The organism is Formosa sp. L2A11 (assembly GCF_009796865.1).
Taxonomy (GTDB): Bacteria; Bacteroidota; Bacteroidia; order Flavobacteriales; family Flavobacteriaceae; genus Formosa.
In genome coordinates, this window is the sequence record NZ_CP047028.1 from 922,744 (window position 1) to 1,038,086 (window position 115,343).

Sequence of the window (115,343 nt, forward strand, 5' to 3'; positions counted from 1 at the left end):
AGCTACAAAAGAAGGTCATTTAGGAGCTAGTTTAGGCGTTGTAGAACTTACTATTGCCTTACATTATGTATTTAATACACCAGAAGATATTTTAATTTGGGATGTTGGTCACCAGGCTTATGTACATAAAATATTAACCGGACGCAAAGCACAATTCGACACCAATAGACAATTAGGAGGCATAAGCGGATTTCCTAAACGAGAAGAAAGCATATACGATGCTTTTGGAGTAGGCCATTCGTCTACATCCATTTCTGCCGCTTTAGGTATAGCCATCGCATCTAAGCTTAAAGGCGATTTTAACAAACACCACATCGCTATTATTGGAGATGCTTCTATTGCTAGCGGAATGGCTTTTGAGGGGCTTAATCACGCCGGAGTAACAGACACAAACTTGTTAGTTATTTTAAATGATAATGCCATTGGAATAGACCCAAGTGTTGGTGCTTTAAAAATGTATTTAACCAATGTTAAAAAAGGAACTCAGAAACAAGATAATATTTTTGAAGCTCTTAATTTTAATTATTCCGGCCCTATAGACGGTCATGATTTACCAAAAATTATTTCAGAATTAGAGCGTTTAAAAACAGTTCATGGTCCTAAATTTTTACACCTAATTACTACAAAAGGAAAAGGCTTAAAACAAGCAGAATTAGACCAAGTTAAATACCATGCTCCCGGCAAGTTTGACGCTAAAACTGGCGACTTATTAGCTACACCCAATATAAAATTACCTCCAAAATTTCAAGATGTTTTTGGTTACACTATTGTTGAATTAGCCAAAACGAATGAAAAAATCATAGGAATTACACCAGCAATGCCAACTGGAAGCTCTCTTAAATATATGATGGAGCAATTACCAGAACGCGCCTTTGATGTTGGTATAGCAGAACAACACGCCGTTACATTATCGGCTGGACTAGCCACTCAAGGTTTTATACCGTTTTGCAACATTTATTCTACGTTTTTACAACGTGCTTACGACCAGATTATTCATGATGTTTGCCTTCAAAACTTACCTGTTATTTTCTGTTTAGACCGCGCCGGCTTAGTTGGAGAAGATGGCGCAACGCATCAAGGTGTTTTCGATTTAGCGTATTTACAATGTATTCCAAACCTTATAATTTTCGCTCCTAGAAACGAAGCAGAATTACGAAACATTATGTATACTGCCCAACTGGGACTAAAACACCCAATTGCCATTCGTTATCCGCGTGGCCGAGGTCGTGAACTGAATTGGAAACAACCGTTTTATAAATTAGAAATTGGAACAGGAGAACAACTTAAAACAGGAACAAAAATTGCAGTTTTAAGCATTGGAACCATGGCTTACAATATAGAAGACGCCTTAAATACACTAAAGCAAAAACAGCAAGATAATATTGCTGTATATAATATGCGTTTTATAAAACCTTTAGACCACAACTTATTACATACCATTTTAAGCACCTATTCTAAAGTATTTACTATTGAAGATGGTACTATTTTAGGCGGATTTGGAAGTTCGGTTATTGCATTTGCAGCAAAACACCACTACAACACCCCAATAGAAACACTTGGTATTCCAGATGCATTTATTGAACACGGATCTGTAACACAGCTTCAAAAAACACTAGGTCTAGACGCTGAATCTTTAGCTAATTTGTTTTTAAAGCACATATAAACACTCTAATTATTACTCTATAATATCACAAAAAAAAAGGAACGCTAAGCGTTCCTCTTTTAAATATATTTAAAAAAGTATGTTATTATTTAATAATAAACTTTTTAGTTGTTGTTGTTGCACCTTCTGTAAATTTAGCCAAATACACACCAGAAGCTACATTAATATTAATATTTGCTGCTGTACTTCCATCTAAATTAATATCCTTAACATATACAGATTGTCCGCTTAAATTAAAGATTTGAAGATTAACTTCACCTAAATTAGATTTCGATTTTACTTTAAACTCACCAGTAGACACTGTTGGATATAAAGAAATCCCTGTTGCCAACTCATTATCTTCAACACTTAAAGCTGTACCTGTAAACTCTCCAGAGAAGATTCCTCTACCAAAAGTTGCGGCAAAAATAGTATTATCATCTCTAAGATCTAAATCCATAACTTTTACATTACTCATACCATTAAAGGCAGATTTCCAAGTAGGAGAATCGCTAGAAAAATCTGACGTATACCAAACACCTAATTCTGTACCTACTATAACCTCTTCTGTTTTTAAAGGGTTTTGTAAAATAGCTTTAACAGGCATATCTGGTAAATCCCCATCTTTCTGAGCCCAAGTTGTACCACCATCACTAGTGTACCAAATGTTATTTACACCATAATTATGGAAGGTTACAAAAATTTCTTCTGAAGAAGTTCCGAATTCAATATCTGAAATACTTCCTAGAAATTCTGGTGAAGAAATATCTGTCCATGTTTGAAATAAAGGCGCACTAGCATTCGTGATTTTTAATAATTTTCCGCTTTCTAATCCTATATATAAGATACTATGCGTACTAGTCTCGTCGTAAGGAGAAACCTCCAAAGCTAAAGCCGGAGAATCCATTAAATCATTCTTTATTGTATTAACAGAATACACTCCAGAAGCACTTACCGTTCTATATGTTTTTATAGCATTTTCTGTTCCTGTAGAATAATTAGAAAATAAATAATTTAATCTTGAATCTAAAACTTGAGGATTAATAAACTCCCCAATATCATCATCTTCACTATTTATAGTTGTAGACACTCCTGTTTTATAATCATATTTCACAATTGCGTTATTATACACATAATTTGAAATAACATACGTATCTGTTCCGTCTTGATCGAATATAGTATATGCACCATCACCTCCATAAAGATCAAAAGAAGACGAGTTAATTCCAGAAGCTGCATTAGCAAAATACGGGGTTCCGTTATCTTGAGCACCTGCTGCGAAATAATCTCCCGATATAGCTGCAGTTGGAGCAACCCCAACAGTATAAAACTGGGTTACATTATATCCGTTATTTCTAGACGTAGGTTTTGTCCCGCTAGTTGCAGAGTAATACACACCTCCATCGTTTCCAAATAACATTTTAGATGTATCGTTTGTTCCAAATACAATAGCATGCTGATCTGCATGTATTTCTGGAAATCCAAATCCGCCATACCAATGCGTTAGTTGAGTCCACGCACTTCCTCCATCTGTACTTGTAAAAGTATCAATACCTCCTACAAAAATAGTTTCATCGTTAGTAGGATCTACTTTAATAACTAAATCGTAAAATGCTTGACCTCTACAAAAATCGTCTGCATCCATATCTGTATCTGCATCTTCCGGTAAAGTTAATTCTGCTATTGTATCAAATCCATCTGTAGTTTTAAACATAACAACAGGAACGTCTGTTCCTTCTGCTAAAACATATATTTTATCTGCATCTGAAGTAGACGCTGCAATTTGAGTACGACTTCCTGAAAACTCATATTTCTTAACAAAATTAGTTCCGTCTGTAGATGCAAAAATAGCACCACCACCATCACCATTAATTAAGCTCTGTCTTGAAGACATCCAAACCGTATTGTCTGCTCCTAATTCAATATCATTAGGTTCATAAATATTACCCGCAGCGGTTAAAGGCACTCCTAATAAACTCCATGAATCACCCCCGTTAGAAGATTTATATAACCCATAATCATTAGGTCCAAAAAGTGTACTTGGACTTGCATCGCTATAAAATGTTGAACCTGCAGCGATAAACACTTCAGAAACACCTTTATTATCTCTAACTATAATATCATTCACGTGCTGATTTCCATTTAACACATAGAATCCTGAAAAATCACCAGAGTTTGCTGTAATAGTAACATTAACAGTTTCTCCAGCATTTAATTCGGCAACAATTTTAGCACCATTCTCTTGAGAGATCATAACAGAAGGAATCAATATAGAACCTGTTAAATCATCTCCCCCCATAGTAATTGGGTTTCCTGATACATTATTTATTACAATAACAGCTACTGCACCTGCAGCTTGTGCATTAAGCACTTTATCTACAAAATCACAAGTCCCTCTATATATTAAGGCTATTTTACCATTAACAGCTGCAGCGTTAGTTAATGCATCACAAGCTTCATAAACATCATCTCCTGTATCTGCCAACACCACATCATTAGTAACACCTTCAGTATTTGATGGACCGAAACTAGCACTCAATGAAATATAAGAATCTGCAATATCACTAGGTGAATTAACGACAACATCAGAATCTGTTTGTAAAACGGTTTCTCCTTCTGCTCCACCAAAAACATGGTTCCAAGAGTTCCCACCATCTGTAGATTTCCAAACACCGTTTCCATTTACATCTCCTGCAACATAAGATTCTCCTGTTCCTACATACATAGTTTTAGAATCGTTAGGATCTACGGTAATACAGCTAATATTCAAGTTTTCTGGAATATCTACACTGGTCCACACTGACGATGAATTTGAAATATTAGTATTTTTCCATAATCCACCACTAACACCACCTGCAAAAACAGTTTCGTTAGAAGTATCGTTAGGATCGAAAATTATTGCTCTTGTACGGCCTCCAATATCATCTGGACCACGTTCTACCCAATTATTATTAGAGTCGTCTCCTGGCACACGTCCTGTTGCTAAACTATTTGAACGTTCTTGTAATAATTCTTTTTGAATTACAGCTAAATTTTCTGGTGTAGGTCTTCCTAATGCAGGATTCATAGTTAGTTCCCATAACCGTTCCATAAACAGTTTTGGAGGCAACCCTTGTTGAGCACGTTCTTTTTTAGATAAGCCTTTTGTATTTTTAAACGGGCTATTTTCTAAATTCTTTTTGTGCAAGGCCTTTAGCTCTGCAATAGTTAACGGATTAGATCCTTGCTTTTCAGACACTTGAGTTTCGCCACTAAACTTAGTAACAGCAAAAACCACTGCAACAATAGCCACAAGTCCTAAAGCGATTTGTAATTTATTCTTCATATATATTTGGTTGTATTACACAAAAATAATTTTTTCTAGACGACAAACAAGTATTTACAATATTATTAAACTAAACGTCCTGAAAATTTTCGGTAAGTCAGAATAGCTTGACTATCAGAAAACAAGGACACATGATGACACACATTTAACAATCTTAAATACAAATCGTCTGCATTGAAATTGATGGTTTTTGGAAGAATCTTTAAAATCAGTTTATCATAATTAGAAGCTTTTCCATTATAATCATTATTAACTGCTGTTATATAAATATCTAATAATTTAGAAATAACAGCATAACCTGAAATCTCTTTATCTAAAACATCTTGAGATTGATAGATTTTTTCGACACTAATTTTTATAATATCATTTATTTGAGCTTCATATTTACTTTTGTCTAATAAAGACACCGTAAAGGTACCGTTTAATATAGCGGTTTCATTAGCCTCAAAAATTGAAATCGCTTCATTAATTAGTGTATTTATAGCCAAAGCTCTTAAATAACTAATCCGGTCTTGTGTATTGGTTAATTGATGATACTTATTAATATCTATAACATCTTTAACCAGTTTAATTAAATATTCTAGGGCAAATTCCTCTTCAATTAAACCTAAATTAATACCATCTTCAAAGTCGATAATGGTATAACAAATATCGTCGGCCGCTTCTACCAAAAATGCTAACGGATGTCTTTTAAAACTGATATTACCTTCTGCTCCAGCTTCAATTAAACCTAATTCTTTAGCAACATCTAAAAAGGCATCTTTCTCACTCTGGAAGAATCCATACTTTTTATCAGACACATTTTGGGTTGGTTTTTTAGGCAACGATTCTTTTGGGTATTTTATAAAAGCACCCAAAGTTGCATAACACAAACGGAGTCCGCCAACGCGACCTTCTCTACTTTGTGTTAATATTTTAAATCCATTTGCATTCCCTTCAAAATAACATAAATCCTGATACTGCTTAGGTGTAATTTCATCTTTATATTTAATTCCTAATCCCGTTTTAAAATATTCACCAATCGCTTTTTCTCCTGAATGTCCGAAAGGCGGATTTCCAATATCATGAGCCAAGGCGGCCGAAGCTACTATTGCTCCAAAATCGTTTGGCAAATACCCATGTTCAGATTTAAGCTCTGGATATTTAAGAATTAACTTCTCTCCTATTTTTCGCCCTAAAGACCTCGCCACAACACTAACTTCTAAACTATGCGTTAAACGTGTGTGCACAAAATCTGTCTGAGACATTGGAATAACTTGTGTTTTATCTTGTAAACTTCTAAATTCTGAAGAGAATATAACACGATCATAATCTACCTCGAACCCTAAACGTGTTTCATCCTGACTCTTTCTTAAGCGTTTATTAACATCTCCAAAACGTTTTAGAGACAACAGTTGTTCCCAATTCATAACTTTATTTTAAGTCTTCGCAATATAGCACTTTCTAATATATACAGCCTACACAAGGCTTTGAACTCTATACAGTAAATAAGATATGTTAAGAAAATGTTTAGACATTTATAAAAAAGAGAAATTCCCTAACGTTAAATTAACCTTTTTATCATCAATCTTTAACCGTCGATTAACCTTGACTTTACATAACTCAGGTTTCTTTGCCGCATGAAAATAAACGACAAAATGAAACATTTTTTAATAGCATTAGTATTTTTAACAACGGCATTCTCTTATGCACAAGACACTGGCTCGATTGTAGGTAAATTACTAGACAAAGAATACAATAACGAACCACTTGCTTTTGCAAACATATTAGTTAAAGGAAGCACAAAAGGAACAACGTCTGATATGGATGGTGTTTATGCCATTACAGAACTTACTCCTGGGTCTTACACTATAGTTGTTAGCTTTGTAGGTTACCTAACACAAGAAGTTCCTGTAACTGTTACAGCTGGTAACGCAACCCAAGTAGACGTCATTATGAGCGCTAGTGCAGCAGCATTAGACGAAGTTGTGATACAAACTACAACTAGAAAAGAGAGTGAAACAGCCTTATTATTAGATCAGAAAAAGGCCGTTATCATTAAAGAAAGTATTGGAGCAGAACGCCTATCTCAAATAGGAGCTACAGATGCTGCCGCAGCAACTTCTAAAATTTCTGGAGTTACAAAAAGCGAAGGGTCTGGCGAGGTTTACATTCGTGGTCTAGGAGACAGATATTTATCTACTACTATGAATGGTTTACCAATACCATCTGACGATGTTAACAACAAAAACATAAACCTAAACCTATTTTCTACAAACATGATTGAAAATGTAGGGATAAGTAAAACATATACAACATCTGCTTATGCAGATCAGAGTTCAGGGAATGCAGATATTACATCTAAAGGATATTCGAAAAAAGAATTATCTATAGGCATATCTTCAGGATATAACACAAACCTTTTTGGAGTAGATAATTTTAAAAAGAGTATCATTTCTGAAGATGTAACACTTGGTTTTCACAAAAAGGAATATGCTTTAGTAGACTTAATTACAAGACAAGGTTGGGACCCACTAGAACAAAAAAACACAGGAAACTACGGTATTGCAATTTCTGGCGGTACTAAATTTGAAGTATTTGGTAAACAAGTAAAATTATTTGCAGCAGGTTCTCACTCTAAAAAATACAACTATCAAGAAGGAATTTTTAGAAGCTACAGATCTAACATCTTAGATAATGAATTTACAGACACAGAGCTTTCTAACACAAGTATAAACTCTACTGGTTATATAAACTTAGGTTTAAAACTAAACAGCAACAACAACATTAGAATTAGCAGCTTATCTGTTAACAAGAGTGACGACAACGTCTACGAGCAAGGTAGAAACGGAGAGGGTTATGTATTTGATCAAGACCCACAAGAAGATGGTGCTTTTGTAAGAGACCAGAATTTTAAGCAAACTACTATGTTAATTAACCAAATTGAAGGAGACCATAATATTACAGAACGTAATACTTTAAAATGGGCGGCTGGATTTAATTATGTATTAGCTCAAGAACCTAACAGAATTAGAAATGAGGTTAACATTTTAGACGAAAACACAGTACAATATGCTCACGTTGGCGATTACCAACAAAGAAAATCTAGTCAACAAATTGAAGACACAGAATATAACGCTTATATTATAGATGCTATTGAATTAGGTAAATTTGATGAAGATGCAAACACTAGACCATTAAAATTAAATTTTGGAGCAGATTACCGTCAGAAAGACCGTTCTTTTAACTCCCTTTTCATAGGAGTTAGAGCTCGTGATTTCCAAGTACCAACAGTAGATGATTTTTCTGAAACATTTACAACAGAAAACTTTAATAACGGATTAGTACTTCGCGAAAGAGATCCAGACTTATATGATGCAGATTTAAACATAATTGCTGGATTTGCTAATTTAGATTTTGGATTAAATAAAAAATTCTCAGGAAATGTAGGAGTACGTTTAGAAAGAGATGAAATTAATGTAAACTGGGATGTTGCCAATTTTGTTGGTCGTTTAGGATCTATTAAAAAAGAATACACAGAAGTTTATCCTAGTGTAAATTTAAAATATGAGTTAAACGAAAATCAATTTCTTCGTTTAGCATCTAGTTTAACACAAACACTTCCAGAATTTAAAGAATTAGCACCATTCGAATACGTATCGCCAACAGGACGTGTTACACGTGGAGATCCAGATTTAGAAAAATCAGATGTATTTAATTTAGACTTAAAATGGGAATTCTTTCCTAAAAGAAGCGAACTTATTTCTGCAACAGCATTCTATAAGCAAATTAAAAACCCTATTAACTTAGCACAAACAAGAGGATCTTCTGGAATATTTGAGTACTCAAATACAGGAGACGCTGCAGATGTTGTAGGATTAGAATTTGAAGGTAGAGTAGATTTAATTACTAATGATGACGATGAAGCACTATTAAACTTAAATGCCAATGTTACTAAAATGTGGTTTACTCAAGATTTACTTGAAGACTACCAATACAATAACATTAGCGAAACAGATTTACAAGGCGCATCTGACTTAATTATAAACGGATCTTTAAGCTACAATAGCCATAAAGAAAAAGAATTTATAGCAACATTAACAGGAAACTATTCTTCAGACAAAATATACGCTTTAGGTTCTCCAGAAGATTTTACAAACAGCGCTGTACTTTATAACGATGCAATTATAGAACAAGGTTTTGTAACCTTAGACTTAGTTGTTAGTAAACAAATTACAGATAACTTATTAGTAAAATTCACAGGAGGAAACTTATTAAATCCAGAAATTAAACAAACACAAAACATAAGAAACATTAACTCCGGAATACAGACTAACGAAACTGTGCTTTCTTATAAAAAAGGTAGTTTATTAAGCTTAAGCCTAAAATATACTTTCAAATAATATTCTATTAACAAAGAGTCATAATTTACCATAAAACGGTAACCTTACTTTAATACTGAGTTAAAAATACAGAAACACAAAGAACGTTTCTTTGCATCAACAAAAACAATAAACAAAATCAAACAAAAATTAATATGAAAAAGTTAGTCTTAAATTTCTTTAAAGTTGCTGGATTAGTATCAGCTGTAGCTTTTACAAGCTGTAGTACAGACGATCCAGAATCTGTCGGACAAGAACAAGCAGATGTAATTACAAATCTTGATGCTGGTATCTTAAACGGTACTTTACAAGAAAGCTACTCTTTAGAAGCAGGTGTACAATACCAATTAACTGGACAATTTATTATTGATGACAATGCTGTTTTAAATATTCCTGCTGGAACAAAGATCGTTGCAGAAAATGGAGGAACAGATGTTTATATCGCTACTTTAAAAGGAGGAACAATAAACATTAACGGTACAGAAAGTAGCCCTGTAATTATGTCTTCTGTAAATGCACAACCAGGTGACTGGGGAGGATTAACACTTTGTGGAGACGCTACAACTTCTGCAGGTACAGATGCGACTGCAGAAGTAGGTGGTTTTACTTACGGTGGATCAAACGATAGCGATAGTTCTGGAATTATTAAATACTTACAAATTTCAGGTACAGGAGCACAAATTAACTCAGAATCTCAATACAATGGTGTATCTTTTTACGCTGTAGGTTCTGGTACTTACGTAGATAACGTAGCCATAATTAATGGATCTGATGATGGTGTTGAGTTTTTTGGAGGTACAGTTAGCGTGTCTAACTTATATTTAGAAAATCTTGATGATGACGCTATCGACTGGACAGAAGGATGGAATGGATCTGTAAACAGAGCTTACATATCTAATACTATTTCTGGATTCTCTACAGTTTTTGAAGGAGATAAAGATAACGGGAACCCAACATTTACAGACATTACAGCGATCTCTACTGTTGGAGGAACAGCTTTACAATTTAAAAAAGAATCTGGAGGAACAATCACTAACCTTTCTTTAAGTGGTTACGATGTAGATTTAGACATGAAAGACGGAGGAGCTCTTTCTAATGTTGTTTTTGAAGACAATTACACAGCTGTTGCTTATGCTACAGATGAAGAAATGGAAGCTTCAGGAGAATACTTTTACGGATTAAACACTTCAGTTATTGCAACTGTTGATGTAAATGATTTTGCTTGGGTAGATACAAACATATCTTTTGATACAGACGTATTACAAGGAGCTGTAACTGGAGATGTTACTTTAGATGCTTCTATTAGCTATACTTTAAATTCTTCTTACATCGTTCAAGATGGTGGAAAATTAACAATCCCTGCAGGAACAAAAATCACTGCTAGAGATGGTGGAACGGGTGTTTACATCGCTGTATTAAAAGGAGGAACAATAGACATTCAAGGAACAGAAACTAATCCTGTTGTTATGTCTTCTGTTAGTGCTGAACCTGGAGACTGGGGTGGATTAACAATTTGTGGTGATGCTTCAACTACTGCTGGTGCTGATGCTACTGCTGAAATTGGAGGATTTGTTTACGGAGGATCTAACGATGCTGATAACTCTGGATCTATTAAAAACTTAGTTATAAAAGGAACAGGTGCTCAAATTAACTCTGAGTCTCAATACAATGGTGTATCTCTTTACGCTGTAGGTTCTGGAACAGTCTTAGAAAACATTGCTGTAATTAACGGAGCTGATGATGGTATCGAGTTTTTCGGAGGATCTGCTTCTGCAACTAACTTATACTTTGACAATAACGATGATGATTCTATAGACTGGACTGAAGGATGGAACGGAACTGTTACAAATGCATACATTTCTCATACTAAAGAAGGATTCTCTACTGCTTTTGAAGGAGATAAAGACAATAACAATCCTAAGTTTATAAACATTACAGCAATCTCTACTGTAGGTGGTACTGCATTACAATTTAAAAAACAATCTGGAGGAACAATCACTAACTTATACTTAAGTGGTTACGATCTTAACATCGATATGAAAGATGAAGGACCTTTAGCTAATGTAATTATAGATGGTCAAGCAGCTACAACTACAGATGCTTATAACGAAGGAACTCAAGTAGACATCTCTACTTGGTCTTGGATTAACGCTAGTTTATAATACACACATTTTATACAAAATAAAAAAAAAGCACCCAATTATTGGGTGCTTTTTTTTTATTTTGTACTCTTAAGTTTTCTATTTAATGAGATGCTAATTGAGATTTACTACTCCACTCACTAACACTTGCAATAGCATTGTTAGAATAATTCACTTCTCTTAAAGAATTTTCTCCCCAAAAGAACCATTTTCCAACTTTTTTACCATCTTTATAATTAGCAGTTGCTGTGCGTTGCCCTTTAAGGTCAAAACTATTCCATTCGCCTTGCAACTTACCTTCTTGAGTATACGTTCCTGTTTGACTAACTTCACCATTTGCATGGTAATAAGTAACATCAATTAATTGTGTATCGTTATTTAATTTTAATTCTCTTTTATCTTGTGCAAATGACATAACAGTCACTAATAAAGCAAATACAAATATTATTTTCGTTTTCATCTCCGTTTGTTTTTAATTAATCTACTACTCAAAGATAACTAATAATTAACGTTAAAAAAATGTTTTGGTAACATTAATTTAACATTGAAGCTTATTTAATTACAAATCAACCTATTACAATGTTAACATGGAGAAATATCAATTAATAATAACATAATATATGCTTCACATAGACGTAAAACACAATACCGTTATTTGCAATTATTCATATAAGCTATTAGTTTTTGTCGACTATTTATCATGAACAAAAAGAACTGCCTTTACAGGCAGTTCTTATTTATATAGACAAGATAATACCTGTGTAAAAAACTAAGACACATTACAAAACAACACCAGACATAAGACCACACGTGGGGTCTTAAAAAACTTCACTAAAAAAATGTGTCGTGAAAATAAAAAACTACAAATTTAAAATTCAATAATATAAAGACCTGAATTTATAAACATTGGAGTTGTTAGAATTATTATTAATTAAAGAAGACAAAATGGTCTTTAAATAGCAATCCTTAATTAAATAAAATTAAAATAGTATCTTTTACTTTTTATTCAAATAACAGAAATAGAAAATATATTTTAACGGATAATTTAACATGCAAAAATCTAAAATGTCTTAATATTACCGAGTAAATATTCACAACAGTTTAAAAAAAACTCGCAAGTTTTAATAAGTATTAAAAAATAGATGAATTTAGAGGCTGTTTTTATTAGATAAATTCTAAAAATTAATACATATAAATCATATTAAACGCCTACTGTTTTTAATAAAAATCATAACATTTACGTAACACATCAGTGAGAAACACTATAGATATTTGCAAACAATTTGAGATTAAAAAATGGAGAATATATATTTATTAATGATTGTTGCTTTGGCAGTACTTGCTATAGCAGATTTAATTGTAGGAGTAAGTAACGATGCCGTTAACTTTTTAAACTCTGCAATAGGCTCTAAAGCTGTTTCTTTTAAAACAATTATGATTGTAGCTAGCCTTGGTGTGGCAATTGGAGCAATCTTCTCAAGCGGAATGATGGAAGTTGCCAGAAAAGGAATTTTTAACCCTGGAGAATTCATGTTTAGTGAAATCATGATTATTTTTATGGCAGTAATGATAACCGATATCTTATTACTGGATTTCTTCAATAGTATAGGAATGCCAACCTCTACAACAGTATCTATAGTATTCGAACTTTTAGGAGCTTCGGTAGCCATAGCACTTATTAAAATTGGGAATGATGGCGGTAACATATCAGACTTAGTAAAGTATATAAACACATCTAAAGCCACTCAAATTATATTTGGAATACTACTATCTGTAGTTATAGCATTCTCTGTAGGAGCCATTGTACAATGGTTTACACGTTTACTTTTATCTTTTAATTTCGACAAAAAAGCAAAATGGGTAGGTGCCTTATTTGGTGGTTTAGCTATTTCTGCAATTTCATATTTCATTTTTATTAAAGGTATTGGCGGAACAGCTTTTGCCAAAGAAAGTTACTCAATCTTAGGAGGCTTAACAATCAAACATTATATAGAAAACGAAGTCTTAATTATACTATTAATAAGCTTCACTTTTTGGAGCATTATATCTTACATTTATTTAACGGTATTAAAGTTTAACATATATAAACTAATCATATTAATAGGAACCTTTGCTCTAGCACTAGCCTTTGCAGGAAACGACTTAGTTAACTTTATAGGTGTGCCAATCGCGGCATGGCAATCTTACCAAGAATGGTCTATTTCTGGAGTGCCAGCAGATCAATTTAATATGGGAATTTTAGCTGAAGCCGTTAAAACACCAACAATTATGCTATTTGTTGCAGGTATGGTTATGGTAGCAACATTATGGTTCTCTAGTAAAGCAAAAGCTGTAGTTAAAACATCTATAGATTTAGCTTCTAGCCAAGGGGAAACTAAAGAGCGTTTTCAACCTAACTTCTTATCTAGAGGATTTGTAAGAACTGCTGTTGGGCTTTCAGACTTTGTTAAATTAATGATTCCAAGTGGTACCCAAGAAAAAATAGACAGACGCTTCGAAAAACCTACAATTCATTTAGAAAAAAACAAGACATACGAGTTACCTGCTTTCGATATGGTACGTGCCGCTGTAAACCTTATGGTTGCCAGTGTACTTATATCTATAGCAACGTCTATGAAATTACCATTATCTACAACATACGTAACCTTTATGGTTGCCATGGGTACATCTTTAGCAGATAAAGCTTGGGGAGCAGAAAGTGCAGTATACCGTGTTGCTGGGGTTTTAAATGTAATTGGAGGTTGGTTTTTTACCGCAATAATTGCTTTTGTAGCAGCTGCAATAATTGCTTACTTAATTAATTTACATGTACCATCTATGGTAGGTATCTTATTATTAATAGCATTCCTATTATTATCTAGAAACTACTTAACACACAGTAAAAAACAAAAAGAACTCAAAGCAGAAGGACAACTAATACGAGCAGAAAGCAGCTCTATACAAGGTGTAGTTCACGAAAGTGCTCACAACATTGCCAATGCTATAAAACGTGTAAACAGAATTTACACAGGTGCTATAAACGGATTATCTAAACAAGATTTAATTGCGCTAAAACAAAATAAAAAACAAGTAGAAAAACTAACCAACGAGATTGATGAACTCAGGGATAATATATTCTATTTCATTAAAAACCTTGACGAATCTAGTGTTGCTGCAAGTAATTTTTACATTAATATTTTGGGGTATTTACAAGATATGTCTCAATCTTTAGAATACATTTCTAAAGTGAGTTACAAGCACGTAAATAACAACCACAAGAAATTAAAATTCAACCAGATTAAAGAATTAAAACAGATAGATACGTTGTTAGAAAATTTATTTTCTAATACACAGACAACATTTGAAAATCGTTCTTTTGAAGATATTGGTGAAATTTTAAAAACTAAAAAAGATCTATTTACTGAAATTACTGATAAAATTCAGAAACAAGTAGAACGTACAAGAACAGAGGAAGTAAGTCCGAAAAACACAACACTATACTTTAGTTTATTACTAGAGACTAAAGACTTACTAACCGCTACAATGAATTTATTAGAAGAATTCTATCATGCAAATGACGGAACAACACAAATTCATAAAATAATTAAAGAAGAAGAGATAGACGAATAACAAACGCTTATCTTTTTAAAACAATACAAGCAGAGCTGTTTAAACATTAAACAGCTCTGCTTTTTTTATACAGATACCTTCTCCAAAAAAATAAAAGCATACACAATACAAATAGTTAAAACAAAAAAAAGAGGACGCCATAAGTCCTCTTTTTATTCCAATAATTAACTAAACTAACTAATATTGTTTTACTTTGATAAAGATATCGTGCGTGTTACACGATTTATATTCTCGTAATTATACATTATTAATACAATATCAAATATGGAGAAAGAACACTGTGAAAATTTCATTTTTGTATAGTTGGTAGCCAAAAATGTATATTTAGCATTTATTATGCTATTAAAATAAATTAATCGAAATATTTTTTACATAAATTTACCAATAACTTACAATTAATTAAAAATTATGATAAAAGCCATTATTGTTGATGATGAACCAAAAGCCGCACAAAGCCTAACTTGGGAATTAAGCAACTTTAAAGAACACATAGAAGTTATAAAAACCTTTACCATACCTGAAGAAGCTATTTTATACTTAAACGATAATCCTCCAGATTGTTTATTCCTAGATATTCAGATGCCAACCATGGACGGTTTTCAATTTTTAGACAAGTTAAAAAACAGAGATTTTGCCGTTGTTATAACCACAGCATATAACGAATACGGGATTCAGGCTCTGAAACAAGAAGCAATAGATTACTTATTAAAACCGATAGATTCGGACGACTTAAAAGAGACTATTCAAAGAATTAAAAAGTATAATGCCAAATCGAATAACACAGCACAAATAGAACAAGTACTCCTAAAATTTAACGAGCTTAACAACCAACGCATCTCTATAAACACAGACGGAAAACTAATTTTTATAGAAATAGCAGATATTCTTTTTGTAGAATCAGACGGAAATTATAGTACCATTTTTCTAAAAGATAACCAGAAAATAGTTTTAACAAAAAAATTGAAAGAAGTCAACGCTATTTTACCCGAACATGTGTTTTTTAGAATTCATAATTCATATATTGTCAACTTAAACAAAATAAAAGAGTATATTAAGAATGAAGGCTATGTTGTTATGCAATCCAACCACAAAATACCAGTGGCTAGACAACGAAAAGCAGATTTCTTAGAAAAATTATAATATGCAAAGACCATTTTCATATACAAAAGAAAGCCACATCTCGCTATCAACTATTTTTATATGGATAGTCCTATTATTTTGTTTTAAAATTACCACTGCACAAAACGCACCTTTAGACTCACAGTTTATTAAACGTGTAAAAACAGCTCTTAAAAACAAACCTAAAGAATTTCGTAAATTAGAAACCTTTTTCTACAGTGACAAGAAGGACAGTCTAAAAATGAAGTACTTAATAAACCAAGCTAGCATAAACCAGTATTACGATGCCAAATCTTATGCATTAAATGCACTTGGAACTATAGAACGAAACAGATCTTTATACGACGCATCAATCATACAACACAAGAAAGCAATAGACGCGGCTAAAGATGCAAAAAACAAAGTTCTGCAGATTATCTCTCTAAATTTAATAGGAGTAGCTTATCGCAGAATGGACTTGATAAAACCCGCTTTAGATTATCATAAAAAGGCGTACGATTTAGCCTTTAAAACATTTAAAACTGATCCCGACCCAGAACTAGAACGCTGTATGGCTATTTCAAGAAATAGTATGGGTAACATATATTTAGTACTTAAGCAATACAACTTAGCACTAAAACAATTTGAAAAAGCTTTATTAATAGAAAAAAGCACCAATAACAAACTTGGTTTAGCCATAAACTACCAAAACATTGGTATTGTTTTAGAAAATCAAGGCCAGTTAGATAAAGCCTTAACAAATTACAGAACCTCACTCCAATATAACGAGGAAATAAGCTCTATAATGGGTCGCGTAATTTGCAACAATGCAATTACACAGATTTATATTAAACAAAAAAAATACAATACAGCATTAGCTTTAGTTACCACAACCTTAAAAGAAGCCATAGCTTTAGGAGATCAATATTATTTATCTCAAACTTATATTAATTTAGGACGTGCACAAGAAAAGCTAAACCTAAACGAAGATGCGGAAATCAACCTACAAGAAGCACTTAAAATATCTAGAGCATACGATTTAAAAACCTTTACATCTAAAGCCCTTTTATACTTATCTGAATTACGTTTTAAAACCGAAGATTACAAAAATGCACATCTGTTTTACAAAGAGAGTAAAGAGATTGAAAACAGCATAACAAACGATCGTAACTTAAATTATGTAAATGATTTAATGATTGAGTACGAGCATGAATCTAAAAACAATCAAATAAAAAAATTAGCGAATGAGAATGAAATTGTTCGTAATAAACTAGAACGTAATAAAAAATTATTTTGGTATACAGCGATATTAATTTCGTTGTTCACCACCATGATTATCATAATTATAAGACATCGCCAATTAAAACAGGAGAAACAAATAATTACACTAGAACAAGATATGTTGCGAAGTCAAATGAATCCGCATTTTATCTTTAATTCACTAAACTCAATCAAGTTATACATCATAAACAACGACAAAGAAAAAGCTGTTTATTACTTAAATAAATTCTCTAAACTTATTCGAAAAATTCTAATTGCATCTACAGAAAAAGAGATGACTTTAGAAGAAGAATTAGATACCATGCAACTCTACATTAACATTGAGAATATTAGATTTGAAAACGAAATTGAATTCAACACACATGTAGACGAAAATGTAAATATAGGTAACATAAAAGTTCCTTCTTTAATTTTACAACCCTTCTTAGAAAACGCCCTTTGGCATGGTTTATCTTCTAAAAAACATGATAAAAAAATAGATTTATACGTTTCTAAAGAATCTAACAACTACATTACTATTAGCATTATAGATAATGGTATTGGTAGAATTGAAGCTGCAAAAATTAACAGCTTAAAGGTTTTAAAGCGTAAATCTGTAGGTATAGCAATTACAAAAGCACGTCTAGCTAATTTCTCTAAACGTTATGATAATAACTATAAATTTAATATTGAAGATTTATACAATGAAAAAGACAGACCAAAAGGAACCAAAGTAATTTTACAAATTCCAATTCCTAAACACAAAAAGGCGTAACCTACTTATACGTTTCGGCTACCTTTTCTAGTTCCATATACCAATCTTCGCCAAATTTTCTAATTAAAGCTTCTTTTACAAACTTATAAATAGGAACTTGTAACTCCTTCCCTAAAGAACAAGCATCGTCGCAAATCTCCCAACGATCGTAATTTACAGCAGAAAACTCTGTAAAATCTTTAATTCTAATAGGGTATAAATGACAAGACACAGGCTTTTTCCAGGTAACTTCTCCTTGGTTATAAGCCTCTTCTATAGCACAAAGCGCTGTACCTTTTTTATCGAAAATAACATAAGCACAATCTGCTCCATCAATAAGAGGGGTTTCATAATCTCCAAAGTCAGTAGTAATATATGTGCCTTGAGCTTCGATAGCATCAATACCTTTTTGACGTAAAAAGGGTTTTACTTTCGGATAAATATCTTCAAGAATCTGTATCTCTTCCTTCTCTAAAGGCGCTCCGGCATCGCCATCTATACAACATTGACCTTTACACGCTGACAAATTACAGAGAAAGTTTTTCTCTATAATTTCTTCTGAAACTATGGTTTTTCCTATTTGAAACATGCCGCAAAAATAGGTAAACTTTATATTTATTTATTATAGATAGTCTATTTTAATCCACTACTTTTGCCCAAAAAATTAAAAGTTAAAGTAATGCAATTCAATACTAAAGAAATCTTCACCGCTTTTATGATTCTATTTGCCGTGATAGACATTATTGGTAATATTCCAATTATTATCGATTTACGCAAAAAGATGGGTCATATACAAAGTGAGAAAGCGTCTCTTATTGCTGGTGCAATCTTAATTTTATTCTTATTTTTAGGAAATAGTATTTTAAGCTTAATTGGTATAGACGTAAATTCTTTTGCCGTTGCAGGTGCCTTTATATTATTTTTCATTGCTTTAGAAATGATTTTAGGAATCACTTTATACAAACAAGAAGAACAATCTTCTGTAACAGCAACCGTGTTTCCTTTAGCGTTTCCATTAATAGCAGGACCTGGTAGTTTAACTACATTATTATCATTAAGAGCAGAGTTTAGAATAGAAAATATTATTGTAGCTGTTCTTTTAAACGTTGTACTTATTTATACTGTACTTAAAACATCGTCTGCTATTGAACGTATTATAGGACAAACAGGAATAAATATAATTCGTAAAGTATTTGGAGTTATCTTGCTTGCCATTGCTGTAAAACTATTTGCTCACAACATTAAAGCCTTATTTATTTAAAATGAAAATATTCTCAATCATTCTATCTGTAATTGCTATTGCGTTAATCACTTTTAACATTACGCAAATTAATTTTGATGCTCCTTTTGGAGATGAAAGCATTGTAACATTAATTACTATTGTTGTATTATTATGCGCCTTAGTATTACTACTTATACTAAATACATCTAAACGTATTGAAGAGAAGTTTAAGAAACAGAAACAAACTTTATAATAAGAAGTAAGTGAGTTGCATTAATTAACTTGATGCTGCTCACTTATTTTTAAAACTTCATTAATTACATTATCATCACTATTAAAGACTTCGGTATACGCACCTTTCCCGAATAACTGGTCGGCAATTGTTGCTTTAAGATATAACTTTACCTCTTTTTTAATGGTCTGAAAAGAAATATTTGCTGCAGTTCGCACGTTTAAATAATCTTGAAATTTAAGAACCAGATCATCACTTACCTCAAAAGTATCTACAAATTCTTGTCTAGAATAGCCATCGAAAACATGTCTATCTTTTTCTAATTCTTCAAAAATAAAGTAGCTTATAAAACCGCGTTCTTGTAAAAATAATAACGTCTCGTTTTGGGTTTTAACATCTAAAGGCACAAAAATATCTGGAATAATTCCGCCGCCGCCATATACAACTTTACCTTTAGGCGTTGTAAATTTTAAAGAGTCTGAAACTGTAATCTTAAGTGAATCTAGAAGTTCACCACTTTCTAAACGCTGGTAATACTCATCGTAATAATCTTTATTTCCATGACTATAAGAACGCTGTATAGAACGCCCTGTTGGTGTATAATATCTAGCCACAGTTAATCGTACTGCACTACCGTCTCCCAGTTCCATTTCGCGTTGTACTAAACCTTTTCCGTAAGATCGTCTTCCAACAATGGTTCCTTTATCATTATCTTGTAATGCGCCAGCAACAATCTCGCTTGCAGATGCAGAATTTTCATTTATCAAGACATAAACTTCTCCATTTTCAAAGTCACCTTTTTCTGAAGCAAAGTTCTTTTCTATGTTTCCGCTTTTGTTTTTAGTAAATAAAATAAGTTTTTTATCTTCTAAAAATTCATCTACAATTTCCTCGGCAACAGTTAAGAAACCACCAGGATTATCGCGTAAATCTAAAACAAGTTCTGTAGCACCTTTCGATTTTAAATCAAGTAATGCTTTTTTAAATTCTTTATATGTTGTTTCGGCAAAACGATTCACTTTTATATAACCTAAAGTAGGTGTAAGCATATAACTTGCATCTACACTTTTTATAGGAATAACACCTCTAGACACATCAAAATCTAGAATTTGATCGGTTTGTTTTCTGTAAATTTTTAAATGTAATTTAGAACCTACTGGTCCTTTTAAACGATGTACAATATCTGTATCTTTAATATATTTTCCGAATAAAGAATCGCCGTCTGCAAAAATAAGACGATCTCCTCCAAGAATACCAGCCTTATCACTAGGACCATCATCTACCGTTCTAATTACGGTAACTGTATCTTTATAAGTATAAAAATGAATACCAATACCTACAAAATCGCCTTTCATGTTCTCTGAGACACGTTCCATATCTTTTTTAGGAATATATACAGAATGCGGATCTAAATTTTGAAGAATTCCATTTACAGTAACATCTACAATACTATCGGTATTTACATCGTCTACATATTCGTAGTCTATATAATCTATAAGACGATTTAATTTCTCTTTTTTACTATTAGATGCAAACAACCTATCTGAAGAATCAGAAAAATTCAATTTACCTCCTATAAATATTCCAGCCGCAACAGCAGCACCAATAATTAGAGGTAGATATATTTTTTTCATGGTCATTATGCAGATAAATCTTCGATATATTCAATATGTATGCCTGCCTTTTCTAGAAAGTCTAACCCAGAGTTATCTTTATATTTCTGACAATACACGACTCTTACAATTCCTGCTTGGTGAATTAATTTACTACATTCTTTACATGGAGAAAGCGTAATATACAACGTAGCACCTTTGCACGATTGTGTAGAAGCCGCCACTTTAAGAATAGCATTAGCCTCGGCATGTAACACATACCATTTGGTGTATCCCGCTTCATCTTCACAAAAATTATCGAATCCTGTTGGTGTTCCGTTAAAACCGTCTGAAATAATCATTCGATCTTTAACAATAACAGCTCCAACTTGTTTACGTTCGCAAAACGATAATTTCCCCCACTCTCTAGCTATTCGTAAATAAGCTTTGTCGTACTTAAGTTGCTTTTTATTAGGCATTAAACTTTTTAAATTTTTTATAAACTCATTTTAGAATAAAAGATAAACTTAAAATAATAAAGCCTTTATTCTTTTATAGATACCAATCTGCTTTCTTATAAAACTAAGAACAATAGCAAATAAACAACCTATTTAACGAAGATAGCCCGTTACCTTTTTAATAACAATGGCTAATCGTTAAAATTTTGAGAAAATTTCTGATTATTAAGAGATTAGTTTATTTGCCATAATCATTGGAATAACCAATCCTACTACGACAGACGATATTACTAAAACCCAATCGCGTTTAGAAAATCTGAAAACCGTTTGCATAATGTAACTAAAAAACAAGACTACAAATACAATTATAATTTGTGCAGCCTCAATACCCAATGCAAATTCTAATAGAGGTAATAATTTATTACTTGATCCTCCTATTAATAAATGAAATTCCCTAGCAAATCCTAAACCATGGACAATCCCAAAAAATAAAGCCGAAAAGAATAATAAACTCACCCCTTTCTGAATGGTTTTTCCTGCTGTAAAAATATTATAAACAGCCATTATAAGAATGGTTATAGGAATTAATAACTCGACTAAAGCACCATTAATTTGAACCACATCGTAAGCTGCTAAAATTAACGAAACAGTATGTCCCAATGTAAATAAAGACACCAATATTAAAACGCGCTTCCAATCTTTAAAAATATAAGCAACCGTTAAAACTAATAAAAACAAAACATGATCGTAGCCATTTATATCTAACACATGATTAATACCGTATTGCACATAAAAAAGGAAATCATCTAACATAGTTTTAAGGTTTGGAAATTATAATAGTTAAGTGGATATAGAAATTATTCGGCAATAAAATTAATAAAAAGAAATGACCCAATACCACTATATACTATTATTTCGGCAATAACATACACACCTGATTTTGAATACAAAAAACTAAAAAACAACATTTAATATTCTATTATTTTTCAGTTTAATATAAATTCAACTAAAATTAGAACAAAAAAAAAGCATCTAAATTTAAATACTTAGACACATTCTATTTTGTTACACACGTATTGTCCTAGCTTAGGAATACGTAATACTTGTCCTGGATAAATACTATCTGGATCTTTAAGCATTGGTTTATTGGCTTCAAAAATCACAGAATACGTCTTTGCATCGCCATGATATTCTTTTGCTATTTTACTTAAAGTATCGCCACTTACAACAGTATAAAACTGAGTAATTGGCTCGACATATTTAATAGACATTTTATCATTTACTGTAGATATTCCTTTAGAATTACCTACAACTAAAATTACTTTTTCTTTTGTTTCCTAATCTTGAGCTATTCCCGCAACAACGGCCTTATCTAAATCAATTTTAACATTTAAATCATCTACTTCTAAATTTAAACCTAATATTGTTTCTTCTACTCTAACAGCTGCCTCTGCTACCTCTTCTGTTTTTCCTAATCCAAAAATATTAACCCCTGCATCTTTAATAAATGAAAATAATCCCATAATATATATTGTTTTATTTGTTATCGTTTACATATAGTAAAGTTCAAAAAATATTCAATTAAAAACAACTTACACTTCTAAAATAAAAGGCTTTAAAGCTAAAATAAAATCTAGTTTACAACATCTATTTTTTCACATATTATCTTATTATATAGTCCCTATCAAGCACATCTTAAACCTAAAACAAAGACTTAATAGGGATATATAATTACAACCTTAGCAATTACACAACGTTAAAAATTAGATCAAAATTGCTTAACACATTACAAAAAACTCACAAACAGCTACAAAACAACATACTAAGTACATTTAGAAAACAAAGAAGTAGTAAAACTGTTTGATATTATATTTTTTGTTCTAATTTTGTTTATACTCGGCAATGAGGTTTGCCTTAAACCGTTCTTAGAAAACTAATGATTACTACCGTATTAAGACTTGTTATTACTGTAGAAGTTATTAATATTTAGTAATTATGACTTTTGAAAATTTTAAAAAAAAACTAACCTCTTTCGAGCAAATTCCTTCTTTATACTACCTTATTAAATGGCTAATTATATGCACATTTATAGGAATTATTACAGGAAGTATTTCTGCATTCTTCTTAAAAAGCTTAGAATGGGCTACAGCATACAGGGAATCTAATTTATGGATTATTGCTTTATTACCTGTTGGTGGATTTATTATAGGAATTACATATCACTTATATGGAAATAGTGTTGTTAAAGGAAACAACTTACTTTTAGAAGAGTTTCATTCTCCCAAAAAAGTAATTCCGTTTAAAATGGCCCCTTTAGTTTTATTTGGAACTGTAATAACGCATTTATTTGGAGGTTCTGCCGGTCGTGAAGGTACAGCCGTACAAATTGGTGGAGCTGTTGCAGATCAATTCACAAAAATATTTAAACTTTCTAAAATAGATAGAAAAATTGTTATAACAGCAGGTATTAGTGCTGGTTTTGCTTCTGTTTTCGGAACACCTTTAGCAGGAGGTATTTTTGCTTTAGAAGTCCTTATTCTGGGACGTATTCGTTTAGATGCCGTTGTCCCAAGCTTTTTTAGCAGCCGCTTTAGCCAATTACTTTTGTGTAATTTGGGGTATTCATCACACGCATTACAGTATAGAATCTGTTGCCGAAATGAATTTTGTAAATTTACTTTGGGCCATGCTAGCAGGTATTATTTTTGGACTAGTAGCCATGTTGTTCTCAAAATCTACGCACTTTTGGTCTAGCCAATTTAAACGATTTATAAAATATCCGCCGTTACGTCCAGCTATTGGTGGTGTAATTTTGGCTATTATTATTTACAGTATTGGGACTACTAAATACATCGGACTTGGTGTACCAACCATTGTACAGTCTTTTACTTCTAACATGAATTTCTTACGACTTTTTAGCGAAACTTTTATTTACATCCTTTACGCTTGGCGCAGGATTTAAGGGCGGAGAAGTGACTCCATTATTTTATATAGGTGCAACATTAGGAAACGCATTAATCTGGTTTATTCCACTCCCAATGGGCTTGCTAACAGGTATGGGATTTGTTGCCGTTTTTGCAGGAGCCACTAACACACCTATAGCATGTACTATTATGGGTATTGAATTATTTGGGGTTGAAGCAGGAGTTTTTATTGCAATTGCTTGTAGTATATCTTATTTATTTTCTGGACACACAGGTGTATATACTGCTCAAATTATTGGAAGTCCGAAAAACGAAAGTGTTTTCAAGGAGAAAGGATTTACTTTATCTGAAATAGAAGATAAAAGACATCTAAAATGAAAACAACAATCACTATAAGAATTTACTTCGAATACGGCAAAAAACGTAAAGATGTTCCGTTTTGGAAGACACTTCACGAATCGGATTTCGGAACTGTAATTTTAAAGAAAGCGAAAGCTTCTAATTTAAACCAAGTACTGCAATTTAATGTCTCTAGAGGCTATTTTGATAATAAAAAAATAAATTGGGGACTTGGTGATGTTCAACATTTTAAACATCCTCAAATTATTGAAATCACAGATACTCCAGAACAGATAGAATTGTTTTTAGAACAAGAAAAGGAGTTCTTTAAAGACACTTCTATTTATATCATTAAGAATGAAATTATTCTAAAATCTTAAGTAATTCTAAATTATCACAACTTATAATTGGTTTATTAATATTTCATTAACCCAATAAAGTTAGTTTTTTATGTACTTTTGAATCTATAATTATGATACTTTTATGAGTAAAGAATTAAAATATGCTGTGTTTGGCGCAGGTAGTTGGGCCACCGCTATTGTAAAAATGCTTTGTGAAAATCTTGACGAAGTAGGTTGGTATATGCGTAGTGTTTACACTAAAGAACATTTATTAAAACAACAACATAATCCAAACTACTTAAGTTCTGTCGAATTTAAAACGGAAAATCTAATTATAAGCAACGACATTAATGAAATTGCGAATTATGCAGATATATTAATTTTTGCTATTCCTTCAGCATTTATGCAAAGTGAATTAGCAAAAATAACGATAGATATTTCTGAAAAAACAGTTGTTTCTGCTGTAAAAGGAATTATTCCGGAATCTGGTTTATTGGTAGGCGAGCATTTAAACGAAGTTTTTAATATTCCGCTTAATAATATTGCAGTTATTGCAGGTCCTTGTCATGCAGAAGAAGTCGCTTTAGAGCGTTTATCGTACTTAACCATATCTTGTTCAGACTCTAAAAAAGCTAAAGCCATTGCAAAAAACTTATCTAGTAATTATATAAAAACAAAAATTAGCGACGATGTTATTGGTACAGAATATGCCGTTATGCTAAAAAATATTTATGCTATTGCAGCAGGAATAGCACATGGTTTAGGTTACGGAGACAATTTTCAGAGTGTGCTAATGAGTAATGCGATTCGTGAGATGAAACGCTTTATTAAGAAAATGCACAAAATGAAACGTAACATTAATAATTCGGCGTATTTAGGCGATTTATTAGTTACCGGATATTCTGTATTTTCTAGAAATAGAATGTTCGGGAATATGATTGGAAAAGGCTACACCGTAAAATCTGCACAAATGGAGATGAGCATGGTTGCAGAAGGGTATTACGCCAGTAAAAGCGCTCAATTATTAAACGACAAGAACACAAGCAAAACAAAGCTTCCTATAATTAATGCCGTTTATGAAATTTTATATGAAGGTAAAGATCCTAAAAAGACCTTTGAAAAGCTTACAGATAAATTAGATTAAATCTAAAAATCTATTTAACTAAAACACCCTGAACGCCCATTGTTGGAATAAGCTGAAAAGCTTTCTCGTTTATGGTGTTTTCTTTAAATACAAAAGTCTTATCAAACATTTTGTTGTCTTCAAAGAAAGAAACTTCAAACGTGTTTACTAATGCTAAAACATCTTCTTGAAGATATTCAATTTTAGCATAACTTTTAGCCGGAAGATTGTCTAATTTATGACGCATTACAGCTGTTTTCTTATCTTTAGAAAGTCCTTTAGAGACAATTAAAACCATCTCTAAATCAACTTCCTTATCATTTATAACATACGCATTCCATTCGTCTGAATTCAAGTCCTTATTAAACACTTTTACAGCGGCCACATAAACACCTTCGACCTTTGGAATTTCAATATCTTTTTTCATACAATTAAATTGTAGACTTAAATTGTTCTAAGAAACGCACATCGTTTTCACTTAATAAACGAATGTCGTTAATTTGATGTAATAACATCGCAATACGATCTATTCCTACTCCAAAAGCAAATCCAGAATACACTTTAGAATCTATTTTACAGTTTTCTAAAACATTAGGATCTACCATACCACAACCACCAATTTCTAACCAACCGGTTCCTTTAGTAATTTTGTAATCAGATTCTGTTTCTAGCCCCCAATACACATCAATTTCTGCACTTGGCTCTGTAAACGGGAAGTAAGACGGACGTAAACGAATTTTAGATTTTCCGAACATTTCTGTTGTAAAATACTGAAGCGTTTGCTTTAAGTCTGCAAAGCTTACATCTTTATCTATATATAATCCTTCTACTTGATGAAAGAAACAGTGAGAACGTGCCGAAATAGCTTCGTTTCTGTACACACGACCTGGAGAAATAGTACGAATTGGAGGTGCATTATTTTCCATATAACGCACTTGCACAGAACTGGTGTGTGTTCTTAATAACACATCTGGATCTGTTTGTACGAAAAATGTATCCTGCATATCTCTTGCTGGGTGATATTCCGGCAAATTTAAAGCCGTAAAATTATGCCAATCATCTTCAATTTCTGGACCTTCACTTACATTAAATCCTATGGTTGAAAAAATATCGATAATCTGATTTTTCACAATAGAAATCGGGTGACGCGCTCCAATAGAAATAGGTTCTCCTGGTCTAGATAAATCGCCATAAATTCCTTTTGCTTCGTCTTTACTTTCTAACTCTGCTTTTAAAGCATCTACACGACCTTGAGCCGTATTTTTAAGCTGATTAATAACCTGACCAAATTCTTTTTTCTGGTCGTTAGCTACGTTTTTAAATTCAGCAAAATAATCGTTTAACAATCCTTTTTTACCTAAGTATTTAATACGGAAAGCTTCAACTTCGTCTTTAGACTGTGCCTTAAACACTTCTGCTTCAGCAATAAGTTCTTTTATTTTATCAATCATGATGTTCCTTCAAAAATGAATGCAAATTTAATAATTCTTACTTTATATATTCGGTTTCAACGAAATAGTTTACAATAGCTTCTTTCATTAAAATACTTTGTTCTCCAGCTTTTAACGTTGGCAATTGTTCTTTTACGGTATAATGTGGCCACCCATCTTCATCTACAAAATCAAATTCATAGTATCCATAAGGCATCAATAATTTACAGATTGCGATATGCATTAAATCTAATTTCTGATCTTTTTTAAATGTGCGATCTAACTGCCCTAACTCCTGTAAACCAATTAAATAAATAATGGCATCCAGATCTAAGGTATCACCATCGGCAAACTGATTAGATAATTTAGTAACGACGTCTTTCCAGCGTGATTTTAATTCTTCGTCTCTTGACATATAATTTTTATTACGCTTAAACTGCGTATTGCAAAGTTAAAAAATAGCACCTCATTTCCTCTAAACATCGCATAAAATATGACAGATTCATTTTAAATATTATATTTGAGAAAACAACCAATTCATTATGAATTTATTAGACATTATACTTGCCGTAATACTCCTTTTTGGTTTAGTTCGGGGTTTTATAAACGGGTTATTTGTTGAAATTGCCTCTTTACTAGCTTTAATTGTTGGTATTTATGGAGCTATTAATTTTAGCGCCTACACAGCTACGCTTTTTAAAGACAAGGTAGATTGGGACCAGAATTATGTAAGTATCGTTGCCTTTGCAGCAACTTTTATAGTTATTGTTTTGGTTATTGGTCTAGCAGGAAAAGCATTTACTAAGCTTGCAGATTTTGCTTCTCTAGGTATTGTAAATAAATTTTTAGGCGGTATTTTTGGAATGCTTAAACTTGGTTTAATTGCAAGTATTGCTCTAAATATTTTTGGTAATTTAAATGACACGGTCCCTTTTATGGACCAAAAAGATATTGAAGAATCTATGCTTTACGAACCTGTAATTGCTATATCTACAAAACTATATCCTGCAATTAAAGAAAAGGTTGACCAGAAAAAACGAGATCTTTTAACTAAAGACAAGAAAGAAGAAGATTAATAACAGTCCAGTTTAAGCTGCCCTTTATTTTTATATACACTTAAAGGATGCTCTAAATGGTGTTTGCAAATAGCTTCTAAAACAATAAGAACCTCTTTTTGCATTGCTATAGAGCCGCAAATAAGAATCTCGCCTTTATGTTTTAAAACTTGAGCAACTTGTTCGGCATCGCGCTCTAAAAGGTGTTGTACATATAATTTTTTAGTGTCTTGTTGCGAATAGGCAATTTCAAGTTTATGTAGTCTATTTGTTTGTAAACCTTCATCTATAATTGGCTTGTAAATTTGGAAAGACGACTCTTGTCTTCCTCCCCAATACAATTGCATATTTTTATTAGAAGTGTTTTGATTTATCATTCCCAAGAACGGTGCAATTCCTGTTCCGTTTGCAATCATTAATACATGTTTGGTACGTTTAGCTAATCGGAATTCTGTATTCTTAATTAATCGCGCTTTGATTGCATCGTTTGGCTTTAAATTGTTTAAAAAATTAGAACACAATCCTAATTCCTGACGTTTTACACTTAAAAATACGGAATCGTTTACCTTTCCTACAGAATATAAACGCTCGGCACTATTTTCTTCGGGCTTGATCGCTAGTAAATCGCCAGATTTAAACCTTAATATTCCTAATTTAGGTTGTAATGCAATGGTAAAAGTATCGTCTGGATTCTCGCTTGCACTTGTTTTATTGGCAACTGTAAATGTTCGTTTTCGTTTCTTATTTTCCAGAACATCTTCTCCGGATAACTGGATTTGTAATCCTACTTTTTTAGACCATAAATTAATCCATTGTGTATAAGCTTCAAAAGATTTATTATGAATGGTGAACGGCTTTAAAAGCTGAACAGCATTCGGATCTGATTGAAATAACTCATCGACATTAAAAGCATATTTACAGAAATCTGGATATGCTAACGAGCCAAAACCAACCACACAATAACTATATGCATGATCGGATTGAATAGTTTTAAAAGTACTTTCGAATTTATTTGCGTTTTCAGGAGCTTCCCCTTGACCATAAGTTGCTGTAATAACAACGAAGTGTTCGCATTGTTTATAGGTTGAAAATGCATTTAATTCTGCAATAAAACTAGACTGACCTAACTTTAATAATTGCTTATGCAACATGTTTGCGTATTGCACTGTACTTCCGTTTTCAGAACCTATTAAAATGACAAACCTAGCATCGTCCTTTTTAAATTTATTTTTGAGTTTAGCCTTACGACGCTTTAAAGTCATGGCGAAACCAGAATACACAAAAAATAGAATATTTACACAAGCAATAGCCAGAACTAAAGCCCACAATATACTCCCTTGCCCAGTGTGTAAATTAATACTTAATCGAGAAACAATTGTTATAAACGGATATTTAGCTTCGCTTAAAACGGCTCCAGTATACTGATTCACTAAAACTTCGCGATCTTGTAATTGAAGTGTGTAATAATCTTCTACATCTTCAGAAAAAGGAAATTCTACACTTCGAACTTCAGATAGTTTGGTATCTCTAAATATAGATTGATCTTGTATATTTAACTTTGGCGTCTCAGAAATAGCATCATAATCAACATTCTGAGTAAGGGTTTCTTTTGGTAGTAAATCGAAACGATATAAAGACAAATACACACCTGTAAGCGTAAGAACAATAATTGGAATTAAAGACAAACGCCCCAAGACCACATGATAATACTGAGCAAAATTTTCGTTTACTATTTTACCAAAAAAGCGTTTAAAACTTCGCTGTCTCTTTACAATAAGTACCGTTCCGGAACCAGCAATTAAAAACAGTAAGAATGAAGTGATTCCAACAAAAATACGTCCTGTAGATTTTAAGAATAAAGACCTATGAAGACTAGTTGTCCATTGAAATAATGGCGACTTCTCTATAATATCTCCAATTTTATCTCCTGTTCTTGGGTCGATATAAAAGGTTTCAGCATCGCCGTCTTCAGTAATTACAGAGGCAGAAACAAAATCGTTAACATCGACATCGACGTTTAGAATTTCAATATAATTAGCTTTTAAATGCTGAATAGTTTCAGCAAGCGATACCTCATTAAAATCATGAACACGAAAGGGTTGCACCTGATTAGAAATGGGCTCGAACGCTAAAATTATCCCCGTTAATGAGGCTAACACTATAAAAGCAAAAGAAGATACAGCCAATGCTAGGTGGCTATATCTCCATATTGAAATTGTCATACTTTAATTTTATTTAGTTAGGAATCATACGGATGTAACGTATAAACCCTTTACCTTCTACTTTACTTTTTACGCTTGCAGATGTTAATTTAAACTCGACATCTTTTTCGTAATATTCTTGATCTTCTACAGCAGATTCAAAACGGATGCTATATCCTGAGTCTATTTTAGAATCGTCAATTTCAATTACATTTATACTACGTTGTCCGCCCGCAACTGTTGCTCCTGTTATGGCATCAATATTATTACGTTTTTTTCCGTAGAAATTAAACCAAGACGATAAATCGTTATACCATTCATCATCATCTCCCTGTACATACAAGGTCTTTTCGTATGCGCCTTCTGGATTTATTAATGAAATAACTACATAAGCACCTTCGCCAGTATAGTTAGTCATTTGCAACATACATTTATATTTAGACGCTGCTTCTACAGGTTTAAAAGAATAGAAACTAAAGGCTACTAATGCTAAAACACAAACTATTTTTAGTACTGAAAATTTATGCATATCTTATTTTAAAAAGTTAATATTTACGTCGTTTGCTTTTAAAAGCTCGTTCTCACTAGCTAAATCGTAAGCAGTTTCTTCAAACTCTGTTGTAATCGTTTTATCTGCTCCGTTTTCTAACAAATACTTTAAAACAGCATCGTTTTTAGCAGACATTGCCGATTTTAATAAAGGCGTAATCCCTTCTTTATTTTTCGCATTGATATCTACTTTATATTGTTTTGCAAGTTTAAGTAATTCGAATCCTTTATGATCTAAAGCTAGGTGATATAATGTATTTCCGTCTAACTGCGCCTTAGAAACATCTAATCCCTTTGAAGATAAAAGCTCAAGTTTAGAATTAAAATCGGCTTTGTTTCTAGGAGAAAAAGAGTTTATTAGATATACCGTTAAATTATTTCCGTTAGCATCTACAACATGTACATCTGCTCCTTTTTCTATTAAGAAAGAAACCACATCTGTTGTGTTCTTTTTAACCGCTAAAGCTAAAGCAGACTCTCCTTTTTTGTTTGTTACATTAATATTCTTCACTTCTTTTTGAAGTAAAGTAACAATGGCTAAATCATTTCTACCAGCTGCATTTAAAAAGGGCGTATTTCCATTTTCGTCGGCTTGATTTACATTTACACCTTTTGCTAAGAAGTAATTAATAACAGCTACATCTTTACTTTTTCCCGCTAAACCGTGTAAAGGGGTTAATCCGTTTTTAGTTGTTACATTTGCTTTAATGCCTTTCCCTTCTAAATATTTAAAAACATCTAAGCCATTAGAAGCGCCACGACCACCTGCACTGGCAAAGATCATAGCATTTCCACCTTCGTTATTTAGGTTTTTATAATCTACACCTTTAGCAATTAATTGATCTAACATATCTGTATTTCCAGACTTAGCTACATAATTAAAAATACCATTCCCATCTGCATCTTTACTATTAAGATCTATGCCTTTAGATGTAAAATAATTAATTGTTGTAAAATCTTGAGCACGCTGAGAGACTAACAACAGTGCATTCGCACCATGATGATCTAAATCTGTTAATTTTGCGCCGTTTGCTAAACATAAATCGTACACTTTAGTGTTATTCTGACCCGTTGCTGCTGCGAAATTTAAAACTGAATGACCGTGATTATCTAAAACATCTATTTTTGCACCTTGTGTTAAAAGGTATTCCATTAATTCTACATTTCCTTTATTTGCTGCCCAAAAGATATATGTACGTCCGTCGTGAGTTAATTTGTTTACGTCGTTCCCCTCTTGTTTTAATAAATGTAATATTGTTGCATTAGGCACTTCTGCTAAAATAGCCATGGTAACAGCATCGAAACTTCTTTCGTTAAGTTGCGCTGGGTCATTTCCTTCTTTAATTTGCATATCAACCGTTTCTATAGAAGGTTTACTTCCCCAGAATTCACGATTAAAAAACACATTAGAGTCTTGTTGTGCTTGAGCAAACGCTCCTAGAGCTAAAAATGCTCCTAAAATTCCATTTCTAAATACTGATTTTTTCATGTCTATTTTTTTACAAAAGATTCTATCACTTCGTTAATTTCTGATTCATTCTGATACTCAGTATCAGAAAACAAATACTTATATAATTGTTTATTATCTACTTTTTCTTCTAAGTTTAAATCTTTATCTCTAGCAAAAATGGCATCCCATTTTGCACGAACTAAAGCCCATTTAGCACTTGTCTTTTTCCAATAATCTTGAGCAGCTATACACTTACTGTCGTCTACCTTTGTATATGTATTGAATCCTTTTTCTTGTGCTATAACCACATCTTCTTTACCAGCTTCCCGAATTATTTTATCGTTATCTTGATCGTGAATCCATCCTGTTTTAGTAATTTCCTGACGGTTACGTCTTAAAGTAATATTGTAATCGCTACGTTTTGTGTATTCTCTTCGTGGCAATGGAGCTGTTGTAGTATTTTCCCAATAGCTTTTACCGTCTACATGAACCCAAGATGAAGAACCTTCGTAACGCGGACTATCATCTACTTGAAATACTTTTTGAGACCATTGTCCTTTTACTTCTGTTTTGGGAAGGCTTTTGTAACTCCATTCATTATCGCCATTATAGATATATAAATCTGTATTTTCGTATTCCCAATCTTGTCTCCAATGTTTAACAATATGTGGACTAGCAGGATTTCCTACAATTAACAAATGCTGTAAGACTATTTTATTATCAGCATCTTCGACCAACTCCACCCATTCTAATCCTTTATCATGCTTTGTTTCTGAAGGCATGTAAGTAGAATCGTTTACATAATTAAATGTTTCAGCGAAATTAAAAGTCACTTCGTGGCAACCACACATGTCTTTAATCGCTTTCTGGTCTTCCTTTTTATGCTCTTGTGCAAAGATTTTACTTGTACTAAACCCTAAAATACAAAGGGCAACTAGTATAATTCTTTTCATAGGTATTGGCTTGTTTTTTTACAAAATCACTAACCTTATTTAGACTCAATTAAAACAAGATTATATATTAGTGACAAATTTAAAAAAGAATGAGTCTAAATAAAAATTATATTTTACTTTTTTTTACTCTGTAAATCAATGAAACATAAGAATAACTCACAAAAAAACCATTGAATAGAAATTCAATGGTTTTAAAATATTTAAACTGAAATTTAGTTCTGAAATATTAATCTAAATGATAGATCTCCATAATATTATCAAGAATGTGCTCAAAATCGATCTTTAAATCGATTAGTTTACCTGTATGCATATCAAAAATCCATCCATGGACTTTAAGTCCTCTATTACGAATCGCTTTTTGTACTGCAGATGTTTTAATTAAGTTAACACATTGTTCCTGAACATTAAGTTCGATTAATCTGTCGTATCTTTTTTCTTCATCTTTAATGGCATTTAATTCATCTGCATGAATACGATATACATCTCTAATGTTTCTTAACCATGGATTTAATAAACCTAAATCTGCAGATTGCATTGCTGCATGTACACCACCACAACCGTAATGACCACAAACAACAACATGACTCACCTTTAAATGATCTACAGCATAATCTACAACAGACATCACATTTAAGTCGGTATTTGGCACCATATTGGCAATGTTTCTGTGTACAAAAGCTTGCCCTAATTCTAATCCCATTAATCCTTCTGCATCTACACGACTATCTGAACAACCTATGTATAAAAATTCTGGAGTTTGCCCATGGCGTAAATCTTCAAAGTAGTTTTCATTACTTGCTAATTTATCTTTAACCCACTTCTCGTTATTCTTAAAAACGTTTTTTAATATCATAATCTTGACTTTAACTGTTTTTTATATTGTTTTTTATTTCAACTTAAACACACCTATAAATAGCTATACACATATTTAGTTGATTATAAATCGGAGACCTTTTTTTTTAAGTACCAGATTTTATTTTGACCGACTTAACAGCCTTTTTAATCTATATTTATTTTGAAAATTCTAAAACATTGTCCTATACATGCTCAATACTATTAAAAGTAAACACATTAGAAGACTTTCTCTCTTAAAAACATATTAAAAGTAACTCCTTTTAGGTTTGAAAGATTGAAAAACTCAGTTTAATTTAGGACAAATTTGAATTGTTAGGCAACACCTTCTGGTGGCGGAGAAACATTCTCTAGATCTGATTGAGAATAGGTGTTTAAATAAAAATTATAGGAATTATCGGTCTCTAAAAGACTAAAAACATAACTTAAATCGCCATGTTCGTTTAACTCGAAACTAATTAACTTAACCGTTTCCTTACTATTTTCTTCTTCTGCTAAATTATAAAACATAGATACATCTGTGTTTTTTTCAAGCATAGTTATAAGTGCTGGTGCTGAAATAAACAACACAAAAATCATAGAAAAGAATAAGGATGTTAACGTTTTAGGCATTAATTATTGAGTAAAATATAAGTTTACGGTAAAAGTAGTTATAAAACTTTAATATCTGAGCTAGAAATCCAACCTGTTTTTCCATCAGACAATTTAATTTTTTTCCAATTATTTACAGTATCTAATACTTGTACTTTAGTTCCTTCGTGTAAAACAAAAGCTTCTTGACTACTTAAATTAGGTTCGCTTTTAACTTCACTTTCATGCACAAATACAATTGCAGGATTATCTTTTAATTTTAAATTGTAATTATGAAATGCAAAAAACAATGTTAGAAAGCCCAGACCTAAAACAATTACACTTGTTGTAAAAGCAATACGTTTTCTTGTTGTATATTCTGAAAAATAATAACTTATAAATAATACTACAAAAATTAAAAACAGTATTACGGTTGTTATTGCCCAACCATCGAAAGTTAAAACACTTGTAATATTTTTTAAAACTTTAGATAAGCCTACTTCAGGAACCACATCTATAGCATCTATAGTCATGTTTCTAGCATAAGAAATATTGTTTTTAATATCCTTATCGTTTGGAGCTAACTGTAAGGCTTTTTCAAAATAATACACACTAGGACCAACATGGTTTAGCTTATAATGTGCATTCCCTAAATTAAAAAACAGCTCGCTAGAATGCATACCATCATCTAAAATAGATTGATATTTATCTATAGCTTCAGCATATTTCCCGTTATTATAAAGCGTATTTGCTTGCTCGAAAATTGCATTATTATCTTGAGCAAATGTTAAACTGCCTAACAACATTATTAGTATATATAAAACTGCTTTCATTTTAACGTATTTGTTTATCAATTAATGAAATAGTGCTTGCGGCCTTATCAAAATCTTGTTGCATAGTAACTTGTGTTAATGGCGTATAACGTGCCAATTCACAACTTTCTAATAAAGATGCAAATTCTGAAACTACTGCTGGCTCTACTTCCTTATTCTTGAGTAACTCTTGTATTCTATCTTTACTTAACTCGCCAGTTTCAATATTTAACTTCGCTTTTAAATAATTATGTAATGCTTTCTCTAAAGCTACATAAAAGGCTTCTTTTTTACCTAATGCTTTTTTAGCTTCACTTAAATATTTCTTAGCTAACTTATCTGCTTTTCGTATTTTATTTCCTGTAACATCTGCGTCTCTAACTGCTTTTTGTTTTCTAAATACCATTGCTAACGGAATCATTAAAAACGGTACTAATAAAGATCCCCAAAACAATTTGGTCTTAAAGAAATATGATGATGTATTAGACTCTAGATTGGTTTTTGTTTTAATAAAAGCAAAGTGATCTTTATTTAAAACAACAGGTTGCTTTTCTCCTCCAGAAGCAGATGGTTGCGTACTTGCAACAGTACTATTTGGCCCCTGAGTAACATCTACAATAATTTCGTCTGAAGACAGACGCTTATAAGATTCTGTTTTTAGATCAAAATAAGAAAAAGAAATACTTGGTATTGGATATTTTCCTTTAAACTGAGGCACTACCGTATAACTATCTGAAATACGACCTTGCATTCCGTTTAAATTTGTTCTTACATTTTCGTTATGTTCTGGCTCGTAAACTTCAAGAGAACTTGGTAAAACCACTTTAGGTAATTCGAATAATTTTAAATTTCCATTACCAGAAACCTCAACATTTAAATCTAAAGATTCTGATGCTTCTAATTTGGTTTTAGAGGTACTTACTTTAAATTTAAAATCTCCTACAGCTCCAGTAAAATCGTCTGGTTTACCTTTTTCTGGAAGTTGTTTAACATTAATAGTACGCTCTCCTGCAGAAACTGTTTTATGAACTTGTGTCATTAATCTGCCTCCAAAAATATCACGTCTATTTGTTGCCACATCTACAGTAAGATCTAAGCTTAAAGGTTCAATTTTAAGTTTTCCTGTTTTTTGAGGATATAATACTGTTTTACGTAATACCAAGTAGCGATAAGGTTCTCCTTCGTAAGTTCCATTCTGTACTTTTAATCCTTTAATATCTATATTCTGACTCCAGAAATCGCTGTATTTCGGACTGTTTATTTCACGCCATTGGCTTACACCGGTAGTTGTAGATACGTATAATTTGTACACCACTGTAATGGCTTCATTTAAATACGGACTTGCCTTAGAAACCTCAGCAACTAAATGAATGTTCTCTGATGCAACAAAATCTGCATTATTACCATCTTTGGGTTTACTAACCGCAGAGGTTACTGTAATTTTTATTGGTGTGGTTTTATAAACTTCACCCTCTATCTCTATTGTCGCTTGATTTAACGTGAAACTCCCCTTACTTTTTGGTGATAAGAAATAAGAATATGTTTTTTTATATTGAGATACACCGTTTACCCACGATTTACTAACCGATTGATTTGGCCCACCTACAACAGTGAAACTTGAAAAATTTGGCGGATTAAAATTATCGCCATCTTTATTCATTACAAAATCTACTCGTAATCGTTCATTAATACCCAGCTTAGTTTTACTCACCTTAGCTTCAAACTTAACCTGTGCAAAGGTTACGCTAGAGACCAGTAAAACTAAAACTATAACTATGTGTTTAATACTTTTCATTTTAAATTCATTCTAAAAACAAACTACCAATCTTTATCGGTTTTAATACGTTCACCTTTTTGTTTCTCAGCATTCATCTTTTCTTGAACTTTCTGTTCTTGATTGTTCATCGCCTCTAACAAGTTTTTAATTTGTTGTGGAGACATTTGGCCTTGTTGTGGCTTAGACTCTTGTGGCTGTTCTTTTTTATCCTGATCGCCTTTGCCTTGATCTTTCTTATCGTCTTTAGGCTTACCATCTTCATTTTCTTTCTGGTCGCCTTTATCTTTATCTTGGTCCCCTTCGTCTTTTTTATCCTGATCTTTTTTATCGCCTTCGTCTTTCTTATCTTGATCTTTTTGGTCCTGATCTTTATTATCCTTGTTCTGGTCCTTATTCTGATCTTTGTTATCTTGATCTTTATTCTGATCCTTGTTTTGATCTTTATTGTCTTTATTATCTTGGTTTTGCTGTTCTTGCTCTTTAGCACATTCTTTAGCTAATCCAAAATTGTAACGTGTTTCTTCGTCTGACGGATCGTTTCTTAGTGCATTCTTATAAACCTCTACCGCTTCTTTACACTTCTTATTCTGCATTAAAATATTTCCAATATTATGAAAAGCTTTATGTTTCTCTGCACGATCGGTTGCCTTAGTTGCAGCTTCTTGTAAACGATATAAAGACTCTTCGTAATTCCCTTTTTTGAAATACGACGTTCCTAAATTATAAATTCCAGAAACGTTAGATTGTTCTTCAGAAATTGCTTTTCTGTACGCCATCTCTGCAGCAACATAGTCATCTCCCTGAATTTTCTCGTTACCTTCAAAAACAAAATTATTAGATTGTCTTTGGGTTTCAAGAGCAGCTTCATCATCTTCTTGTGCAAAAGCAGAAAACGAGAATAAAGTGATAAAAATTAATACGATACTTTTCATAACAAACATTCCAAAGTCTCCGAATATTAATGATTTTTTAGCGTTATCTATCATAAGTTTTCGTTAAATAAGTTCAACTTCGTTAACCATCCTGTCTTACGATCTAGTAAGAAAATATCTATAAATAACAATAAAATTGCAAGCCCAATAAACCACTGAAATTGGTCTTTAAAATCAGCAAATTGTTTCGCTTCAAATTCTGTTTTATCCATACCGTTAAGAATGTCTCGAATTTGAGTTACAACTTCACTTGTTTGTTTACCATTTATATATACTCCATTGGCTTCGTTCGCAATATTCTGAAGTGTTTCTTCATTTAATCGTGTAATTACTGTCTCGCCATTGCTATCTTTTTTATAATTTATAACAACACCATTTCTCTTTTCAGGAATGGGACCTCCTTTTACATCTCCTACACCAATAGTAAAAATTCTTATACCTTCTTCAGCCGCTTCTTCTGCAACTTGAGCGGAAACTTCGCTATGATCTTCCCCATCTGAAATAATGATAAGCACACGGTTGGTTTGCTCTGAATCGTCATAATAGGTTTTAGCCAAATTAATAGCTTCGTTTATAGCAGTTCCTTGAGACGACATCATGTCTGTATTCATATTCTGAAGAAACATTTTTGCCGAAGCATAATCGGTAGTAATTGGCAATTGCGGAAAAGCTTTCCCTGCATAAGCAATAATACCAACACGATCGCTAGCCAGATTATTAATAATTTGTGTGACTAATTGTTTTGCTTTTTCTAGTCTGTTAGGCGCTATATCTTCGGCCAACATACTTTTAGAAACATCTACAGCGAAAACAATATCTACACCTTCACGCTTAACGGTTTCTAACTTGGTTCCTACTTTAGGGTTAACCAATGCAATTGCCAAAGAAGCAAAAGCCAAGCAAAGAACTACCACTTTTAAAACCGACTTAAATACCGAACGATTGGGACTTAAACGCTTTAAAAGTGCTTTATCTGCGAATTTTTTTTGAGTATGGCGTTTCCAAATTTGGAGCACGGAATAGATGATGATAATCACCGGAATGACACACAATGCCCAAAACCATATTTTTTCTTCTAATTGAAACATCTATTATATAAAACTTTTGAATATTGTAGATCGAAGTAAAATTTCAAGTAATAATAACATTCCTGCCAATAATACTAACGGACGGAATTTTTCTTCGTAATTATAGTACTTAAATTCTTCTATATCTGTTTTTTCCAGTTTATTAATTTCTCCGTAAATTTCTTCTAGCTTCTTGTTATCTGTAGCTCTAAAATATTCACCTCCTGTAACTTTAGCGATATCTTTTAATAAAGCTTCGTCTATCTCTACCTGAACACGTCCGTATTGAAAACTTCCGTTTGGTAAAATTCCGATTGGCGATAAGGCCATACCATTAGATCCTAATCCGATAGTATAGGTTTTAATACCAAATTCTACAGCCATTTCACTGGCAATTTTAGGATCTATAAACCCCGAGTTATTAACACCATCTGTAAGCAAAATAATCACTTTACTTTTTGCTTTACTATCTTTTAACCGGTTTACTGCAGTTGCTAATCCCATTCCAATTGCTGTTCCGCCTTCAATAATATTATTATATTTAATATCGTTTAAAGAGCGAATAACAATGCCCTTATCACTAGTAATTGGTGTTCTGGTATAACTCTCTCCAGCGTATTCTACTAAACCAATTCTATCGTTAGGGCGCTCTTTAATAAACTCGGCAGCAACTTCTTTTAAAGCCTCTAAACGGTTTGGTTTTAAATCTTTCGCCAACATACTTGCCGACACATCTATTGCCATAACAATATCTATACCTTTAGTTGTATTTGTTCTAGAAGACACATCTACAGTTCTGGGTCTTGCTAATGCCATTATTAATAATGCCAAAGCCAATAAACGTAAAGCAAAAAGAATATGTTTTAATTTTGGCAACCACGAATTGGTTACTTTAAACCCTTTAATACTAGACATTTTAAGTTCTGCATTTTGTTTATTCTGCTTAAAGATGTACCATACAATTGCTAGTGGTAGCAATAATAGCAACCAGAATACTTCTTTGTTTAAAAATTCTATACCCTCAAACATTATTCTGCTTTATTTAGTTCTACGGAATTTACAATGCGATCTGCCATTTCTTCTGCATACACATCATCGTTTTTCCATGTAATTATAATTTCTTGTAACACATTCTGTCCAGTAAAGTGAAGCATTATATAATGTCCCGACACATAATTGTCTGAATCGCCTACAGGAATATGTCCGTTACCAAAGGTTTTTAAACCTTTCGCTCCATTAGGAGTAGTAAATTCTTCTTGTTTTACTGTAATATCTGTTACTTTATTAAGTTCGAATTGTTTTATAGCACGTTCTGATGCTTCATTTAAATCAATTCCTTTGTCTTCTTGCTCGGGTTGCTGACCACCTTGTTGTTGTGCTTGCTGATTTTGTTGAGGAGCAAACTTCTGAGTTGTTACATTAACACTAAAATCGTCTAACATGGTACCGAATCCGAACTTAGTGACTTGTATTTTCTCTTTTAACTCGTCTGGAACAGGACTCTCTAAACGCATTAACACTTCTGGTGTTGTAATCTTAACAGGTGGCACACCATAAGAACTTGTAACCCATTGCCCTTCTAGCAATTGCTTAGTATCATGCCCTAAAAGTGTATCTTTTGTATAATTAAACCCATATTTAAAAGCAAAACCTGCAAAGATTAAAACAATTAAACCAACTCCTGCAGCTACAGAAATAATAATTTTTTTACGTTTCTTTTTGCGTGCTTGTTCTTCTTTATATTGCAGATTTAATAACTTTTCTTCTTCATCTGGCTCAGGAAGTACTTCCTTAACGTGATCGATTTCTGTAGCAATGGTTTGCTTATCCATTTCGGCCAAGGCAACATCTGGAGCAGACTTTGCAAATTTCACTAAATCGGCACGTTTTAAAATACTTTCAATATTTTTAATAGTCTGTTTACTAAAATCTATTTGATTACCTTCTTTTAATAACTCTAATCGACTCACTAATTCATCTGTAGTACTTTCTAAAGCTTTATCGTAAACTTTTTCATCTAAATACTTACGAAGTACAAGTGTTAACTCTGAATAGTATTCTTTAATTTCGTCTTGTACTAAAAACTCACTATCGTCTAATTTCTGAAGTGCTAATTTTGCACGCTCGTATGGTGGTAATAATGCAATTTCTTCCTCTTCGGTAAGTGGTTTTTTACGCCATAAAAACCAATATAATAATCCGCCTACAATAAGTAATCCTAAAAGAATATAGAGTGGTAATCGCCACCAGTTATTATTCATTTTTTCTACTTGTATGTAAGGCTTAATATCGTAAAGTCCTTGCTTTGTAGAGTCGACAACAATATCTCTAATTTCTACTTTTAAAGAATCTGTCTGAAACGTTTTATCTCCAACAACAATTTTTTGAATTGGAATGGTATAATGCCCAGAATCGAATTGCGTTAAACCATATTTTTTAATTAAATTGAATTTATCATCTAATTTGGTAGTGTCTACAGGATACGATTGTATCATTTCCATAGGCGTGAATGTTTGCCCTTCAGGAAACACAACTAACTTTGTAGAGTCTACTTCAACTTCAATTTTATACGTGATTTGCGCACCTACTTTAACAGATGTAGAATCTATTCCTGAGGTTATATCTTGCGCATACGAATAGCCCGAGAATAAGCTGAATACGACTAGTAAACACAAGCTATTCTTAACACGATTCAATATTTGGAATTTAAAAATTTTCATAAGTTATTTAAGATTATCATCTGCGTTTAAAATAGCCAAGTAATTTTTTTACATAACTTTCGTCTACACGACAATCTATCGTTCCAGCTCCAGATTTAGCGAAGCTGTCTTTATAATAGTTTACTTTTTCTTGATAATATTTACTGTAATTTGTTCTTACAGTTTTAGACGATGTATTAACCAACATAAGTTCGCCTGTTTCTTCGTCTTGAATATGTACCATTCCTAAATTAGGGATACTTTCTTCATGTTTATCATACACCCGAATTCCAGTAACATCGTGACGTTTAGACGCAATTTTTAGAGTCTGCTTATAATCGTCTGATATGAAATCTGAAAGCACAAAAACAATAGCGCGTTTTTTCTGAATACTTGACAAGAACTTAAACGCTTCTGCAATATTAGTTTCCTTACTTTTTGGTTCAAACTCTATAAGTTCTCTAATAATTCTTAAAACATGAGAACGACTTTTTTTAGGCGGAATATAAAGCTCAACCGTATCAGAAAACAAAATCAATCCAATTTTATCGTTGTTTTGCGTTGCCGAAAAAGCCAATGTCGCAGCGATTTCTGTAACCACTTCGTTTTTAAATTGTTGTTCTGTTCCAAACATTTCAGACCCAGAAACATCAACCATAAGCATCATGGTTAACTCACGCTCTTCTTCAAACACTTTTATATAAGGTTCGTTATAACGAGCGGTAACATTCCAATCTATATTTCTAACATCGTCTCCAAATTGATACTGACGCACTTCACTAAATGTCATACCACGACCTTTGAAGGTAGAATGATATTCTCCTCCAAAAATATGATTAGACAAACGACGTGTCTTAATCTCAACTTTTCGAACTTTTTTTAGTAACTCTTTAGTGTCCATACTTCAATTTACGATTCTGGATTTATGATTCATGTTTAAAGAAACAACCAATCGTTATTCTTCATTCTTAAATTAAAAATCCTATGGCACTTCAATTTCATTAACAATCTTGGTAATGATATCTTCTGAAGTAATATTTTCTGCTTCAGCTTCGTAAGTAATTCCTATTCTGTGACGTAACACATCGTAAACAACGGCACGTACATCTTCTGGAATTACATAACCACGACGCTTAATAAACGCATAACATTTAGCTGCTGTAGCTAGGTTAATACTACCACGAGGAGACGCCCCAAAAGAAATTAAAGGTTTTAAGTCTGATAATCTATATTTTTCTGGGTAACGTGTTGCGAAAATAATATCAAGAATGTATTTCTCAATTTTCTCGTCCATATATACTTCACGAACGGCTTCTTGCGCTCTTAAAATCTGCTCTACAGAAACCACTGGATTTACTTTCTCGTAAGTTCCTCTTAAATTAGCACGAACAATAAGTTGCTCTTCATCTAATTTAGGATAATCAATAACTGTTTTCAACATAAAACGGTCTACTTGCGCTTCTGGTAACGGATACGTTCCTTCTTGCTCTACCGGGTTTTGTGTTGCCATTACTAAAAACGGTTTATCTAAAATAAACGTTTCATCTCCAATAGTAACTTGCTTTTCCTGCATCGCTTCTAATAAAGCAGATTGTACTTTTGCAGGCGCTCTGTTAATCTCATCTGCAAGTACAAAGTTTGCAAATATCGGTCCCTTTTTAATAGAGAAATCGTTATCCTTAATGTTATAAATTAAAGTACCTACAACATCTGCAGGTAATAAGTCTGGTGTAAATTGCACACGACTAAAACTACCATCTATTGCTTTAGATAGTGTATTAATGGCTAATGTTTTTGCTAATCCAGGAACTCCTTCTAAAAGTATGTGTCCTTGACCTAACAACCCAATAAGTAAGCGTTCTACCATATGTTTTTGCCCAACGATTACTTTATTCATTTCTAGTGTAAGTAAATCGACAAAAGCACTTTCTCTTTCTATCTTTTCGTTGATTGATTTGATATCAACTGTACTGGTATCCTCCATATTCTATTTTTTAAAAACTCGAATTAAGTAAGCATTTTTAATGCCATGCAAATTGTTAAAATTTTCCGTGTTTAGCTGTTAATAATTGGTTAAAAATTAAACATTATGTATTAATTAAGATTTTCTGTGCAAAAAACAGAATTCTAAAACAAGAATGTATCAGAATTAGATAATAATTAACGTGTACACTAGTAAATTTTAATGTGTATTAAGTATTTTTATACGAAAGTATTCAAAAAAATAAAATCACATAATGAAGACTAAGATAGCATTAATTACAGGTGCCACAAGTGGTATTGGAAAATCTACAGCTCAAGAATTTGCTAAACACCACATAAAGTTAGTTTTATGCGGACGTAGACAAGACCGTCTAGACACCATAAAAGAAACATTAGAAAAAGAGACCGAAGTGTACACCTTAAATTTTGATGTAAGAGACAAGGAAGCAACACAAGCTGCAATAGATTCTCTTCCTGAAGATTTTTCTAACATAGATATTTTAATTAATAACGCAGGAAACGCACATGGGCTAGACACCATACAAGATGGAAACACAGACGATTGGGATGCCATGTTAGATATTAACGTAAAAGGTGTTTTATATGTTAGCCATGCGATTATGCCAAAAATGATAGCTCGTAAATCTGGACATATTATAAACATTGGCTCTTCTGCAGGGAAAGAAGTTTACCCTAAAGGAAATGTATATTGCGCAACCAAACATGCCGTTTTAGCCATTACAGAAGGGATGCGAATAGACATGAATCCTTACGGAATAAAAGTAGGAGCTGTTAATCCTGGTTTAGTTGAAACTGAATTCTCTAAAGTTAGATTTAAAGGAGACCCTAAAGCAGCTGACGTTTACAAAGGATACCAAGCCTTACAACCTCAAGATATTGCCGAAATTATTTACTTTGTTATTAGCAGACCTTATCATGTTAACATTGCAGATTTACTCGTGTTTCCAACTGCTCAGGCCAGCTCTACTATTCTAAACAAAGATTAACATGATTAATAAGCGACTTCTTATTAAAAACCTATTAGCGCATAATGACGAGAATAGCTTTTACGATAAAAAGCGCAAAATTAATATTAGCGAAAAAGAAGGTAAAGCCAAGTTTTTAAAACATGTTTGCGCCCTTTCTAATAGCAACCCTAAAAACAATTCTTACATTGTTATTGGAGTAGAAGATGATGATAACGAAATTATTGGAGTCGATTTTTTTGACGATAGTAAAATTCAGAATTTAATAAACGCCTATCTTACCAATCCACCAATTGTACAATACGAAAACATTCCGTTTCCGCATTTACCAAATCATAAAGTTGTTGGACTGGTAACGATACGTGCGAATAACAAAATCACTTCTCTACGGAAAAACATTTGGAAATATTACGGTGGCGCAGTCTTTTTTAGGGATGGCAGCATAAGTATGCCTAAAGCATTTGATATAAAAATTGAAGATGTAAATTCTAAGCTTGTTGAAGCCATAGAAAACCACGCACAAAATAATATTGAATACACCTTAAATGGCGTTATCGACTTCCTAAATTCAAGAAAAGATTACAATCCCGAGTACCGCGTTTTTAAAGAATATTTTGTGGTCTGTTGGGCTGGACAGAAAAAAGTAGTTAAAGACAATACGTATTATTCCAGAGTAGATATTGAATTAATAAACGAACAAGTTCGATTGTTTTTTTCGGCTCTAGATGAAGTTTCAATTTCTATTACCGAAGACTCTTTTAATATTATTGAATATCTGCACTTAGGCCTACAAGATGCCTATAACTATTATCCTTTAGAAGAAACTATAATTAGCTTTAAAGACAATGCAAGCTACCATATAAACACAAAATTATTATTTGAACCGCCTCAATATGACAGAAAAGTTCTACATCATATTTATAATTCAAATAATGCAATAATAGACAAGCTAAAAAATGGAAGAGCTCTCAATACAACCGAGAAACATGATATAAAAAACCTTCCTGCCACATATTTAATATGTTATCTAAACAATTTTCCCGAAGCTCTTAACAAACTCTACAAAGCAAAATTCTATCTTAAATCTTATAATTTAGAAGTTTACCTGCTTTACAAAAAAACGTTACGCATTTTAAGGAAAGTAAAATACAGTTAAATTTTAACTACACACTAATAGTGACCAACTACATGCGTTTTCATACCAATCACATAATTCATGATAATAAAACCTAAAATAGATTCTATATTCGTGCAGCTATTAATCAACTATCAATATAAACACCTTGTTTCTCCCAATTTTATTTGGCATTGAAATAAGGTTTTTTTTATTTCTAAAAAACCGACTATTTACATAGACGGTTTTATTTTTTTTAGTTGATTTGATTATTCTACTCTTCGCTTTTAGACAAATACAATAAACCTATTTAACGCAGGCTAAAACCTTTTGCAGACCACCACGGATGAATAACCACATCTAATTGTCCCGCTTTTACCATTGGATCTGCCTTTGCCAGACTATCTGCCATTTTCTGATTTGGCACATTGTAAATGGTTACACCTCGCATATCTCCTTCGTCTCCAAAAGATCCAGAAATATCTGCATAACCCAACTCATACATTTTATTTAAATATGCAAAATGTTCGTCTTGTAAGTCTTTTGCTTCTTCTTCGTTCTGAGTTCTTACTGTACCTCCTTTTAAAATAGCGATAAAGTATTGCTGTATTAAAAGGGTGTCTTTAGTTTCTTCGTCTACATAATCGTAAGTTTCAAAACCTTGCGCTGTTAATTCTACTTTAATTTCATTGTAACTTTTTGGAGTTTCTACAACTGAAGATTCTATTTTTACCGAATCTACAGCCATCTCTGTATTACTAATAGAATCTTGTCCTGACTGATTTAACGGTGTAGACTTTTCATTCTTTTTACAACTAAAAAGTACGAGAACGGCAATTATAAGTATTGAATATTTCATGTATTCCAAGTATTAAAAGGGTGTTTACTAAGTTGCGAATTATAATATTTCACATCTCCTGTGACTTCTTTTCCTAACCAAAGCGGTTTTGAAATTACTTCTGTAGGATAGCTTAATTCAACTTCTGCAACAATTAATCCTGCATTGGCTCCAAAAAACTCATCAACTTCAAAAGTATGTTGATTCATTTTAATTTCATAACGAATTTTATCAATAACACCAGCTTCACATAATTTTAAAAGGGCAAGTGCATCTGCCTTATCAATAGATTTCTCCCACTCAAATCGTTCTAAACCATTTTTAGTAGATTTTCCTTTTACGGTTAAAAACCCGCCTTCTCCTTTTAGTCGTACACGAACGGTGCGCTCTTTATCTGTATTTAAAAAACCTTGAACAATTTTGGTTTGTTTAAAAGCTTCTGTTTTAAAAGCATTAGATTTTACTAAAAATTTACGCTCTATTTCTATCATATGTTTTTGCAATCTCTTTTATATTTTCTGAAGGTATACATTGTAACTCGTAGCTATGTGCTGCCAACCAAAGCATGGCAGACGCTATTGTTTTAGACTGTATAGGCTTATATTTTTTAAATTTCCCTATAAATAATAGAGACAATACATGCATTAAAACCTTCCCTATAGATTCTCCAAGTCTAAACTCTTCACGAGAACCCGTTATTAAAGATGGTTGCAACAAATATGTATTTTTAATATTTAAGGACAACACAACGGCTTCCATTTCGCCTTTAGTTCTGTTATAAAAAACCTTGCTTTTAGAATCTGCACCCAAAGCAGAAATACAAATAAAATGTTTAATATTATTCTTATTACATAAATTTGCTGCAGCAACAGGAATACCATAATCTATCTTATGATACATGGCTTTATCTGGCGTTTTAGATTTCGTGGTGCCAATACAGCAAAACACAACATCTCCACGAAATAGTGTTTTATAACTATCTAATTCAAAAAGATCTATTAAATATTCTGTTATTTTGGAATGTTTTACTCCACAAGACGACCTACTAAACAAAACAATCCTACTATAACTACTATCTTTTAAAAGCTTTTGCAACACAATTTCACCTGTTAAACCCGTTGCTCCTAATACAATAGCTGTTTTACCCATAAGTTTATATTTGCTTTAATAAAGTTATTATAAATTTGTGTAATAGTATACAAAACGTACAGCAATTAACCATAGTATAGAGACACTAATTTATGGAGTCAGATTTTCCTTTAAGAAAAATTATTCATGTAGATATGGATGCGTTCTTCGCGTCTGTAGAGCAAATGGATGCTCCTGAACTTAAAGGAAAAGCAATTGCTGTTGGCGGAAGCGAAAAACGCGGTGTTGTAAGTGCCGCAAGCTACGAAGCTAGAAAATTTGGTGTAAAAAGCGCCATGAGCGGTATTCAAGCCAAACGTAATTGTCCCGAATTAATTTTTGTAAAACCTAATTTTGAACGCTACCGGGAAATCTCTAAACAAATTAGAAAAATATTTTTAGATTATACCGATCTCGTAGAGCCACTTTCGCTAGACGAAGCCTACCTAGACGTTACCGTAAACAAAAAAGGAAACCCTAGTGCATCTCTTATTGCTGAAGAAATTAGAGCACGTATTTTTAAAGAAGTTGGATTAACAGCATCTGCAGGAATTTCAATTAATAAATTTATTGCTAAAGTCGCTAGTGACTACAATAAACCTAACGGACAGAAAACAGTAAACCCAGAAGATGTTTTAGTGTTTCTAGAAGATTTAGATGTTCGTAAATTTTATGGCGTTGGCAAAGTCACTGCCGAAAAAATGTATCAATTAGCAATTTATACAGGAAAAGATTTAAAATCTAAATCTATAGAATATTTAGAGTCTCATTTTGGTAAATCTGGACACTATTACTATCACGTAGTTCGAGGTATTCACAATAGCGAAGTGAGACCCAACCGCATTAGAAAATCGCTTGCTGCAGAACGTACCTTTAGCGAAAATTTGTCTAGTGAAATATTCATGTTAGAAAAACTAGAACACATTGCAGAAGAAGTCTCTAAACGGTTAACAAAAAACAAAGTCGCAGGAAAAACAATTACACTTAAAATTAAATACAGCGATTTCACTTTACAAACTCGAAGCAAAACTTTAAATTACTTTATTAGCGATGCCCATTTAATTATGGATACGGTAAAATCTTTATTAATTCAAGAAGAACTAACCAACTCTGTTCGGTTACTAGGAATCTCTATTTCAAATTTGAATACCGAAAAACCAAATAAAAAAGTAGAACAAGAAAGCGTTAGTGTACAGTTAAAATTTCAGTTTTAGCTTTTATCTTCATATTAAAACAATTACAACACAAATACTTAAATAAAATAAACAATTACTCCTAAATAGTAGTTATTGTTATAAAGTTCGCAATTTAGAATCATCCTTATTAAGGAAAAATAGGCAAATAATGTAAGTTGTAAAATTATCCTCAAATCTCTTATTTTTATTTGTACTTAATCTAAATAAGATTAGTTTTGTTAAAAATTTTAAGATAATGTTCTTAACAAAAAGCCACTTAACTCTATTTCTTTTTTTAATAAGTACTGTTGTTGTTGCGCAACATCATTCATTAAAAGGTCATGTTGTTTTCGACACTACAGAACCTGTACTTGGCGCTCATATTATCTTAACAGGCAACGATATAAAAAAAGAAACCACAACAGATTTTAATGGTTATTACCGTTTTAAAAATGTGCCTTCGGGAACTTATAACGTCCAAATTATCTCTTTGAATGCTAATCCTAGAACCATAAAAATTACCCATAATTCTAAAAACGAAACACACAAAACCATACTAAAATTTGCAGAATACCAGGATTTAGATGAAGTCTTAGTGAAATCGCAGACTACAAAACAAAAAATAGAAGATAAAGGATTCTCGGTAAATGTTATAGAAACAGAAGAGGCTGGAATAAGAAACATTCAAACCAACGAATTACTAAAAACAAGTGTTGGGGTAAACATTAGACAAAATGGTGGTTTAGGCTCTGACGTACAATACAGCTTAAATGGTTTATCCGGAAGTGCTGTCCGTATTTTTATAGATGGTATTCCAATTTCTATTTACGGATCTTCTTTTAGTTTAAATAGTATTCCCCCTTCAATGATTAAGCGTATTGAGGTTTACAAAGGTGTTGTTCCTGGCTATTTAGCCGACGATGCATTAGGAGGCGCTATAAATATTGTACTAAATAAAGGCGCTAAAAACAACTTAAACGCATCTATATCTTACGGATCTTTTAATACTCTACAAACTAGTCTTAATGGATTATATCGTTTTGATAAATCTGGTTTTACAGTAAAGGCTTCTGGATTTTATAACTACTCGGATAACGATTATAAAGTTTCAGGAAGAAGTGTTGTTACTACTGGTTTAGGAGGTGTGCAAACACCAATTACAGCTAGACGATTTAACGACGCTTATAGATCTATTGGCGGAATGGCTCAGGTGGGATTTACAGATGTAAAATGGGCAGATCAATTTTTTATAGGATTAACAGGATCTGATGATTATAAAGAAGTACAACATGGTGCTTTTATGACCATTACCCCTTATAAAGATCGTTTTTTAGAATCTGATGCCCTACTCGGAAACCTTACTTACCAAAAGAAAGATCTTTTTACTGAAGGTTTAGATGTAAACATACACGGAATATATGGTACAAGAAACCGTGTTGTGAATGATACGGTTGCTGCTGCTTATAGTTGGAACGGCGATAGAGCTATAGATTATAAAGGAGACGAATACGAATATACTTGGGGATCGCAACAAGAAGGCGGACCAACATTAGCAACAATTAAAAGATATGTAGCTTCTGTAAGGTCTGGTATTTCTTATGCCATTAACAACCAACATAAAGTTTTATTTAACCATGTGTATACTGGTGTAGACAGAGAAGATAGCGATGTTATGAAATCGGTATTAGAAAACACCTTTATGGGAACTAGAGATTTAGATAAAAACATTTATTCCTTGACCTACGAGTTTAACGCTTTTGAAAACAAATTAAAGGCCAATGTCTTTGGAAAACACTACCAACAAAAAACTGTAAATATAGATCCAGACATCGCAGAAGATGCAGATGGTAACGACCAAATAGTAGATGAAATTACAGAAAGTAACAATAAAGATAATGGGTATGGATTTGCAATTTCATACGATATTCTTTCAAATGTATCGCTATTAACTTCTGCAGAAAAAGCTGTTCGTTTACCGGACGAAACTGAAGTTTTTGGTAACGACGGAGATAATGTTGTCGCCAACCCGAGCATAAGACCAGAAACAAGTAAAAATTACAACTTAGGATTTAGATTTGGAACCTTTAAAATTAAAAACCACGACTTCTCTGCTTCAACAAACATCTTTATTAGAGACATTACAGATCGCATTGGTTTACCTATTGAAACCTCTTTAAATATAGACGACGAGACTATAGTTTATGTGAATCAAGGGAATGCAAAATCTAAAGGTTTCGATGCTCAATTTAATTATACTTACAATAAAAACTTAGGCTTCAACTTTAATATATCTCATTTCGATTTAACGACAACAACAGCTCTTGGTACTGAAATAGATATACCAAACACGCCATTTTTTACTATGAATGGGAGTTTAAGATATTCATTTAAAGATCTTATTCAGAAAGAATCTCAACTGAATCTATTCTATACCATGTACTTTACAGATGAGTTCTCTTACTTAACTGCTCAAGGCTCAAATACAGTCGGCGATGAATTCTTTTTAGTACCAAAACAATTATCTCAAGATTTTGGAGCGAGTTATTCTTTCCCGAACAAAAATCTGGTTATGAGTTTCGATATCAAAAACATATTTGATGAAGCTGTTTATGATAATTTATCGGTACAAAAACCAGGAAGAGCTTTTTACCTAAAATTAAATTACACAATCAATACATTTTAATAACAACAACAAACAATTATAATATGAAACGCAATTTTTCAAATTACAAATTACTTAGTGCCATAACATTAACCATTGGCCTTTTTACATCATGTAGTAGCGACGATACAAACGACAACCCCGATCCGGACCCAACTACAGAATCTAGATGGATAACTGTTGCCGCAGCAAGAATGGGAGACGATCCAGGAGATGGTAACGGAGGAACATTAATTTATTCTATTAGCAGTGAAGACGCTAAAGATCCAACAGTATCTATAGAACCTTTTGATAATGGATTTATAGCACCTTCTAACAGAACTGCTAGATTACAATCTTCTGAAGATGGTAATACCATTTTTAATATTAGTTACGCAGGAGATACCGGAGGAAACTATACTAAATACACTGTAGAAGGTGGACAAACGTTCACACAAACAGGTTCAGAAATAAGCATTGCTCCTTATGTAGGGACAGCACCTAGATGGATTAAATTATTTGATGGAGACCAAACAGGAGCTGCTGTTTACGTGTCTAATGAAAATGAATTTGACGAAGACGGTAATTACACACGTACAGAAGCTACAATAGGTGTAGTAACTATAGATTTAGAGAATTCTTTAATTAATAGATTCGAAGAGGTAAGTGTACCTTTGAGCGCAGAGGAAGAAGCAAACGGTTATTACTTCTCTAGAATTGACATGCCTACTTTAAACGAAGCTGGAGATAAATTATACATTGGTGGTCGTTTAAGCAAAGTAGATCCTGCTACCGCAGAAAGCGATAGTGATTACGAAATATTAGGTTCTAAAACTATTGTATTAGATTACCCTTCCCTATTAAATCCTACAGTAATTACGTCTACAGTAGGACACGGAAACACTAACGGATACCGTAGTATTAATGCTTTTGAATATAATGGAAGCGTGTACCAAGCTAACCAAAGTGATCCTGAAGGTTCTCATATTTTAAAGATTGATGCTGATAATGAATATGACGATTCTTACGAATTTAATTTAGATGATGCTTTAGGTGTTGAAGGCGCTTATATTCTTGCTTGGAGACCAACTGCAAATGGTAAAGCTGTAATTGCTTACCGTCATGATGGTTCTGCAGAAGGTGTTGCAGGTGCTCAAGGCTTCTTCGCTCTTGCAGATTTAAACACAAAAACAGCTACAAAAATTGATGCTATTCCTTACGATCCTGATTTCTACTTATTCCAATACCAAGGTTTTGTAGTAGATGGTACAGAAATATACTTAACACAAGCTCCTGTTGGAGAAAACGGAAACATTTATGTTGTCGAAACAGAAACTGGAGAAGTTACTAAAGGTGCAGAATTAGTTAATGTTGAAGGTAGCCACTTTATTGGAGTGTTCTAAATAAAAATAAATTTTTTTTTTTTAAATATTCATTTTAACTATTAGTCTAAAAAAAGCCTCATTAACACATGTTAATGAGGCTTTTAAATATTTTAATACTAAATTTAAATTAGTATTTATTATTTCCTATTGCGGTAACACGTAATGTGTTAACCATTCCCTTATCATGAATAGGCATAGCTGCTAAACTAATTACCATATCACCCTCTTCTAAATAGCCTTTATCACAAGCTAATTTGTTTACATCTTCAATAGTTTCATCTGTACTAACAAACTTATCATAGTAAAGTGCTTTAACACCCCACAACAAGTTTAATTGTGTTAAGATACGCTTGTTAGATGTAAATACTAAAATATGAGCTGAAGGTCTCCATGCTGAAATTTGGAATGCTGTATACCCACTATTTGTTAATGTAGAAATAGCCTGAGCATTAATTTCGTTTGCCATGTTAGCTGCATGAAAACAAATTGCTTTAGTAATGTAACGTTTTGTACGAATATGTGGAGGTGATTGTGGCACTTTAATAAGTGGTGAATCTTCTACACTTTTAATAATATTCGACATTTTCTTAATTACCTCAACAGGATATTGTCCAACAGAAGTTTCTCCAGAAAGCATAACAGCATCGGCACCATCCATTACAGAGTTAGCGACATCGTTAACTTCTGCACGCGTTGGTGTTAAACTATCAATCATAGTTTCCATCATTTGCGTTGCAATAATTACTGGAATTCTTGCTTTTTTAGCACATAATACTAATTGCTTTTGAATTAATGGAACTTCTTCTGCAGGAATTTCAACACCTAAATCACCACGAGCTACCATTAAACCATCACAATACGAAACAATTTTATCGATATTTTCTACCGCTTCTGGTTTTTCAATTTTGGCAATAATAGGAATTTTATCGGCACTATGTTCTTTTATAAGATCTTGCAATTGCATTAAATCTTCAGCGTGACGTACAAATGACAATGCCATCCAGTCTACCTTCATTTTAATTGCAAAAATAGCATCTTCAATATCTTTCTCTGTAAGCGCTGGCTGAGAAATATTTGTGTTAGGTAGGTTTACTCCTTTTTTAGATTTTAAAGGACCTCCTTGTATAACTTTTGCAGTTACTTCATCTACATTGTTACTTGAAACAACTTCAAAAAGTAATTTACCATCGTCTAGAAGAATACGTTCACCTGGTTTAGCATCTTGAGGGAATTGTTTGTAAGTCATGTAAACACGCTCTTTGGTTCCTTCAAACCTTTCGCCAGTAGCAAAAATAATTTCGTCTCCAGGGTTTACATAAACCTCTTCTTTCATGACACCTACACGAAGTTTTGGACCTTGTAGATCTCCTAAAATTGCAGCATTGTAACCGAATTCTTCGTTTAAGTCACGAATCATTTTAATACGCTCTTCTACATCAGTATAATCAGCATGAGAAAAATTAATTCTAAACACATCGACACCTTCGTCTAACATGCCTTTTAAAACTTCTTTAGTACTCGTCGCCGGCCCTAATGTGGCCACTATTTTGGTCTTCTTTCTTTTCAACATTAATTAAAAATTAAATTGTCTTTAGATTTTATTTGATCCACGTTTACCGTATAAGTTGTAATAACTTGGGGTATCTCTTGGATTGTATTCACTATTAATTGTTCACTTATTTGCAAGTCTTCTTTCGTAATCTTCATTAAATAATCTACATTTTTTAATTCAGGAATTAGGTTGTAAGACTTTATAATTTTTTCTTGATTTGTAAACAAAGAACCTGAACTATGCAGGCTATCTTCTTCACGTTTACAAATGTTAGACACCAAGTTATATGTAATTAAATTGGTTTTGTCTTTCCATTCGAAAATGGAATAAGTTGCTGAAAAATATTTATAATCAACATCTTGATCGTTTCTAATTAGGCTTAGATTCAAACTTTTATTTAAATAATATGTTAATCTATAATCTTCTAATCGACTGTGAATGGCAATTAAAATATAGTCAACATCATCTAGAAAGTCCTCAAGATTAAGTTTATGAATAGCCATAATCATTTACTTTAACTGTAAAGATAACATTTATAAGCATTAGAAAATGACCTTTTCTCTTATCTTATTGTTATATTTTTACGAAAACGTTTTAGTTACGAAGAATTTTTGTAAAAAAAACAGAAAAAAGTTTCTTTAGAAACTAATTGTTTTTTGTTATTTCTTTCTGAAACACAAAGAATGCACGTTTAGAAGCTTTCTCTTCAGCCTTCTTTTTAGAGGTTGCTCTTGCTTTTGCAACCACTTTTTTATTTATGGCTAGCTTAACAGCAAAATGTCTAACATCGTCATTTCCTGTATCGTCGTATACATTATAATCGAATGTTTTCTTTTCTTTCTGGCACCATTCTATAAGCAAGCTTTTATAGCTAATTACCTTACCTTCTAGTTGTTCTATATCTACAAAGGGAGAAATAATACGATTATGTATAAACTTCTCACAATATTTATAACCACGATCTAAATAGATAGCTCCTACTAAGGCTTCGAATAAATTCCCGTGTATATTGTCTCCAAATTGACCATTCGGAATTTTACTATCTATTAATTCTATTAATTTTAAATCGCGTCCAAGTTCGTTTAAGTGTTCTCGACTTACAATTTTAGAACGCATTTTTGTAAGATAGCCTTCGTCTCCGGCGGGTGCTTCAATATATAAATATGCAGCAATTACCGACCCTAACATGGCATCTCCTAAAAACTCTAATCGTTCGTAATTAATAGCATTCCCCTTATCGTTTTTAATATTCATAGAACGATGGGTGAAAGCTGTTTTGTAGAAACCTTCATTTTTAGGTTTAAAACCTAAAATTTTTGTTACAGAAACAAAAAAATTCCCGTTATTTTTAAAACGGGAATTTAATATGTAACGAATGCTTTTCATTCGTATTTAATCTTCTAATTTTCTAAATAATACACAAGCGTTGTGACCGCCAAATCCAAAGGTATTACTCATAGCCACTTTAACATCTCTCTTTTGAGGTTTATTAAGTGTTAAGTTTAATTCTGAATCAATTCTCTCGTCTACAACCTTGTGGTTAATTGTTGGAGGCACAATACCATACTCCATTGCTAAAATAGCAGCAATAGATTCTATAGCACCTGCAGCACCTAACAAGTGACCTGTCATAGATTTTGTTGAATTAATGTTGATGTTTTTAGCATGTTTACCAAAAACTTCAGTAATCGCTTTTAATTCTGCAACATCCCCTAAAGGTGTAGATGTACCATGTGTATTGATATGATCTACATCTTCTGGTTTTAAGCCTGAATTTTCAAGACAATTTTTCATTACAGCGATAACTCCTATACCATCTGGATGTGGTGCCGTCATATGGTGTGCATCTGATGACATTCCTCCACCCATAACTTCTGCATAAATTTTAGCTCCTCTTGCTTTGGCATGTTCATATTCTTCAAGAACAATTGCCCCTGCGCCTTCTCCTAACACAAACCCGTCTCGAGTTGCATCAAAAGGTCTAGATGCTGTTTCTGGACTTTCATTTCTTGTCGATAATGCATGCATTGCATTAAAACCTCCCATTCCTGCAATTGTTACGGCAGCTTCACTTCCTCCTGTTACAATAACGTCACACTGTCCTAAACGAATATAGTTTAGTGCGTCTATCATAGCATTCGCAGAAGATGCGCAAGCCGAAACTGTGGTATAGTTAGGTCCCATAAATCCATGTTTAATAGAAATGTTACCTGGCGCTATATCTGCAATCATTTTAGGAATAAAAAAAGGATTGAATCGTGGTGTACCATCTCCCGCTGCAAAGTTTAAAACTTCATTTTGGAATGTTTCTAGACCACCAATTCCTGCTCCCCAAATTACACCTACTCGTAATTTATTAACAACATCTAAATCCAACTTAGCATCTAAAATAGCTTCATCTGAAGCTACCATAGCGTACTGAGCAAATCGATCCATCTTACGAGCCTCTTTTCTATCAAGAAAATCGGTAGGATTAAAGTTTTTTAATTCGCAAGCAAATTTAGTCTTGAACTTCTCAGTATCAAAATATGTTATAGGCGCAGCTCCACTTTTTCCACTAATTAGAGCGTCCCAAAATTCATCTTTGGTATTTCCAATAGGTGTAAGAGCCCCTAATCCTGTAACTACTACTCGCTTTAGTTCCATAAAAATCTTTTCCTTATTTTGCAGCTTCTATGTATGATATAGCTTGACCAACTGTTGCAATGTTTTCTGCTTGATCATCTGGAATTTGAATATCGAATTCTTTTTCGAATTCCATAATTAATTCTACAGTATCTAATGAATCTGCTCCTAAGTCGTTCGTGAAGCTAGCTTCAATTACAACCTCGTTTTCATCAACACCTAATTTGTCTACGATAATCGCTTTTACTCTTGATGCAATGTCTGACATAATCTTTAATTTTAAGTTTAAATAAGGTGCAAAAATAAAAAACTTTATTTTAAAACACGCTTTTAGTTTAAAAATAGTGAATGTAATTTAATTAAATTAAGTTGAAGTGTTATAATTTTGCATAAAAATTATTAAAAACACATCCCTTTTTTTAAAGAGGACTAAATCATTTTAAGCCTTATTTTACAGTGTTTAACACGGTTTTAAGCTCAAAAATATTATAAAAATATAACACATGAAACGTATTGTAATTTTCGCTTCTGGATCTGGATCGAATGCTGAAAACTTAATAAAATATTTTAAAACAAAAACTAACGCTTCGGTAACGTTGGTTCTTACAAATAACCCACATGCAAAGGTACTTGATCGATGCAAAAACTTAAAAGTTAGTGCTTTATCATTTAATAAAGTTGCTTTTACAGAGACCGAAGACGTTTTAAACCTATTAAAAAGCGCAAAACCAGATCTTATAATTCTGGCCGGTTTTTTATGGAAATTCCCCGAAAGTATACTAAATAAGTATCCCAACATGGTTATTAATGTGCATCCTGCTTTATTACCTAAATTTGGAGGAAAAGGCATGTATGGTATGCGTGTTCATGAAGCTATAGTTGCAAATAAAGAGCCTGAAACAGGAATTACAATTCATTATGTAAATGAAAATTATGATGAAGGTGCAACAATCTTTCAAGCCACTTGCCCTGTTTTAAGCACAGACACAGCAGATGATGTTGCCGCTAAAATTCACGAATTAGAAATGGAACACTTCCCTGTTATTGTTGAAAAAGTTTTAAACCAAAAGGAAGCTTAAAATAGATGTCTAAAAAGAAAAAATACTACACCGTTTGGAAAGGTCATAAAGTAGGCGTTTACGAAACCTGGAATGCATGTAAAGCGCAAACCAAAGATTATCCTAGCGCCGTTTATAAATCGTTCCCTACGCTTGAGGCTGCAACACATGCCCTAAACAGCAATCCTAAAGATTTTATTGGTAATAAAAAGTTTACAAGCGGTTTAAATTCTGAAGAATTAAAAAAAATAGGAAAACCCAATTACAATTCTATTTCTGTTGATGCTGCTTCTAGTGGAAATCCGGGAATAATGGAGTACAGAGGTGTAGATACAAAAACAAAAAGACAACTTTTTATACAAGGTCCTTTTAAACAAGGCACAAATAATATAGGCGAATTTTTAGCGATTGTTCACGGCTTAGCCCTTTTAAAAAAGAACAACAGCAACTTACTAATGTACACAGATTCTCGCACAGCCATAAGTTGGGTTAAAAAGAAAAAATGCAACACGAAACTAGAACGAACAGACAAAAATAAGGATGTGTTTGATTTAATAGATCGTGCTGAATTTTGGCTTAAAAACAACGATTATGTTACAACTATAGTAAAATGGGAAACTAAAGCTTGGGGAGAAATTCCTGCTGATTTTGGAAGAAAATAACAGGAATTATCACCTTTTTATCCTTTAGCATTCCATACATTATTGCTTCTATCTATATCTGGTACTTGATGTTCTGAATCTATAGTTACATGAATAATTTTAGAGGTTGTATTTACGTGAAATTGTGCTGTTTTACCAAACTTCCAAATTTCTACAGGGACTTTAAATTCGTGTGTTTTTCCGTTTGCTTCTTCTACACTAACCAAAACAGGCATAACCATTTGCTGGTTGTTAGCGACTGAAATAGTAGCACCATTAGCCACCTTTTCTTTAACATAATCTACGCCTGTAACAGCTTGATCTAACTGCCAATTATTATGAAACCATCCTAACCAAAACCAAGATAAGTCTTCGCCAGAACCATTATCCATACTTCTGAAAAAATCTTCAGGTTTTGGGTGTTTATATGCCCAATTATGAATGTATTGCTTAAAAGCATAATCAAATTTATCAGGACCAAGAATAACCTCTCTTAGAAGCACCAATCCAAATGCAGATTTAAAGTAAGCTAAGGGATGTACAAACTCACGTCCCATATCGTCGGCTGGCGACATTAACGTTGGACCATCTTTACAATCTTCCATCACCTTAATTATTTCATCGGCAGGATTTCCTCCTCCAGAAGCATATTCGCCATCTCTTTTTGGCGCAAATTCTCCTTTATTAAAATTATCATGTGCATAAATATCAATAAAGGTATTAAAGCCTTCATCCATAAAAGGAAATCTTCTTTCATCAGACCCTACAATCATAGGAAACCACGTGTGTCCAATTTCATGAGCTGCAAGTAAAAACATGCTATATGGTTCGGACTTCCAACTATTAAATGCTAATCCTGGATATTCCATTCCTCCAACAGGTCCGGCAACACTAGTCGCTACAGCATACGGATATTCAAACCATTTATTAGAAAATTCTTCAACAGAAAACTTTGTAAACTCTGTAGATCTAGCCCAAGCTTTATTATTTTTTGTAGACGCAACAGGATAAACAGATTGTGCTAAAGCCGTTTTACCACTTGGCAAATTAATTTTAGCAGCATCCCAGATATATCCTTTAGACATTGCCCAAGCAACATCTCTTGTATTATTCATTTTAAAATGCCATGTTGTGGTTCCTTTTTTAGTATTAGTTACAGGTTTATTTAATTCTTTAGCACTTCTTATAAAAACTGTTTTATCAGACTCGCTAGCTTCTTTTAATCGTTTAAGTGTTTTAGCACTTAAAATATCGTCACCATTCATTAATTTACCAGCACCAACAACAACTTGATCCGATGGCACAGTAACTTCATAATCTATGGTTCCGTAATCTAAATACATTTCTCCACTTCCAACAAAAGGCAAGGTGTTCCAACCGTAATAATCATCGTAAACACATAGTCTTGGGTACCAATAAGAGAACTCAAAAATTTCCCCATCGTCTGCATCCATATAACCCGATCGTCCTCCACTACTTCTTGTTTGTAACACATAAGAATATGTTATAGAAAGCGAAATATCTTCGTTAGAGTTTAGCACATCATCTAATCGTATTTGCATACGAGTCCCATGAATATAATAAGCTATATCCTGCCACGTTTTATTTTTTAAAACACGGATACTACTAATTTTATATCCTGAATCTGATTTTTCATTAGCACCTTTTAACTGGCCAGCCTTAGAGTCTGTATTACCAATATTTTGATCTAATTGCAACCATAAAGATTCTAATTGATCTGGACTATTGTTTGTATAATCTATGACAACCTCGCCTTTAAGCAAATACGAATTTACATCGAAGGAAGCCTTAACGGTATAATCTGCTTCGTTTTGCCAATAACCAGAACTTGGTTTTCCTGAGGCGCTTCTAACAGAATTTCCGTTATGTTGATAAAAATCAGTAGTAAAAATTTGTGAAGAATTGTACTGTGCACTTGCCGTATATAATGTTAAAAACATTAAAAAAGCTAGATAATTAGAGGATTTCATAATAGAAAATATTGTATTTTATATCTAAGGTAAACATTCATAACAAAAAACAATTTACACTTGTTCATTTTTACCAAACATGCAAAAGCAGAGATTATTATTTAATTATTCAAATTAAAACACATCGTTAATTACAAAATAAGCAACAAACCCGCATAAGTAAAGGGCATATAAAAACAATAGTATTCTAAATAAACTTTGTTTATGCTTTAGCCGTTAAAAGACCTATATTTGCAAAAAAACATTAGCCCTCTTTTATGAGTAAATTAGTTATTGTAGGTACCGTAGCGTTTGATGCTATTGAAACACCTTTCGGAAAAACCGATAAAATTCTTGGTGGCGCTGCCACTTATATAGGACTTTCTGCTTCTCAATTTAATGTAGATAGCGCTGTAGTTTCTGTAGTAGGAAATGATTTTCCTCAAGAATATATAGATTTATTATCTAATAAAAACATAGACGTTTCTGGTTTAGAAATTGTAAAAGACGGAAAAACATTCTTCTGGAGTGGCCGTTACCATTACGACATGAATACTAGAGATACTTTAGCAACAGAGCTAAACGTATTAGCAGATTTTAATCCTATAGTTCCTGATGCATATAAAAATGCTGAAGTTGTTATGTTAGGTAATTTACACCCTTTGGTACAACTTGGTGTTTTAGACCAAATGACAACAAAGCCAAAATTAGCCATTTTAGATACTATGAATTTCTGGATGGATAATGCTTTAGAAGATTTACATAAAGTAATTGCTAGAGTAGATGTGCTTACTATTAACGATGAAGAAGCAAGACAATTAACAGGAGAATATTCTTTAGTTAATGCCGCTCAAAAAATCTTTGAATTAGGACCTCAATTTGTAGTTATTAAAAAAGGAGAACACGGTGCTTTATTATTTCATAAAGACAACATTTTCTCTGCACCAGCATTACCATTAAAAAGTGTATTCGATCCAACAGGAGCTGGAGATACTTTTGCAGGAGGATTTGCAGGATTTTTAGCCAATTCTGGAGAATACACATTTGAGAACATGAAAACAGCCATTATATATGGTTCGGCTTTAGCCTCCTTCTGTGTTGAAGAATTTGGTACGGAACGTTTACAAAAAGTCACGACAGACGAATTAAACATGCGACTGAAACAATTCAAGGACTTAACAACATTCAATATAGATTTATCATAAAAAACACGCGCTTGTAAAAAAGCGCGTTTTTTAATTAATTTTATTATATATACAATGAGCGATGCTTTAAAACATGAATGCGGTATAGCACTCATAAGACTTTTAAAACCATTAGAATACTATAAAGAAAAATATGGTACTGCATTTTATGGTGTAAATAAAATGTATTTAATGATGGAAAAACAACACAATCGTGGTCAAGATGGTGCTGGTTTTGCAAGTATTAAATTAGACACTCAGCCAGGCGAACGTTACATAAGCAGAGTACGATCTAATGCTCAACAACCTATTCAAGATATATTTGCTCAAATTAACGGAAGAATAAATCAAGAATTAGTAGAACACCCAGAATATACTGATGATGTAGAGCTTCAAAAAAAACACATCCCTTATTTAGGAGAAGTGCTTTTAGGCCATGTACGTTATGGTACATTTGGAAAGAATAGTGTAGAAAGTGTACACCCGTTTTTAAGACAAAACAACTGGATGCACAGAAACCTTATTCTTGCTGGAAACTTTAACATGACTAATGTTAACGAATTATTTGATAATTTAATTCGTCTTGGACAACACCCTAAAGAAAAAGCCGACACCATTACTATAATGGAAAAAATTGGTCATTTCTTAGACGATTCTGTTGCAAAAAAATACAAACAATTAAAAGCAGAAGGCTATTCTAAAACAGAATGCTCGCCTTTAATTGCCGAACGCTTAAACGTTGGTAAAATTTTAAAAAGAGCTGGTAAAAATTTCGATGGTGGTTTTGCTATGGCCGGAATGTTAGGACACGGAGATTCTTTTGTTTTACGTGATCCTGCAGGAATTAGACCAGCATATTACTACCAAGACGATGAAGTGGTTGTTGTTGCTTCAGAACGCCCCGTAATTCAAACTGTTTTTAATGTAGATTTCGATCAAGTAAAAGAACTAGATCCGGGTCATGCTATTATTACTAAAAAATCTGGGGAAGTAAAAATCGAAAAGATTTTAGAACCTACAGAACGCAAAGCATGTTCTTTCGAACGTATTTATTTCTCTAGAGGAAGTGATGCAGAAATATACCAAGAACGTAAAACATTAGGTAAATTATTAATGCCTAAAGTTCTTGAAACTATTAATTACGACACCAAAAACTCTGTTTTTTCTTATATTCCTAACACAGCAGAATCATCGTTTTACGGGATGATAGAATCTGTTGAAGATTATTTAAATAAAAGAAAAACAAAAGCCATAATTGAAGGTAAAGATTTATCTGAAGAGCAAGTTACCGAAATACTAAAAGAACGTCCTAGAATTGAAAAAATCGCAATTAAAGATGCTAAGCTTCGTACATTTATAACAGAAGACAGCAGTCGAGACGATTTAGTAGAACACGTTTACGATGTTACTTACGGCGTTATTAAAAACACCGATAATATTGTAATTATAGACGATAGTATTGTTCGCGGTACCACACTTAAGAAAAGCATTATTAGAATGCTAGATCGCTTACACCCTAAGCGTATTGTTGTAGTATCTTCTGCTCCACAAATTCGTTACCCAGATTGTTACGGTATAGATATGGCAAACCTAGAAAGCTTAGTTGCTTTTAGAGCCATGTTAAGCTTACTTAAAGATCAAAATAAATATCATTTAATAGAAGAGACTTATAAAAAATGTATCGCTCAAGTAGATATGAAAGACACACTGGTTCAGAACTTTGTTAAGGATTTATATGATGAATTTACAGATGATGAATTATCTATAAAAATAGCAGAACTTATTTCTGACGACACAATTAATGCTGAAGTTTACACCATTTTCCAAAGTGTTGAAAACTTAAATAAAGCGTGTCCTAAAAATTTAGGTGACTGGTATTTTACAGGAAATTATCCAACTCCTGGAGGTAATCGTGTGGTTAACAGAGCATACATTAATTTCTACGAAGGCAACAACCAACGTGCTTATTAATAAGCTTTTACAGCCGTAAAGATGATTTAAACGTCATAAAAACACGTTTTACCTGATAATAATGCACTTAATCTAAAAGATTATTTGATAATACATAAATACTCTAATTTGGCACGACCATAACATAAGTAGGTTAAGTTCATGGTAGATTTGGGGCAAAAAAGGTGAACTAACGTTCACCTTTTTTATGTTTAAAACATTACCATTTTACCTAGACACGCACAAATACCTAAAACAGTATAGCTTGTAGCACAACTTTTCTAAATTATATATTCTTTTTTAATCATCTATCTATTCAAAAAAAACATATTAGCTCCTACTTAATAAGATCTAAATCTTCAACATTAAGAAACACACTTATATATAAGTATAAAAATATTTTTAAAATATAACTATATATACTATTAGGTTTCACAAATCAAAACAACATAGTTTCTTAACCAAATTAATCATAGTGTTAGCCTAAAAAGAGTAAAACTACACGAGATTACCCTAAACATATACAATATTACCTTTAATAATTGGTAACATTAATTTAACGGTTAAAATAGTATACAATATTGCCAATATCGTTGTTTTCTAACAACTGTAACGCACATATATTTGCAGTGTTAATCGTTAAGAAAAACACTTATGAAAAAATTTATCACACTTAGTATTTGTCTGTTAGTAATGACTTCTAGCATTGCAGCTACTTATGCAAACATCTCTTTATCTAAAAAAGATGATGCAACGAAAAAGGAAATTACATTGACATTGAATGATGTAAAGGCAGGACAAAAATTATCTATTGAAGACGAAAACGGAGTTATTTTATATAATCAAACAATTCAAAAATCTGGAGTTTATAATAATAGATTTGATTTATCTGCATTACCTAATGGAGATTACCATTTTGAACACGAAAAAGATCATTACACAAAATTAATTCCTTTTACAGTTTCTTTAGGAGAAGTTAATTTTGATAAGGCTAATGAAAAAATAATTTACAAGCCTATAGTAAAAGTTAAAAATGATTACATATACGTATCTAAATTAGATTTAGAAAAAGATGATGTAAAAATTGACATCTATTACTCTGCTAAAAACAAAAGTGAATTTCAATTAGTGCACTCAGATAAAATCTCAGACACTGTAAAAATTGAGCGCGCATACCGCTTATCAGAATTACACAAAGGAAATTACAAAGTGATAATCAATAGTAACGGTAAAAGCTACATTGAAAACTTTAAAATATAGTTTTAAATAAATAGTATTTCATTATACTATTAAATTTAGTTAGTTTGTTTGTAAGAGTGGGACTGGTTATCTCACTCTTTTTTTATGCCCAAAAATTAACCCCCCATCAATACTAAAATTGTATTCTCTATAACACCTCCTTTATTAATCAAAGCCATTGTAATTCTTATACAAATAGCAAGATTAAGATTAGAACCTCCTTCTTAATAATTAGAAAAAACGACTACTTTCTAATTAACTAAATTCCAAAAAAATCAAGTAAATATTTGCTCAAATAACAAATTTTAAATTAAACATTCATTCTTTTAACAAAATCAATTTAAAAACAGCAAAAAAAAGTAATTACGAAATACACATCCTTTAGATAACCTATATATTTAGACTAGGAAACATTATAAAAAATCAGACAAACAGCTTGTGCTTTAAAAGCATATAGCCGGATTTTTTATTCCATAAGATTAACATCATGTTTTCTATAATTATCAAGTTCAAACAGCTAATAATTAACACTAAAAAAAAGAATACTAAATGAAACAAAGGTTACTATTTTTAATACTTTTTATGGCTAGTAGCGGCCTCTTAAAAGCACAAGACTACTTTCCAGAAAGTAAAGGCGTAAAATCTAATAATCATAATTACACAGCTTTTACAAATGCCAAAATTTATATAACGCCAACTACAGTTATAGAATCTGGAACCTTATTAATAAAAGATGGCAAAGTTGTTTCTGCAGCAGCACAAGTCACACTTCCCAAAAACACGGTTATTATTAATGCAGAAAACAAAACAATTTACCCTTCTTTTATAGATGTATATTCAGATTTTGGAGTTACAAAACCAAAAAGAACAGGAGGTCGTGGCCGGTCTGCACAATATGACGCTACTAGAGATGGTTTTTACTGGAACGACCATATTATGCCAGAAACAGATGCCATAGAAGTATTTGAATTTGACAATAAGAAAGCAAAAGAACTACTTAATGTAGGTTTTGGAGTAGTAAACACACATTTACAAGATGGTATTGCACGCGGAACAGGTGTTTTAGTCGCTTTAAATGAAAATGATACTAATGCAAATCGTATTTTAAACGATCGCTCTGCTCAGTATTTTTCATTAGAAAGAAGCGTTATAAAAGCGCAATCTTACCCAACTTCTTTAATGGGAACAACAGCTTTATTAAGACAATTTTATCACGATGCAGATTGGTATGCAAAAGGTAATATAGATGTAACAGATCGTTCTTTAGAAGCTTTAAACAACAATAAAGCACTTGTTCAAATATTTGATGCAAGCTCTAAAAGTAACGTATTAAGAGCCGATAAAATTGGAGACGCATTTGGCATTCAATACACCATTCTTGGAGGAGGAGATGAATATGAAATGGTATCGGCAATAAAAGCGACACATGCTAAATTAATTTTACCTCTAAATTTCCCTGATGCTTACGATGTTTCAGACCCTTTTAGTGAGACATTTGTATCGCTAGCTGATATGCGCCATTGGAGTCAGGCGCCTTCTAATCCTAAAATATTAGCAGATAATGGAGTAACATTTTCATTTACTTTAAATCATTTAAAAGAAACTAAAGATTTTAAAGAAAAACTTACAGAAGCTGTTAATCGCGGACTTTCTAAAACAAAGGCATTAGAAGCATTAACTACAATTCCAGCCCAAATACTAGGACAGTCTAGCCGAATTGGAGCTTTACAAAAAGGTATGGAAGCTAATTTTATTATTACTTCTGGCGATTATTTTGATAAAGAAACCATTTTATACGAAAACTGGGTACAAGGAAAAAAGAACCTTATTAAAGCAGCCAATACTAACGACATAAGAGGCGAATATACAATTACAGCTAATTCAAAAGTATTTACACTTTCAATAAAAGGCACTGCAGACACTCCAAAAGCAACGATTAAACAAGACTCTACAACTTTAGATTCTAAATTTAAGTTTGAAAACAATTGGTTAAACCTATCGTTTACAGACAAGGCTTCTGCATCGTATAGAGTTTCTTCTTTAGTTACATCTAGCACACCTGTTTTTACTGGAAAAGTAATAACAGAAAATGGAGAACACAGCTTTAACGCAACACAAACAGCTCCGTTTAAAAACAACAAACACAAAGATAAAACAAGCAAACCTACAGAGTTATTCCCTATAACCTACCCAAACATTGGATATGGAAATTTAGAACTCCCTAAACAAGAAACCATTTTATTTAAAAATGCAACGGTTTGGACCAGCGAAGACGAAGGTATTTTAAAAAATACAGACGTTTTAGTAAAAGATGGTAAAATAGCCAAAATAGGAAAAGACCTTTCTGCAGGAAAAGCGAGAGTTATAGATGCCACAGGAAAACATTTAACAGCAGGCATTATAGACGAACATAGCCATATTGCAGCGCTATCGATAAACGAATCTGGACACAATTCTTCTGCAGAAGTAACCATGGAAGATGTTGTAGACCCAGACGACATTAGCATTTATTATGCACTTGGTGGTGGCGTAACTTCACTACAATTATTACACGGTTCTGCAAATCCTATTGGAGGACGCTCTGCAATACTTAAATTAAAATGGGGAGAAACTGCTAAGAATATGATTTACGATAACTCTCCAAAATTTATAAAATTTGCTTTAGGAGAAAACGTAAAACAAAGTAACTGGGGAAGCACAAACAGATTTCCACAAACACGAATGGGTGTAGAACAGGTTTTTATAAACTATTTTCAACGCGCTAAAGAATATGGCGAAAAGAAAAAAAGCGGAACACCTTACCGTTATGACGAAGAAATGGAAACCTTATTAGAAATTCTTAACGGAGAACGTTTTATTAGCTGTCATTCTTACGTGCAAAGTGAGATTAACATGTTAATGAAGGTTGCTGAAAAATTCGACTTCAGAATAAACACTTTCACACATATTTTAGAAGGTTATAAAGTAGCAGATAAAATGGTCGAACACGGTGTTGGAGCGGCAACGTTTAGCGACTGGTGGGCTTATAAATTTGAAGTAAACGATGCCATACCATATAACGCTGCTATAATGCAACAGCAAGGTATAACTGTTGCTATAAATAGTGATGACGATGAAATGATTAGAAGATTAAATCAAGAAGCTGGAAAAACTATAAAATACGGCGGAATGACGGAGTTGGAAGCTTGGAAAATGGTAACTATAAACCCAGCAAAATTATTACATCTAGACAACAGAGTGGGAAGTATTAAAAAAGGTAAAGACGCAGATCTTGTACTTTGGAACAACAACCCTTTGTCTATTTATTCTAAAGCAGAAAAAACAGTAATAGAAGGTGTTGTGTATTTTGATATTGAAAAAGACAAACTACAACGTGAAAGCATAAAAACGGAACGTGCCAAATTGGTTAACTTAATGCTTCAAGAGAAATCTAAAGGTAAAAAGACACAAAAACCAAAAGGTAAAAGAAAAGAAGAAATGACTTGCGAATCACTATAAAAATAAAAAACTATAATGAAAACATATAAAAACATATTAGTGCTCGTCGTTTTGTTTAGTGTATCCTTTTCTTGGGCACAACAAACACCAGCAACTGTACAAAAAGAAGCTATAGTAATAGAAGGTGCAACTGCCCATCTAGGAAATGGAAACATCATAGAAAATTCGCTTATCATGTTCGAAGGTGGCGTTTTAACATTTGTTGGTGATGCTAAAATGAAAATTGCTAGAAAAGGAAAAACAATTGATGGCACAGGAAAGCATATTTACCCAGGCTTTATTGCCCCAACAAAAGCATTAGGATTAATAGAAATTAACGCTGTTAGAGCGAGTAAAGATGAAGATGAAATAGGAGAATTCATTCCGCATGTACGCAGTTTAATTGCTTATAATGCCGAATCTAAAGTTGTAGAAAGTATGCGCCCAAACGGTGTATTACTGGCACAAATAGCACCACAAGGAGGCGAAATTTCAGGAACGTCATCTATTGTGCAACTAGATGCTTGGAATTGGGAAGATGCAGCCGTAAAAGTAGACGATGGAATTCACCTACATTGGCCAAGCAGTTATAGGTTTAATCGCAGAGGAGAAGACAGAGGATATAAACCAAACGATACCTACCAAAAAACAATTGCAGAAATTACAAATTTTTTACAAGATTCTAAAGCGTACGGAGAAACCGTTTCTGCAGAAGAAAACGAACCCTTTAAAGCCATGCAAGGATTATATAACGGTTCTCAAAACCTTTATATTTATGCAGATGGAGAAAAAGAAATTATAGATGCCATTACTTTAGCTAAACATGAAGAGATAAAAAACATTGTATTAGTTGGCGGATATGAAGCTTACAAAATAACCGATTTCTTAAAACAAAATAACATTCCAGTTTTAGTACAAGCTACACATAACAGACCAAATTTTGAAGACGAAGACTACGACCTACCTTATAAGCTACCAAAATTATTAACAGACGCAGGTTTATTGGTTGGAATACAAAATGCAAAAAGCGAAAATTTCCAGACTAGAAACTTACCTTTTTACGCTGGGCAAGTTGCAGGACAAGGTTTAGATAAAGAGCGTGCTTTATGTTTAATTACAGGAAATACTGCAAAAATACTAGGTATAGATAATAGTTACGGAACTTTAGAAGTAGGAAAAAGTGCTACATTATTTATTTCTGAAGGAGATGCTTTAGACATGAGAACCAACCAACTTACAAATGCTTTTATAGACGGTCGCGAAATCTCTTTAGAAACACACCAAACCACATTATGGAAACGTTACATGAAAAAGTACGAAACTAAATAAATTACCTAATCAATTTTATTATTTATAAGAGTGAGATTTAAATCTCACTCTTTTTTTATGCCTAAAAATATTTAGAACCTCAACCTTACAAATAAGACCTTAAATAGAAAATAAAGACAAAATTATCCGACATGGCTTAAATTACCTCAAACATATTTTATATTACCCCTATAAATATAGGGCTTAAGATTCTTGATTAAAATAGAACACAAAGTTGCCAATATCGATGTTTTCTAGCACGAGCTATCGCTATACCTTTGTCATACGTTAATCGTTAAAAGAAATTAATTATGAAAAAAATAATGAAACTTGGTATTAGCTTGTTGTCAAAAACAAACTCAAACAAATACTACATGAACTCAATTAATTCACTACAATAATATTCAAGTTAGAATAGAAGATAAGGCAAACAATATTAATGTTTTGTTGTAAAGGCTTCAATCTATCTTAATATAAAGAATCGAAAAAAAAATAAATCATGAAAAAAATAATTAGACTTAGTATTGGCTTATTATCCAAAATTAACTCAAACATATTCTATATTAACTCTGTAAATACATTACAATAGTATTTAAGTTAAAATAGAATATAAAGTAGCCAATATCGATGTTTTGTAACACGCTACAACATCATACATTTGGATAAGTTAAATAATCAAAAATATTTGAATAATGAAAAAAATAATGACACTTAGTATTTGCTTGTTGGTAGTAGCTACCAGCTTTGCATCAAGTTTTGCGAGCAACTTGTCATCTGATTTTGATGGAAGAAGAGACATGGAGATTACGTTAACATTAGACAATGTAAAAGAAGGACAACATTTATATATTAAAGATGCATACGGATTTACGCTTTACAAAAAGACTTTTAATAAGTCTGGAACTGTAGATAACACATTCGATTTTTCATCTTTACCTAACGGATCATATTTTTTCGAACACGAAAAAGCATATCAAGTTAAAGTAATTCCTTTTAATGTAGCTGCAGGAAAAGTTACTTTTAATACGCCTAGCGAAAAAGTAATATACAAACCTGTTGTAAAAGTTAAAAACAACACGATTTACTTATCTAAATTAGACTTAAACAAAACAGATGTAAACGTGAGTCTTTTATACGAAAGCGATAACAATACATTTAAAGTAATACACTCAGAAGATTTTACAGACACAGCAAACATACAACGTGCGTATAGCTTATCTAATAAAGAATCTGGAAATTACAAAATGGTAATTAAAGCAGACGGAAGAGAATACGTTGAGTATTTTTCTATCTAAAAGCAATACAATTTAAAATATTCTAAGAGTGAACTTATTTATAAGTTCACTCTTTTTTTTTGCGTAAACATTTAAAGGAGGAAAGACTTCAACTAAAATAAATTAATCTAGTAAGCTCTATTTTTTCATAAAAATGATTCTTCTGGGTATAATGTAAAAATCACAAACGATAAAGAAACTAACACATTTGCATAAAGAAAATATCATCTAAATTTAAATTGCATAAAACACACTCAAATTATTAGATAAAATAACAAGACAATCTTTTACATAAAGATTCTAGTATGTAAACCGTGAATTTAGCACACATTGCAACACCTATAAAAAGCTGTAAATTGGCGTTATATAAAGAATTAACTCAAATATATGCTATATTAATCTTAACGCTTCACTATTAATGTTTTTTGGTTAATATAGAATATAAAGTAGCCAATATCGATGTTTTGTAGTACACACTATCAGTCTATATTTACCATATGTTAATCGATAAAAAAAATTAATTATGAAAAAAATAATGACACTTAGTATTTGCTTGTTGGTAGTAGCTACCAGCTTTGCATCAAGTTTTGCGAGCAACTTGTCATCTGATTTTGATGGAAGAAGAGATATGGAGATTACGTTAACATTAGACAATGTAAAAGAAGGACAACACTTATATATTAAAGATGCATACGGATTTACGCTTTACAAAAAGACTTTTAATAAGTCTGGAACTGTAGACAACACATTCGATTTTTCATCTTTACCTAACGGATCATATTTTTTCGAACACGAAAAAGCATATCAAGTTAAAGTAATTCCTTTTAATGTAGCTGCAGGAAAAGTTACTTTTAATACGCCTAGCGAAAAAGTAATATACAAACCTGTTGTAAAAGTTAAAAACAACACGATTTACTTATCTAAATTAGACTTAAACAAAACAGATGTAAACGTAAGTCTTTTATATGAAGGAGATAACAATACATTTAAAGTAATACACTCAGAAGATTTTAAAGACACAGCAAACATACAACGTGCGTATAGCTTATCTAAGAAAGAATCTGGAAATTACAAAATGGTAATTAAAGCAGACGGAAGAGAATACGTAGAGTATTTTTCTATCTAAAAGCAATACAATTTAAAATACTCTAAGAGTGGACTTATAAATAAGTTCACTCTTTTTTTTGCGTTTATATTTCACACAAACACTTAACACATCTTCAGAATTTCATTAAAAATAAAGTACAGAACAAGACATCTATAAATTGATTCTCTTCATTTCTAATTTAACCTCATCATCAATCTAAAAACATCTAGCATACATTAAAATCTAAATAACAAATTAAGGAGACTTAACTACAGATTTGCACCTAACAAAACAAAATCACATTAAAGAAACAGCCATTCTTCATCCTAATTACAGCTAAACCAATCATGATTTTACACAAAATTGCTCTGTTTTATAGCATCTAAACACCATTAACTTGTAGGAGAAATAACCGCACTAACATTAATCTAATATTAAAATAACAATAAAACAAACTACACAGTAAACACAACACAATCAAACACCTGAAAAACAACATCATAGATAATATTACCTTAAACCTGTGCTAAATTAACTTCATATTACAGTAACTTTAATTTAATGGTTAAAATAGAATATAAAGCAGCCAATATTGATGTTTTCGCACACCTGATAACGCCCTATATTTGAACAAGTTAAATGATCAAAAAAAATAAATATTTAATTATGAAAAAAGTAATCACACACAGTATTTGCATGTTAGTTATGATTACTGGCATCGCAACAGGTTTCGCTAATAACCTTTCTTCTTTAAAAGTAGAAAAAGAAAGCATGGAAATTACGTTAACATTAGACAACGTAAAAGCAGGACAAAAATTATCTATTAAAGACATAAACGGATTAATACTTTACAAAAAAACGATAGAAAAAGAAGGTATTTTCAGTAACAAGTTCGACTTAACAGCATTACCTGATGGGAAATACTATTTTGAACATGAAAAAGATTTTCAAATCAAAATTATCCCTTTCAAAGTGACTTCTAACACAGTAACATTCGACAAAGCAAACGAGAAAACAATCTTTAAACCTGTTTTGAAGACTAAAGACAACTATTTATATTTTTCTAAATTAGATTTAGAGAAAGAAGATGTAAAAATAAACATTTACCACGAGAGCAATAAAAACAATTCGGGATACAATTTAGTGTATAACGAAGATTTTACAGACTCTACAAAAATAGAACGTATTTATAGTTTATCTAAAATACATGAAGGAAGATACAAAGTAGTAGTTACTGCAAACGGCAGAGATTACGTAGAATACTTCAGCATCTAATACCAATAACCTCCCTCCCGATTACAAAACTAAAAAGAGTGGACTTTTAACAGTCCACTCTTTTTTTATGTTTATTTTCCTGTAAATTCTGCTTTTCGTTTTTCTAGAAAAGCTGTAGTTCCTTCTTTAAAATCTTCGGTTCCAAAACATTTACCAAAACCTTTAATTTCTTTTTTATACCCATTAACTCCAGATTTAAAACCTGAGTTAATCGCTTTAATTGCTTCTCCAATTGCTTTAGGCGAGTTATTCTTTATTTTATTCGCAATATCTTCACAAAAAGATAATAACTCTTCTTGGGCAACAACATGATTTACCAAACCATAACTTAAGGCTTGCTCTGCATTAATCATTCCTGCTGTCATGATCATCTCCATAGCTCTACCTTTACCAACTAATTGAGGTAAACGTTGTGTACCACCATAACCAGGAATAACACCTAAAGACACTTCTGGTAATCCCATTTTAGCATTGTCGCTAGCCACTCTAAAATGGCAAGCCATCGCTAATTCTAATCCGCCACCCAAAGCAAATCCATTTACAGCAGCAATAACTGGTGTAGATAAATTTTGTATAAAATCGAATAGCATTTCATGACCTTTAGCTGACAGTTTAGAACCCTTTTCTTTATCAAAATTTGCAAATTCACTTATATCTGCACCTGCAACAAAAGCTTTTTCGCCACTTCCAGTTACAATAATAACTCGTGTTTCATCGTCTTTATCTGCCGCTTTAAAAGCACGATGCAATTCTTTAATAGTCGCTTTGTTTAAGGCGTTTAATTTTGTTGGTCTGTTAATGGTTATTGTTGTAATACCATCTTGAAATTCTGATAAAATGTTAAAAATCATAATTTAGGTTTTAGGAAAGGTAACCACAAACGTTGTTCCCTTATTTAGTTGCGTATTAAAAGTAATATGCCCGTTATGGCTTTCTAATATATTCTTAACCATTGCTAAACCAAGTCCCATACCTCCAGATTTGGTTGTAAATTTAGGCTCGAAAACACTGGATATATTCTCTTCTTGAATTCCAATTCCATTATCTGAAACCGTAATTTTTATAATACCATCATGCAAAGAGACATGTGCTACAATTTTAGGAATACGATCGTCGGGAATAGATTGAATGGCATTCTTAACTAAATTAGTAACAATTCTAATCAGTTGTGTTTTATCAAAAGTTGTAATAATTTCTTCACGCTCTGCAAGAAACACGATATAATCTTTATTAAAAATATCTAAAGATAAACGCACTGTATTTACAACATTAAGTGTTTCGTTTTGCTGAGCAGGCATATTTGCAAAGTTAGAAAATGCCGATGCAATAGAACTCATAGTATCTATTTGCTGAATTAAGGTTTCTGAATATTCTTCTACCTTATGATGAATATCGGGATCGTCTGGTCTAAATTTACGCTGAAAATTCTGAACACTTAATCGCATTGGAGTCAACGGATTTTTAATCTCATGAGCCACCTGCTTAGCCATCTCTCTCCACGCTTGTTCCCGTTCACTTTTCGCCAATTGCTTTGCACTATCTTCTAACTGATCGATCATACTGTTGTATGCTTCAACCAATGTTGAAATTTCTTCACTTGCATCTTCTACGTCTATACGCGTATTCCGTTTTTCTAAAGTGGTACTATTTATTTTATCACTTATTGTTTTTATAGATTTAGTAATGTAATTCGCCAAGAAAAAGGCAATTGCCGTAGCTAAAACAAGCATAAACAAATAGGCATAACTAATACGCTCTAAGAACTCACTTAATTCTTTAGCCAGAAAATTATCATCTTCTAAATAAGGTAAATTCAGAATGGCTAATGGCTTAAATTTCTGATCTGTAATATATGAATAAGACGACTGGTAGATTTTATTATTCTCGCTACGCTTTTCTACATAAGTATGCTTTGCCGTATTAGAAAGTGTATTTAAAATATTTGCATTAATACAATCTGCAATAGAATCTTGAGAAAAACCAGCCCGAGAAGACGTTAATATAGATCCATCTAAATCGTAAATATTAACTTGTAAATTATGAATACTTGCTATTTCGTAAATCTTATCTTTAAAAATATACGGCAGCTTTTCTGTTTTAACTTCGAAAGAGGTTTGCTTAATTATATAATTAATATGAGATTTAATGTTTTTCTCTTTACGCTCTAATCGCTGTTGGTGGTAGTCTATCGCCTCTTCTCCGTATTGATAAATAGCAACACCTACTATTAAAATAGAAGCTAACATAACTACAAAAAGCATAGCTACAAATATGCGAAGCCGTAAAGATATTTTTTTAAGTTTCATAAAATTTTACCGTGTCCTATAGGCAACAATAATCAAGCCATTATTTATGCATTCGGATTTTTAGCACGTATGCGTTTATAGACTTTAAAACCTAGCATAATAAGTACACCGAGTACAAAAATTCCAATCACTCCAAAAATCCAATTAAAGCTACTCTTTAAAATTACCAAAAATACAACAGCAAAAAGAATAAAAGTTGCGCCTTCGTTCCAAAGCCTCATATAACTAGATGTTTTTCTTACATCGTCGCGTTGTAACTGTTTAAAATATTGATGTGTTTTTAAATGATAGATAATTAGCAATACAACAAACCCTAATTTTACGTGCATCCAAGGTTCTTGCAACCAAGCAGGCATAAGAATAAGTAACCAAATGGCAAATATTGTAGCTAAAATAGCTGACGGCCAAGTAATAATATTCCATAATCGCTTTGTCATTAACTTTAACTGCGTCCCTAAAATCTCTTTATCTGGAGATGGCTTATGAAATGACTCTATTTGATATACAAACAATCTAGGAATATAAAAAAGACCTGCAAACCAAGTGATAACAAAAATAAGATGAAGCGATTTTATATAATTATAATATTCCATAATAGATGGTTTAAGTTGTAATAGTACTCTTTTTAATTAAATCTGTTTTAATCTCTCTCCTTAAAAAATAACCTGTAACAATAGTAGACAATACATCGGAAATAGGAAACGACATCCATACACCCAACTCGCCATAGAATTTAGGTAAAATTAAAATTAGTGGAATAAAGAAAAAACCTTGACGTGTTAATGTTAAAAACAAAGCTGGCTTTGCTTTACCAATTGCCTGAAAATAGGCTGCACCTATTAATTGTAAAGCAATAATTGGTGTTGCAGCGAATACCCAACGCATGGCGTATGGTGTTTCTTTTAATACTTCGGGATCTTGTGTAAACATTCTTGTAATACTCTCTGGAAAAGACATAAGCAATACAAATATAATTGTAGCTAAAATAGCAGCATACTTAATAGCTGTATTTATAGATAAACGAACACGACCGTATTGTTCTGCTCCATAATTATATCCTGCAATAGGCAAAAAACCTTGTGTAACACCTAAAACAGGAAATAAGGCAAACATAAGCATACGCCCAACAATGGCATAAGCAGTAACCGAAACTTCTCCGCCAATATCAAACAAAATGTTATTCATAAATAAATACATAACACTAACTACGGCCTGTCTTGCAAGTGTTACAAAACCAAGTGAAGCTATTTCTGAAATCACATGTCCTTTTAATCGTAAATACGACCAATTTATTTTTAAAACTGTTTTATTATTTAAGAAAAAATACCAAAAAACATAAAGAAAACCTAGCACATTAGAACCTGTGGTTGCCCAAGCAGCCCCCGCCATACCTTGATCGAGAAGATTAATTAATATGTAATCGAAAATTAGGTTACCAAAAGCAGGAATCATCATCGCATACATTGCAAATTTAGGATTACCCTCTGCACGAATTACATTATTTCCAACCATAGACAACCCAAGAAATGGGACACCATATAAGACAATAGTGTAGTAAACTTTAGCCGGATTAAAAATAGCTCCTTTTCCTCCAAAAGCTAAAATAATTTCGTCTGCAAAAAACAAACCCAAACAAACAAAAACAGTAATAAGAATAAGCGTTAAAGCAATTTGATTCCCGAAAGTATCTAATGCTTTTTCTTTGTTTTTAGCCCCTAACGCTCTAGAAATAATTGAAGACCCACCAATACCGATAGACATTCCTAAAGCCGCAATAAAAAAAGAAACAGGTAAAACTATATTTATAGCTGCAATAGCGATAGAACCTATCCAATTCCCTACAAAAAAAGTATCTACAAGAACATTTAAAGACATCACCAAGACACCAATAGATGCTGGCACAGATTGCCTAATTATAAGCTTACTTATAGGCTCTGTACCCAAATCTACCGATACCTTATCTGTCATTTTTATTTTATAGCAGGTGTACTTGCCCAGTTATTAATCCATTTTCCTAATAAAGCAGCCCATTCAGGTTCTTCATTTAAACATGGAACTGTTGTAAACTCTTTTCCGCCAACTTCATGAAAAAGCTCTTGACCTTCTATAGCAATTTCTTCTAGAGTCTCTAAACAATCACTAACAAAAGCAGGTGTAATTATTGCAATATTCTTGGTGCCTTCTAACCCCATTCTCTCAATTGTTCTATCTGTATATGGTTGTAACCACGGATCGAATCCTAATCTAGATTGAAATGATGTTGAAAACGCTCCTTCTTGAAAACCAAGCTTCTCTCCTACCAATCTTGTAACCTCTAAACATTGATGTTTATAACAAAACTCGTGTGCTTTTGACGGTGTTTTACAACAAGAACCATCTAATTTACAATGGGATTTTGTAACATCACTCTTTCTAATATGGCGTTCTGGAACACCGTGATAAGAAAACAATACGTGATCGTAAGTTTTTCCCTCTAAATGATGTTTTATAGAGTTACTCAGCACTTCAATATAATCTGGTTTATTATAAAATGCTGGTAAATGATCTATTTTAAGGTTTGGAAAATGTGCTTGACGAAGTTCTTCTGCTAAAACCAAAATAGTTTCTGTAGTTGCCATAGCAAATTGCGGATATAAAGGGATTAAAAACACCTCTTCTACTCCTTTATCTACTAATTCTTGAAGTCCTTTTTGAATGGTCATAGAACCGTAACGCATAGCCAAAGCTACAGGATACTCAACTTCTTGCTGTACTTTAGCCTGTAAACGTTCTGAAAGTACAATTAATGGAGAACCATCTTCCCACCATATTTTTTTATACGCTGCTGCAGAAGCTTTAGGTCTTGTTTTTAAAATAATTCCTTTTACAAGAGCCGCTCTAGCAATATATGGAAGATCTATAACACGCTCGTCCATTAAAAATTCACCTAAATATGTTTTTACATCTTTTGGCGTAGGGCTTTCTGGAGACCCTAAATTAACTAGTAAAATTCCTTTCTTCATATTACAAAAGTACAATAGAAATTGCGATCATACTATATTCTAATCATAGTATTATCTTATCTACTATTAAATCAAATTGATTATAATTTATAATATAATTCAAAAAAACTATTTAGCCTTTTCTTTTAATTTCTGGAGATGAAGCGGAATAGGAGTTGTTTCATTAGCATTACAATCCTGAAAGATGCCACAAGACACGCCGGGCTTCACTAAAGATTTTGTGTTTTCTTGTTTTGACCACGCTGCAATTTCTGGAGATAAATATTTCATAACACACTAATTATCGGTTTAAACAGTAATTAATTCCACCTAAAAGATGGTTTCTAAAATTTATATCGGCATACGATTTTAAAGTATGACCTAAAGCGGTGTAAAAAGATCGACCTCCATCAAATTCTTGACACCAAGATACAGGATGATAATCTCCATTTTTTCCACCCTCATAAGATGTCTCATCTACCATTAAAAGCGGATGAATATCTGGACTTATATTTTTAAAATTATACCACTCGTCGAAGTGATTCCAATTGGTTTTTAAATGTGTTGTAGATTCATGATTTGCATCAGAAATAACAATATTAGCTTCGCAGGGTTTTGGATGATTTAAAAAATACACACCAACTAACTTCTCGTACCAAGGCCAATTATATTCTGTGTCTGTTGCAGCATGAACTCCTAAAAAACTTCCACCGTTATTTATAAATGTTTTAAAAGCATCCTGCTCCTTTTCGTTTAAAACATCTCCTGTAGTATTAAAAACCTTAGCATCTTCTGTATGTGTAATTGTAAAATTATTCTCGAGTCCTAATTCTTTTAAAGTTTGCACACCTATTTCTATAGATTTATGCCTATAACCTTCCGTTTTAGAAAACACTAAAACCCGATCTGTTGGCGTACTAATATTTGTTAACCATGCCAATATTATAACAATTACAAATTTCATATCTATTTAATTAGCAGATTGCAAATACTTTTTGGGAGTTGTTCCATATTTCTTTTTAAATGCTGAAATAAAATGACTAGATGTACTATAACCTACTTTTAATCCAACTTCATTTACATTTAATCCGCCTGTTTCTAAAAGCTTTCTAGCTTCTTCCATTTTATAATCGAACAAAAAGCTAAATACAGAATCTCCGTAAATTTGTTTAAATCCTTCTTTTAGCTTTTTAAGACTCAAACCAATCTCGTCAGCCAATTCCTGCAAACTTGGTGGCTCCGCCATTCTAGAAATCATAATATCTTTAGCTTTTCTTATTTTAATCACATTTGTTTCGTCTACCAAAAACGGACATTGTTCTATATCTGCATCTTCACTTCTATTAAAATACAAACTAAGCAACTCGTATGCTTTGCCTTTAAAATAAAGATTTTTAATAGATACGTTAAGGTTATAATGTATCATTTGGGTTAGCACAATAGCCATAGACGGCGATATTTTCCCTTCTTTATAATATTTCTTATCCTTATTATCGTGACTTAAAAATGTAATATAACCAGCCTCTTGAGAAAATAGACCATGAAATTCTTTAATAGATATTAATATAGTAACCAACCAAGAATTAGGATTAACCTCTAAATGAATAGGCAAATCTTGTTGCGGATTATACAGAAGCAATGAATTTTCTTCGTTTATATTTAAAGTATAGCTCCCACGATTAAACTTAAAAGCAGAAGAGCCTTTTAAACAAAAATGAAATTGTATAAAACTACTATCTATAGCCTTCTCTACCGTTTGCACTTCTAGACCTTCATTTTTATAAGTTAACACTAAAAAACCCTGATCTACAAAAGTCTCATTAAATGTCCCTACAGCGATATTTTTATCTTGCATTTTCTTTCTTTCTAATTCGTTTTATTTAGATAGCTTCTAAACTAAGCATAGCGAAAACGTTGTTATTCTAGCAAAAGTATGATTTTTATTGCTTTAGATTAAAAAAACAAAACAAAAAACTAAAAACGACACTAAAAGTTCTTTGAGCGTTATTTTTTTACAATTAGTCACTATACATTTGCTTCGAATTTGCAACTAATATATTTAATGAATCAAAATCACGGATCTAGAGGCACTTATTTTTATGCTATTGGATTAAGTTATAAAAAAGCTGATGCTGAAATTAGAGGACATTTTAGTCTTGATGAAGCAGCAAAGTTAAATCTTCTAGACCAGGCTAAAGCCACAGGTATTGAAAGTTTGATAGTAACTTCTACATGCAATAGAACTGAAATCTATGGTTTTGCAGAACACCCTTTTCAACTTATCAAATTATTATGCGATAACACAAAAGGAACTGTAGACGAATTTCAGGAAGTCGCATATGTATATAAAACCAAAGAAGCTATCGCACACATGTTTCGTGTGGGTTCAGGTTTAGACAGTCAGATTCTTGGTGATTTCGAAATTATTAGTCAGTTAAAAACAAGTGCTAAACTCTCTAAAAAACTAGGTTTATTAAACACCTTTTTAGAACGTTTAACAACTATGGTAACACAAGCTAGCAAACGTATAAAAACAGAAACCGAAATTTCTTCGGGTGCAACATCTGTATCTTTTGCTTCTGTACACTACATATTAAATAATGTTCCAGATATTTCTAACAAGAATATTTTATTATTTGGAACTGGAAAAATAGGAAGAAATACTTGCGAAAATTTGGTAAAACACACTAAAAACGAGCAAATTACCTTAATAAACAGAACGAAAGATAAAGCAGAACGTATTGCTGGAAAATTTAATTTACTTGTTAAAGATTATGCAAATTTACAAGAAGAGATAAATAATTCTGATGTATTGGTTGTTGCCACTGGAGCACAAAACCCAACGGTAGACAAACACTTAATACAATCTAAAAAACCACTTTTAATTTTAGATTTATCTATTCCTAAAAACGTGCATGAAAACGTAACCGATTTAGAAGGGGTTACTTTAATTCATTTAGATTATTTATCGCAAATAACAGATGCTACTTTAGAAAAAAGAAAAGCATATATTCCTGTTGCAGAAACCATTATTGAAGAAGTTAAAAAAGAATTTAACGATTGGTTAGAAACACGAAAATTTGCACCTACAATAAAAGCTTTAAAGAATAAATTATTAGATTTTAAATCGGCTGAATTAGATATTCAACGTAAAAAAATATCTGATTTTAACGAAGCACAAGCCGAGTTAATTAGCAATAATATTATTCAGAAAATAACAAATCATTTTGCACATCACTTAAAAGATGAAGACTTTTCTACAAACGAAAGTCTTGAACTTATTAAAAAAGTGTTTCAGCTAGAAACATCAACAAATGCATAAAACAATTCGCATTGGCACAAGAGACAGTCAATTGGCTCTTTGGCAGGCAAAAACTGTTCAAACACGTTTAGAAGATTTAGGATATTCAACAGAAATTATTGCTGTTAAATCTACCGGAGACCTTATACTAGACAAACCACTTTACGAATTAGGTATAACTGGTATTTTTACTAAAACCTTAGATGTTGCCATGCTAAATGGCACGGTAGATATTGCAGTGCATTCTATGAAAGATGTACCTACTTTACTACCTAAAGGCATTATACAATCTGCCGTTTTAAAACGCGCTAATGTAAACGACATTTTAGTTTACAAAGATTTAGACTTTTTAGAAACCAAAGGCACAATTGCTACAGGAAGTTTAAGACGTAAGGCACAATGGTTAAACAGATACCCAGATCATACTGTTGAAGATTTAAGAGGGAATGTAATTACACGACTTCAGAAATTAGAAGATAGTAATTGGAATGCCGCTGTGTTTGCTAAAGCAGGATTAGAACGTATAAATGTACTGCCGGAACAATTTATTGAATTAGATTGGATGGTTCCAGCTCCCGCACAAGGCGCCATGGTTATCGTGTCTTTAGAAAAAAATAAAGAAGTTACCGAAGCCGTTTCTAAATTAAACGACGCACCAACTGATATTTGTACGCATGTAGAACGTGATTTTTTACGTATATTAGAAGGCGGTTGCACAGCACCAATTGGAGCAATTGCAACAATTACAGGAGATACAATTGCATTTACTGGTATTTTACTAGCCATAGACGGTAGTAAGAGGCTAAGTATAAACAAAACCGATACCCTTTCTAATTACAAAGAGTTAGGAAAACGATGTGCCTTAGAAATCATTGAAAAAGGTGGAAAAGAACTAATGGATTCAATTAAAAAAGAAATGAATTCATAAAAAACCTCAAAAAATAATGAAGCTTAAAACGTTGCAAAACCTATATCGTTTTACTGATATTCTCATTTTATTTTTTTTAATATTCGATTTCGGATTTAGCATAAACGAAGAGTATAAACCTTTTAGAATACCTATTTACACGGGTATTACATTACTTTTAACAACGTTTAATATTTTTAAGTTTTTTCTATATTCAAAACACAATCCCAATAGAAAAACAATTCGGTTTAACATAGGTGTTTTAATAACTACACTTATTGCAGCATCTACAGTTTATTACCTAAACCAACATTTACCGCCTATAGAGCAGTTAATGCGACCAAAGATAATATTCGAGCTAGGCTTATTCTTTTACCTCTTAATTCGCCTTACCTTTTTTATAAAACACATTTATAGAATCTATTTTAATCCTGCCATCTTATTTGTTGGTAGTTTTTTTATTTTAACCCTTATAGGTGCACTTTTACTTATGCTACCTAATGTTACTGTTAATGGTATTAGTTTTATAGATGCTTTATTTACATCTACAAGTGCCATTTGTGTTACTGGTCTTGCTGTACTAGATACTGGTAAAGATTTTACCCAATTAGGGCAAACCGTAATTCTATTTTTAATTCAAATTGGAGGTTTAGGAATTTTAACGTTTACATCCTTTTTTGCTTACTTTTTTAAAGAGAGTTCTTCTTTTCAAGAAGGTATGTATATGAAAGATTATACAGCAACAGAAAATTTACAGGATGTTTTTAAAATTGCAGCACAAATTGTAGGCTTTACTTTAGGACTAGAATTATTTGGAGCTATTTTAATTTACTCGTCTATAGATTCTATTAGCACCATAGATAACAAAATTTTCTTTTCTATTTTTCATTCTATTTCTGCCTTTTGTAATGCTGGATTTTCAACGTCGTCTTCTAGTTTTTTCGCCCCAACATTACGCTACGATTATTCGTTACAATGGGTAATTATGATACTTATTATTATAGGAGGAATAGGCTACAGTTTTATATTTAACTCGTTTACTTATTTAAAACGTAGTTTTTTAAACCTATTTAGAAAAAAAGCAAAAGTGACAACAACTGTTAGAATTTTCACATTAAATTCTAAAATCACAATTGTAACAACAAGTATTTTATTAGTTGTAGGATTTCTATTTTTCTTTTTTTCTGAAGCCAATCACAGTATGTTAGGCCACGATTCTATTTTTGGAAAAATCACAACAGCAATGTTCTCGTCTGTAACACCAAGAACCGCCGGATTTAACACCGTAGATTACACACAAGTTGCTACACCATCATTACTATTTGTTATTTTCTTAATGTGGGTTGGTGCTTCGCCAGGATCTACAGGAGGTGGAATAAAAACAAGTACTTTTGCCATTGCAACGTTAAACATATTAGCAACAGCCAGAGGAAAAAAGAGAATTGAACTTAATACTAGAGAAATATCTAGTAGTACAGTAAATCGTGCATTTTCTATTATTTGCATCTCTTTAATAACCATAGGAACAGCCATATTATTACTATTATTTTTTGAACCCGGAAAAGATTTATTAGCCATAGCTTTCGAATGTTTTTCTGCTTATAGTACCGTAGGATTAAGTTTAAATCTTACACCCACATTAAGCGATCCTAGCAAATACGTTATTATAGCCGTTATGTTTTTAGGACGAATTGGATTATTAAACTTGCTATTTGGAATGTTAGGGCAAGTAGAACAAAAATTTTATCAATACCCACAAGAAAATATTTTAATCAACTAAGATATAATTAAATGAAAGTTATCATTTTTGGTCTCGGAAATTTCGGAATGTCCTTAGCTTTAAGCCTTACAGAAACAGGTAATGAAGTTATAGGAATAGATAAACAAATGGATAAAGTGAATATCGTAAAAGATAAAATTTCACACAGTATTTGTTTAGATTCAACAAACGAGTTAGCCTACCAATCGCTACCCATAAAACAAACAGATATTGCTGTTGTTGCAATTGGAGAAAACGAAGGTGCTGCAATTATAACTACAGCCATTCTAAAAAAACTAACAACCGCTAGAGTTATTAGTCGCTCGTTATCTCCTATTCACGATACGGTTTTACAAGCCATGGGTATAACATCTATCGTGCATCCAGAACAGGAAGCTGCACTTAAATTAACAAACAAACTCAATCTTAAAAATATAATTGATAGTTTTAAAATTGATGAAAAATATTCCATTTCAGAAATAGAAACTCCACCAGAATTTATAGGAAAATCTATTTCAGATTTAGATTTCAGATCTAAACAACGATTAAATATTATTACTATTCTTCGTGAAAGAGAAAAGATAAATTTAATAGGAAATCCAACGCTTATCAAGGAAGTTGTAGGAATACCAAGTGCCGATACTATTATTCAGAAAAACGATGTTTTAGTTGTATTCGGTTTAAACGATGATATTTCTAAAATTTGTCACAAAAATTAAAAATGCCCATAACATCTATACTTTCAACCAAAACGCTTTATAAAGAATATAAAGACATACTTACTAAAGCTAACATTCAAGTTACAGAATATAACGCTATTGCTATAGAATTTGTTGATTTTGACTCTGAAATGATAGTTGAAAACGCCATAATTACAAGTCAGAATGCTGCAAAAGCTGTCATAGAAAATAAACTGGTAATTAAGAACTGTTTTTGTGTAGGCGAAAAAACAATGGCTTATTTAGAAGAATATGGCCAAAACGTGTCTAAAATGAAACTATATGCTTCAGATTTGGCACATTATATTATAAAACATCACAATAAAGATACCTTTACTTTTTTCTCAGGAAACTTAAGACGTGATATTTTACCTAATACCTTAAAGGAAAATAAAATCGGATTAAAAGAAATCACGGTTTACAATACAATACCTGCTCCTCAGAAAATTGAAGGGCAATTTGATGCTATATTGTTTTATAGCCCAAGTGGAGTTTCTAGTTATCTTATGGAAAATACCATAACTAACGAAACCCTTTTTTGCATAGGTAAAACAACGGCAGAAGCCATACCAGAACATTTTAAAAATATAGTAATTCCTTCGAGTCCTACTATAGAAAACGTACTACACGCTGTAGTAAAACACTCAAAAAAATAATGATCAAAAACGATTTATACTTAAGAGCTTTAAAAGGAGAAACAGTAGAACGTCCTCCGGTTTGGATGATGCGTCAAGCAGGACGTTATTTACCAGAATTTATTGCTATTCGCGAAAAATACGACTTCTTTACACGTTGCCGCACACCAGAATTAGCAAGTGAAATTACCGTACAACCTATCCGTCGTTTCGGTATGGATGCTGCTATTTTATTTAGCGATATTTTGGTTATACCACAAGCCATGAATATTGAAGTAGAAATGAAACCTAATTTCGGTCCATATCTGCCAAACCCTGTTCGCGATCAAAAAGATGTAGACAGCGTCATTGTACCGGATGTTAATGTAGAATTAGATTATGTAATGCAAGCCATAAAAGCAACCAAAGAACTACTTAACGATGAGGTTCCCTTAATTGGTTTTGCAGGTTCTCCATGGACTATCTTATGTTACGTAGTACAAGGACAAGGCAGTAAGAATTTCGATAAAGCCAAAGAATTTTGTTTTACAAATCCAATAGCAGCACATCAATTACTTCAGAAAATTACAGATACTACTATTGCGTATTTAAAAGCTAAAGTAGCTGCAGGAGTAGATGCTGTACAAGTTTTCGATTCTTGGGGAGGAATGCTTGCGCCAACAGACTATAAAGAATTTTCTTGGCAATACATCAATCAAATAGTTGAAGCTTTAAAAGACGACGCTCCTGTTATTGTATTTGGAAAAGGATGTTGGTTTGCACTTGGAGATATGGCAAAAAGTAACGCTGCAGCATTAGGAGTAGACTGGACATGTTCTCCACAGAACGCACGTTATTTAAGTGGAGGAAATATTACATTACAAGGTAATTTCGATCCATCAAGATTATTATCGCCGCCTTCAGAAATTAAAAAAATGGTACACCAAATGATTAACGAATTTGGTAAAGACAAGTACATTGTAAATCTTGGTCATGGTATTTTACCTAACATTCCGTTAGATAACGCCAAAGCCTTTATAGATGCCGTTAAAGAATACAAATAATAATGAGTAACCATGCGTTTTACATTTCCGAATTAGAACTAACTGACGCTACTATGCTTCATAAGTTTATGATGGATAATGTAAAACGTTTTGTGCCTTATTTACCATACACGCTTGCTAAAAATTTAAAAGTTGAAGGGTCGGAAGCATATATTCTTGCACAACAACAAAAAATGAAGCATAAGCTAGAATATACATTTTCACTAAAAGACGTCACAACAAATGCCATCTTTGCGCTTATTATTTTAAAGGATATTAATTGGCAAAATGGAATAGGTGAATTTGCATATTGCATTGACAAACAGAAAGAAAATAAAGGTATAATGTCTTCAGCAATTGCTAAATTTTCTAATTATGCATTTACATCTTTAGGTTTAAAAACACTTCAAATTGTATCCCATAAAACGAATATTGCAAGCATTAAAGTCGCTACAAATGCTGGTTTTATTTGGACAAAAACTTTGAAAAACGAATACGCGCCTCCAAACGCGCCAACTCAAGACATGGAATTATATGAACTACACTATCAAAGATAAATTTTACAAATACATTCAAGAATTACAAGATACCATTACTGCTGGTTTAGAATTAGTAGATGGTAAAGCTAAATTTCAAGAAGATATTTGGAAACGTCCTGAAGGTGGAGGCGGAAGAACTCGTGTTATTGAAAACGGAAATGTTTTTGAAAAAGGTGGTGTAAATATTTCTGGAGTTCATGGCGAGCTTCCTGAAAGTATGCAAAACTATTTTGGCGTTAAAGATGCTAATTTCTTTGCCTGCGGGTTAAGCTTAGTACTACATCCTAAAAACCCAATGGTACCAACAGTGCATGCCAATTGGCGCTATTTTGAAATGTATGATAAAGATGGTAACATTGTAGACCAATGGTTTGGTGGCGGACAAGATTTAACGCCTTATTATCTTTTTAATGAAGACGCTATTCATTTTCATACCACTTGCAAAACCGCTTGCGACAAGCATAATCCTGAATTTTATAAAACCTATAAAGATAAATGCGATACATATTTCTGGAATGCACACAGAGACGAAGCTCGCGGTATAGGTGGTTTATTTTTCGATTACTGTAAAGCTACCGAAAATATGAATATGGAAAACTGGTACGATTTCACAACAGAAGTTGGTAATAGTTTTCTAGAAAGTTATGTGCCTATAGCTGAAAAACGAAAAGACTTAGACTTTACTGAAGCACAAAAAAACTGGCAAGAAATTCGTCGTGGCCGTTATGTAGAATTTAATTTAGTACACGATAAAGGCACATTATTCGGACTAAAAACAAACGGAAGAATTGAAAGTATTTTAATGAGTTTACCTCCACATGTGCAATGGGTTTACAACCATACTCCAGAAGCGGGAAGCGAAGAAGAAAAATTAATACACATTTTACAAAACCCTATAGACTGGGTTAAAACAAATATTTAATAACTACTTTAAATTAGCAGTTTATTTCCAAACCACAACTTCTTTAGTCATTTTCTTAAAGGTATTATACACATGAAATAATCTCGCTTTTAAAAGAAACTTTCGTCCGTCTACGCTTCTTGTAAATATTAATTTTGATTTCCCTAAAGCAGATTTCCAATGTTTTTGAAACACTAAAGCATGCTTCTTTTTATCGCCAAACAATTCTGGTACAGGATAAAAATTTTCTACATCAAAACGTTTTCTAAATATATTCGTTTTTATAATTAGATACCTTGGAGATCTAATAGGTTCTAAAAGCTCACTTAATGCCTTAGCAAACATTGTGTTCTCTAATGCACTCGCACCAACTAAATAGCAAACAACATCGCCTTTGCCATGCAAATATGAGTTTACACGTATGTCGTTTCTTGCCGATGTAATATATCCCAACTCGTCTAAAGTATCTAGAATTGCTGTTCCCATTTTACCAATCTTTTTATAAAGATAACCATAGCGTAAGTACACTTTTAAAGCCTTATAAAATTGATAACCAAACCTAAAAACAAAGGCGGCTACAAAAGCATAAACAAAAGCGTAAACACCCCGTTCTAAAATAATATTGAAACTTTTTATTACAAACTCTACATAAAAAAGCATGATTGCAAAAAATAGATCGGCTACAAAAAATCGTAAAACATCAAAATAATAAATTTGTTTTTGTCTTTTAAAAGGTCGCTTTCCTGAATGTAAAACTTTAACTTCTTTAGTTAACTTAGTTCCTTTTCCGATAGCAACATCCCATTTTTCTGTAATTAAAACACGGTTTTTTGCACGCTTTAAGGTTGCTTCATTTAACGTATTAATAGCATCTGCAGAAACTTCATCAGGAATATTTAAACGATCAAAACCATTACATATAAACGGATTATCACTATTATTTACACCAACAAAAGCTTCAAACCGTCGCTTTAAAGTATCTACTTCTTTTCCTCCATCTAAAACGGTTGGATCTACACATGCCAAGTGCCAGATGTTTCCTATTTTGTTAGGCGTATCTGCATCTTTTCTAATTGCCCTACCTCGCATTTGATTAGACGATACAAACGAACCAATAAAAGATGCCAAAATTAAACTGTTAATAGAAGGCGCGTCCCAACCTTCACCCAACAAAGATTTTGTACCAACCAAAACTTTAATATGTCCAGTTTCAAAAAGCTGAGTCATAATACGTACAATAGACTTCTCTGATTTCCCTTTTGGACTTACTAACAAAAAAGATGCATCTGTTTCTAACGGAGAAAATGTAAAATTATCTAGAGATTCAATCGCTTCAAAAGCATTTAAAATAGATGTATTAATAATAACAATACTACCAGAAAGTACGGCCAACGCTTCTGGATTTTCACAATAATATCTTACATATTGAAAAACAGGAATAACTCCTATTTTATTAATATCTTCAATAGTTTTGTTCGTACTATTTAAAAATTCTTTCCGGATATAATCTGTAAGAATCACACATCTTAAATCTGAATCTAAACTTTCGCGTTCTGCCTTAACAATACTTACAATACTTTTAAGTTTACTCGGACTATTTGTTAACGATTTATAAAGCAATTCTTCGCCAACAAAGTCTATAGAATTATGCTCGAAAACATGAAGTATTCTTAATTGTTTTTCTAGTTTTAACAGGTAATTTTCATGAGCAACAAGGCGTTCTCTATCCGATACTAATATATGCTGAAACAAAATACCTAACCAATGTAAATCGAGTTCAGGAAACTGAATTGTTTCACGTGTATTGAACCCTAAAATTTCTAATTTTTTATGTTCAATTTCAAATCCACAGGTATGCAAAAAAATAAGAATCGCCGAAAAATATTCCGTATTAGCATAAAGTTCTTCCAAATGCCAATTCGGACTTTTATAAAAACGGTGTGCTTTTAAAAAGGCAATAAATGCATCATCTTTTAAAATTTCGTCTTTAAAATCGGCAATGTTTCTGCGGTATTCTACTATAAAATTAATTTCTAAATCTTCTGGCTTAGAGAAATACACAAAATCTTGATGCGGGCACAAATCCCGTTCGCGAACCAAATCTGGCACAGCAATCTCATCATCTATTTCACCACAAAGTGAAAAATATTTAGAAACTTCTGCTCGACTACTATCATAAGGCGGTGTTGCTGTAAGCGCAACAATATAAAATTCAGAATTCTTTTTTAAATCCATTAAGCACGTCCACCATGCATTTTTTAAATGATGTGCCTCGTCTAAAACAATAGTTTCAATTTGGTGTTTTCTAAAAAAATTATAATAATCTTCTTTATTTTCAAAAGTTTTATAAAATGCATAAAGCGATTGGTAGGTAGAAAATGTAATATCGCTAGGATTTTTTAAATCGAAAGAAAACGCATTAAAATTTTCTTTTGCAGAGAAGAAAGATTGTAACCTATTCTCCCATTGATTTCTAATAGTAAGTGTTGGAGCAAGCACCAATGTTTTTTTACCAAGTTTACGAACTATTTCTAATCCTAAAATAGTTTTTCCAGATCCAGGAGGAGCAATAACATGAAAATGGCGGTCTTCAATATACCTGTTAAAATGTTTTAAAAGTTCGGCCTGATAGCTTCTCCAGGGATAAATAAATTCTAAAAGTCTTAGGCTTTCTAGCAATATAAAATGGGTTATAATGAGTAACTTTGCACGCATTAAAAGTAATCAATATTAATCTTATTTTAGTCCATTATTATGTATCCTATAAAAAGAAACAGACGTTTAAGAACAAACGAAGCTATTCGTTCATTAGTTCGTGAAACTATTATTTCACCAAACGATTTTTTAGTACCACTTTTCGTGGTCGAGGGGAAAGGTGTTAAGGATGAAATTCCTTCTATGCCAAATTATTTTAGACTTAGTTTAGATACACTTCAGAATGAAGTAAAAGAACTATGGTCTTTAGGTTTAAAATCCGTTTTACTTTTTGTAAAAGTAGACGACAAATTAAAAGACAACAAAGGTACAGAAGCTGTAAATCCAAATGGATTAATGCAACGTGCTATAAAAGCAGTAAAAGACGCTTGCCCAGACATGATAGTGATGACTGATGTTGCATTAGATCCCTATTCAATTTACGGACACGATGGTATTGTTGAAAACGGTATTATACTTAATGACGAATCTGTAGACGTTTTATCAGAAATGGCTTTAAGCCATGCTGTAGCAGGTTCAGATTTTATTGCACCTAGCGACATGAATGACGGAAGGACTTTAAAAATTCGTCAATTACTAGAAAAAGAAGGCTATAAAAACACCGGTATTATGGCTTATACAGCAAAATATGCATCAGCATTTTACGGCCCTTTTAGAGACGCTTTAGATTCTGCTCCTGTTGATTTGGTTGACGTGCCAAAAGACAAAAAAACATACCAAATGGATTATGGGAATAGATTAGAAGCTATTCGAGAAACCTTAATAGATATAGAAGAAGGTGCAGATATCGTTATGGTAAAACCAGGATTATGCTATCTAGATATTGTACGCGAAATTAAAAATGAAGTTAATGTACCAATCGCTGTTTACCAAGTTTCTGGAGAATATGCCATGGTAAAAGCTGCAGCTGAACGCGGATGGTTAGACCATGATGCCGTAATGTTGGAACAAGTTACCGCTATAAAAAGAGCAGGCGCAGACATTATTACAAGTTATTTTGCAAAAGATGTTGTTAAACTAATAAGTTAACAGTAAAAAATAACAGCTTTCAAAAACAACAAAAAAACTCCTTATTTAAATTCGAATCAATTGAATTTGACACAAATTGATTTCGTCACAGAAAACATAAGTCATTTATTAAAAACGCTTAGCTTCATTATAACTAAGCATTATATGTATTGATAACGACAATTGATTTGAATTTAAATAATTATAAAATTAGTCAACCTCTTCTTCAAACGAAAGTAGAATCTTTTGAATCTTAAAACAATCTACTTTTCAAGGCATTTTAATAATGCCCAATCTTAATTTAAATCTTTTTCTCTTTTTACCCAATTAACAAAATCCTATAAGTCTTAAAATCCCGAAGCACGTATTTCTCTACAAGAAAGCACATTATTGTAATCATTTTTGGTAATTACCTCATAAATAGCGCAAAAAACAGACAAAAAGACAAACAATAAACGAATCAATTTAATTATATTTGAATTCGAATCATTTGAATATATATAAATTTAATTTCGATAACAAAAATGGATGGTATAGATCAAAAAATCATAGATATGCTTCGCTTAAACGCTCGTGAGTCATTTGCAACTATAGGAAAGACTGTAGAATTGTCGGCTCCTGCAATAGGTAAACGTGTAAAACAATTAGAAAAGAAAGGTTTTATTTTAGGCTACTCACTTAAACTTAATCACAATAAATTAAACGTTAGCGTTAGAGCTTATATCAACTTAAGCATACACCAATCAAGTACGATAAGAACAGCTTACAATCAAATTAAATACATGAAAGACGTACAACGTTGCGATCGTATTACCGGAGAAGACAGCTTATGCATTTTAGGTTATTTTAAAGACAATAAAGCTTTAATTACATTTTTAGAACGCATCTCTCAATACGGAATTCCACATACTAGAATTATATTAGAGAGTTAATCTGTTTTTAATTATTAAAAATTAAGACGCACAATTATAACAATAGAGATTAGTTTAATTTACCTCTACAGAAAAAAAATATACATTTCAACATTCCTTTTGTAACTTCGCTAAAAATCAAATAAATCAATATGGGTGCACTTTTATTATGGGCAACAGTTTCAATATTTTTCTCGTTTTTATGTTCAATCCTAGAAGCTGTATTTTTAAGTGTAACGCCCACGTTTATAAATGTTAAAAAGAATGAAGGTAAAGAGTATGCAACCACTTTAGAAAACCTAAAGAAGGACGTAGACAAACCTTTAATTGCCATCTTAACACTAAACACCATCGCACATACTTTAGGTGCCATGATGGTTGGTATTCAGGCTGAAAGTTTACCATATAAATTTGAACTTTTTGGTGTGAATACAGTAGGTATCGTTTCTGCAATTATGACGCTCTTAATTTTAGTAGTCTCAGAAATTATTCCTAAAACTATTGGTGCACAACACTGGCAAGGACTTGCTAATTTTACATCTAAAGCGTTAACCGTTTTAATATTTCCTTTAAAATGGACTGGTATTTTATGGCTACTTCAACTTACCACAAAACTTATTGGTGGTAAAGGTCATGGTAGTGCATTAAGTCGTGAAGATTTTCATGCTATGGCAGATATGGCAACCCAAGACGGTGTGTTTCAAGAATCTGAAAGTAAAATTCTTAAAAACTTATTGGTATTTAAAGATATTCTTGCTAAAGATATTATGACGCCTAGAACTGTAATAAAAACGGCAAATGAAGAAACTACCGTTCAAGATTTTTTTAAAGAAAATTCTAATGTTCGTTTTTCTAGAATTCCGTTATACACAAACGACCAAGATAACATTACAGGCTTAGTTTTAAAAGACGAAGTGTTTAAAGAAATGGCACTTGGTAATGGTTCCAAAACACTTAAAGATTTAAAACGAAATATCATTATTATAGAACGTAACATTGCCATTCCAACGCTTTTTGAACAACTTGTAGAAAGCAAAAACCACATGGCCTTAGTCGTTGATGAATACGGTTCTGTAAGCGGTATTGTAACTATGGAAGATGTTATTGAAACCCTTTTAGGACTAGAAATTATGGACGAAAGCGACCATGTTGCAGATCTTCAAGTATTGGCAAGAAAGAGCTGGGAAGTTCGAGCTAAACGCCTAGGCTTAATTGGAGATATTCATGAAGAACACTAATGGATACTTGTATTATAAAATCGCCCTTAGGCTATACTAGAATTGAAGGAGATCTTGAAGGCATAGCATCTATAACAGTTTTAAATTCTGAAGAAACTCCTTCAGAACATATTCCGGAATCACTTCAAAATTGCGTCATTCAATTACACGATTATTTTGAAGGTAATCGCCAAATATTCAACATAAAACAGAACCCAAAAGGCACTGAATTTCAGAAAAAAGTATGGCAAGCATTAACCAAAATTCCTTTCGGAAAAACAATGTCATATTTAGAACTTTCTAAACAATTAGGCGATGTAAGAGCCATTCGCGCAGTTGCTAATGCCAACGGAAAGAACCCGCTTTGGATAGTTGTTCCATGTCACCGCGTAATTGGCACAGATGGTAGTCTTACCGGATACGCAGGCGGATTACATCGTAAACAATGGCTATTAAACCACGAAAGTCCCGTTACACAGCAATCTTTATTTTAAATTCTTATATTTAGTCCAACTAAATATTCATCATGAAATTCTTATCAAAACTTCTAAAGTTTATCGTTATTCTATGCGGTTTACTTATACTCTTATTATACATTTTCGATTACGATTACATCTTGAAAGCCGTTCGTGTTACTTATGGAACCGGACATAAAACAGCTTTTCTAGAAGACTATAAAGAATTTGATAATCGTGTTATTGAAAGCAGCACACCTCAGCCCTGGAACATTCATAAAGATTACAACAAAGCAACCATTACAGACAGTCTCGAACGCACCAATATTGCAAACGGTACTATTGCATATATGATTATTAAAAACGATAGTATTTGGTTTGAAAAATATTACGATGGCTACAGTAAAACGTCCAAAACCAACTCTTTTTCTATGGCTAAAAGTTTAATTTCTGCCATGTTAGGAAAAGCAATAATGGAAGGAAAAATTAAAAGTTTAGACCAGAAAGTAAGTGATTTTTACCCACAATTTAAAGACCAATATGCGTCTCAATTAACTGTTGGAGATTTATCTTCTATGGCATCTGGATTAGACTGGGACGAATCCTATTACTCTCCATTCTCGGTAACAACTCGTGCTTATTTTGATGAAAACATTGCTCCAGTTATTCTTGATATGAAAGGTATAGAAACACCTGGAAAATCTTATAAATACTTAAGCGGAAACACGCAATTACTAGGTATGGTCATTAAAAAAGCGACTGGACAAACCATGTCAGGCTATTTAAGTGAAGAATTTTGGAAACCAATGGGATTTGAAAATGATGCCCTTTGGCAAGTAGACAGTGAACAACATGGTTTAGAAAAAGCATATTGCTGTATTGCCAGCAACGCACGTGATTTTGCACGTTTTGGAAGATTATATAAAGACCACGGAAAATGGGACGGCGAACAAATTTTAGATTCTGCATTTGTACAAAAATCTATTACACCTCGTTTTCCTGAAAGCCCACAATATGGTTACGGTTGGTGGTTAAAAAACATAGGAGATAAACACTTTTTTATGATGCGTGGCCACTTAGGGCAATACGTTATTGTAGAACCAGAAGACAATGTAATAATTGTACGTTTAGGCCATTCTAAAGGACCAAAAGGTGATGGCGGAACATTTTCTAAAGACATTTTTACGTATATTGAAGAAGGATATAATATGTTAGATGAATGATAAACAAACTCAATCTTGAAGATATTTTGTTTTTGGATATTGAAACAGTTCCAGAAACACAACATTTTTCAGAATTAACAGAAGCAAAAAAAGAACTTTGGGCTTTAAAATCTAAATACCAAAGGAACGAACTCTCTGCAGAAGAGTTTTACGATCGTGCAGGTATTTGGGCAGAATTTGGTAAAATTGTATGTATCTCGGTTGGGTATTTTAAATTAACTGGTGAAAACCGTCAATTTAGAACAACATCTTTTTATGGCAATGAAATTAAGATTTTACAAGACTTTAATACACTCTTAGAATCACATTACAATCAAGCAAAACATCTTTTATGCGCTCACAATGGTAAAGAATTCGACTTTCCGTACATTGCACGTCGCATGATTATTAATAATATTCCAATTCCTTCTAAACTTAATTTGTTTGGAAAGAAACCTTGGGAAGTACCACATTTAGACACTTTAGAATTGTGGAAATTTGGAGATTATAAAAACTATACATCACTAAAGCTACTTACTAATGTTTTAGGTATTCCATCTCCTAAAGACGATATTGATGGCAGCGAAGTGTATCGGGTATATTACGAAGAAGATGAAGTAAACCGCATTATTGTGTACTGCGAAAAAGACACGATTGCTGTAGCACAGATTTTCTTGCGACTACGCGGAGATCACATTTTAACTGACGACGAAATTATTCATATTTAAATGACTGAAACACCTCTATTACAAATTGAAAACCTAGCCATTTCCTTTAACGGAAACGAAGTTATTCACACCATTTCTTATCATTTAAATAAAGATGAAATTTTAGGTATTGTTGGTGAATCTGGCTCTGGAAAATCTGTATCTTCTTTAGCTATTTTAGGATTACTACCTCATAATATTTCAAAAACAAAAGGAGTTATTCATTTTGAAAATAAGGATTTAACTCAAATTAGTCAGTCCGATTTTCAAACCATTAGAGGTAACAAAATTGCTATGATTTTTCAAGAACCCATGAGTTCTTTAAATCCGTCTATGCGTTGCGGTAAACAAGTTGAAGAAATACTAATTAGACATACAAATTTATCTATTACAGAAGTTAAACAACGTGTTTTAGAGCTATTTGAACAAGTAAAACTACCAGAACCAGAACGTGTTTACAAATCGTATCCGCATGAAATTTCTGGCGGACAGAAACAACGGGTTATGATTGCTATGGCCATTGCTTGTGAGCCTGATATTTTAATTGCAGACGAACCCACAACTGCTCTAGATGTAACTGTTCAGAAAGAAATTATATTATTACTTAAAGAGCTTCAAAGCAAAACACAAATGAGTATTATTTTTATTACTCACGATTTGGCTTTAATTTCTGAAATTGCCCAACGTGTAATTGTTATGTACAAAGGCGATATTGTAGAACAAGGCTCTGCACATACTATTTTTAACACGCCACAACACAATTACACCAAAGCACTTATAAACTCAAGACCATCTCTAAATGTACGTTTAAAAACACTTCCTACAATTCAGGATTATTTAAACAATACATTTAAAGAAACTATAGTGACTAGTGAAGACCGTAAAAAAAAACATAAAGCCCTATATAGCCAATCGCCTTTATTGGAAGTTATAAACCTTGAAAAAGAATATATTTCTAACTCTGGTTGGTTTGGAAAACCACAGGCATTTAAGGCAGTAAATAATGTTAATTTTAAAATTTACGAAGGTGAAACTTTAGGTTTGGTAGGCGAATCTGGTTGTGGGAAATCTACTTTAGGAAATGCCATTCTTCAGCTAAATAAAGCTACTGCAGGAACTATTTTATATAAAGGTACAGATATTACAAACTTGCCTACAAAAGCCATGAGAGCGCTTAGAAAAGAGATTCAAATCATCTTTCAAGATCCTTATGCATCTTTAAACCCAAGACTAACGGTTGGGCAAGCTATTATGGAACCTATGACGGTTCATAAACTCTATAAAAACAAAACAGAACGCAAAGCTAAAGTTTTAGAAATTTTAGAACGTGTAGGTTTATCTGAAGATTATTTTAATAGATATCCGCATGAATTTTCTGGCGGACAACGCCAACGTATCGGGATTGCAAGAACCATTGCTTTACAACCAAAATTAATAGTGTGTGACGAATCTGTTTCGGCTTTAGATATTTCTGTGCAAGCTCAGGTTTTAAACCTCTTAAATGAATTGAAAGATAAGTTTGGATTCACCTATATTTTTATATCTCACGATTTAGCTGTGGTAAAATATATGTCTGATCAACTTATAGTAATGAATAAAGGGGAAATAGTAGAAAAAAACGATGCGGATATTGTTTATAACAATCCGCACCAAAATTATACAAAAAAACTAATTCAAGCTATTCCAAAAGGATTATAGCATAAACACTTTCTTGACTAAGTACATTAGATTTCCAACGAACACTCTGGTATTATTGTATACTTCGTGAAGTTTACTTTCAGAGTAGGTAGGTTCGTCAGGTAGATTTGAGGCTACATTCATAATGGTTAGTTTTTGGTAGATTTGGGGTCTATATGTTTAATAGTATTTTTGGGTACTGTAAATATCCGATATATTTCCGGTATTATCGTTAAAAAGCACCATAAAATCGATGAAATACATCATTTTTTAACATTTCACATCTTAATGGCCATAATCAGGAAGATTTAAAGGGTCATTTCTAAGATTTTTCCTTCAATAATTAAATGTCCATCTGTAGCTTTTTCAATATCGGCTACAGAAACACCAGGAGCACGTTCTAATAATTTAAATCCATTTTTAGTAACTTCTAATACAGCCAAGTTTGTAACGATCTTTTTTACACAACCAACACCTGTAAGTGGCAAACTACAGCGTTTTAATAATTTTGAATCTCCCGCCTTGTTAGTATGCATCATAGCAACAATAATATTTTCGGCACTAGCAACTAAATCCATTGCGCCTCCCATACCTTTAACCATTTTACCTGGAATTTTCCAATTGGCAATATCTCCATTTTCAGACACTTCCATAGCACCTAAAATTGTTAAATCTACATGTTGCCCACGAATCATAGCAAAACTAGTTGCAGAATCAAAAAAACTTGCTCCAGGCAATGTCGTTATGGTTTGCTTTCCCGCATTAATAACATCGGCATCTTCATCACCTTCAAAAGGAAATGGTCCCATGCCTAAAACACCATTTTCACTCTGAAATTCAACATGTATATCGTCTGGAACATAATTAGCCACAAGCGTTGGAATCCCTATACCTAAATTTACATAATATCCATCCTTAACCTCCTGGGCAATACGTTTTGCAATTCCTATTTTATCTAACATCTTTTCAATGTAATAATTAATAATATTCTTGTTAAAAACTCATCCACTTTCGTCCTACTTAATTTATTTCATCAACACATTCTATTGTAATAAAATCAATAATAAACACCTGAGACAACATCAAGGGTAGCGAATTAATCTAAAAACAATACTGCTTAACAAATTATCTCTTTCTTACTGTGCGCTGTTCAATACGCTTTTCATAAGCTTTACCTTGAAAAATACGCTGCACAAAAATACCTGGCACATGAATTTGATTCGGATCTAAGGCTCCAGCAGGAACTAATTCCTCAACCTCAGCCACTGTAATTTTAGCAGCGCCACACATAACAGGATTAAAATTTCGAGCTGTACCTTTAAAAATAAGATTACCTGCAGTATCACCTTTCCAGGCTTTCACAAAAGCAAAATCGGCTTTAAAAGCATATTCTAACACATACATTTTACCATCAAACTCTCGAGTTTCTTTTCCTTCGGCCACTTCTGTTCCGTAACCTGCAGGAGTATATATCGCTGGAAAACCCGCTTGGGCAGCACGACAACGTTCGGCTAAAGTACCTTGCGGAATTAACTCTACATCTAATTCTCCGCTAAGCATTTGCCGTTCAAACTCGTCGTTCTCACCAACATAAGATGAGACCATTTTTTTGATTTGTTTTTTTTGAAGTAATAACCCCAAACCAAAATCATCGACACCCGCGTTATTAGAAATACAAGTTAAGTCTGTAACGCCTTTCTTTACCAGTTCGGCAATAGCATTCTCTGGAATACCACACAAGCCAAAACCACCAAGCATGAGCGTCATGTTATTCGTAACACCTTCAAGAGCATCTTCTACAGAATGTACTGTTTTTAAAATCATCTTTATCTGAATTTAATCTACTTAAAAATACAAATAAAAAAACCATTCTAAAACAGTTTAACACTGCCCTAGAATGGTTTTAAAAATATATTTAAAATATGATCTAAAAATCTAAATCTTCAACTGTACCTTGATTTGGTTTTACCTGATTTACTTCACCTTCACTTGAAGCCTTATCACAATCTACTTGGATTGTTAATTCTTCTGGCTCTTCAAAAGCAGCTGTAGATATGTTTAAATCTTCATCAGCATAACAACTATTCATATATGTTCCCCAAATTGGTAACGCCATAGATGCACCTTGCCCATAAGTAATAGATCTAAAGTGTACAGCTCTATCTTCTGCTCCTACCCAAACACCTGTTACTAAATTAGGCACCATACCCATAAACCAACCATCACTTTGGTTTTGTGTAGTCCCTGTTTTACCAGCAATAGGATTTGTAAGTTTATAAGGATATCCAGTCATGATTTCCTGATACATTTTATTCCATTTTTCGGCACCCTGTGTTCTTAAACGTGTTCCAGATCCTCCTTCTGTAACTCCTTCTAAAAGTTTTACAGTAACATAAGCAACCTCTTCACTTAAAACATCTTTGGTCTTTGGTGTAAATTGAAATAAAATTGTGTTATTCTTATCTTCTATACTGGTTACCATTACAGGCTCTGTATACACCCCTTTATTTGCAAATGTGGCATAAGCACCAACCATTTCAAACACACTTAAATCTACCGTTCCTAATGCTATAGATGGTACTTCCGGAATTTCTGTTGTAACTCCTAATTTATGAGCCATCTCAATAACATGTGCAGGCCCTACTTTATCCATTAAACGTGCTGTAATAGTATTTACAGAATTTGCTAATGCATTTTTAAGGGTTCTTGTACCTCCATAAGTTAAACCTGAGTTTTCTGGAGTCCAATCTTTTAAATTTCCCCAACGTCCTTCTTCAATAGTATATGGTACATCTGGAAATTCGTCGCAAGGCGATAAATGTAATTGGTCTATTGCTGTTGCATATACAAATGGTTTAAACGTAGATCCTACCTGACGCTTTCCTTGCTTAACATGGTCGTATTGAAAATGTCTGTAATTTATACCACCAACCCACGCTTTTACGTGTCCTGTTATTGGATCCATAGACATCATTCCTGAATGTAAAAACTTCTTAGAATAGCGCATAGAATCTATAGGTTTCATAATCGTATCAATCTCTCCTTTCCATGAAAATAACGTCATTGGAATAGCTACATTAAACGATTTTATAATTTCTTCATCTGTTTTCTTTAACTCACGTTTCATTTTTCTCCAACGTTCAGACTGGCGCATAGATCTATTTAATAAACCATTAACCTCATCTTTACTTAAACCTAAAAATGGTGTTGTTGAATTTCTCTCTGGCGTATTCTGAACATCAAACTCTCTTTGTAAATCCATCATATGGCGCTGTACAGCATCTTCGGCATATTGTTGCATACGCGAATCTATAGTCGTATACACTTTTAATCCGTCTCCATATAAGTTATAATACGTACCGTCTGATTTTGGATTTTTCTTAATCCAATCTTTCATAAATTTCTTTAGATATTCTCTAAAATAGGTAGCAATACCTTCTCTATGTGATTCTGGCGTATAATTTAAATCTAAGTCTGTTTTCTGTAAAGAATCTTTAACTTGCTCTGTAATATATCCATACTTTTCCATTTGAGCTAACACCACATTTCTACGGTTTTTAACACCTACAGGATTCGTTCTTGGATTATACAATGAAGAATTTTTAAACATTCCGACAAGCATTGCAGCTTCCTTTAAGTTTAAATCTTTAGGTTTTTTACCAAAATAAATACTTGATGCACTTTTTATTCCATCGCCATTATTTCCAAAATCATAGATATTAAAATACTGAGATAGAATCTCTTCTTTAGTATATTGGCGCTCTAAACGAATTGCGATAATCCATTCTTTAACCTTTTGCCCTATACGTTCTACTATGTTTTTAGAACCTTCTCCATGAAACAATAGTTTTGCCAACTGTTGCGAAATAGTACTGGCACCACCGCCTTTTCCCATTTTAGCAAAAGCTCTTAATGTACCACGACCATCAATTCCTGAATGCTCGTAAAAACGAATATCTTCTGTTGCTACTAATGCATCAATCAAATTCTGAGACAAAGCATCGTAACCTACAGGAGTACGATTATCGTTAAAATAAAATTTACCTAAAGTCTTCCCATCTGAAGAAATAATTTCTGTAGCCAGATTAGTTTCAGGGTTCTCTAAAACGGTGTGATCTGGTAAATCACCAAATGCTGAAGCTGATAAAAACAGCAAAACAAAAGCGATAATGCCGGTCAGGAAAAGTGCCCAAAACCAGCGAACATACTTTGCGTAGCTTTGATCTTTTACAGGTTGTTTCTTTTTTGCCATAATGTTAATGTGTTGATGGTTTTTCTATTCTGAAGCCAACGTCTGTTATACCTTCAAGGTTTTTTACACCATTTACCTTGCCACTTGCTCTCATGGCTTGTTGAATACGAACAGTATAATTTCCAGATTCGTTAAAAAGGAATCCTTCTTTATACCACAGTTTATTTTCTTTTATACTACTAAATCCTTCCCCTAAAAAAGCGCCGTTAGGCAAAGCCATTTTATACTCTAATGTATCTGTAAGTGTTTTACCGTGTGGAAACTCTACACCAACAATTAAAAACAAATTATTGTATTTATAAGCGTTGTTATTTCTAACATTTACGAATAAATTATAAGTATTTGTAGTATCTGGAGGCGTAAAATTAAACGCTACAACATCTTCTTTATTCCATGTTCCTGGCACCGATTTATAGGCATCGAATACCTGATTAGAATCGCAAGAAGTCAGAACAAATAGTATGCTTAATAAAAATAAAATCGCACTACTTTTTCGCATCGGTATTCGGATTTGGTTTTTGATTAGGATTTGGTTTCGCCTTAGCATTTGGATTAGGCTTTGCGTTTGGATTAAGCTTTGCGTTTGGGTTTTGATTTGAATTCTGAGAATTCTGCTTATTTTGCGGTTTTCTCTTATTTCTATTCCTATTATTTCTATTAGATTTTGGCTTAGCTTCTCCTTCTGTAGCGTTAGCATTTAGATTTGCTTTAGCATTAGGATTAGGTTTTGGCTTCGCGTTAGGATTTTGTTTGGAGTTTGGGTTCTGATTAGCGTTTGGATTCTGATTAGGATTTGCAGGTTTTCTTCTAACCTGTCTTTTAGCTGCCGGTTTAGCAACAGCAGTATTATCCTTAGCATCTCCAGAATTATTACTATTACCCTTGTTATTGTTATTGTTATTTTTATTAGTTCTGTTCGTTCTTTTACGCTTAGATTTTTTAGGCTGATCGAATCGTGTTAAACTATCCTGACCTACAACGTTTTCAAACTCTATTTTAGTATCTTCTAATAAATCTATCGCATACTCTTCTAGACTAGCAACTTTTTCGTTTTTCTTATTAATCTCGATAATTTCCTTAGCCTGTTCTATAGTAATCTTATGCCAATTCATCCACTCACCTTCGTAAGCATACCACATGTGCCCTTTAAAAATATCTGTTTTCTGGCACACAGCAGTTCCTTTTTCAGTCCTTAATTTTACTTCGGTCTTAGGAAATTCTTTCAACGCATCTAAATACGTGTCTAGCTCGTAATTTAAACAACATTTTAACTTACCACATTGTCCTGCTAATTTCTGCGGATTTAATGATAATTGCTGATATCTGGCTGCAGAAGTACTCACCGATCTAAAATCTGTTAACCACGTAGAGCAACATAACTCACGACCACAAGACCCAATACCTCCTAAACGTGCTGCTTCCTGACGGAAACCAACTTGTTTCATCTCGATACGGGTTCTAAACTCGCGTGCAAAAACTTTAATTAATTCTCTAAAATCTACACGTTCTTCTGCAGTATAATAGAACGTTGCTTTACTAGCATCTCCTTGATATTCGATATCTGAAATCTTCATATGAAGTTTTAAATCGATTGCGAATTGTCTCGCTTTAACCTTCATAGGCTCTTCTTTATCTCGAGCGTCAGACCAAATATCTATATCGCGTTGCGATGCTTTTCTGTATATTTTTAAGATTTCTCCTTCTTGAGAAATCTTTTTACGTTTCATTTGTACTCTTACCAATTCTCCGGTAAGCGTAACCATACCAATATCGTGACCCGTTGCTGCTTGAGTGGCAACAACATCTCCAATACTTAAGGTTAAATTTTCTGTATTTTTATAATATTCTTTTCTTCCGTTTTTAAAACGGACTTCAATCCAATTAAAAGGGGCTTCACCATTTGGAAGCGACATATTAGCAAGCCAATCGAAAACCGTTAGTTTATTGCAACTATCCGTCCCGCATGTTCCGTTACTTTTGCAACCTTTAGGCTGGCCATCTTTTCCTGTTGAACAACTTTCACAAGCCATAAATTTATGTATATATAGATTCTGATAATCAGCGATTAACAGAAGACAATTATTAAAACGAAGCTTCAAGTATTGAAACCTCTGTAAAACTAGAGTTAGTAAATACTAACGCTTAGTTTGATTTGTAAAGATATGATTATTCTAAAGACTTAAAAAAAAGAAATATTAATTCAATTCGACTTCATAATTTAATCGGTTAGATACAGATTTTAATTCTTTTTCAGACTTAAATACATTTAAAAATAAAGTCTTACTCCAACCTATTTCTTTAGAATATGAGTTAAATGATTGCGCTTTCCAATTAAACCCTTTTTTCCAAAAACTACTTGGCGATACATAACAAAACGTGTAATCAAAAATTAAACTCGCCGTGTTACTTTCACTTGTTTTAGGAATTTTGTTTGGTGCTAATAAAATTATATTATGCAATTTACAAGCGTTACGGATTCCTGAAATTAATTCGGGGTAATCGCCCCGAATAGCATCTAAATCGAAATCATTATACTCGGTGTTCCCTATTTTTTGAATGGGCCTGATTTGAAGCATATCGAAACTTTCTCCATTAAAATGCTGAAAGAAATCTTTTAGCTCGTAAAAATTATCTTTATTAAACGTATAATTAATTCGGACTTTAAACTTGTAAACAGATTTTAATTTAGCAAATATATTAAAGACGTTTTGAAACTTTTCATAACTGGCCTTCTTCATAAAACTCTCGTAAGACGCTTTTGTTACACCGTGCAACGAAATAGTAAACTCGTTTAAACCTGCTTTTAAAAGATTTTCAATTTTTTCTTCAGTTAACAAATTAGCATTGGTAGTCATAGATATATAAGGAACGCCATACGTTTTACCTAATTCTACAATCTTTACCAAATCCTTATATAGAGTGGGTTCTGTACCACAACCAATTTGAAGCTTTAATGCGCGACTAAAAATAGTTTTTGCAACCTGATTAATTTCATCTTCTTTAAACTGACCTTTTAACGTTTTTACATAATCCTGATCTGTAAAATAACACATTTTACAACGCAAATTACATGCCATTACAGGATCTAAATTCACTGCTAAATACCGTTTATTAAACTTATGTAACAGATAAAGCGCAAGAAATTTAATTCTATGGTTTTTAATTTTCCTGTTGAGTTTTAAAAGTTTATAAACGTTCATTCAAATCATTTATTTTTAACACTAATAATATTTACAGGACATGCTTTTGCTGCATTTTCGCAAGCATCTAAAATAGCATAATCGTTACTCTTTAATGTAAAAAAACCTTTCTTTTCTTGACCATATAGCAACACAGTCTTCCCATCTTTTTTAGACATTTGAAATTGTTGTGGTGCCATTTCTACACAATAATTACAACCAATGCATTTATTACGTTGCAGCGTGATTATAACCATTAGGCTTCAACTTTATTTTCAACAATCTTATATAATTTATCTGAAGGACGAATTCTAAATTTAAGCGGCATCGTTACCATATCGCCTTTAGATCCTTTTTCAGATTTTACATCGTTAGCCATAAGCTCTTCCACTTTCATCTCTTGAGCTCCTGTTGTTGGTCCCGTAACTAAAATGGTATCGCCTACAGTAACATCGAACGCTTCAATTTTAAACTCACCTATTTGTGCTTTCGGGTAGAAATGTGTGCCTTTCCCGATGTACACTTTCTTTTGTGTGGCATGCGATCCAGAACCATTACTCCATTCTCCAAGTTTCTGTCCTAAATAATATCCACTCCAGAATCCACGGTTGTATACTTTTTCAAGTTCTTGCATCCAACCAATCACTTTGTCTTTATCGTAAGTGCCGTTACCAACACTATCTATAGCATCTCGGTAACATTTAATTACTTTGGCGACATATTCCGGTGCTCTACCACGACCTTCAATCTTTAAAACTTTAATTCCTGCATCAACAATTTCATCTAAAAAATCTATAGTACATAAATCTTTAGGCGACATGATATACTCGTTATCCAGTTCCATTTCAAAACCGGTGTCCTGATCTATAACCGTATATTTTTTTCTACAGTTTTGTTTGCAAGCACCACGATTAGCAGAAGAGTTAGCCGAGTGCAAACTCATATAACACTTACCTGAAACCGCCATACACAATGCACCGTGACCAAAAATTTCTATTTCTACTAAATGCCCAGATGGTCCTTTAATTTGTTCCTTCTCTATAGCTTCTGTAATACTCTTAACCTGACGTAAACTTAACTCACGGCTTAATACCATGGTATCTGCAAATAGGGCGTAGAACTTAACCGTTTCTATGTTAGTCACATTAATTTGAGTAGAAATATGAACTTCCATACCATGCGCTCTCGCCATAGCAATAACAGCCTGATCCATGGCAATAACCGCTGTAATATTAGCTGCTTTTGCTTGTTTTATAAGCGTTTTTACAATCGATAAATCGTGATCGTAAATTATAGTGTTTAACGTTAAGTACGTTCTTACATTTTTAGCTTCGCAACGTTTTGCAATTTCCGGAAGATCGTCTAACGTAAAATTCACTGTTGCACGCGCTCTCATGTTTAATTGCTCTACACCAAAATACACAGAGTTTGCGCCATTATCTAGAGCCGCCTGAAGGGATTCAAAATTTCCTGCCGGCGCCATTAATTCAATATGCTGCATAGTTTTATTCTTTTAAAGAATCTGTATTAAAGTTTTCGGTAATATTTCTGAGATCCTTTTTGTACGGCAAATGGTCTGCTCGTCCTTTTTTAAAGATGTCGTTACTATTTCCTTGTCCTTTACGTAATGCTTTTTGCTCTTCGAAAGGTAAACTATGAATTTCTTTACATGTTGTAGAGCAACACCCATCCATTTCTGCCTTACATTTTTCACATTGAATAAATAGTAAATGGCACGCATCGTTCGCACAATTTTCATGTGTATCTGCAGGTTCCCCACATTGGTGACAACGCGCAATAACATCGTCTGTTATACGTTCTGAACGACGTTCGTCGAAGACAAAGTTTTTTCCTAGAAATTTATTTTCAAGTTTACTGTCGTTTACCTGTCTCGTGTATTCAATAATACCACCTTCTAACTGGTATACGTTTTTAAAACCTTTGTGCTTAAAGTAAGCACTTGCTTTTTCACAACGAATTCCGCCAGTGCAATACATAACCAATTTTTTATCGTCTTTAAATTCCTTTAAATCATTTTCAATAATCGGTAATGATTCTCTAAAGGTATCGACATCTGGACGACGTGCATTTTTAAAATGCCCAATTTCACTCTCGTAATGATTACGCATATCTACAAGAATGGTATTTTCATCGTCTATTAGTTCATTAAACTGAACAGCATCAACGTGTCTTCCCTTGTTGGTAACGTCAAACGTATCGTCGTTTAAACCATCGGCAACAATTTTGTCACGCACTTTTACTTTCAATTTTAAAAATGACATATTATCTTGCTCTACAGCAATATTAAGTCGGATATCTTTTAAAAATGAAATGCTATCTAAATGACTTTTAAATGCATTAAAACGGTCTGCTGGCAAAGATAATTGCGCATTAATACCTTCGTGAGCGACATATATTCTACCAAGAACGTCTAATGCGTTCCAAGTAATAAATAATTCATCTCTAAATATTTGAGGATTTTCAATTTTGGCGTACTGGTAGAAAGAGAGTGTTAATCGATCTTTTCCTGCTTTCTCGATTAACTCTGCACGTTCTTTAGCACTTAATTTATTGTACAGTTGCATGCTATACTAATGTTTTAAGGTTAAAAAATTTGTTGCAAATGTACATTAATTAGGTAAAACACTACATTTTAAACAAGAAAAGCACAATCTATCCTTAAAAGGATTATAAAAATCTTCTTTATTATTCCCTTTTAACAAAAGCTTATCTTTTTATTATCAATATTTTTCCTTACTTTATTAGTTGATACATAAACTAAAAAAAAGGTTGCAAGATAAAATTTGTTAGTTGAACAAAAGAAGTAGTATTTTAGCAGCTCTTATTTCAGTATAAAAACACAATTAAATGAGCAAGGAAAAAGAAGCAAAATTAAAAGCGCTACAGCTTACTTTAGATAAACTAGACAAGACTTACGGTAAAGGTACCGTAATGAGAATGAGTGACAAAGCGGTGGTGGACATTGAAGCCATACCAAGTGGATCTCTAGGTTTAGATTTAGCTTTAGGTGTAGGCGGATACCCAAGGGGACGTGTTATAGAAATATACGGACCAGAATCTTCTGGTAAAACCACATTAACTTTACATGCTATTGCCGAAGCTCAGAAAGCTGGTGGAATTGCTGCATTTATTGATGCAGAGCATGCTTTTGATAGATTTTATGCCGCTAAATTAGGTGTAGATATAGATAATTTAATTATTTCGCAACCAGATCACGGGGAACAAGCATTAGAAATTGCTGAAAACCTAGTGCGTTCGGGAGCCATTGATATTGTAGTTATTGACTCGGTTGCTGCATTAACACCAAAAAGTGAAATTGAAGGTGAAATGGGAGATTCTAAAATGGGATTACACGCCCGTTTAATGTCTCAGGCACTACGTAAACTTACAGGTTCTATTAGCAAAACCAACTGTACCATGTTTTTCATTAACCAATTACGTGAAAAAATTGGTGTTATGTTTGGAAACCCAGAAACAACAACTGGTGGTAATGCCTTAAAATTCTATGCATCTGTACGTTTAGATATCCGTAGATCTACTCAGATAAAAGATTCTGATGGAAATGTAATGGGTAACAAAACCAAAGTAAAAGTGGTTAAGAACAAAGTAGCTCCACCATTTAAGATCGCAGAATTCGACATTATGTACGGACAAGGTGTTTCTAAAGTAGGAGAAATTTTAGATTTAGCTGTAGAATTAGAAATTGTTAAGAAAAGTGGATCATGGTTTAGTTACCAAGACACAAAATTAGGACAAGGTCGAGATGCAGTAAAAGTTATGATTAAAGATAATCCAGAATTGTTTGATGAACTTGAAGTAAAAATCAAGGACGCCATTAAAGCAATGAAAGAAGAATAGTGTTTTTAAAATGCTAAAACATAAAAAAATCCTGATTTAGTTCAGGATTTTTTGTTTTTTATCACGCTATTTTCTAATTTAGAAATTATATTTTATACGAAATGAAAAATTTACTTTTACTATTTGTAGCCGCATTAACATTAGCTTCTTGCGATACTGATGATGATTATTCTGAATACTCTTACCAATACTTAGCAACTGAAGAAGCCACTATTCCTGAAAACATGGTTGTTGGAGAGACTTATACTATTACTTTAAACTACATACAACCTAGCAGTTGTGACACCTTTGATTCTCTTTATTATTATAAAAATGAAGAAAACATAGACGATGAAGAAGGTACAGCTATTGAAACACAAGTTAGAACTATTGCTGTTATAAGCAGTTATTATGAAAATTCTAACACAGATTGTGAAGATCTTAATGAAGAAAAAGAAACATCCTTTGTTTTTGCTCCTGAAGTTTCAGGCCTTTACCTTTTTAAATTCTGGACAGGTTTAGACGAAAATGGAGAAGATACTTTTATAGAAATAGAAAGAGAGGTTACAGAATAATCTCTCTCTTTTTTACATCTTAAACCAATCACTTATTTTTTTTAAACAGAAGCAACTGATTTAAAATAATATTGCGAGATTCTTCTTTTAACGTTTTACAATCGTCTTTAAGCGTTAACCCTTTTGTACATAAAAATTTATGAACATGTACACGCATTTTTCCAGGACTTCCGCTAAAGAAATCGAATGAAAACCGTTTTTTATTATCGGCAAATGTAATAGGCACAATAGGAATTTGATGATTAATTGCTAATCGGAACGCTCCATCTTTAAATTGATCTAAAAGAATATCTTCTTCTGAAACACCTCCTTCAGGAAAAATACAAATACTCAATCCAGATTGTAAACGGCGTTCTGCTTGCTCGAATACAGCATGTCTGCTACGCATACTACCACGATCTACTAAGATACATGTGCGTTTATAAAAGAAACCAAATAACGGCATTTTAGAGAGCTCTTTCTTACCAACAAATACAAATGGATTTTTTACAGTAACCAACATTAACATAATATCTGTCATAGACGTGTGGTTAGCAATAAACATATAACTCTTGTTTTTCTTCGGAACCTCGTCGCGTTTTATATGACAACGAAACCCCATACCTATTAAAATAAACTTAGACCATATTCTGGCCATTTTAAAGAAATACGGATACCAAGACTCCTTTAATATAGAAATTAAAAGAAACGGCAAAAGCACTAAAATGGGTATAGCAACTAGAATATAGAACCATACGCGATATAAAACCCAGAAGATATATTTAAAAATTTTCATACTGATCAAAAATACATAATTGCATTAAAGTAGAAGTACACATTCTATTAATAAAATGGCACAAAAATATTTTGTGTATCTATTTTAACATGTATTCTAAAATTAAAAAACCTCTGCAAGCAGAGGTTTTTTTTATAGATTTTAATTAAGAATTTTAATTTATAACTTTTTTGGTAACAACAATATCTCCTTCTAAAACTACAGATGTAAGGTAAACACCTTTAGAGAATTTAAAGCTTTCACTAAACTCGCTACTTTGATTGCTTGGTTTGTAATCTATTAATAATTTTCCGCTAACATCATACACTCTAACTTCTTCAATGTTATTAAATGTTTTTACATTTAATACGTCATCTTTAATATATACAAATGTGTTATTTGAAATTGAATCGTCTATAGACAAAGTACTATCACTACTCTCGGTGTACACTAGAACAAAACGATCTTTAGTTTCTCCTGAAACTGCTGTAAAACTATAAGGAGAGTCTCTTAAATCATGTTCAACATCTAAATACATATCTTTTAAATAAATTCCCTGTTCGTCGTCTACAAATTTACTTCCCTCAAGATTACCTATACCTATTTTATAAGTTCCAATATCTAGAACATCTATACCTAAAGGCACCATATCTGAACTTAAGAAAGGTAATGGACGACCTTGAATTACCATTTTATTGTCTGAGATTAATGAGTATATCTGAAAATCATCATTGTTTACATACGCATCATAAAGTCTGTCTTTTTCCAAAGTAGCACCATCTGAATAACCAACTAAAGTGCTTTTAGACTCATTCTCGGCATTAATTAAATTTAGCCAAACCAATTGCTTCTCTAAAGATGATGCAATCGTATCTGATTCTGAAGTTGTTCTAAAAAAGTCTGAATTATCATAATTCTCTTCTGAAGTTTTATCATCATCTTCTATAGTATAATAACGCATATCGTTTGTAAACTCGACACTTAGATCTGATGTTCTTCTATTTAATTTTACAAAAAAGCCTTGTCCAGAAGCAATGTTTCCATCGAAATCTACACCAGAGGGAACGGATCCTATCCTATTATAAACCAAATAATCATCTGCATTATAATTTACTCCAAAATCTTCATAAAAATCACTAGATAATTCACTTGACAATACAGTTTCATGCATCCATAAACTTACACTCCCTTCAATATTTGTATTGGCTGTTAAAAATGTATCTGCATGCAAAGCAGAAGGGTAAGGATTACCTATTAAGTTAAAGTTTCTGTCCTCTACATCATCCGGTTGTGGAGTAGATGATTTTTGAACAGCTATACTTATATCTGCATTATTAGGTGTTCCTAAAAAGCTTGTTGTAAAATCGGTTGCACTAGGTACTCTAGCGATATAGCCTTTTCCTGCAATCATAATTTCACTAGTAACACTTATCCAATCTCCAGTTGTTCCATTTGCATTCGCTTCAGTAGGATCCCATTCATATATTCGTGAATTTGGAATATTAGAAACATCAAAATCTGAAACAGGAGAAGACCAATATACATAATCGTAAGCATGTAAATTATCGGCTAGACGCTCTACATTTATATCGCCTGAATTTATATTACCATCTTCATCATTAATTTGTACTAAACTTGCATTATTTTCTAAAGTAAATGTTCCTGCGGCAACTGCAGGAGCTATATTACCGTCATCAAGCACATAACTTGCCTCATATGGTTCTACTGTTATTTCATTATAAAGGGTAAGTGTTTTTCCAGAAGGAATAACAACATCATTCCCTGCTTTAACAGTACAATCACAACCAAATAGGTCTACATTTTCGTTATAATCTTCAGAAAAAATTAAACTTTTATCTTCATCATTTACAGTAAAGCCTAAATCAGTATACACTTGATCGTAATTCCATGAAGTCCCATCCCAATAGGTAGGCACGCCCCCCTCAGACAATGTAGTAGGCGCAATAACAGTCCCATAACCATTAGAGACTTCTAATTTATAAACTCCTAAATCATCTGTATCTACACTATTAACAGTATACGTATTTGTAGTTGCTCCAGAAATTTCGACATCATCTTTATACCATTGATAGTTTAAGTCTTCTATAGGATCTCCTGTTGCTGTACCACCAATATTTGCATTCACTTTTAAAACGATATCTCTTGTACTAGGAAGACGACACACATATCTTGACAAAGGATACGAATCTACCACGGGGGCTCTTGAAACGAAAGCAGATGCATTGTAAGCTAAGAAAGCCATATCTGCAGTTCCACCAGCAGCTAAATTAATTTTATAAAGCTCGTCTATATTTTCTGTTGTAATATCAAAATCATTAAAATGTAACGCAAATAACTTTAAACCTCTAGTATTATCTGGTGTTTGCCCTCTTACAGTTGGTACCGCATCTTCATAACTTACACCATTAGTTACACTAAACAAGTCCATGCGCCACTCTGCAAGATTATTGGCCGTTTCATGAATATATAGCCTTATAGGCCTTCCTACAACATTCCCTCTTTCATCTTGGTAATAATAAATATCATATCCATTAGCTGCCGCTATTTGTGTAATAATTAAGTCAGGAACAATATCTCCAATAGCATTAGGCTCTCCATCTGGACTGTTAAACTCTATACTTATATTACTATTAAAATTTGTAACACCTGTTCCTAAATCCAATCCATTTTTACCATCTGTAATCATTTCTAAGATCTTTAAATCTTTAATGTCTTGGGAAGTAATCGTTGTACCTTCATTAACTTCACCATCAAGTAAATCTCCAACTTCTATAAAGTTGGATGAATTTGTTACCCCTATCACACCACTAGTAGAATAGGCTTGAAATGTTTGTGCTTGAAAAGCTATCCCTTTGGCCGTAAGTAAATCATCGTCTACACCTGTAGAATACGTGACACCATTATAAGTAAACGCTAAAAGTTCATGCCTGTCGTTTGGCCAAGTGTTTTGATCGCTTGCACTATAATCACCTGATCGCCAATACCCATTTCCATTATAGTCCCAATTGGTAAATATTTCTGTTATCTGGTCAAAATAGGAACTATCATTTGTATTTGTAGTGTCACTCCTTTTATTTTTATACC

Annotated in this window: 98 protein-coding genes and 1 pseudogene (2 of these 99 only partly in view); 44 read left to right on the plus strand and 55 right to left on the minus strand. The window is 32.6% G+C overall.

The window, feature by feature from the left end:
- On the plus strand, positions 1-1,663 hold the 3' portion of the coding sequence (dxs, locus tag GQR95_RS04095) for a 1-deoxy-D-xylulose-5-phosphate synthase (protein ID WP_159021955.1). Its footprint begins 110 nt before the window's first position; 1,663 of the gene's 1,773 nt are visible here — the last part of the coding sequence; its start codon lies beyond the left edge, outside the window; its stop codon occupies positions 1,661-1,663.
- An 85-nt stretch (positions 1,664-1,748) separates the two neighbouring features.
- Here dxs and GQR95_RS04100 read toward each other — a convergent pair whose 3' ends face one another.
- Positions 1,749-4,967, minus strand: a complete 3,219-nt coding sequence (locus GQR95_RS04100; RefSeq protein ID WP_159021956.1) for a PA domain-containing protein — start codon at positions 4,965-4,967, stop codon at positions 1,749-1,751.
- Between the two features lie 65 nt (positions 4,968-5,032).
- Positions 5,033-6,376, minus strand: coding sequence for a dGTP triphosphohydrolase (gene dgt, locus GQR95_RS04105; protein WP_159021957.1), 1,344 nt, complete (start codon positions 6,374-6,376; stop codon positions 5,033-5,035).
- A 228-nt stretch (positions 6,377-6,604) separates the two neighbouring features.
- Here dgt and GQR95_RS04110 point away from each other — a divergent pair, with 228 nt between their 5' ends.
- Positions 6,605-9,349, plus strand: a complete 2,745-nt coding sequence (locus GQR95_RS04110) for a TonB-dependent receptor (protein WP_159021958.1) — start codon at positions 6,605-6,607, stop codon at positions 9,347-9,349.
- Between the two features lie 134 nt (positions 9,350-9,483).
- On the plus strand, positions 9,484-11,490 hold the full coding sequence (locus tag GQR95_RS04115; RefSeq protein ID WP_159021959.1) for a hypothetical protein: 2,007 nt from the start codon (positions 9,484-9,486) through the stop codon (positions 11,488-11,490).
- Between the two features lie 82 nt (positions 11,491-11,572).
- Here the strand turns inward: GQR95_RS04115 and GQR95_RS04120 are convergent, their stop codons facing one another.
- Positions 11,573-11,929, minus strand: a complete 357-nt coding sequence (locus GQR95_RS04120) for a toxin-antitoxin system YwqK family antitoxin (protein ID WP_159021960.1) — start codon at positions 11,927-11,929, stop codon at positions 11,573-11,575.
- Positions 11,930-12,765: 836 nt separating this feature from the next.
- Here GQR95_RS04120 and GQR95_RS04125 point away from each other — a divergent pair.
- From GQR95_RS04125 to GQR95_RS04135, 3 genes are all read left to right on the plus strand, one after another.
- Positions 12,766-15,078, plus strand: coding sequence for an inorganic phosphate transporter (locus GQR95_RS04125; protein WP_159021961.1), 2,313 nt, complete (start codon positions 12,766-12,768; stop codon positions 15,076-15,078).
- Between the two features lie 408 nt (positions 15,079-15,486).
- Positions 15,487-16,218: a LytTR family DNA-binding domain-containing protein gene (locus GQR95_RS04130; RefSeq protein ID WP_159021962.1), complete on the plus strand. Its 732-nt coding sequence runs from the start codon at positions 15,487-15,489 to the stop codon at positions 16,216-16,218.
- A 1-nt stretch (position 16,219) separates the two neighbouring features.
- Positions 16,220-18,211, plus strand: coding sequence for a tetratricopeptide repeat protein (locus GQR95_RS04135; RefSeq protein ID WP_159021963.1), 1,992 nt, complete (start codon positions 16,220-16,222; stop codon positions 18,209-18,211).
- Position 18,212: 1 nt separating this feature from the next.
- On the opposite strand, the gene GQR95_RS04140 is transcribed toward GQR95_RS04135, so the two are convergent.
- Positions 18,213-18,779 carry a DUF3109 family protein gene (locus tag GQR95_RS04140; RefSeq protein ID WP_159021964.1) on the minus strand — a complete coding sequence of 189 codons (567 nt, stop codon included), beginning with the start codon at positions 18,777-18,779 and terminating at the stop codon, positions 18,213-18,215.
- Positions 18,780-18,869: 90 nt separating this feature from the next.
- On the opposite strand from GQR95_RS04140, the gene GQR95_RS04145 reads away from it, so the two are divergent.
- Positions 18,870-19,451: a MarC family protein gene (locus GQR95_RS04145; protein ID WP_159021965.1), complete on the plus strand. Its 582-nt coding sequence runs from the start codon at positions 18,870-18,872 to the stop codon at positions 19,449-19,451.
- Between the two features lies 1 nt (position 19,452).
- A complete protein-coding gene (locus GQR95_RS04150) occupies positions 19,453-19,665 on the plus strand; it encodes a hypothetical protein (RefSeq protein WP_159021966.1) in 213 nt (70 codons plus the stop codon).
- A gap of 20 nt (positions 19,666-19,685) precedes the next feature.
- Here GQR95_RS04150 and GQR95_RS04155 read toward each other — a convergent pair whose 3' ends face one another.
- The 5 genes from GQR95_RS04155 to GQR95_RS17065 form a co-directional block, all read right to left on the minus strand.
- The gene (locus tag GQR95_RS04155; protein ID WP_159021967.1) at positions 19,686-21,284 is read right to left on the minus strand and encodes a S41 family peptidase; all 1,599 of its coding nucleotides are present in this window, start codon (positions 21,282-21,284) and stop codon (positions 19,686-19,688) included.
- Positions 21,284-21,715 (minus strand): dCMP deaminase family protein, encoded by a 432-nt coding sequence (locus GQR95_RS04160; protein ID WP_159021968.1) that lies wholly within the window; start codon positions 21,713-21,715, stop codon positions 21,284-21,286. The genes GQR95_RS04155 and GQR95_RS04160 overlap by 1 nt, the downstream gene beginning before the upstream one ends.
- Before the next feature lie 204 nt (positions 21,716-21,919).
- A complete protein-coding gene (locus tag GQR95_RS04165; RefSeq protein WP_159021969.1) occupies positions 21,920-22,507 on the minus strand; it encodes a HupE/UreJ family protein in 588 nt (195 codons plus the stop codon).
- 233 nt (positions 22,508-22,740) lie between these two features.
- The gene (locus tag GQR95_RS17060; RefSeq protein WP_370514528.1) at positions 22,741-22,965 is read right to left on the minus strand and encodes a LysM peptidoglycan-binding domain-containing protein; all 225 of its coding nucleotides are present in this window, start codon (positions 22,963-22,965) and stop codon (positions 22,741-22,743) included.
- Between the two features lie 66 nt (positions 22,966-23,031).
- Positions 23,032-23,217 carry a hypothetical protein gene (locus tag GQR95_RS17065; RefSeq protein ID WP_370514529.1) on the minus strand — a complete coding sequence of 62 codons (186 nt, stop codon included), beginning with the start codon at positions 23,215-23,217 and terminating at the stop codon, positions 23,032-23,034.
- A 472-nt stretch (positions 23,218-23,689) separates the two neighbouring features.
- On the opposite strand from GQR95_RS17065, the pseudogene GQR95_RS04175 reads away from it, so the two are divergent.
- The 3 genes and pseudogenes from GQR95_RS04175 to GQR95_RS04185 all read left to right on the plus strand — a co-directional run bounded on the left by GQR95_RS04175 (position 23,690) and on the right by GQR95_RS04185 (position 26,442).
- A pseudogene (locus GQR95_RS04175) lies at positions 23,690-24,996 on the plus strand (voltage-gated chloride channel family protein).
- Entirely contained in the window at positions 24,993-25,337 is a 345-nt protein-coding gene (locus GQR95_RS04180) for a DUF190 domain-containing protein (protein WP_159021970.1), read from the plus strand. The pseudogene GQR95_RS04175 and the gene GQR95_RS04180 overlap by 4 nt, the downstream one beginning before the upstream one ends.
- Before the next feature lie 103 nt (positions 25,338-25,440).
- On the plus strand, positions 25,441-26,442 hold the full coding sequence (locus tag GQR95_RS04185) for an NAD(P)H-dependent glycerol-3-phosphate dehydrogenase (protein WP_159021971.1): 1,002 nt from the start codon (positions 25,441-25,443) through the stop codon (positions 26,440-26,442).
- A gap of 10 nt (positions 26,443-26,452) precedes the next feature.
- Here the strand turns inward: GQR95_RS04185 and GQR95_RS04190 are convergent, their stop codons facing one another.
- From GQR95_RS04190 to GQR95_RS04200, 3 genes are read right to left on the minus strand one after another with little or no spacing between them, the layout of a single operon-like run.
- The gene (locus tag GQR95_RS04190; RefSeq protein ID WP_159021972.1) at positions 26,453-26,848 is read right to left on the minus strand and encodes a hypothetical protein; all 396 of its coding nucleotides are present in this window, start codon (positions 26,846-26,848) and stop codon (positions 26,453-26,455) included.
- A 4-nt stretch (positions 26,849-26,852) separates the two neighbouring features.
- Complete coding sequence (gene pheS / locus GQR95_RS04195) at positions 26,853-27,872, minus strand: phenylalanine--tRNA ligase subunit alpha (protein ID WP_159021973.1); 1,020 nt, start codon at positions 27,870-27,872, stop codon at positions 26,853-26,855.
- 37 nt (positions 27,873-27,909) lie between these two features.
- Positions 27,910-28,266: a hypothetical protein gene (locus GQR95_RS04200; RefSeq protein WP_159021974.1), complete on the minus strand. Its 357-nt coding sequence runs from the start codon at positions 28,264-28,266 to the stop codon at positions 27,910-27,912.
- Between the two features lie 127 nt (positions 28,267-28,393).
- On the opposite strand from GQR95_RS04200, the gene GQR95_RS04205 reads away from it, so the two are divergent.
- Positions 28,394-28,927, plus strand: a complete 534-nt coding sequence (locus GQR95_RS04205) for a CvpA family protein (RefSeq protein ID WP_159021975.1) — start codon at positions 28,394-28,396, stop codon at positions 28,925-28,927.
- On the opposite strand, the gene GQR95_RS04210 is transcribed toward GQR95_RS04205, so the two are convergent.
- The 14 genes from GQR95_RS04210 to GQR95_RS04275 all read right to left on the minus strand — a co-directional run bounded on the left by GQR95_RS04210 (position 28,924) and on the right by GQR95_RS04275 (position 44,752).
- Positions 28,924-31,128 carry a PepSY domain-containing protein gene (locus GQR95_RS04210; RefSeq protein WP_159021976.1) on the minus strand — a complete coding sequence of 735 codons (2,205 nt, stop codon included), beginning with the start codon at positions 31,126-31,128 and terminating at the stop codon, positions 28,924-28,926. The genes GQR95_RS04205 and GQR95_RS04210 overlap by 4 nt on opposite strands.
- 13 nt (positions 31,129-31,141) lie before the next feature.
- Positions 31,142-31,636, minus strand: coding sequence for a DUF2271 domain-containing protein (locus tag GQR95_RS04215; RefSeq protein ID WP_159021977.1), 495 nt, complete (start codon positions 31,634-31,636; stop codon positions 31,142-31,144).
- A 3-nt stretch (positions 31,637-31,639) separates the two neighbouring features.
- A complete protein-coding gene (locus GQR95_RS04220; protein WP_159021978.1) occupies positions 31,640-33,145 on the minus strand; it encodes an ankyrin repeat domain-containing protein in 1,506 nt (501 codons plus the stop codon).
- 2 nt (positions 33,146-33,147) lie between these two features.
- The gene (locus GQR95_RS04225) at positions 33,148-34,059 is read right to left on the minus strand and encodes a DUF6607 family protein (protein ID WP_159021979.1); all 912 of its coding nucleotides are present in this window, start codon (positions 34,057-34,059) and stop codon (positions 33,148-33,150) included.
- A 226-nt stretch (positions 34,060-34,285) separates the two neighbouring features.
- A complete protein-coding gene (locus GQR95_RS04230) occupies positions 34,286-34,912 on the minus strand; it encodes a carbonic anhydrase (protein ID WP_159021980.1) in 627 nt (208 codons plus the stop codon).
- A gap of 314 nt (positions 34,913-35,226) precedes the next feature.
- Positions 35,227-35,523, minus strand: coding sequence for a hypothetical protein (locus tag GQR95_RS04235; RefSeq protein ID WP_159021981.1), 297 nt, complete (start codon positions 35,521-35,523; stop codon positions 35,227-35,229).
- Between the two features lie 38 nt (positions 35,524-35,561).
- Entirely contained in the window at positions 35,562-36,314 is a 753-nt protein-coding gene (locus tag GQR95_RS04240) for a tetratricopeptide repeat protein (RefSeq protein ID WP_159021982.1), read from the minus strand.
- A 1-nt stretch (position 36,315) separates the two neighbouring features.
- Positions 36,316-38,088 carry a BatD family protein gene (locus GQR95_RS04245; RefSeq protein ID WP_159021983.1) on the minus strand — a complete coding sequence of 591 codons (1,773 nt, stop codon included), beginning with the start codon at positions 38,086-38,088 and terminating at the stop codon, positions 36,316-36,318.
- Positions 38,089-38,111: 23 nt separating this feature from the next.
- Entirely contained in the window at positions 38,112-39,056 is a 945-nt protein-coding gene (locus GQR95_RS04250; RefSeq protein ID WP_233265994.1) for a tetratricopeptide repeat protein, read from the minus strand.
- Entirely contained in the window at positions 39,053-40,090 is a 1,038-nt protein-coding gene (locus tag GQR95_RS04255) for a VWA domain-containing protein (protein ID WP_159021984.1), read from the minus strand. Before GQR95_RS04255 ends, GQR95_RS04250 begins: the two co-directional genes overlap by 4 nt.
- Positions 40,091-40,093: 3 nt before the next feature.
- Positions 40,094-41,098, minus strand: coding sequence for a VWA domain-containing protein (locus GQR95_RS04260; RefSeq protein WP_159021985.1), 1,005 nt, complete (start codon positions 41,096-41,098; stop codon positions 40,094-40,096).
- Positions 41,098-42,789, minus strand: coding sequence for a hypothetical protein (locus GQR95_RS04265; RefSeq protein WP_233265995.1), 1,692 nt, complete (start codon positions 42,787-42,789; stop codon positions 41,098-41,100). The genes GQR95_RS04260 and GQR95_RS04265 overlap by 1 nt, the downstream gene beginning before the upstream one ends.
- Before the next feature lie 16 nt (positions 42,790-42,805).
- Complete coding sequence (locus GQR95_RS04270; protein ID WP_159021986.1) at positions 42,806-43,669, minus strand: DUF58 domain-containing protein; 864 nt, start codon at positions 43,667-43,669, stop codon at positions 42,806-42,808.
- An 81-nt stretch (positions 43,670-43,750) separates the two neighbouring features.
- Entirely contained in the window at positions 43,751-44,752 is a 1,002-nt protein-coding gene (locus GQR95_RS04275) for a MoxR family ATPase (RefSeq protein WP_159021987.1), read from the minus strand.
- Positions 44,753-45,005: 253 nt separating this feature from the next.
- Between GQR95_RS04275 and GQR95_RS04280 the strand changes: the two genes are divergently transcribed.
- Positions 45,006-45,758: an SDR family NAD(P)-dependent oxidoreductase gene (locus GQR95_RS04280; RefSeq protein ID WP_159021988.1), complete on the plus strand. Its 753-nt coding sequence runs from the start codon at positions 45,006-45,008 to the stop codon at positions 45,756-45,758.
- 1 nt (position 45,759) lies between these two features.
- Positions 45,760-46,893 (plus strand): ATP-binding protein, encoded by a 1,134-nt coding sequence (locus tag GQR95_RS04285; protein WP_159021989.1) that lies wholly within the window; start codon positions 45,760-45,762, stop codon positions 46,891-46,893.
- Positions 46,894-47,161: 268 nt separating this feature from the next.
- Here the strand turns inward: GQR95_RS04285 and GQR95_RS04290 are convergent, their stop codons facing one another.
- From GQR95_RS04290 to GQR95_RS04300, 3 genes are read right to left on the minus strand one after another with little or no spacing between them, the layout of a single operon-like run.
- Positions 47,162-47,710 carry a YciI family protein gene (locus GQR95_RS04290; protein ID WP_159021990.1) on the minus strand — a complete coding sequence of 183 codons (549 nt, stop codon included), beginning with the start codon at positions 47,708-47,710 and terminating at the stop codon, positions 47,162-47,164.
- Positions 47,707-48,180 (minus strand): CYTH domain-containing protein, encoded by a 474-nt coding sequence (locus tag GQR95_RS04295; protein ID WP_159021991.1) that lies wholly within the window; start codon positions 48,178-48,180, stop codon positions 47,707-47,709. Before GQR95_RS04295 ends, GQR95_RS04290 begins: the two co-directional genes overlap by 4 nt.
- Positions 48,161-48,838 (minus strand): NAD(P)H-binding protein, encoded by a 678-nt coding sequence (locus tag GQR95_RS04300; RefSeq protein WP_159021992.1) that lies wholly within the window; start codon positions 48,836-48,838, stop codon positions 48,161-48,163. Before GQR95_RS04300 ends, GQR95_RS04295 begins: the two co-directional genes overlap by 20 nt.
- A 92-nt stretch (positions 48,839-48,930) precedes the next feature.
- Here GQR95_RS04300 and dinB point away from each other — a divergent pair, with 92 nt between their 5' ends.
- The 3 genes from dinB to GQR95_RS04315 all read left to right on the plus strand — a co-directional run bounded on the left by dinB (position 48,931) and on the right by GQR95_RS04315 (position 54,036).
- Complete coding sequence (gene dinB, locus GQR95_RS04305) at positions 48,931-50,031, plus strand: DNA polymerase IV (protein ID WP_159021993.1); 1,101 nt, start codon at positions 48,931-48,933, stop codon at positions 50,029-50,031.
- A 217-nt stretch (positions 50,032-50,248) separates the two neighbouring features.
- A complete protein-coding gene (locus tag GQR95_RS04310; protein WP_159021994.1) occupies positions 50,249-52,675 on the plus strand; it encodes a TonB-dependent receptor domain-containing protein in 2,427 nt (808 codons plus the stop codon).
- A gap of 23 nt (positions 52,676-52,698) precedes the next feature.
- Positions 52,699-54,036 carry a hypothetical protein gene (locus GQR95_RS04315; protein WP_159021995.1) on the plus strand — a complete coding sequence of 446 codons (1,338 nt, stop codon included), beginning with the start codon at positions 52,699-52,701 and terminating at the stop codon, positions 54,034-54,036.
- A gap of 109 nt (positions 54,037-54,145) precedes the next feature.
- Here the strand turns inward: GQR95_RS04315 and pyk are convergent, their stop codons facing one another.
- The 5 genes from pyk to GQR95_RS04340 form a co-directional block, all read right to left on the minus strand.
- A complete protein-coding gene (pyk, locus tag GQR95_RS04320; protein WP_159021996.1) occupies positions 54,146-55,588 on the minus strand; it encodes a pyruvate kinase in 1,443 nt (480 codons plus the stop codon).
- Positions 55,588-56,073 (minus strand): IPExxxVDY family protein, encoded by a 486-nt coding sequence (locus GQR95_RS04325; RefSeq protein ID WP_159021997.1) that lies wholly within the window; start codon positions 56,071-56,073, stop codon positions 55,588-55,590. Before GQR95_RS04325 ends, pyk begins: the two co-directional genes overlap by 1 nt.
- 142 nt (positions 56,074-56,215) lie before the next feature.
- On the minus strand, positions 56,216-56,956 hold the full coding sequence (gene rnc / locus GQR95_RS04330; RefSeq protein ID WP_159021998.1) for a ribonuclease III: 741 nt from the start codon (positions 56,954-56,956) through the stop codon (positions 56,216-56,218).
- Positions 56,957-56,962: 6 nt separating this feature from the next.
- Complete coding sequence (gene fabF / locus GQR95_RS04335; protein WP_159021999.1) at positions 56,963-58,216, minus strand: beta-ketoacyl-ACP synthase II; 1,254 nt, start codon at positions 58,214-58,216, stop codon at positions 56,963-56,965.
- Between the two features lie 13 nt (positions 58,217-58,229).
- On the minus strand, positions 58,230-58,463 hold the full coding sequence (locus GQR95_RS04340) for an acyl carrier protein (protein WP_148452158.1): 234 nt from the start codon (positions 58,461-58,463) through the stop codon (positions 58,230-58,232).
- Between the two features lie 235 nt (positions 58,464-58,698).
- On the opposite strand from GQR95_RS04340, the gene purN reads away from it, so the two are divergent.
- Positions 58,699-59,274 (plus strand): phosphoribosylglycinamide formyltransferase, encoded by a 576-nt coding sequence (gene purN / locus GQR95_RS04345; RefSeq protein ID WP_159022000.1) that lies wholly within the window; start codon positions 58,699-58,701, stop codon positions 59,272-59,274.
- A gap of 5 nt (positions 59,275-59,279) precedes the next feature.
- Positions 59,280-59,915 (plus strand): viroplasmin family protein, encoded by a 636-nt coding sequence (locus tag GQR95_RS04350; RefSeq protein ID WP_159022001.1) that lies wholly within the window; start codon positions 59,280-59,282, stop codon positions 59,913-59,915.
- 17 nt (positions 59,916-59,932) lie between these two features.
- Here GQR95_RS04350 and GQR95_RS04355 read toward each other — a convergent pair whose 3' ends face one another.
- On the minus strand, positions 59,933-61,885 hold the full coding sequence (locus GQR95_RS04355; protein ID WP_159022002.1) for a M1 family metallopeptidase: 1,953 nt from the start codon (positions 61,883-61,885) through the stop codon (positions 59,933-59,935).
- Positions 61,886-62,142: 257 nt separating this feature from the next.
- Between GQR95_RS04355 and GQR95_RS04360 the strand changes: the two genes are divergently transcribed.
- The 8 genes from GQR95_RS04360 (at position 62,143) to GQR95_RS04395 (ending at position 74,658) form a co-directional block, all read left to right on the plus strand.
- The gene (locus GQR95_RS04360; RefSeq protein ID WP_159022003.1) at positions 62,143-63,069 is read left to right on the plus strand and encodes a PfkB family carbohydrate kinase; all 927 of its coding nucleotides are present in this window, start codon (positions 62,143-62,145) and stop codon (positions 63,067-63,069) included.
- A gap of 54 nt (positions 63,070-63,123) precedes the next feature.
- Positions 63,124-65,019: an amidophosphoribosyltransferase gene (locus GQR95_RS04365; RefSeq protein ID WP_159022004.1), complete on the plus strand. Its 1,896-nt coding sequence runs from the start codon at positions 63,124-63,126 to the stop codon at positions 65,017-65,019.
- Between the two features lie 633 nt (positions 65,020-65,652).
- Complete coding sequence (locus GQR95_RS04370; protein ID WP_159022005.1) at positions 65,653-66,258, plus strand: hypothetical protein; 606 nt, start codon at positions 65,653-65,655, stop codon at positions 66,256-66,258.
- 528 nt (positions 66,259-66,786) lie between these two features.
- Entirely contained in the window at positions 66,787-69,735 is a 2,949-nt protein-coding gene (locus GQR95_RS04375; RefSeq protein WP_159022006.1) for an amidohydrolase family protein, read from the plus strand.
- 15 nt (positions 69,736-69,750) lie between these two features.
- Positions 69,751-71,043: an amidohydrolase family protein gene (locus tag GQR95_RS04380; protein ID WP_159022007.1), complete on the plus strand. Its 1,293-nt coding sequence runs from the start codon at positions 69,751-69,753 to the stop codon at positions 71,041-71,043.
- A gap of 671 nt (positions 71,044-71,714) precedes the next feature.
- Positions 71,715-72,317 (plus strand): hypothetical protein, encoded by a 603-nt coding sequence (locus GQR95_RS04385; protein WP_159022008.1) that lies wholly within the window; start codon positions 71,715-71,717, stop codon positions 72,315-72,317.
- A 502-nt stretch (positions 72,318-72,819) separates the two neighbouring features.
- Positions 72,820-73,422 carry a hypothetical protein gene (locus tag GQR95_RS04390; protein ID WP_159022009.1) on the plus strand — a complete coding sequence of 201 codons (603 nt, stop codon included), beginning with the start codon at positions 72,820-72,822 and terminating at the stop codon, positions 73,420-73,422.
- Positions 73,423-74,049: 627 nt separating this feature from the next.
- Positions 74,050-74,658, plus strand: coding sequence for a hypothetical protein (locus GQR95_RS04395; RefSeq protein WP_159022010.1), 609 nt, complete (start codon positions 74,050-74,052; stop codon positions 74,656-74,658).
- A gap of 71 nt (positions 74,659-74,729) precedes the next feature.
- Here the strand turns inward: GQR95_RS04395 and GQR95_RS04400 are convergent, their stop codons facing one another.
- The 8 genes from GQR95_RS04400 to GQR95_RS04430 all read right to left on the minus strand — a co-directional run bounded on the left by GQR95_RS04400 (position 74,730) and on the right by GQR95_RS04430 (position 81,800).
- On the minus strand, positions 74,730-75,509 hold the full coding sequence (locus GQR95_RS04400) for an enoyl-CoA hydratase-related protein (protein WP_233265996.1): 780 nt from the start codon (positions 75,507-75,509) through the stop codon (positions 74,730-74,732).
- A gap of 3 nt (positions 75,510-75,512) precedes the next feature.
- Positions 75,513-76,964 carry an ATP-binding protein gene (locus GQR95_RS04405; protein ID WP_159022011.1) on the minus strand — a complete coding sequence of 484 codons (1,452 nt, stop codon included), beginning with the start codon at positions 76,962-76,964 and terminating at the stop codon, positions 75,513-75,515.
- A 44-nt stretch (positions 76,965-77,008) separates the two neighbouring features.
- Positions 77,009-77,557: a CopD family protein gene (locus GQR95_RS04410; protein WP_159022012.1), complete on the minus strand. Its 549-nt coding sequence runs from the start codon at positions 77,555-77,557 to the stop codon at positions 77,009-77,011.
- A 10-nt stretch (positions 77,558-77,567) separates the two neighbouring features.
- Positions 77,568-78,932: an MATE family efflux transporter gene (locus tag GQR95_RS04415; RefSeq protein WP_159022013.1), complete on the minus strand. Its 1,365-nt coding sequence runs from the start codon at positions 78,930-78,932 to the stop codon at positions 77,568-77,570.
- Positions 78,933-78,934: 2 nt separating this feature from the next.
- Entirely contained in the window at positions 78,935-79,966 is a 1,032-nt protein-coding gene (hemH, locus tag GQR95_RS04420) for a ferrochelatase (protein ID WP_159022014.1), read from the minus strand.
- Positions 79,967-80,074: 108 nt separating this feature from the next.
- Positions 80,075-80,236 (minus strand): hypothetical protein, encoded by a 162-nt coding sequence (locus tag GQR95_RS16580; RefSeq protein WP_199269641.1) that lies wholly within the window; start codon positions 80,234-80,236, stop codon positions 80,075-80,077.
- A gap of 10 nt (positions 80,237-80,246) precedes the next feature.
- The gene (locus GQR95_RS04425) at positions 80,247-80,909 is read right to left on the minus strand and encodes a ThuA domain-containing protein (protein WP_159022015.1); all 663 of its coding nucleotides are present in this window, start codon (positions 80,907-80,909) and stop codon (positions 80,247-80,249) included.
- Between the two features lie 6 nt (positions 80,910-80,915).
- Complete coding sequence (locus GQR95_RS04430) at positions 80,916-81,800, minus strand: helix-turn-helix transcriptional regulator (protein ID WP_159022016.1); 885 nt, start codon at positions 81,798-81,800, stop codon at positions 80,916-80,918.
- Between the two features lie 207 nt (positions 81,801-82,007).
- Between GQR95_RS04430 and hemA the strand changes: the two genes are divergently transcribed.
- The 8 genes from hemA to hemF are packed head-to-tail and all read left to right on the plus strand — an operon-like array spanning position 82,008 to position 89,749.
- Positions 82,008-83,267, plus strand: coding sequence for a glutamyl-tRNA reductase (gene hemA / locus GQR95_RS04435; protein ID WP_159022017.1), 1,260 nt, complete (start codon positions 82,008-82,010; stop codon positions 83,265-83,267).
- On the plus strand, positions 83,260-84,174 hold the full coding sequence (gene hemC, locus GQR95_RS04440; RefSeq protein ID WP_159022018.1) for a hydroxymethylbilane synthase: 915 nt from the start codon (positions 83,260-83,262) through the stop codon (positions 84,172-84,174). The genes hemA and hemC overlap by 8 nt, the downstream gene beginning before the upstream one ends.
- Positions 84,175-84,190: 16 nt before the next feature.
- Positions 84,191-85,933 carry a TrkH family potassium uptake protein gene (locus GQR95_RS04445; RefSeq protein ID WP_159022019.1) on the plus strand — a complete coding sequence of 581 codons (1,743 nt, stop codon included), beginning with the start codon at positions 84,191-84,193 and terminating at the stop codon, positions 85,931-85,933.
- Positions 85,934-85,944: 11 nt separating this feature from the next.
- On the plus strand, positions 85,945-86,631 hold the full coding sequence (locus GQR95_RS04450) for a TrkA family potassium uptake protein (protein ID WP_159022020.1): 687 nt from the start codon (positions 85,945-85,947) through the stop codon (positions 86,629-86,631).
- Positions 86,616-87,287 carry a uroporphyrinogen-III synthase gene (locus GQR95_RS04455; RefSeq protein WP_233265997.1) on the plus strand — a complete coding sequence of 224 codons (672 nt, stop codon included), beginning with the start codon at positions 86,616-86,618 and terminating at the stop codon, positions 87,285-87,287. The genes GQR95_RS04450 and GQR95_RS04455 overlap by 16 nt, the downstream gene beginning before the upstream one ends.
- Positions 87,287-88,309 carry a uroporphyrinogen decarboxylase gene (gene hemE / locus GQR95_RS04460; RefSeq protein ID WP_159022021.1) on the plus strand — a complete coding sequence of 341 codons (1,023 nt, stop codon included), beginning with the start codon at positions 87,287-87,289 and terminating at the stop codon, positions 88,307-88,309. Before GQR95_RS04455 ends, hemE begins: the two co-directional genes overlap by 1 nt.
- A gap of 2 nt (positions 88,310-88,311) precedes the next feature.
- Positions 88,312-88,845 carry a GNAT family N-acetyltransferase gene (locus GQR95_RS04465; protein ID WP_159022022.1) on the plus strand — a complete coding sequence of 178 codons (534 nt, stop codon included), beginning with the start codon at positions 88,312-88,314 and terminating at the stop codon, positions 88,843-88,845.
- Positions 88,835-89,749 carry an oxygen-dependent coproporphyrinogen oxidase gene (gene hemF, locus GQR95_RS04470; RefSeq protein WP_159024230.1) on the plus strand — a complete coding sequence of 305 codons (915 nt, stop codon included), beginning with the start codon at positions 88,835-88,837 and terminating at the stop codon, positions 89,747-89,749. Before GQR95_RS04465 ends, hemF begins: the two co-directional genes overlap by 11 nt.
- Positions 89,750-89,770: 21 nt before the next feature.
- On the opposite strand, the gene GQR95_RS04475 is transcribed toward hemF, so the two are convergent.
- Positions 89,771-92,407 carry a DEAD/DEAH box helicase family protein gene (locus GQR95_RS04475; RefSeq protein WP_159022023.1) on the minus strand — a complete coding sequence of 879 codons (2,637 nt, stop codon included), beginning with the start codon at positions 92,405-92,407 and terminating at the stop codon, positions 89,771-89,773.
- 75 nt (positions 92,408-92,482) lie between these two features.
- Here GQR95_RS04475 and hemB point away from each other — a divergent pair, with 75 nt between their 5' ends.
- The 7 genes from hemB (at position 92,483) to GQR95_RS04510 (ending at position 99,641) form a co-directional block, all read left to right on the plus strand.
- The gene (gene hemB / locus GQR95_RS04480) at positions 92,483-93,472 is read left to right on the plus strand and encodes a porphobilinogen synthase (RefSeq protein WP_159022024.1); all 990 of its coding nucleotides are present in this window, start codon (positions 92,483-92,485) and stop codon (positions 93,470-93,472) included.
- 503 nt (positions 93,473-93,975) lie between these two features.
- On the plus strand, positions 93,976-94,383 hold the full coding sequence (locus GQR95_RS04485; RefSeq protein ID WP_255473255.1) for an Lrp/AsnC family transcriptional regulator: 408 nt from the start codon (positions 93,976-93,978) through the stop codon (positions 94,381-94,383).
- Positions 94,384-94,514: 131 nt separating this feature from the next.
- Complete coding sequence (locus GQR95_RS04490; RefSeq protein WP_159022025.1) at positions 94,515-95,600, plus strand: CNNM domain-containing protein; 1,086 nt, start codon at positions 94,515-94,517, stop codon at positions 95,598-95,600.
- On the plus strand, positions 95,600-96,073 hold the full coding sequence (locus tag GQR95_RS04495; RefSeq protein WP_159022026.1) for a methylated-DNA--[protein]-cysteine S-methyltransferase: 474 nt from the start codon (positions 95,600-95,602) through the stop codon (positions 96,071-96,073). Before GQR95_RS04490 ends, GQR95_RS04495 begins: the two co-directional genes overlap by 1 nt.
- A 32-nt stretch (positions 96,074-96,105) precedes the next feature.
- On the plus strand, positions 96,106-97,257 hold the full coding sequence (locus tag GQR95_RS04500; RefSeq protein WP_159022027.1) for a serine hydrolase: 1,152 nt from the start codon (positions 96,106-96,108) through the stop codon (positions 97,255-97,257).
- The gene (locus GQR95_RS04505) at positions 97,254-97,964 is read left to right on the plus strand and encodes a 3'-5' exonuclease (RefSeq protein WP_159022028.1); all 711 of its coding nucleotides are present in this window, start codon (positions 97,254-97,256) and stop codon (positions 97,962-97,964) included. The genes GQR95_RS04500 and GQR95_RS04505 overlap by 4 nt, the downstream gene beginning before the upstream one ends.
- Positions 97,965-99,641 carry an ABC transporter ATP-binding protein gene (locus tag GQR95_RS04510; protein WP_159022029.1) on the plus strand — a complete coding sequence of 559 codons (1,677 nt, stop codon included), beginning with the start codon at positions 97,965-97,967 and terminating at the stop codon, positions 99,639-99,641.
- A 287-nt stretch (positions 99,642-99,928) separates the two neighbouring features.
- Here the strand turns inward: GQR95_RS04510 and GQR95_RS04515 are convergent, their stop codons facing one another.
- The 9 genes from GQR95_RS04515 to GQR95_RS04555 all read right to left on the minus strand — a co-directional run bounded on the left by GQR95_RS04515 (position 99,929) and on the right by GQR95_RS04555 (position 109,636).
- Positions 99,929-100,582, minus strand: a complete 654-nt coding sequence (locus tag GQR95_RS04515; protein ID WP_159022030.1) for a 3-oxoacid CoA-transferase subunit B — start codon at positions 100,580-100,582, stop codon at positions 99,929-99,931.
- A 163-nt stretch (positions 100,583-100,745) separates the two neighbouring features.
- Positions 100,746-101,444, minus strand: coding sequence for a CoA transferase subunit A (locus GQR95_RS04520; protein WP_159022031.1), 699 nt, complete (start codon positions 101,442-101,444; stop codon positions 100,746-100,748).
- Positions 101,445-101,547: 103 nt separating this feature from the next.
- Positions 101,548-103,872, minus strand: a complete 2,325-nt coding sequence (locus GQR95_RS04525) for a penicillin-binding protein 1A (RefSeq protein WP_159022032.1) — start codon at positions 103,870-103,872, stop codon at positions 101,548-101,550.
- Positions 103,873-103,876: 4 nt separating this feature from the next.
- On the minus strand, positions 103,877-104,371 hold the full coding sequence (locus tag GQR95_RS04530) for a gliding motility lipoprotein GldH (RefSeq protein ID WP_159022033.1): 495 nt from the start codon (positions 104,369-104,371) through the stop codon (positions 103,877-103,879).
- Positions 104,358-105,902, minus strand: coding sequence for a regulatory iron-sulfur-containing complex subunit RicT (locus GQR95_RS04535; RefSeq protein ID WP_159022034.1), 1,545 nt, complete (start codon positions 105,900-105,902; stop codon positions 104,358-104,360). The genes GQR95_RS04530 and GQR95_RS04535 overlap by 14 nt, the downstream gene beginning before the upstream one ends.
- Positions 105,903-106,067: 165 nt before the next feature.
- The gene (locus tag GQR95_RS04540; RefSeq protein ID WP_233265998.1) at positions 106,068-106,967 is read right to left on the minus strand and encodes a radical SAM protein; all 900 of its coding nucleotides are present in this window, start codon (positions 106,965-106,967) and stop codon (positions 106,068-106,070) included.
- A gap of 110 nt (positions 106,968-107,077) precedes the next feature.
- On the minus strand, positions 107,078-107,308 hold the full coding sequence (locus GQR95_RS04545) for a ferredoxin (protein WP_159022036.1): 231 nt from the start codon (positions 107,306-107,308) through the stop codon (positions 107,078-107,080).
- Entirely contained in the window at positions 107,308-108,552 is a 1,245-nt protein-coding gene (locus GQR95_RS04550) for a peptidase U32 family protein (protein ID WP_159022037.1), read from the minus strand. Before GQR95_RS04550 ends, GQR95_RS04545 begins: the two co-directional genes overlap by 1 nt.
- A gap of 4 nt (positions 108,553-108,556) precedes the next feature.
- Positions 108,557-109,636, minus strand: coding sequence for a rhodanese-related sulfurtransferase (locus GQR95_RS04555; protein WP_159022038.1), 1,080 nt, complete (start codon positions 109,634-109,636; stop codon positions 108,557-108,559).
- Positions 109,637-109,919: 283 nt separating this feature from the next.
- Here GQR95_RS04555 and recA point away from each other — a divergent pair, with 283 nt between their 5' ends.
- Complete coding sequence (recA, locus tag GQR95_RS04560) at positions 109,920-110,930, plus strand: recombinase RecA (protein ID WP_159022039.1); 1,011 nt, start codon at positions 109,920-109,922, stop codon at positions 110,928-110,930.
- A gap of 101 nt (positions 110,931-111,031) precedes the next feature.
- A complete protein-coding gene (locus tag GQR95_RS04565; RefSeq protein ID WP_159022040.1) occupies positions 111,032-111,484 on the plus strand; it encodes a hypothetical protein in 453 nt (150 codons plus the stop codon).
- Positions 111,485-111,512: 28 nt separating this feature from the next.
- On the opposite strand, the gene GQR95_RS04570 is transcribed toward GQR95_RS04565, so the two are convergent.
- Together GQR95_RS04570 and GQR95_RS04575 are read right to left on the minus strand one after the other, a co-directional pair.
- Complete coding sequence (locus GQR95_RS04570; protein WP_159022041.1) at positions 111,513-112,259, minus strand: 1-acyl-sn-glycerol-3-phosphate acyltransferase; 747 nt, start codon at positions 112,257-112,259, stop codon at positions 111,513-111,515.
- A gap of 154 nt (positions 112,260-112,413) precedes the next feature.
- On the minus strand, positions 112,414-115,343 hold the 3' portion of the coding sequence (locus GQR95_RS04575) for a T9SS type A sorting domain-containing protein (RefSeq protein ID WP_159022042.1). It continues 283 nt past the right edge of the window; only the last 2,930 of its 3,213 coding nucleotides appear in the window; its start codon lies beyond the right edge, outside the window — the gene reads right to left on this strand; its stop codon occupies positions 112,414-112,416.

What these genes read in the sequence shown, in the direction of transcription:
- GQR95_RS04100 (WP_159021956.1), bottom strand. Translation starts at nt 4,967, where the DNA reads ATGAAGAATAAATTACAAATCGCTTTAGGACTTGTGGCTATTGTTGCA.
- dgt (WP_159021957.1), bottom strand. Translation starts at nt 6,376, where the DNA reads ATGAATTGGGAACAACTGTTGTCTCTAAAACGTTTTGGAGATGTTAAT.
- GQR95_RS04110 (WP_159021958.1), top strand. Translation starts at nt 6,605, where the DNA reads ATGAAACATTTTTTAATAGCATTAGTATTTTTAACAACGGCATTCTCT.
- GQR95_RS04115 (WP_159021959.1), top strand. Translation starts at nt 9,484, where the DNA reads ATGAAAAAGTTAGTCTTAAATTTCTTTAAAGTTGCTGGATTAGTATCA.
- GQR95_RS04120 (WP_159021960.1), bottom strand. Translation starts at nt 11,929, where the DNA reads ATGAAAACGAAAATAATATTTGTATTTGCTTTATTAGTGACTGTTATG.
- GQR95_RS04125 (WP_159021961.1), top strand. Translation starts at nt 12,766, where the DNA reads ATGGAGAATATATATTTATTAATGATTGTTGCTTTGGCAGTACTTGCT.
- GQR95_RS04130 (WP_159021962.1), top strand. Translation starts at nt 15,487, where the DNA reads ATGATAAAAGCCATTATTGTTGATGATGAACCAAAAGCCGCACAAAGC.
- GQR95_RS04135 (WP_159021963.1), top strand. Translation starts at nt 16,220, where the DNA reads ATGCAAAGACCATTTTCATATACAAAAGAAAGCCACATCTCGCTATCA.
- GQR95_RS04140 (WP_159021964.1), bottom strand. Translation starts at nt 18,779, where the DNA reads ATGTTTCAAATAGGAAAAACCATAGTTTCAGAAGAAATTATAGAGAAA.
- GQR95_RS04145 (WP_159021965.1), top strand. Translation starts at nt 18,870, where the DNA reads ATGCAATTCAATACTAAAGAAATCTTCACCGCTTTTATGATTCTATTT.
- GQR95_RS04150 (WP_159021966.1), top strand. Translation starts at nt 19,453, where the DNA reads ATGAAAATATTCTCAATCATTCTATCTGTAATTGCTATTGCGTTAATC.
- GQR95_RS04155 (WP_159021967.1), bottom strand. Translation starts at nt 21,284, where the DNA reads ATGACCATGAAAAAAATATATCTACCTCTAATTATTGGTGCTGCTGTT.
- GQR95_RS04160 (WP_159021968.1), bottom strand. Translation starts at nt 21,715, where the DNA reads ATGCCTAATAAAAAGCAACTTAAGTACGACAAAGCTTATTTACGAATA.
- GQR95_RS04165 (WP_159021969.1), bottom strand. Translation starts at nt 22,507, where the DNA reads ATGTTAGATGATTTCCTTTTTTATGTGCAATACGGTATTAATCATGTG.
- GQR95_RS17060 (WP_370514528.1), bottom strand. Translation starts at nt 22,965, where the DNA reads ATGTCTATTAAATATGTCGAGCCAATTACTCAGTTTTATACTGTTGTA.
- GQR95_RS17065 (WP_370514529.1), bottom strand. Translation starts at nt 23,217, where the DNA reads ATGGGATTATTTTCATTTATTAAAGATGCAGGGGTTAATATTTTTGGA.
- GQR95_RS04180 (WP_159021970.1), top strand. Translation starts at nt 24,993, where the DNA reads ATGAAAACAACAATCACTATAAGAATTTACTTCGAATACGGCAAAAAA.
- GQR95_RS04185 (WP_159021971.1), top strand. Translation starts at nt 25,441, where the DNA reads ATGAGTAAAGAATTAAAATATGCTGTGTTTGGCGCAGGTAGTTGGGCC.
- GQR95_RS04190 (WP_159021972.1), bottom strand. Translation starts at nt 26,848, where the DNA reads ATGAAAAAAGATATTGAAATTCCAAAGGTCGAAGGTGTTTATGTGGCC.
- pheS (WP_159021973.1), bottom strand. Translation starts at nt 27,872, where the DNA reads ATGATTGATAAAATAAAAGAACTTATTGCTGAAGCAGAAGTGTTTAAG.
- GQR95_RS04200 (WP_159021974.1), bottom strand. Translation starts at nt 28,266, where the DNA reads ATGTCAAGAGACGAAGAATTAAAATCACGCTGGAAAGACGTCGTTACT.
- GQR95_RS04205 (WP_159021975.1), top strand. Translation starts at nt 28,394, where the DNA reads ATGAATTTATTAGACATTATACTTGCCGTAATACTCCTTTTTGGTTTA.
- GQR95_RS04210 (WP_159021976.1), bottom strand. Translation starts at nt 31,128, where the DNA reads ATGACAATTTCAATATGGAGATATAGCCACCTAGCATTGGCTGTATCT.
- GQR95_RS04215 (WP_159021977.1), bottom strand. Translation starts at nt 31,636, where the DNA reads ATGCATAAATTTTCAGTACTAAAAATAGTTTGTGTTTTAGCATTAGTA.
- GQR95_RS04220 (WP_159021978.1), bottom strand. Translation starts at nt 33,145, where the DNA reads ATGAAAAAATCAGTATTTAGAAATGGAATTTTAGGAGCATTTTTAGCT.
- GQR95_RS04225 (WP_159021979.1), bottom strand. Translation starts at nt 34,059, where the DNA reads ATGAAAAGAATTATACTAGTTGCCCTTTGTATTTTAGGGTTTAGTACA.
- GQR95_RS04230 (WP_159021980.1), bottom strand. Translation starts at nt 34,912, where the DNA reads ATGATATTAAAAAACGTTTTTAAGAATAACGAGAAGTGGGTTAAAGAT.
- GQR95_RS04235 (WP_159021981.1), bottom strand. Translation starts at nt 35,523, where the DNA reads ATGCCTAAAACGTTAACATCCTTATTCTTTTCTATGATTTTTGTGTTG.
- GQR95_RS04240 (WP_159021982.1), bottom strand. Translation starts at nt 36,314, where the DNA reads ATGAAAGCAGTTTTATATATACTAATAATGTTGTTAGGCAGTTTAACA.
- GQR95_RS04245 (WP_159021983.1), bottom strand. Translation starts at nt 38,088, where the DNA reads ATGAAAAGTATTAAACACATAGTTATAGTTTTAGTTTTACTGGTCTCT.
- GQR95_RS04250 (WP_233265994.1), bottom strand. Translation starts at nt 39,056, where the DNA reads ATGATAGATAACGCTAAAAAATCATTAATATTCGGAGACTTTGGAATG.
- GQR95_RS04255 (WP_159021984.1), bottom strand. Translation starts at nt 40,090, where the DNA reads ATGTTTCAATTAGAAGAAAAAATATGGTTTTGGGCATTGTGTGTCATT.
- GQR95_RS04260 (WP_159021985.1), bottom strand. Translation starts at nt 41,098, where the DNA reads ATGTTTGAGGGTATAGAATTTTTAAACAAAGAAGTATTCTGGTTGCTA.
- GQR95_RS04265 (WP_233265995.1), bottom strand. Translation starts at nt 42,789, where the DNA reads ATGAAAATTTTTAAATTCCAAATATTGAATCGTGTTAAGAATAGCTTG.
- GQR95_RS04270 (WP_159021986.1), bottom strand. Translation starts at nt 43,669, where the DNA reads ATGGACACTAAAGAGTTACTAAAAAAAGTTCGAAAAGTTGAGATTAAG.
- GQR95_RS04275 (WP_159021987.1), bottom strand. Translation starts at nt 44,752, where the DNA reads ATGGAGGATACCAGTACAGTTGATATCAAATCAATCAACGAAAAGATA.
- GQR95_RS04280 (WP_159021988.1), top strand. Translation starts at nt 45,006, where the DNA reads ATGAAGACTAAGATAGCATTAATTACAGGTGCCACAAGTGGTATTGGA.
- GQR95_RS04285 (WP_159021989.1), top strand. Translation starts at nt 45,760, where the DNA reads ATGATTAATAAGCGACTTCTTATTAAAAACCTATTAGCGCATAATGAC.
- GQR95_RS04290 (WP_159021990.1), bottom strand. Translation starts at nt 47,710, where the DNA reads ATGAAATATTCAATACTTATAATTGCCGTTCTCGTACTTTTTAGTTGT.
- GQR95_RS04295 (WP_159021991.1), bottom strand. Translation starts at nt 48,180, where the DNA reads ATGATAGAAATAGAGCGTAAATTTTTAGTAAAATCTAATGCTTTTAAA.
- GQR95_RS04300 (WP_159021992.1), bottom strand. Translation starts at nt 48,838, where the DNA reads ATGGGTAAAACAGCTATTGTATTAGGAGCAACGGGTTTAACAGGTGAA.
- dinB (WP_159021993.1), top strand. Translation starts at nt 48,931, where the DNA reads ATGGAGTCAGATTTTCCTTTAAGAAAAATTATTCATGTAGATATGGAT.
- GQR95_RS04310 (WP_159021994.1), top strand. Translation starts at nt 50,249, where the DNA reads ATGTTCTTAACAAAAAGCCACTTAACTCTATTTCTTTTTTTAATAAGT.
- GQR95_RS04315 (WP_159021995.1), top strand. Translation starts at nt 52,699, where the DNA reads ATGAAACGCAATTTTTCAAATTACAAATTACTTAGTGCCATAACATTA.
- pyk (WP_159021996.1), bottom strand. Translation starts at nt 55,588, where the DNA reads ATGTTGAAAAGAAAGAAGACCAAAATAGTGGCCACATTAGGGCCGGCG.
- GQR95_RS04325 (WP_159021997.1), bottom strand. Translation starts at nt 56,073, where the DNA reads ATGGCTATTCATAAACTTAATCTTGAGGACTTTCTAGATGATGTTGAC.
- rnc (WP_159021998.1), bottom strand. Translation starts at nt 56,956, where the DNA reads ATGAAAAGCATTCGTTACATATTAAATTCCCGTTTTAAAAATAACGGG.
- fabF (WP_159021999.1), bottom strand. Translation starts at nt 58,216, where the DNA reads ATGGAACTAAAGCGAGTAGTAGTTACAGGATTAGGGGCTCTTACACCT.
- GQR95_RS04340 (WP_148452158.1), bottom strand. Translation starts at nt 58,463, where the DNA reads ATGTCAGACATTGCATCAAGAGTAAAAGCGATTATCGTAGACAAATTA.
- purN (WP_159022000.1), top strand. Translation starts at nt 58,699, where the DNA reads ATGAAACGTATTGTAATTTTCGCTTCTGGATCTGGATCGAATGCTGAA.
- GQR95_RS04350 (WP_159022001.1), top strand. Translation starts at nt 59,280, where the DNA reads ATGTCTAAAAAGAAAAAATACTACACCGTTTGGAAAGGTCATAAAGTA.
- GQR95_RS04355 (WP_159022002.1), bottom strand. Translation starts at nt 61,885, where the DNA reads ATGAAATCCTCTAATTATCTAGCTTTTTTAATGTTTTTAACATTATAT.
- GQR95_RS04360 (WP_159022003.1), top strand. Translation starts at nt 62,143, where the DNA reads ATGAGTAAATTAGTTATTGTAGGTACCGTAGCGTTTGATGCTATTGAA.
- GQR95_RS04365 (WP_159022004.1), top strand. Translation starts at nt 63,124, where the DNA reads ATGAGCGATGCTTTAAAACATGAATGCGGTATAGCACTCATAAGACTT.
- GQR95_RS04370 (WP_159022005.1), top strand. Translation starts at nt 65,653, where the DNA reads ATGAAAAAATTTATCACACTTAGTATTTGTCTGTTAGTAATGACTTCT.
- GQR95_RS04375 (WP_159022006.1), top strand. Translation starts at nt 66,787, where the DNA reads ATGAAACAAAGGTTACTATTTTTAATACTTTTTATGGCTAGTAGCGGC.
- GQR95_RS04380 (WP_159022007.1), top strand. Translation starts at nt 69,751, where the DNA reads ATGAAAACATATAAAAACATATTAGTGCTCGTCGTTTTGTTTAGTGTA.
- GQR95_RS04385 (WP_159022008.1), top strand. Translation starts at nt 71,715, where the DNA reads ATGAAAAAAATAATGACACTTAGTATTTGCTTGTTGGTAGTAGCTACC.
- GQR95_RS04390 (WP_159022009.1), top strand. Translation starts at nt 72,820, where the DNA reads ATGAAAAAAATAATGACACTTAGTATTTGCTTGTTGGTAGTAGCTACC.
- GQR95_RS04395 (WP_159022010.1), top strand. Translation starts at nt 74,050, where the DNA reads ATGAAAAAAGTAATCACACACAGTATTTGCATGTTAGTTATGATTACT.
- GQR95_RS04400 (WP_233265996.1), bottom strand. Translation starts at nt 75,509, where the DNA reads ATGATTTTTAACATTTTATCAGAATTTCAAGATGGTATTACAACAATA.
- GQR95_RS04405 (WP_159022011.1), bottom strand. Translation starts at nt 76,964, where the DNA reads ATGAAACTTAAAAAAATATCTTTACGGCTTCGCATATTTGTAGCTATG.
- GQR95_RS04410 (WP_159022012.1), bottom strand. Translation starts at nt 77,557, where the DNA reads ATGGAATATTATAATTATATAAAATCGCTTCATCTTATTTTTGTTATC.
- GQR95_RS04415 (WP_159022013.1), bottom strand. Translation starts at nt 78,932, where the DNA reads ATGACAGATAAGGTATCGGTAGATTTGGGTACAGAGCCTATAAGTAAG.
- hemH (WP_159022014.1), bottom strand. Translation starts at nt 79,966, where the DNA reads ATGAAGAAAGGAATTTTACTAGTTAATTTAGGGTCTCCAGAAAGCCCT.
- GQR95_RS16580 (WP_199269641.1), bottom strand. Translation starts at nt 80,236, where the DNA reads ATGAAATATTTATCTCCAGAAATTGCAGCGTGGTCAAAACAAGAAAAC.
- GQR95_RS04425 (WP_159022015.1), bottom strand. Translation starts at nt 80,909, where the DNA reads ATGAAATTTGTAATTGTTATAATATTGGCATGGTTAACAAATATTAGT.
- GQR95_RS04430 (WP_159022016.1), bottom strand. Translation starts at nt 81,800, where the DNA reads ATGCAAGATAAAAATATCGCTGTAGGGACATTTAATGAGACTTTTGTA.
- hemA (WP_159022017.1), top strand. Translation starts at nt 82,008, where the DNA reads ATGAATCAAAATCACGGATCTAGAGGCACTTATTTTTATGCTATTGGA.
- hemC (WP_159022018.1), top strand. Translation starts at nt 83,260, where the DNA reads ATGCATAAAACAATTCGCATTGGCACAAGAGACAGTCAATTGGCTCTT.
- GQR95_RS04445 (WP_159022019.1), top strand. Translation starts at nt 84,191, where the DNA reads ATGAAGCTTAAAACGTTGCAAAACCTATATCGTTTTACTGATATTCTC.
- GQR95_RS04450 (WP_159022020.1), top strand. Translation starts at nt 85,945, where the DNA reads ATGAAAGTTATCATTTTTGGTCTCGGAAATTTCGGAATGTCCTTAGCT.
- hemE (WP_159022021.1), top strand. Translation starts at nt 87,287, where the DNA reads ATGATCAAAAACGATTTATACTTAAGAGCTTTAAAAGGAGAAACAGTA.
- GQR95_RS04465 (WP_159022022.1), top strand. Translation starts at nt 88,312, where the DNA reads ATGAGTAACCATGCGTTTTACATTTCCGAATTAGAACTAACTGACGCT.
- hemB (WP_159022024.1), top strand. Translation starts at nt 92,483, where the DNA reads ATGTATCCTATAAAAAGAAACAGACGTTTAAGAACAAACGAAGCTATT.
- GQR95_RS04485 (WP_255473255.1), top strand. Translation starts at nt 93,976, where the DNA reads ATGGATGGTATAGATCAAAAAATCATAGATATGCTTCGCTTAAACGCT.
- GQR95_RS04490 (WP_159022025.1), top strand. Translation starts at nt 94,515, where the DNA reads ATGGGTGCACTTTTATTATGGGCAACAGTTTCAATATTTTTCTCGTTT.
- GQR95_RS04495 (WP_159022026.1), top strand. Translation starts at nt 95,600, where the DNA reads ATGGATACTTGTATTATAAAATCGCCCTTAGGCTATACTAGAATTGAA.
- GQR95_RS04500 (WP_159022027.1), top strand. Translation starts at nt 96,106, where the DNA reads ATGAAATTCTTATCAAAACTTCTAAAGTTTATCGTTATTCTATGCGGT.
- GQR95_RS04505 (WP_159022028.1), top strand. Translation starts at nt 97,254, where the DNA reads ATGATAAACAAACTCAATCTTGAAGATATTTTGTTTTTGGATATTGAA.
- GQR95_RS04510 (WP_159022029.1), top strand. Translation starts at nt 97,965, where the DNA reads ATGACTGAAACACCTCTATTACAAATTGAAAACCTAGCCATTTCCTTT.
- GQR95_RS04515 (WP_159022030.1), bottom strand. Translation starts at nt 100,582, where the DNA reads ATGTTAGATAAAATAGGAATTGCAAAACGTATTGCCCAGGAGGTTAAG.
- GQR95_RS04520 (WP_159022031.1), bottom strand. Translation starts at nt 101,444, where the DNA reads ATGATTTTAAAAACAGTACATTCTGTAGAAGATGCTCTTGAAGGTGTT.
- GQR95_RS04525 (WP_159022032.1), bottom strand. Translation starts at nt 103,872, where the DNA reads ATGGCAAAAAAGAAACAACCTGTAAAAGATCAAAGCTACGCAAAGTAT.
- GQR95_RS04530 (WP_159022033.1), bottom strand. Translation starts at nt 104,371, where the DNA reads ATGCGAAAAAGTAGTGCGATTTTATTTTTATTAAGCATACTATTTGTT.
- GQR95_RS04535 (WP_159022034.1), bottom strand. Translation starts at nt 105,902, where the DNA reads ATGGCTTGTGAAAGTTGTTCAACAGGAAAAGATGGCCAGCCTAAAGGT.
- GQR95_RS04545 (WP_159022036.1), bottom strand. Translation starts at nt 107,308, where the DNA reads ATGGTTATAATCACGCTGCAACGTAATAAATGCATTGGTTGTAATTAT.
- GQR95_RS04550 (WP_159022037.1), bottom strand. Translation starts at nt 108,552, where the DNA reads ATGCAGCATATTGAATTAATGGCGCCGGCAGGAAATTTTGAATCCCTT.
- GQR95_RS04555 (WP_159022038.1), bottom strand. Translation starts at nt 109,636, where the DNA reads ATGCAACTGTACAATAAATTAAGTGCTAAAGAACGTGCAGAGTTAATC.
- recA (WP_159022039.1), top strand. Translation starts at nt 109,920, where the DNA reads ATGAGCAAGGAAAAAGAAGCAAAATTAAAAGCGCTACAGCTTACTTTA.
- GQR95_RS04565 (WP_159022040.1), top strand. Translation starts at nt 111,032, where the DNA reads ATGAAAAATTTACTTTTACTATTTGTAGCCGCATTAACATTAGCTTCT.
- GQR95_RS04570 (WP_159022041.1), bottom strand. Translation starts at nt 112,259, where the DNA reads ATGAAAATTTTTAAATATATCTTCTGGGTTTTATATCGCGTATGGTTC.